At 73.6% G+C, this 113,377-nt stretch carries 98 protein-coding genes and 1 pseudogene; 54 read left to right on the plus strand and 45 right to left on the minus strand.

All coding sequences use genetic code 11. The features are described 5' to 3' along the window. Positions 1-52: 52 nt before the first annotated feature. Together ACL02U_RS06955 and ACL02U_RS06960 are read right to left on the minus strand one after the other, a co-directional pair. Positions 53-856, minus strand: a complete 804-nt coding sequence (locus tag ACL02U_RS06955) for a VOC family protein (protein ID WP_412789885.1) — start codon at positions 854-856, stop codon at positions 53-55. 277 nt (positions 857-1,133) lie between these two features. After that, positions 1,134-1,928 carry an RNA polymerase sigma factor SigF gene (locus ACL02U_RS06960; RefSeq protein WP_412789770.1) on the minus strand — a complete coding sequence of 265 codons (795 nt, stop codon included), beginning with the start codon at positions 1,926-1,928 and terminating at the stop codon, positions 1,134-1,136. 468 nt (positions 1,929-2,396) lie between these two features. Between ACL02U_RS06960 and ACL02U_RS06965 the strand changes: the two genes are divergently transcribed. Next, the gene (locus tag ACL02U_RS06965; protein WP_412789771.1) at positions 2,397-2,918 is read left to right on the plus strand and encodes a hypothetical protein; all 522 of its coding nucleotides are present in this window, start codon (positions 2,397-2,399) and stop codon (positions 2,916-2,918) included. A gap of 12 nt (positions 2,919-2,930) precedes the next feature. On the opposite strand, the gene hemC is transcribed toward ACL02U_RS06965, so the two are convergent. After that, positions 2,931-3,866, minus strand: coding sequence for a hydroxymethylbilane synthase (gene hemC, locus ACL02U_RS06970; protein ID WP_412789772.1), 936 nt, complete (start codon positions 3,864-3,866; stop codon positions 2,931-2,933). A gap of 233 nt (positions 3,867-4,099) precedes the next feature. Then, positions 4,100-5,056: an ATP-dependent DNA ligase gene (locus ACL02U_RS06975; protein ID WP_412789886.1), complete on the minus strand. Its 957-nt coding sequence runs from the start codon at positions 5,054-5,056 to the stop codon at positions 4,100-4,102. Between the two features lie 306 nt (positions 5,057-5,362). On the opposite strand from ACL02U_RS06975, the gene ACL02U_RS06980 reads away from it, so the two are divergent. The 3 genes from ACL02U_RS06980 to ACL02U_RS06990 all read left to right on the plus strand — a co-directional run bounded on the left by ACL02U_RS06980 (position 5,363) and on the right by ACL02U_RS06990 (position 7,424). After that, a complete protein-coding gene (locus ACL02U_RS06980; RefSeq protein WP_412789773.1) occupies positions 5,363-5,743 on the plus strand; it encodes a hypothetical protein in 381 nt (126 codons plus the stop codon). Then, entirely contained in the window at positions 5,740-6,207 is a 468-nt protein-coding gene (locus ACL02U_RS06985) for a peroxiredoxin (RefSeq protein WP_412789774.1), read from the plus strand. Before ACL02U_RS06980 ends, ACL02U_RS06985 begins: the two co-directional genes overlap by 4 nt. Positions 6,208-6,449: 242 nt before the next feature. Beyond that, positions 6,450-7,424, plus strand: a complete 975-nt coding sequence (locus ACL02U_RS06990; RefSeq protein ID WP_412789775.1) for a TauD/TfdA dioxygenase family protein — start codon at positions 6,450-6,452, stop codon at positions 7,422-7,424. A 70-nt stretch (positions 7,425-7,494) separates the two neighbouring features. Here ACL02U_RS06990 and ACL02U_RS06995 read toward each other — a convergent pair whose 3' ends face one another. Together ACL02U_RS06995 and ACL02U_RS07000 are read right to left on the minus strand one after the other, a co-directional pair. After that, positions 7,495-8,433 (minus strand): TauD/TfdA dioxygenase family protein, encoded by a 939-nt coding sequence (locus ACL02U_RS06995; protein ID WP_412789776.1) that lies wholly within the window; start codon positions 8,431-8,433, stop codon positions 7,495-7,497. Between the two features lie 756 nt (positions 8,434-9,189). Beyond that, entirely contained in the window at positions 9,190-9,810 is a 621-nt protein-coding gene (locus ACL02U_RS07000; RefSeq protein ID WP_412789777.1) for an L-threonylcarbamoyladenylate synthase, read from the minus strand. A gap of 237 nt (positions 9,811-10,047) precedes the next feature. On the opposite strand from ACL02U_RS07000, the gene ACL02U_RS07005 reads away from it, so the two are divergent. Next, entirely contained in the window at positions 10,048-11,547 is a 1,500-nt protein-coding gene (locus ACL02U_RS07005; protein ID WP_412789778.1) for a helix-turn-helix domain-containing protein, read from the plus strand. 126 nt (positions 11,548-11,673) lie between these two features. Here the strand turns inward: ACL02U_RS07005 and ACL02U_RS07010 are convergent, their stop codons facing one another. Genes ACL02U_RS07010 through ACL02U_RS07035 form a run of 6 tightly spaced genes read right to left on the minus strand, consistent with a single transcriptional unit; the run spans position 11,674 to position 16,905 of the window. Then, on the minus strand, positions 11,674-12,900 hold the full coding sequence (locus ACL02U_RS07010) for a cytochrome P450 family protein (protein WP_412789779.1): 1,227 nt from the start codon (positions 12,898-12,900) through the stop codon (positions 11,674-11,676). Beyond that, entirely contained in the window at positions 12,897-14,135 is a 1,239-nt protein-coding gene (locus tag ACL02U_RS07015) for a cytochrome P450 (protein WP_412789780.1), read from the minus strand. The genes ACL02U_RS07010 and ACL02U_RS07015 overlap by 4 nt, the downstream gene beginning before the upstream one ends. After that, on the minus strand, positions 14,132-14,749 hold the full coding sequence (locus ACL02U_RS07020) for a GTP-binding protein (RefSeq protein WP_412789781.1): 618 nt from the start codon (positions 14,747-14,749) through the stop codon (positions 14,132-14,134). Before ACL02U_RS07020 ends, ACL02U_RS07015 begins: the two co-directional genes overlap by 4 nt. Beyond that, on the minus strand, positions 14,724-15,083 hold the full coding sequence (locus tag ACL02U_RS07025) for a DUF742 domain-containing protein (RefSeq protein ID WP_412789782.1): 360 nt from the start codon (positions 15,081-15,083) through the stop codon (positions 14,724-14,726). Before ACL02U_RS07025 ends, ACL02U_RS07020 begins: the two co-directional genes overlap by 26 nt. Beyond that, complete coding sequence (locus ACL02U_RS07030) at positions 15,080-15,499, minus strand: roadblock/LC7 domain-containing protein (RefSeq protein ID WP_412789783.1); 420 nt, start codon at positions 15,497-15,499, stop codon at positions 15,080-15,082. The genes ACL02U_RS07025 and ACL02U_RS07030 overlap by 4 nt, the downstream gene beginning before the upstream one ends. Beyond that, entirely contained in the window at positions 15,496-16,905 is a 1,410-nt protein-coding gene (locus ACL02U_RS07035; RefSeq protein ID WP_412789784.1) for an ATP-binding protein, read from the minus strand. Before ACL02U_RS07035 ends, ACL02U_RS07030 begins: the two co-directional genes overlap by 4 nt. Positions 16,906-17,345: 440 nt before the next feature. Here ACL02U_RS07035 and ACL02U_RS07040 point away from each other — a divergent pair. Next, positions 17,346-17,552, plus strand: a pseudogene (locus tag ACL02U_RS07040) (GNAT family N-acetyltransferase); the annotation flags it as partial. Between the two features lie 4 nt (positions 17,553-17,556). Here ACL02U_RS07040 and ACL02U_RS07045 read toward each other — a convergent pair. Next, positions 17,557-18,117 (minus strand): hemerythrin domain-containing protein, encoded by a 561-nt coding sequence (locus ACL02U_RS07045; protein ID WP_412789785.1) that lies wholly within the window; start codon positions 18,115-18,117, stop codon positions 17,557-17,559. A gap of 364 nt (positions 18,118-18,481) precedes the next feature. Here ACL02U_RS07045 and ACL02U_RS07050 point away from each other — a divergent pair, with 364 nt between their 5' ends. Together ACL02U_RS07050 and ACL02U_RS07055 are read left to right on the plus strand one after the other, a co-directional pair. Next, positions 18,482-19,807, plus strand: coding sequence for a lipase family protein (locus tag ACL02U_RS07050; protein ID WP_412789786.1), 1,326 nt, complete (start codon positions 18,482-18,484; stop codon positions 19,805-19,807). 155 nt (positions 19,808-19,962) lie between these two features. Then, positions 19,963-21,441, plus strand: coding sequence for an MFS transporter (locus ACL02U_RS07055; RefSeq protein WP_412789787.1), 1,479 nt, complete (start codon positions 19,963-19,965; stop codon positions 21,439-21,441). Positions 21,442-21,688: 247 nt separating this feature from the next. Here the strand turns inward: ACL02U_RS07055 and ACL02U_RS07060 are convergent, their stop codons facing one another. Then, positions 21,689-23,620 carry a DUF2264 domain-containing protein gene (locus ACL02U_RS07060; protein ID WP_412789788.1) on the minus strand — a complete coding sequence of 644 codons (1,932 nt, stop codon included), beginning with the start codon at positions 23,618-23,620 and terminating at the stop codon, positions 21,689-21,691. Beyond that, complete coding sequence (locus ACL02U_RS07065) at positions 23,617-24,654, minus strand: hydroxyacid dehydrogenase (protein WP_412789789.1); 1,038 nt, start codon at positions 24,652-24,654, stop codon at positions 23,617-23,619. Before ACL02U_RS07065 ends, ACL02U_RS07060 begins: the two co-directional genes overlap by 4 nt. Before the next feature lie 363 nt (positions 24,655-25,017). Here ACL02U_RS07065 and ACL02U_RS07070 point away from each other — a divergent pair, with 363 nt between their 5' ends. Beyond that, positions 25,018-25,848, plus strand: coding sequence for a chitosanase (locus ACL02U_RS07070; protein ID WP_412789790.1), 831 nt, complete (start codon positions 25,018-25,020; stop codon positions 25,846-25,848). Between the two features lie 301 nt (positions 25,849-26,149). Beyond that, positions 26,150-26,938, plus strand: coding sequence for an SAM-dependent methyltransferase (locus tag ACL02U_RS07075; protein WP_412789791.1), 789 nt, complete (start codon positions 26,150-26,152; stop codon positions 26,936-26,938). Between the two features lie 122 nt (positions 26,939-27,060). On the opposite strand, the gene ACL02U_RS07080 is transcribed toward ACL02U_RS07075, so the two are convergent. Then, positions 27,061-27,507: a MarR family winged helix-turn-helix transcriptional regulator gene (locus tag ACL02U_RS07080; RefSeq protein ID WP_412789792.1), complete on the minus strand. Its 447-nt coding sequence runs from the start codon at positions 27,505-27,507 to the stop codon at positions 27,061-27,063. A gap of 144 nt (positions 27,508-27,651) precedes the next feature. On the opposite strand from ACL02U_RS07080, the gene ACL02U_RS07085 reads away from it, so the two are divergent. The 6 genes from ACL02U_RS07085 (at position 27,652) to ACL02U_RS07110 (ending at position 36,289) form a co-directional block, all read left to right on the plus strand. After that, the gene (locus ACL02U_RS07085; protein WP_412789887.1) at positions 27,652-29,094 is read left to right on the plus strand and encodes a DHA2 family efflux MFS transporter permease subunit; all 1,443 of its coding nucleotides are present in this window, start codon (positions 27,652-27,654) and stop codon (positions 29,092-29,094) included. Positions 29,095-29,149: 55 nt separating this feature from the next. Further along, on the plus strand, positions 29,150-32,524 hold the full coding sequence (locus tag ACL02U_RS07090) for a pyruvate carboxylase (RefSeq protein ID WP_412789888.1): 3,375 nt from the start codon (positions 29,150-29,152) through the stop codon (positions 32,522-32,524). A gap of 226 nt (positions 32,525-32,750) precedes the next feature. After that, on the plus strand, positions 32,751-33,101 hold the full coding sequence (locus ACL02U_RS07095; protein ID WP_412789793.1) for a hypothetical protein: 351 nt from the start codon (positions 32,751-32,753) through the stop codon (positions 33,099-33,101). Beyond that, positions 33,098-33,706 carry a toxin gene (locus tag ACL02U_RS07100; protein ID WP_412789794.1) on the plus strand — a complete coding sequence of 203 codons (609 nt, stop codon included), beginning with the start codon at positions 33,098-33,100 and terminating at the stop codon, positions 33,704-33,706. Before ACL02U_RS07095 ends, ACL02U_RS07100 begins: the two co-directional genes overlap by 4 nt. Then, complete coding sequence (locus ACL02U_RS07105) at positions 33,703-34,893, plus strand: MAB_1171c family putative transporter (RefSeq protein WP_412789795.1); 1,191 nt, start codon at positions 33,703-33,705, stop codon at positions 34,891-34,893. Before ACL02U_RS07100 ends, ACL02U_RS07105 begins: the two co-directional genes overlap by 4 nt. Next, positions 34,886-36,289: an NAD(P)/FAD-dependent oxidoreductase gene (locus ACL02U_RS07110; RefSeq protein ID WP_412789796.1), complete on the plus strand. Its 1,404-nt coding sequence runs from the start codon at positions 34,886-34,888 to the stop codon at positions 36,287-36,289. Before ACL02U_RS07105 ends, ACL02U_RS07110 begins: the two co-directional genes overlap by 8 nt. Before the next feature lie 231 nt (positions 36,290-36,520). Here ACL02U_RS07110 and ACL02U_RS07115 read toward each other — a convergent pair whose 3' ends face one another. After that, entirely contained in the window at positions 36,521-37,108 is a 588-nt protein-coding gene (locus ACL02U_RS07115; protein WP_412789797.1) for a helix-turn-helix domain-containing protein, read from the minus strand. 85 nt (positions 37,109-37,193) lie between these two features. Here ACL02U_RS07115 and ACL02U_RS07120 point away from each other — a divergent pair, with 85 nt between their 5' ends. Next, positions 37,194-38,108, plus strand: coding sequence for an SDR family oxidoreductase (locus tag ACL02U_RS07120; protein WP_412789889.1), 915 nt, complete (start codon positions 37,194-37,196; stop codon positions 38,106-38,108). A 201-nt stretch (positions 38,109-38,309) separates the two neighbouring features. On the opposite strand, the gene ACL02U_RS07125 is transcribed toward ACL02U_RS07120, so the two are convergent. After that, a complete protein-coding gene (locus ACL02U_RS07125; RefSeq protein WP_412789798.1) occupies positions 38,310-40,352 on the minus strand; it encodes a hypothetical protein in 2,043 nt (680 codons plus the stop codon). A 210-nt stretch (positions 40,353-40,562) separates the two neighbouring features. Beyond that, complete coding sequence (locus tag ACL02U_RS07130; protein WP_412789799.1) at positions 40,563-41,024, minus strand: SsgA family sporulation/cell division regulator; 462 nt, start codon at positions 41,022-41,024, stop codon at positions 40,563-40,565. Positions 41,025-41,260: 236 nt separating this feature from the next. Between ACL02U_RS07130 and ACL02U_RS07135 the strand changes: the two genes are divergently transcribed. After that, positions 41,261-41,887: a sigma-70 family RNA polymerase sigma factor gene (locus tag ACL02U_RS07135; protein ID WP_412789800.1), complete on the plus strand. Its 627-nt coding sequence runs from the start codon at positions 41,261-41,263 to the stop codon at positions 41,885-41,887. Between the two features lie 73 nt (positions 41,888-41,960). Here the strand turns inward: ACL02U_RS07135 and ACL02U_RS07140 are convergent, their stop codons facing one another. Further along, complete coding sequence (locus ACL02U_RS07140; RefSeq protein ID WP_412789801.1) at positions 41,961-43,064, minus strand: MerR family transcriptional regulator; 1,104 nt, start codon at positions 43,062-43,064, stop codon at positions 41,961-41,963. A gap of 378 nt (positions 43,065-43,442) precedes the next feature. Between ACL02U_RS07140 and ACL02U_RS07145 the strand changes: the two genes are divergently transcribed. The 3 genes from ACL02U_RS07145 (at position 43,443) to ACL02U_RS07155 (ending at position 45,617) form a co-directional block, all read left to right on the plus strand. Further along, positions 43,443-44,039, plus strand: a complete 597-nt coding sequence (locus tag ACL02U_RS07145; protein ID WP_412789802.1) for a DUF4383 domain-containing protein — start codon at positions 43,443-43,445, stop codon at positions 44,037-44,039. Positions 44,040-44,140: 101 nt separating this feature from the next. Further along, complete coding sequence (locus tag ACL02U_RS07150) at positions 44,141-44,812, plus strand: SDR family NAD(P)-dependent oxidoreductase (RefSeq protein ID WP_412789803.1); 672 nt, start codon at positions 44,141-44,143, stop codon at positions 44,810-44,812. Further along, on the plus strand, positions 44,805-45,617 hold the full coding sequence (locus ACL02U_RS07155; RefSeq protein WP_412789804.1) for a YqjF family protein: 813 nt from the start codon (positions 44,805-44,807) through the stop codon (positions 45,615-45,617). Before ACL02U_RS07150 ends, ACL02U_RS07155 begins: the two co-directional genes overlap by 8 nt. 78 nt (positions 45,618-45,695) lie before the next feature. Here ACL02U_RS07155 and ACL02U_RS07160 read toward each other — a convergent pair whose 3' ends face one another. From ACL02U_RS07160 to ACL02U_RS07175, 4 genes are all read right to left on the minus strand, one after another. Then, positions 45,696-46,394: a hypothetical protein gene (locus ACL02U_RS07160; RefSeq protein ID WP_412789805.1), complete on the minus strand. Its 699-nt coding sequence runs from the start codon at positions 46,392-46,394 to the stop codon at positions 45,696-45,698. Between the two features lie 138 nt (positions 46,395-46,532). Further along, entirely contained in the window at positions 46,533-46,748 is a 216-nt protein-coding gene (locus ACL02U_RS07165; RefSeq protein ID WP_412789806.1) for a hypothetical protein, read from the minus strand. A gap of 361 nt (positions 46,749-47,109) precedes the next feature. Further along, positions 47,110-48,108, minus strand: coding sequence for a type I glyceraldehyde-3-phosphate dehydrogenase (gene gap / locus ACL02U_RS07170; RefSeq protein WP_412789807.1), 999 nt, complete (start codon positions 48,106-48,108; stop codon positions 47,110-47,112). Between the two features lie 268 nt (positions 48,109-48,376). Further along, entirely contained in the window at positions 48,377-49,327 is a 951-nt protein-coding gene (locus tag ACL02U_RS07175) for a GlxA family transcriptional regulator (RefSeq protein WP_412789808.1), read from the minus strand. Positions 49,328-49,502: 175 nt separating this feature from the next. On the opposite strand from ACL02U_RS07175, the gene ACL02U_RS07180 reads away from it, so the two are divergent. Next, complete coding sequence (locus tag ACL02U_RS07180) at positions 49,503-49,853, plus strand: alkaline phosphatase family protein (RefSeq protein ID WP_412789809.1); 351 nt, start codon at positions 49,503-49,505, stop codon at positions 49,851-49,853. Between the two features lie 122 nt (positions 49,854-49,975). Further along, on the plus strand, positions 49,976-50,635 hold the full coding sequence (locus ACL02U_RS07185; RefSeq protein WP_412789810.1) for a lysophospholipid acyltransferase family protein: 660 nt from the start codon (positions 49,976-49,978) through the stop codon (positions 50,633-50,635). Between the two features lie 69 nt (positions 50,636-50,704). Here ACL02U_RS07185 and ACL02U_RS07190 read toward each other — a convergent pair whose 3' ends face one another. Further along, positions 50,705-51,412: a TetR/AcrR family transcriptional regulator gene (locus ACL02U_RS07190; RefSeq protein WP_412789811.1), complete on the minus strand. Its 708-nt coding sequence runs from the start codon at positions 51,410-51,412 to the stop codon at positions 50,705-50,707. 138 nt (positions 51,413-51,550) lie between these two features. Between ACL02U_RS07190 and ACL02U_RS07195 the strand changes: the two genes are divergently transcribed. Both ACL02U_RS07195 and ACL02U_RS07200 read left to right on the plus strand, forming a co-directional pair. After that, positions 51,551-52,774 (plus strand): saccharopine dehydrogenase family protein, encoded by a 1,224-nt coding sequence (locus ACL02U_RS07195; protein WP_412789812.1) that lies wholly within the window; start codon positions 51,551-51,553, stop codon positions 52,772-52,774. A 265-nt stretch (positions 52,775-53,039) separates the two neighbouring features. Next, on the plus strand, positions 53,040-53,774 hold the full coding sequence (locus ACL02U_RS07200; protein WP_412789813.1) for an alpha/beta fold hydrolase: 735 nt from the start codon (positions 53,040-53,042) through the stop codon (positions 53,772-53,774). A gap of 102 nt (positions 53,775-53,876) precedes the next feature. On the opposite strand, the gene ACL02U_RS07205 is transcribed toward ACL02U_RS07200, so the two are convergent. The 5 genes from ACL02U_RS07205 to ACL02U_RS07225 all read right to left on the minus strand — a co-directional run bounded on the left by ACL02U_RS07205 (position 53,877) and on the right by ACL02U_RS07225 (position 60,124). Continuing rightward, positions 53,877-54,929, minus strand: coding sequence for a LacI family DNA-binding transcriptional regulator (locus ACL02U_RS07205; protein WP_412789814.1), 1,053 nt, complete (start codon positions 54,927-54,929; stop codon positions 53,877-53,879). Between the two features lie 226 nt (positions 54,930-55,155). After that, on the minus strand, positions 55,156-56,559 hold the full coding sequence (locus ACL02U_RS07210) for a GH1 family beta-glucosidase (protein ID WP_412789815.1): 1,404 nt from the start codon (positions 56,557-56,559) through the stop codon (positions 55,156-55,158). A gap of 299 nt (positions 56,560-56,858) precedes the next feature. Continuing rightward, positions 56,859-57,764 (minus strand): carbohydrate ABC transporter permease, encoded by a 906-nt coding sequence (locus ACL02U_RS07215; RefSeq protein ID WP_412789816.1) that lies wholly within the window; start codon positions 57,762-57,764, stop codon positions 56,859-56,861. Then, on the minus strand, positions 57,761-58,705 hold the full coding sequence (locus ACL02U_RS07220; protein WP_412789817.1) for a carbohydrate ABC transporter permease: 945 nt from the start codon (positions 58,703-58,705) through the stop codon (positions 57,761-57,763). The genes ACL02U_RS07215 and ACL02U_RS07220 overlap by 4 nt, the downstream gene beginning before the upstream one ends. Before the next feature lie 114 nt (positions 58,706-58,819). After that, a complete protein-coding gene (locus ACL02U_RS07225; protein ID WP_412789818.1) occupies positions 58,820-60,124 on the minus strand; it encodes an extracellular solute-binding protein in 1,305 nt (434 codons plus the stop codon). Between the two features lie 1,062 nt (positions 60,125-61,186). On the opposite strand from ACL02U_RS07225, the gene ACL02U_RS07230 reads away from it, so the two are divergent. Further along, positions 61,187-64,630 carry a glycosyl hydrolase gene (locus ACL02U_RS07230; RefSeq protein ID WP_412789819.1) on the plus strand — a complete coding sequence of 1,148 codons (3,444 nt, stop codon included), beginning with the start codon at positions 61,187-61,189 and terminating at the stop codon, positions 64,628-64,630. 115 nt (positions 64,631-64,745) lie between these two features. Here the strand turns inward: ACL02U_RS07230 and ACL02U_RS07235 are convergent, their stop codons facing one another. Continuing rightward, entirely contained in the window at positions 64,746-65,000 is a 255-nt protein-coding gene (locus ACL02U_RS07235) for a YrhK family protein (protein ID WP_412789820.1), read from the minus strand. 240 nt (positions 65,001-65,240) lie between these two features. Here ACL02U_RS07235 and ACL02U_RS07240 point away from each other — a divergent pair, with 240 nt between their 5' ends. Continuing rightward, the gene (locus tag ACL02U_RS07240; RefSeq protein WP_412789821.1) at positions 65,241-65,474 is read left to right on the plus strand and encodes a hypothetical protein; all 234 of its coding nucleotides are present in this window, start codon (positions 65,241-65,243) and stop codon (positions 65,472-65,474) included. A gap of 155 nt (positions 65,475-65,629) precedes the next feature. Here ACL02U_RS07240 and ACL02U_RS07245 read toward each other — a convergent pair whose 3' ends face one another. Further along, positions 65,630-65,929 (minus strand): SHOCT domain-containing protein, encoded by a 300-nt coding sequence (locus ACL02U_RS07245; RefSeq protein ID WP_412789822.1) that lies wholly within the window; start codon positions 65,927-65,929, stop codon positions 65,630-65,632. 52 nt (positions 65,930-65,981) lie between these two features. Beyond that, the gene (locus ACL02U_RS07250) at positions 65,982-66,425 is read right to left on the minus strand and encodes a DUF6325 family protein (protein WP_412789823.1); all 444 of its coding nucleotides are present in this window, start codon (positions 66,423-66,425) and stop codon (positions 65,982-65,984) included. 278 nt (positions 66,426-66,703) lie between these two features. Here ACL02U_RS07250 and ACL02U_RS07255 point away from each other — a divergent pair, with 278 nt between their 5' ends. After that, positions 66,704-66,835, plus strand: a complete 132-nt coding sequence (locus ACL02U_RS07255) for a hypothetical protein (protein ID WP_412789824.1) — start codon at positions 66,704-66,706, stop codon at positions 66,833-66,835. 197 nt (positions 66,836-67,032) lie between these two features. Here the strand turns inward: ACL02U_RS07255 and ACL02U_RS07260 are convergent, their stop codons facing one another. Together ACL02U_RS07260 and ACL02U_RS07265 are read right to left on the minus strand one after the other, a co-directional pair. Then, on the minus strand, positions 67,033-68,976 hold the full coding sequence (locus ACL02U_RS07260) for a protein kinase domain-containing protein (RefSeq protein ID WP_412789825.1): 1,944 nt from the start codon (positions 68,974-68,976) through the stop codon (positions 67,033-67,035). A 248-nt stretch (positions 68,977-69,224) separates the two neighbouring features. Next, a complete protein-coding gene (locus ACL02U_RS07265) occupies positions 69,225-70,166 on the minus strand; it encodes a ScbA/BarX family gamma-butyrolactone biosynthesis protein (protein WP_412789826.1) in 942 nt (313 codons plus the stop codon). Positions 70,167-70,362: 196 nt separating this feature from the next. Between ACL02U_RS07265 and ACL02U_RS07270 the strand changes: the two genes are divergently transcribed. The 18 genes from ACL02U_RS07270 (at position 70,363) to ACL02U_RS07355 (ending at position 92,483) form a co-directional block, all read left to right on the plus strand. Beyond that, positions 70,363-71,013, plus strand: coding sequence for a ScbR family autoregulator-binding transcription factor (locus ACL02U_RS07270; RefSeq protein ID WP_412789827.1), 651 nt, complete (start codon positions 70,363-70,365; stop codon positions 71,011-71,013). Positions 71,014-71,522: 509 nt separating this feature from the next. Continuing rightward, positions 71,523-72,866 carry a sugar phosphate nucleotidyltransferase gene (locus ACL02U_RS07275; RefSeq protein WP_412789828.1) on the plus strand — a complete coding sequence of 448 codons (1,344 nt, stop codon included), beginning with the start codon at positions 71,523-71,525 and terminating at the stop codon, positions 72,864-72,866. A 70-nt stretch (positions 72,867-72,936) separates the two neighbouring features. Then, entirely contained in the window at positions 72,937-73,650 is a 714-nt protein-coding gene (locus tag ACL02U_RS07280; RefSeq protein ID WP_412789829.1) for an SDR family oxidoreductase, read from the plus strand. 172 nt (positions 73,651-73,822) lie between these two features. Then, positions 73,823-76,003, plus strand: a complete 2,181-nt coding sequence (locus ACL02U_RS07285) for an AGE family epimerase/isomerase (RefSeq protein ID WP_412789830.1) — start codon at positions 73,823-73,825, stop codon at positions 76,001-76,003. 168 nt (positions 76,004-76,171) lie between these two features. After that, a complete protein-coding gene (locus ACL02U_RS07290; protein ID WP_412789831.1) occupies positions 76,172-77,611 on the plus strand; it encodes an ankyrin repeat domain-containing protein in 1,440 nt (479 codons plus the stop codon). 115 nt (positions 77,612-77,726) lie between these two features. Beyond that, positions 77,727-78,035, plus strand: a complete 309-nt coding sequence (locus ACL02U_RS07295) for a muconolactone Delta-isomerase family protein (RefSeq protein WP_412789832.1) — start codon at positions 77,727-77,729, stop codon at positions 78,033-78,035. A 24-nt stretch (positions 78,036-78,059) separates the two neighbouring features. Beyond that, positions 78,060-78,893 carry a type 1 glutamine amidotransferase domain-containing protein gene (locus tag ACL02U_RS07300; RefSeq protein ID WP_412789833.1) on the plus strand — a complete coding sequence of 278 codons (834 nt, stop codon included), beginning with the start codon at positions 78,060-78,062 and terminating at the stop codon, positions 78,891-78,893. Between the two features lie 219 nt (positions 78,894-79,112). After that, positions 79,113-80,783, plus strand: a complete 1,671-nt coding sequence (locus ACL02U_RS07305) for a thiamine pyrophosphate-binding protein (protein ID WP_412789834.1) — start codon at positions 79,113-79,115, stop codon at positions 80,781-80,783. Between the two features lie 24 nt (positions 80,784-80,807). Then, complete coding sequence (locus tag ACL02U_RS07310; protein WP_412789835.1) at positions 80,808-81,404, plus strand: DJ-1/PfpI family protein; 597 nt, start codon at positions 80,808-80,810, stop codon at positions 81,402-81,404. A 23-nt stretch (positions 81,405-81,427) separates the two neighbouring features. Beyond that, complete coding sequence (locus ACL02U_RS07315) at positions 81,428-82,120, plus strand: EthD domain-containing protein (RefSeq protein WP_412789836.1); 693 nt, start codon at positions 81,428-81,430, stop codon at positions 82,118-82,120. 2 nt (positions 82,121-82,122) lie between these two features. Beyond that, on the plus strand, positions 82,123-82,824 hold the full coding sequence (locus tag ACL02U_RS07320; RefSeq protein WP_412789837.1) for an SDR family NAD(P)-dependent oxidoreductase: 702 nt from the start codon (positions 82,123-82,125) through the stop codon (positions 82,822-82,824). Positions 82,825-82,846: 22 nt separating this feature from the next. After that, positions 82,847-83,752, plus strand: a complete 906-nt coding sequence (locus ACL02U_RS07325; RefSeq protein WP_412789838.1) for a TMEM175 family protein — start codon at positions 82,847-82,849, stop codon at positions 83,750-83,752. A gap of 12 nt (positions 83,753-83,764) precedes the next feature. After that, positions 83,765-85,810 (plus strand): alpha-1,4-glucan--maltose-1-phosphate maltosyltransferase, encoded by a 2,046-nt coding sequence (locus ACL02U_RS07330; protein WP_412789839.1) that lies wholly within the window; start codon positions 83,765-83,767, stop codon positions 85,808-85,810. Beyond that, positions 85,807-87,264 carry a maltokinase N-terminal cap-like domain-containing protein gene (locus tag ACL02U_RS07335; protein WP_412789840.1) on the plus strand — a complete coding sequence of 486 codons (1,458 nt, stop codon included), beginning with the start codon at positions 85,807-85,809 and terminating at the stop codon, positions 87,262-87,264. The genes ACL02U_RS07330 and ACL02U_RS07335 overlap by 4 nt, the downstream gene beginning before the upstream one ends. Before the next feature lie 31 nt (positions 87,265-87,295). Then, on the plus strand, positions 87,296-89,401 hold the full coding sequence (gene glgB / locus ACL02U_RS07340; protein ID WP_412789841.1) for a 1,4-alpha-glucan branching protein GlgB: 2,106 nt from the start codon (positions 87,296-87,298) through the stop codon (positions 89,399-89,401). Continuing rightward, positions 89,394-90,755, plus strand: a complete 1,362-nt coding sequence (gene manB / locus ACL02U_RS07345; RefSeq protein ID WP_412789842.1) for a phosphomannomutase/phosphoglucomutase — start codon at positions 89,394-89,396, stop codon at positions 90,753-90,755. The genes glgB and manB overlap by 8 nt, the downstream gene beginning before the upstream one ends. Positions 90,756-90,894: 139 nt before the next feature. Further along, a complete protein-coding gene (locus ACL02U_RS07350; protein ID WP_412789843.1) occupies positions 90,895-91,857 on the plus strand; it encodes an NADP-dependent oxidoreductase in 963 nt (320 codons plus the stop codon). Positions 91,858-91,862: 5 nt separating this feature from the next. Then, positions 91,863-92,483: a tautomerase family protein gene (locus tag ACL02U_RS07355; protein ID WP_412789844.1), complete on the plus strand. Its 621-nt coding sequence runs from the start codon at positions 91,863-91,865 to the stop codon at positions 92,481-92,483. Positions 92,484-92,682: 199 nt separating this feature from the next. Here ACL02U_RS07355 and ACL02U_RS07360 read toward each other — a convergent pair whose 3' ends face one another. The 4 genes from ACL02U_RS07360 to ACL02U_RS07375 form a co-directional block, all read right to left on the minus strand. Continuing rightward, the gene (locus tag ACL02U_RS07360; RefSeq protein ID WP_412789845.1) at positions 92,683-93,957 is read right to left on the minus strand and encodes a cation:proton antiporter; all 1,275 of its coding nucleotides are present in this window, start codon (positions 93,955-93,957) and stop codon (positions 92,683-92,685) included. A 4-nt stretch (positions 93,958-93,961) separates the two neighbouring features. Beyond that, positions 93,962-94,447, minus strand: coding sequence for a cation:proton antiporter regulatory subunit (locus ACL02U_RS07365; protein ID WP_412789846.1), 486 nt, complete (start codon positions 94,445-94,447; stop codon positions 93,962-93,964). A gap of 30 nt (positions 94,448-94,477) precedes the next feature. Continuing rightward, positions 94,478-96,613 carry a glycogen debranching protein GlgX gene (gene glgX / locus ACL02U_RS07370; RefSeq protein ID WP_412789847.1) on the minus strand — a complete coding sequence of 712 codons (2,136 nt, stop codon included), beginning with the start codon at positions 96,611-96,613 and terminating at the stop codon, positions 94,478-94,480. 320 nt (positions 96,614-96,933) lie between these two features. Then, a complete protein-coding gene (locus tag ACL02U_RS07375) occupies positions 96,934-97,623 on the minus strand; it encodes an SDR family oxidoreductase (RefSeq protein ID WP_412789848.1) in 690 nt (229 codons plus the stop codon). A 279-nt stretch (positions 97,624-97,902) separates the two neighbouring features. Between ACL02U_RS07375 and ACL02U_RS07380 the strand changes: the two genes are divergently transcribed. From ACL02U_RS07380 to ACL02U_RS07390, 3 genes are all read left to right on the plus strand, one after another. Next, positions 97,903-99,348 (plus strand): MFS transporter, encoded by a 1,446-nt coding sequence (locus ACL02U_RS07380; protein ID WP_412789849.1) that lies wholly within the window; start codon positions 97,903-97,905, stop codon positions 99,346-99,348. An 89-nt stretch (positions 99,349-99,437) separates the two neighbouring features. After that, entirely contained in the window at positions 99,438-100,148 is a 711-nt protein-coding gene (locus ACL02U_RS07385; protein ID WP_412789850.1) for an NADPH-dependent F420 reductase, read from the plus strand. Beyond that, positions 100,145-100,642, plus strand: a complete 498-nt coding sequence (locus tag ACL02U_RS07390) for a nuclear transport factor 2 family protein (RefSeq protein WP_412789851.1) — start codon at positions 100,145-100,147, stop codon at positions 100,640-100,642. Before ACL02U_RS07385 ends, ACL02U_RS07390 begins: the two co-directional genes overlap by 4 nt. Before the next feature lie 396 nt (positions 100,643-101,038). Here ACL02U_RS07390 and ACL02U_RS07395 read toward each other — a convergent pair whose 3' ends face one another. Continuing rightward, positions 101,039-102,385 (minus strand): helix-turn-helix domain-containing protein, encoded by a 1,347-nt coding sequence (locus ACL02U_RS07395; RefSeq protein WP_412789852.1) that lies wholly within the window; start codon positions 102,383-102,385, stop codon positions 101,039-101,041. Between the two features lie 423 nt (positions 102,386-102,808). Here ACL02U_RS07395 and ACL02U_RS07400 point away from each other — a divergent pair, with 423 nt between their 5' ends. The 3 genes from ACL02U_RS07400 (at position 102,809) to ACL02U_RS07410 (ending at position 105,683) form a co-directional block, all read left to right on the plus strand. Further along, on the plus strand, positions 102,809-102,994 hold the full coding sequence (locus ACL02U_RS07400; protein WP_412789853.1) for a hypothetical protein: 186 nt from the start codon (positions 102,809-102,811) through the stop codon (positions 102,992-102,994). 25 nt (positions 102,995-103,019) lie between these two features. Next, on the plus strand, positions 103,020-104,210 hold the full coding sequence (gene glgA / locus ACL02U_RS07405) for a glycogen synthase (protein ID WP_412789854.1): 1,191 nt from the start codon (positions 103,020-103,022) through the stop codon (positions 104,208-104,210). Positions 104,211-104,522: 312 nt separating this feature from the next. Next, positions 104,523-105,683 (plus strand): SMP-30/gluconolactonase/LRE family protein, encoded by a 1,161-nt coding sequence (locus ACL02U_RS07410; protein WP_412789855.1) that lies wholly within the window; start codon positions 104,523-104,525, stop codon positions 105,681-105,683. A gap of 172 nt (positions 105,684-105,855) precedes the next feature. On the opposite strand, the gene ACL02U_RS07415 is transcribed toward ACL02U_RS07410, so the two are convergent. After that, entirely contained in the window at positions 105,856-107,100 is a 1,245-nt protein-coding gene (locus ACL02U_RS07415) for an adenylyl-sulfate kinase (protein ID WP_412789856.1), read from the minus strand. Positions 107,101-107,706: 606 nt separating this feature from the next. Beyond that, entirely contained in the window at positions 107,707-108,396 is a 690-nt protein-coding gene (locus tag ACL02U_RS07420) for an adenosylcobinamide amidohydrolase (RefSeq protein WP_412789857.1), read from the minus strand. A gap of 371 nt (positions 108,397-108,767) precedes the next feature. On the opposite strand from ACL02U_RS07420, the gene ACL02U_RS07425 reads away from it, so the two are divergent. Next, positions 108,768-109,373: a GOLPH3/VPS74 family protein gene (locus ACL02U_RS07425; protein ID WP_412789858.1), complete on the plus strand. Its 606-nt coding sequence runs from the start codon at positions 108,768-108,770 to the stop codon at positions 109,371-109,373. Between the two features lie 133 nt (positions 109,374-109,506). Here ACL02U_RS07425 and ACL02U_RS07430 read toward each other — a convergent pair whose 3' ends face one another. Then, positions 109,507-109,893: an ArsR/SmtB family transcription factor gene (locus ACL02U_RS07430; protein ID WP_412789859.1), complete on the minus strand. Its 387-nt coding sequence runs from the start codon at positions 109,891-109,893 to the stop codon at positions 109,507-109,509. A 192-nt stretch (positions 109,894-110,085) separates the two neighbouring features. Continuing rightward, the gene (locus tag ACL02U_RS07435) at positions 110,086-110,460 is read right to left on the minus strand and encodes a hypothetical protein (RefSeq protein WP_412789860.1); all 375 of its coding nucleotides are present in this window, start codon (positions 110,458-110,460) and stop codon (positions 110,086-110,088) included. A 506-nt stretch (positions 110,461-110,966) separates the two neighbouring features. On the opposite strand from ACL02U_RS07435, the gene ACL02U_RS07440 reads away from it, so the two are divergent. Then, a complete protein-coding gene (locus ACL02U_RS07440; RefSeq protein ID WP_412789861.1) occupies positions 110,967-112,016 on the plus strand; it encodes a hypothetical protein in 1,050 nt (349 codons plus the stop codon). 369 nt (positions 112,017-112,385) lie between these two features. Here ACL02U_RS07440 and ACL02U_RS07445 read toward each other — a convergent pair whose 3' ends face one another. Next, positions 112,386-113,189: a DeoR/GlpR family DNA-binding transcription regulator gene (locus ACL02U_RS07445; RefSeq protein WP_412789862.1), complete on the minus strand. Its 804-nt coding sequence runs from the start codon at positions 113,187-113,189 to the stop codon at positions 112,386-112,388. Positions 113,190-113,377: the final 188 nt, after the last annotated feature.

The raw sequence follows: 113,377 nt of genomic DNA on the forward strand, positions 1-113,377 counted from the left end.
TCCCGGTGTTCCCCGGCACCCGCCGTGACCTTGCCGGCGGGCGGCTGCGGAATCAGCGCGGCGGCCGCGAGGTGACCGTGAACTGGGCGCCGTCGGCGTCCCGCAGCACCGCCTCGCCGGCGGTCTTGCCGAGGACGCTGCCGCCGTGCCGCTCCGCGGCCCGGGCACAGGCCGCGACGTCCTGGACGGTGAAGTGCACCTGCCAGTGCGGGCGGATCGTGGGATCGGGGGCGGACTCCAGTGCGCCCGACTCGATCCTCGCCACGACGTCGCCGCCGCTGCGCAGCACGACCTCGTCGCCCTCGTAGTGCACCTCGCAGCAGCCCGGGGTATCCGTGGCCCAGTCGAGGATCTCCCCGTAGAAGATGGCGGCGTCGAAGGCGTCCCGGGTGTGCAGCCGGATGAAGGCGGGAGAGGCGCGTCTCCAGCTCTCCCAGTCGCCGACCAGCTCACCCTCCCAGACACCGAAGGTCGCCCCGTCGCGGTCGGCCAGCAGCGCCGCTCTTCCGGGCGGCAGCGAGATCGGGCCCACCGCCGAGGTGCCACCCCGTTCCCGGGCCCGCGCCGCCGCCACGTCGGCGCTGCGCACCGCGAAGTACGGCGTCCAGGCCACCGCCATCTGCCACATCGCGGCGACCGCGGCGACCCCGGCGACCGGCACGTCGTCCACCAGGGCGATCCGGAAGTGGTCGCCGAGCCTGGCCTTGCGCCACCGCCAGCCGAGGACGGCTCCGTAGAAGTCTTGGGTGGCCGCGAGGTCGCGGCTGGTGAGGCTCACCCAGCAGGGCGCGCCGAAGACGTTGTGGGTGGAGAGGGTTCCCGGCGCGGGAGGAGAGTGCGTCGTGTCGTGGTTCATGGCGCTCATGTCCTGGTCTCGTCGGCCGGTTGCCTACCGGTCCCCACCAGTGTCCGACCGGAACCGGCGGGTCCGCCTGTCGAGGACCCCCACCGGCGTGTGGCGGGAGGGGCGACGGGCCCGGAGGCGCGGCACGGGTACCGCGTGATCCGGGCTGCGAAACGGGTCGGTTTCCGGCAGCGGACCGCCCGGCGGGAGGAGGCCCCCGACCTGCGTGCGGTCCGCCCCGCCGCCGGGCTCCCCCGGGCGGAGCCGCGCGGCGGCCGGGCGGGCCCGCTCAGTCGGCGTCCGCAAGGATCTCCGCGCGCAGGTGGGCGAAGCAGCTGTTCAGCAGCCGGGAGACGTGCATCTGCGAGATGCCCAGCCGCCGGGCGATGGAGCTCTGCGTCATGCCCTGGAAGAAGCGCAGGTAGAGAATGGTGCGCTCGCGTTCCGGGAGGGCCTCGATGCAGGGGCGGACGGCGATCCGGTCGACGACCGCCTCGAAGCCCGGGTCCGGCCCGCCCAGTCCGTCGGCGAGCGCGTAGCCGTCCGTGCCGGGCAGCTCCGCGTCCAGGGACAGCGCGGTGAAGCACTGCAGTGCCTCCATCCCGGTCCGCACCTCGTCCTCGCTCAGCCCGGCGCGGTCGGCGATCTCGGCCACGGTCGGCTGCCGGCCCTGAGTGGTCTGGGAGAGCTCCCGCGCGGTGCGGCGGACCCGGTTGCGCAGTTCCTGCACCCGGCGCGGCACGTGCAGGGTCCACATGTGGTCGCGGAAGTGGCGCTTGACCTCGCCGGTGATGGTGGGTACCGCGTACGCCTCGAAGGCGCGGCCGCGGTCGGGATCGTAGTGGTCGACGGCCTTGACCAGGCCGAGCGCGGCCACCTGGTACAGATCCTCCAGGTTCTCGCCGCGCCCCCGGAAACGGACGGCGATCCGCTCGGCCATCGGCAGCCACAGCCGCACCAGCTCGTCGCGGAGCGCACGCCGCTGCGGCCCCTCCGGCAGTCGCGTCAGGCGGGCGAAGACGTCGTCGGTGTCGGGTGCGTCGTGGTGCGGGTGGCGGGTCGTCCTGGTGGCGGCGGTACGCATGGGGCGCGCCTCCTCAGCACTGCTGCTGGGCGGACACCGCGGGGTCGCGAACGGCATGCACGGGAACGTGGCCGACGCACACCGAGGTCCCACGGACGTGCCTGCGGTCCGAAGCACGTACAAGCGGATTCCCGGGTTCCGGTCTGCTGAAACCGGCTCGCGTACCGGGTGACGCTCTGCTTGCGCGGCGGTGCGCTGGGTGCGGTGCGGGAGGGTCGGCGAGCCGACACCGCGGTGCTGTCCCGCCGTTCGCCCCGTCGCCCGCGCGCGCCCGGCGGTCACGCCCCGGACGTGATGTGCGGCACCCCCGGTTCCGGCGGTCGCGGCCTGCCGGGCCCGATTCCCGCTGCGCAGGGCTTGATCGGCGATCAAGGGGGGCGAAGTGCCTGCACACGGGGCGTTCCGTGCATTTGACAGTGCACTGAGCGCCTGGATAGGAAGCAGGACCGAGAGGTCGAGAGGTGGACTGTGGACGAGCCGAACGTGGTCGGTGACTGGCAGGAGTACGACGAACATGCCGGTCTGCGCGTCCGCGTCCACGGGCTGCTCCGGGCGGAGCCGCCCCGCGGACGGGACGACGCCGCCGAGGGACTGGCGTACTTCGCGCTGCGGGTCACCGTCGAGAACCGGGGCGCGCGGCGCCTCTGCGTCCACCTGGAGGACGGCCAGATCGACGTACGGGTCGGGCCGGACGGGGAGAGCGCCTTCATCGACTGGCGCAGCTCCCGGTTCGTCGAGGGCTTCGACGTCTATCCGCTACGCAGGGCGACGGCCGTGCTCTACGCGGCCGGGCCCGAGGCCGCGCTCGGCCAGGTGGACGTACAGGTGCAGGTGCGGGTCGACGAGGACTGGGCCGACCGCCGGCTGTGGACCGGCTGCCTCGGCCTCCCCGAGGAGCCGTCCGGGGCGCAGCCCGGTCCCGTCCGCGAATGCCTGGCCCGCCAGGTGAGCGCCTTCCTCCAGGGCCGGCCCGAGGAAGGCACCGCCTGAGCCGGGGCCGGATCAGTGCGGGATGCCGTCGATGATCTCCCGGGCGCCCTGCCGCAGCAGTGCCACCGCGACCGAGGTGCCCAGCGTGGCGGGGTCCAGCCGCCCGGCCCACTCATGGGCGTTCAGGCGGGTCTTGCCGTCCGCGGTGAACACGCACCCCCGCAGCGACAGCTCTCCGCTGCGGTCGGCGTGCGCGTAGCCGGCGATCGGGCTGTTGCAGTGTCCCTGGAGCACGTGCAGGAACATCCGCTCCGCGGTGGCCTCGCGGAAGGTGCCCGGGTCGCCCAGCGGGCTGACCGCGTCGATGAGGGCGGTGTCGTTCTCGCGGCACTGGAGTGCGAGGATGCCAGCGCCGATCGGCGGCATCATCGTCTCGGGTGACAGCACCTCGCTGATCACGTCCCGGCGCCCGATCCGCTCCAGACCGGACACCGCCAGCAGCAGCGCGTCGGCCTCGCCGGCGGCCAGCTTCTCCAGCCGCCGGTTGGCGTTGCCGCGGAACGGAACGCACCGCAGGCGGGGGTGGGTGGAGGCCAGTTGCGCCACCCGGCGCACCGAGGAGGTGCCGACCCGGGTGCCGGCGGGCAACTCGTCCAGGGTGAGTCCGCCCGGGTGCACCAGTGCGTCGCGGATGTCGTCGCGTGCGAGGAACGCGGCGAAGACGGTGCCGGCCGGCAGCGGCCGGTCCGCGGGGACGTCCTTGACGCAGTGCACCGCCAGGTCGGCCTCCCCGGTCAGCAGGGCCGCGTCGACCTCCTTGGTGAAGGCGCCCTTGCCCTCCACCAGCGACAGGTCGCCCAGCCACTTGTCGCCGGTGGTCCGCACCGGCACCACCTCGGTGCGCACACCGGGGTGCACGGCGGCCAACTGGTTGCGCACACGCTCCACTTGGGCCAGCGCCATCGGCGAGTCACGGGAGACGATACGGATCAACTCGGGCACGGGCATGCGGAACACCCTAGCCCTTCGAAGCCTCCCGGACGGCCCGATTGGCCCGGACGGCCCGGGTTCGGTGCCGGAGTGCCGAGGCCCCGCCGACCCGGAGCGCCGCGGACCCGCCGACCCGGAGCGCCGCGGACCCGCCGACCCGGAGCGCCGAGGCCCTGCCGACCCGGGAACGCGTGCGGCCGGGACGGGGTGGTGGCGGTGCGTCCCGGCCGTACGCCTGCCGACGGGGCGCGTCAGCCGTGGTGGTCCGGCAGGTCGGCGGCGGACTCCTCGGGCGTCAGGTCCGGTCGCAGCCGCAGCCACGACGGCTGCCGCAGCAGGCCGGCCCGGGTACGGGTGCTGTACCGCACCTCGCCGACCAGCCGGGGCAGCACCCAGTGCGCGCCGGGGGCCCGCGGCGGCGGATCGAACGGGCACGCGGCGCTCTCCAAACCGTCCAGCAGCACGCCCAACCGCGCCCGCTCCGCCTCGCTCCAGCCGGTGCCGACACTGCCCACGTAGCGCAGGCCGGCACCGGCCCGCTGACCCATCAGGACGGAACCGGGCAGCCCCGTCAGCCGGCCCCGGCCGGGCAGCCAGCCACCGACGATCACGTCCGCACCCTGCAGATGGCGGATCTTGATCCACGAGCGTGAGCGCACCCCCGGTTCGTACCGCGAGTCCAGCCGCTTGCACACCAGGCCCTCCAGGCCGTGCTCCCGGGTGGCGCGCAGCGCCTCGGCGCCGTGGCCGACGAGCGCGGCGGGTGTCGACCAGAACGGCCCGTCCAGCCCCAGTTCGAGCAGGCGCGCGCGCCGCTCTGCGTAGGGGACGGCGAGCAGCGGTCGTCCGCCGAGGTGCATCACGTCGAACAGCACCAGGTGGACCGGCGTCGCGGCGGCCCGGCCCGCGGCCCGGCGCGGCGCATGCGCCAGCCCCATCCGGGACTGCAGCAGCTGGAAGTCGGCGCGGCCCTGCGGGTCGAGCGCCAGCACCTCCCCGTCCAGCACCGCGGGAACGGGGCCGAGCGCACCGCCGAGCGGCAGCAGTTCCGGGTAGGCGCCGGTGATGGCGTCCCCGGAGCGGGCCCGGAGCACCAGTCCGCCGTCCCCTTCGAGGTAGGCCACCACCCGCTGGCCGTCCTGCTTGGTCTCGTAGGCCCACCGGTCGTCCTGCTCGGCGGACGGAAGGGCACCCGGGGTCGCGAGCATGGGCGGGATCAGCGGCAGGGTCACACCGAAGCTCTCGCCGCAACACCCGCCCCGCGACGCGCACCGCCGGCCGGATTCCCCTGAACGGGCCCACCGGCCGGGCGAGGGCCGGGCCGTCGAGGCCGCACGTCGGCCGCGTTCCGCGGCCGGGGCCGACCGCCTCCGACCGGGAATCGCGCACCTGTTCGACCGGTTTCGTGGCGGCCGTGCGGTTCCCGCAGGGCGGAGAGGGGGTCGGGCATACGGGCCCCACCCGCGGCTACTGTGCAGTAATATCGCGATCTGGTCGTCGTCGGAGGAGGATCCGTGCCCCGGTCCGAACGTTCACCCCTGCTGCTCGCCGGTCTGCTGGCGGGTGCGGGCATCGCCCACTTCGCCGTCCCCCGCCCGTTCGACGGGATCGTGCCCCGGGCTCTGCCGGGCGCGCCCCGCACCTGGACCTACGTGAGCGGCGCCGCGGAACTCGCGCTGGCGGCGGGCGTGGCCCTGCCGCGCACCCGGCGGACCGCCGCCCGGGCCGCGGCCGCGTTCTTCGTCGGCGTCTTCCCCGCCAACGTGAAGATGGCCGCGGACTGGCGGGACCGCCCCGCGCCGCTTCGGGCCGCCGCCGCCGGGCGGCTCCCGCTGCAGGTGCCGCTGGTGCTGTGGGCCCGCAGCGTCGCCCGCACCGCAGAGGGACGTTCGTGAGCACCCCGCCGAGGACCGGTGACCGGGTCGACGACTTCGAGCTTCCGGACGAGAGCGGAGCACCGCGCAGACTGTCGGCGCTCCTCGCCGACGGGCCGGTCGTACTCTTCTTCTACCCCGCCGCCCTCACGCCCGGCTGCACCGCGGAGGCCTGCCACTTCCGCGACCTGGCCGCCGAGTTCGCCTCCGTCGGCGCCCGCGCGGTCGGCATCAGCGGCGATCCCGTGGAACGCCAGCAGGAGTTCGCCGGACGCCACGGGCTCGGCATGACGCTCCTCTCGGACGCGGACGGCACCGTGCGGGACCGGTTCGGCGTGCGGCGCGGCTTCACTCTCGCGCCCACCAAGCGGGTCACCTTCGTCCTCGCCCAGGACGGCACCGTCCTGGAGGTCGTCCGCAGCGAGCTGCGGATGAACACGCACGCCGACCGGGCCCTGGCGGCGCTGCGCGCCCATCGGGGCTGAGCGCACCTTGCGCGCCCGCCGGGGCTGAGCACGCTGCCGGGCCCCGGCGCGCACCGACACCCGTGTCCCGCACGCGGGCACCGGAGCCTGGACATCCACCGGGCCGAAAGGCCGCCAAAGCCGCGGCAGTCGCGGAGGCCGCCGATGCCGTGCGGCGCGAAACGCGCTGTCGCCCGATCCCGCAGCGGGTGGCACGCTCGGAGCCGGAACGGGACGGATGTCGCCGATCAGCGGAGCGGGCAATGACCACGCAGGACGACATGACGGACGGGACGACCGGGGCCCCGGGGATGGCGGTGCGCCCGATGGCCGGGCACATCGGGGCCGAGATCAGCGGTGTCGACCTGGCCGCGGAACTGCAGGAGGCGGAGGTGGCGGCGATCCGTGCCGCGGTACTCCGCTGGAAGGTGGTGTTCTTCCGGGGCCAGTGCCTCGACCACGCCGGGCAGGTGGCCTTCGCACAGCGCTTCGGAACGGTCGTCGTGCCGCCGGGACGCGGCAGCGCCTCCCCGCCGCACGTCCCGGAGGTGGAGACGACCGCGGACCGGCTGGAGCTGGGCGGCCGGTTCGGAATGGAGCACGACGAATGGCTGCGTCGCCGCCGGCACACCCTGCTGCGCGGCTGGCACTGCGACCACGGCGCCCGCGTCGACCCGCCCGCCGCGACGATCCTGCGCGCGGAGTCCGTCCCGGCCTACGGCGGCGACACCACCTGGTCCAGCCTGACCGCCGCCTACGCCGGTCTCTCCGCGCCGGTCCGGGAGTTCGTGTCCGGGCTGCGCGCCGAGCACCGGCTCGGCGTCGGCTACCAGCCGCGCCCGGGAGACGACGCCTACCTGCGCCGGCTGCTGGAGCGTCAGGTCGCCACCGTGCATCCGCTGGTGCGCGTCCACCCGGAGACGGGGGAGCGGGTCCTCTTCGTCAACGGCTACTACGTCGAGCAGATCGAGGGACTCTCCCGCCCCGAGAGCCGGGCCGTACTGGACATGCTCCTCGAACAGGCCGTCCGTCCCGAGTACACCGTCCGCTTCCGCTGGGAGCCCGGCAGCGTCGCCTTCTGGGACAACCGCGCCACCATCCACCTCGCCCCCGGCGACCACGCCCACCTCGACACACCCCGTGTCATGCACCGGGTCATGCTCGCCGGGGACGTCCCGGTGGGCGTGGACGGTCGGCCGTCCCGGGCCCTCGCCGGCAGCGAGCCCGGAATCTGGTGAGCGGCCTGCCCGCCGCGCGGACCGGACGGCCGGGCAGGCGGGGTCCCCGGCCGTCCGGTCCGCACGCGACTCAGAACGGGCGGTCGCCCGCGACGGCGACCCGTTCGGCCACCCGGCGGTGCGGTGCGTAGTCGTTGACCGCGTAGTGCTGGACCGCGCGGTTGTCCCAGAACGCGATGTCCCCGGGCTGCCAGTGGAAGCGCACCTGGTACTCCGGCACGTGCGCCTGCTGGAACAGGTACCGCAGCAGCGTGTCGCTCTCCTGACGCGCCATCCCGGTGATCCGGGTGGTGAACGAGGTGTTGACGAACAGCAGCCGCCTGCCGGTGTCCGGGTGCGTGCGTACCACCGGATGCTCCACGGGCGGGAAGAGGTCCTGCAGCGGGGCCAGCCGCTCGGGCGGGTAGAAGCGGGCGAAGCCGGGGATGAAGTCGTGCACGGCGGTGGCCCCGTCGATCCGGTCCTTCACCGACTGCGGGAGGTTGTCGTACGCGGCGGCCATGTCCGCCCACATGGTGTCCCCGCCGATCGGCGGCACCTGGCGCAGCTGCAGTACGGCACCCAGGGCGGGTCGTTCACGGAAGGTCACGTCGGCGTGCCAGACGTTCTCGAAGCTCGGTGCGGCGTCGCCGCCCTTGTCGAAGCGGACCACGTCGTCGCCGGCTCCGCGCTCCAGCAGCGGGTTGGTCTCCAGCTCGCCCCACTGACGGGCGAAGGCGCACTGCTGCGCGGAGGTCAGGTGCTGGGCGCGGAAGAAGAGCACCTTCCACTCCAGCAGCGCCCGGTCCACCTCCTCGCGCAGTGCGGGGGCCAGCGGCCGCGACAGGTCGAGGCCGCGCACCTCGGCGCCGATCGTGCGCCCCAGCGGGACCAGTTCGAAGCGCTCGTAGGGGCGTTCCTGCCATCCCTCGGGCAACCTGCGCAGGACGCGGGCGCCTTCGTACATCCCGCCCTCCGGTATCCGCGCCTCGCGCAGCTCGGCGGACGGTTCGGTGTCCGTGACACTCATGGGGGTCGTCTCCCTCGTACGTCGTGATCGGCGGCCGACTCGGCCGCCGGCGTGTGGTGAGGTGCCCGCGCGTATCGGGCGGGTGGGTGTCGGCCTGCCCCCGGAGCCGTGGGTGCCGCCCCGCCCGGAGCCACCGGCCGGGCGGTGCCGATGCCGCGGTCCGGACGTCGGCATGCCGCGCCGGGCAGCCACCGGCGCGGCGACCACGGGACCAGCCGAGGTACCTCCCGGCCGCCCGCCCACGGTGGTGGCGGCCGCGGACGCCGTCGCCGGACGGCCGCCGGACGAGGCCGGTCGGCCGCAGGGGCAGTACCCGCCCGAAGCCCCGCCGGGTGGCGGGCCGTCAGGGGGCGGGCGGGGGATCACCGGGCGGACCGGTCAACGGCGGGTTGATCCGCCGGGACGCGGGCGCCGATCGGCCGTGGAGGACGGGAGTCGGCCCGTCCGCATCGCGGAACGCGGGGCACGGGGGGTGGGGCCGGCTGCGGCTAGAGGCCGGAGCGCTCACACCCGGTTCGGTCGGGGACGCGCAGCGCGCCGCCCGTCTCGCACTCGTGCTCCGTCATGCGGCCCATTGTGGAATCCACCGCCGGACGTGTCAACGCAGCCCCGAGCGCAGCCGCCGGACGAGCCGCGGTGGGGCGGCCGGTTCCGCCCGCGGAGGCCCCGGGCAGGCGGGCGACGGCGACCGGGCGTCGCAACCCGTCCAGGCCGCCCGGCCCCGCCCGCGGAGCACGCGGACGCCCGGCGCGGCTCTCACTCGAACCGTGCCGTGTCCCCGGCGCCGCGGCGCACGATCTCCGCACTGCCGCCCGAGAAGTCGACGACCGTCGTCGGCTCGGTGCCGCAGTCCCCGGAGTCGACTACCGCGTCCAGCACGTGGTCGAGCCGGTCCTTGATCTCCCAGCCCTGGGTCATCGGCTCCTCCTCACCGGGCAGCAGCAGCGTGCTCGACAGCAGCGGCTCGCCCAACTCCTCGATCAGGGCACGGGTCACCACATGGTCGGGGATGCGCACGCCGACCGTCTTCTTCTTCGGGTGCTGGAGCATCCGCGGGACCTCCTTGGTCGCCGGCAGGATGAACGTGTAACTCCCGGGCGTGGCCGCCTTGATCGCGCGGAACACGTCGTTGTCCATCCGGGCGAACCGGCCGAGCTGCGCGAAGTCCTCGCACACCAGGGTGAAGTGGTGCCGGTCGTCCAGCCGGCGGATGGTGCGGATCCGCTCCACTCCGTCGCGGCTGCCGAGCCCGCACCCCAGGGCGTAGCAGGAGTCCGTCGGATAGGCGACGAGCGCGCCTTCGCGGATGCTCCGGGCGACCTGGGAGATGGTGCGCGGCTGAGGGTTGTCGGGGTGCACGTCGTAGTACTTCGCCATTCGACGAGCTTATGCCGCAGGGACGTGGTCGGCCGCGCGGCGCGGGCGCGTGGCCGCCGCGAGGAGCGCCGCGGCCCCCGCCCAAGCCGTCCACGACGCCGGGCCCGCCGAGGCCGGCCGGTGCGCGGTTGTGGCGGACACCGCACCCCGCCGACCTGCGCCGCAAGCCGCTCGGGGACGTGCGGTAACGTCCGCCGGACAGCCGACGGACACGCGAACGACGAGGAGCAGGCCGACATGGCGGGCCCAGCGGACGGACCACACCCCGGCGAACCGGAATGGGCCCGCGAACTGCTCGGCCTTCTCCGGCCGGCCGGACGCGACCTCGGACGGGCCGTCGCCTGGCTGGCCGCGTCGGTCGACGCCGAGGTGTCCCTGCGGGACGACGGCGGTCTCGTACTCGCCGGGGATCCGACCCCCTTGGAGGACGCCCTCGTCGCCGACCTCGTCTCGGGCCGGGTCGCCTCCGCAGCCTGGCACGACGGCGAACGTCACGCACGTCTGGTCCGGATCGAACTGCCCTGCTCGGCCGGGGTGCTCGCGGTGACGCGCACGGCGCCCTTCGACCGGCGCGCCTCCGAAATCGTCGGGCACACCGCAACGGTGCTCGAACTGCTCCTGGCGGCACGCGAGTCGACCGCCACGGGGATCCGGCTGCGCCGGGCCGCCGCCGATCTGCGGCTGGCAGTCCTGCAACTGCTGATGGTGGAGGACACCGTCGCCGCCCGCCGGGTCGCCGCGGGGCTGTGGCCCGGGCTGCTCGACACCGACTCCGCCCGCGTGTACGTCGTCGAGTCGCCCCCCGAGGACCGCGACCGGGCCGCCGAGGAGTGCCGGGAAGCGCTGCGCGAGCAGGCCCTCGTCGTACGCTGCCCCGCCATCGACGCGCACGTCATCGTGGTCGCCCCGGCCGCGGACACCGGCAGCGCGCTGCGCGACCTGGTGGGCCGCCGTCCGGGCGCCTACCTCGGCGGCAGCACCCGGCAGGGCCTCGCGCGCACCGCCACCGCCTACGGGCAGGCGGCGAGCGCCCTCGCGGTCGCCCGCTTCCGCCCCGACCGGACGGCGGTGTACGCCGAACGGACCCGCCCCGAAAGGTTGATGGACCCGGCGGCGCTCGCCGCATGGGCGACCCGGCTGCTCGGCCCGCTGGACGTGCTCCCGCACCACACGGCCGCCGAACTGCTCGCCACGACCCGGCTGGGCCTGGAGTTCACCGCCGTCAACGCGGCCAAGGTGCTCGGAGTGAGCCGCAACACCGTGCGCGCCCGCATGGCCCGGACGGAGTCCCTGCTGCACGCGGACTTCACGGACCTCGGCTGCCGGGCCATGGTGCACCTGGCCCTGAACACCCAGGTCGCACTGCGAGCCGGTGCGAAGACCACCGCCGCGGCCGGGTCCCGCCCCGGCGACCTCCTCGCCGGCTCGGCCCTGCGCACCTGGGCCGACGACCTGCTGCGGCGCCTGGACGCCGATGCCCGCGACCTGCGCCGCACCCTGCGCGTCTGGATCGGCGCGGGCGGCAACGCCGAGCGGGCCGCACACCTGCTCGGTGTGCACGCCCAGACGGTCCGCGAGCACGTCCGCGCCGCCGAACCCCTCCTGGAGCGGCAGCTCCTGAGCGGCGGCCGCGATCTGTACGAGGTGGTGCTGGCCCACCTCGCGGGCGGACTGCTCGAGCTGCCGGCCGTCGGCGCGGAGGAAGAGGACGTTCCGGACCGCCTTGTGCACGGGTGAGCCGCGCAGCCGACCGGGTGGGCACCGCCGCGGTTCACAACCGGCCCACCGAGCCCGTACGTTCACGGGGTGGCCGCGGGCGCCACGACCGGTGCGGGGGACCGGTCGTGGCCCCGCGGTCACCGCTCAGCCCCGCAGCAGGACCGGGATCTCCTGCCAGCCGAACGCGATGAACGACGGCACCTGGCGGAGTTCCTCCTCGGTCGGACGCATGTCCGGGAACCGCTCGAAGAGTGCCGGCAGCGCGGTCAGCGCCTCCATCCGGGCCAGCGGCGCCCCGATGCACCGGTGCACGCCGATGCCGAACGCCAGATGGTCGTCGGCCCCGCGCGCCGCGTCGAACACGTCCGCGTCCGGACCGTAGTGCTCCGGGTCCAGTCCCGCCGCCGCGTACGTCGTGATGATCGCGTCCCCGGCGGGGACCGTCACCCCGCCGACGGTCAGGTCCTCGACGGCGAACCGCAGCGGCAGCGAGGCGATCGAGGGGTGCACCCGCAGGGTCTCGTCGACGACCGCGTCCCAGCCGGTCGTCCCCGCCCGCACGTCCGCGAGCTGCTCGGGCCGGCGCAGCAGGGCCACGACCGCGTTGCCGATCAGGTTGACGGTCGTCTCGAAGCCGGCACCGATGACCAGCAGCAGCGTGTACAGCAGCTCCTCGTCACTGAGCCGGTCGCCGTCCTCGTCGCGCACCCGGATCAGCTCGGTCGTCATGTCGTCGCCGGGGTGCTCGCGCTTGTGCGCGATCAGTCCGCCCAGCACGCTGCCGATCTGCTGCTGCACGAACGCGGCGTGCTCGGGGGTCGGGTCGGAGGTGTCCATGATGGCGGCGATCAGCCGGGCGGTGTCCTGGCGCATCTCCTCGGGCACGCCGAACAGTTCGCAGATGATCCGCATCGGCAGCTCGTGGGCGAACGCCGCCTTGAGATCGACCGGCCGCCCGTCGGCGCCGGCCGTCTCGACGGCGTCGAGCAGCTCGGCCGTGATCGCCTCCACCCGCTTGCGCAGCGCCTCCGTACGGCGGTGGGTGAAGCTCGGCGCGACCAGCTTGCGCAGGCGTGCGTGGTCGGTGCCGTAGGTGGAGAGCATGTTGACCACACCGACCCAGCCGAGGATCCACCCCCAGGACGGGTGGTTGCCGACCTCCGGCCACAGCCGCCAGTGCCGGCGCGGGTCCTTGCTCACCCGCGGATCGAGGATCAGCTCCTTGAGCGTGTCGTAGCGGGTGGGCGCCCAGGCGGGGATGCCACCGGGCAACTCGACGGGGACGAGCGCGCCCAGCGTGCGCAGGCGGGCGGTCTCGGCGGGGATGTCGGCGCCGAACGGATCGATGGCGATACGGTCGGTGACGGTCACGACGGATCTCCTGACGGGTCGAGGGTGCGGGGGCTGAACCGGACGGGCAGCGCGGTCAGGGAGCGGTGGAAGGGGCCCGGCCGCCAGGACAGGCGTTCACGGGGCAGCACGGGCTGCAGGTCGGGCAGCCACTGGGTGAGCCGCTCGACGGCCTCCGTGGCGATGAGCAGCGTGTGCTGCTTCACGGGACAGGTGTGCGGGCCGGCGCCCCAGGACAGGTGCCAGGCGTCGGCGGGGTGACGGGCGCCGCCGTGGTCCCGCTCGGCGGCGCGGGTCAGCGCGCCGAAGGACACCACCACCGGGACGGCGTCCCGCAGCCACACGCCGTGGAAGGCGACGGGCCGGCGGGCGTAGTAGACGCCGTAGTTCGTCAGCGGCGTCTCGTGGTGCAGCACCTCCACCACCGCGTCCAGCACGGGCCGGGCACCGCTGGTGAGAGTGGAGTAGTAGGCGGGGTTGCCGAGGATACGGGAGAGGGCGTTCGACACAAGGTTGGTGGTGGGCTCGTACCCGGCGCCCAGGGTGAGGAAGACCTGCCAGGTGACCTCGTCGGCGGTCAGCCCGGCCGGATGGTCCAGCAGCCAGCTCGGCAGGTCGTCGCCGCGCTGCTCGGTCTTGGCCGCGACCAGCTCCAGCACGTACTGTCCGTACTCCGCCTCGCCCTGTGCGGCCTGGGCACCGCCCTCCATCATCTTGCCCAGGCCCGCGTTGAGGCGGTCGCCGTAGCTGTCCGGCAGCCCGAACAGGTTGTTGAACACCAGCGCCATCAGCGGGCGGGCGAACTCGCCCACCAGGTCTGCCTGGCCGGCCGGGCCGATCCGCCCCGCCAGCCGCCGCACCGCGCGGTGCACCCGCGCCCGCAGGTCGTGCGGTTCGACGCGGTCGAACACGTCGATCAGCGCGGTCCGGTAGCGCAGGTGGTCGGTTCCGTCGGCGAACAGCGCGTTGGGCCGCCACCGCATCATGCCGAGCACGGGGGAGTCGTCGGCGACGGTCGCCTCCCACGGCCGCGGGTCGTGGGAGAAGGTGGCGTCGTCGCGCAGCACCTCCAGCGCTGCCTGCCGGTCGGTGACCAGGTAGGCGGGAACTCCGGGCGCCAACTCGGCCCAGCCGACGGCGCCCTGGGCGCGCAGCGCGTCGTAGTAGCTGTCCGGGTCGCGGGCGAAGCCTTCCTCCCACAGGCGCACCGGCGCGGAACGGGAGAAGGCCTCCTGGGCAGGGGGGTATGTGGTCACCGGGGCTCCGTGGACGGACGGTCGGTCTGGTGGGCGATCAGGTGGTCGACCAGGGCGAGCAGCGCGTCGAGGGAGGAGTTCGCCTCGCGGGCGTCGCAGGTCACCATCGGGGTGCCGGCCTCCAGGTCGAGGGCGGCCCGCAACTGGTCCTCGGTGTGGTGGCGGGGTGCGTCCGGGAAGGCGTTGAAGGCCACCGCGTACGGCAGGCCGCTCTCCTCCACCAGCCCGAGCACGTCGAACGAGGCGTCGACCCGGCGGCTGTCGACCAGGACGAGCGCCCCGAGCGCGCCGTAGGCGATGTCGTCCCACAGGGACCGGAACCGCTCCTGGCCGGGCGTGCCGAACAGGTACAGCACGACCCCGCCGGGCAGGCTGATCCGCCCGAAGTCGATCGCCACCGTGGTCGTGGTCTTCTCCCGCACCCCGTCGAGGTCGTCCACCTGCGCGGACGCCTCGGTGAGGTGCTCCTCGGTGTGCAGCGGCCGGATCTCGGACACCGAGTCGATCAGAGTCGTCTTGCCCACTCCGAACGGACCGGTGACCAGGATCTTCACCAGGTCGCGTGCGGTGTCGGGCAGATGTATGTCGCTAGTGCTTGAGGGCGCGGAGGCCATCGGCCACTCTCTTCAGCAGGTCGGGGTCGAACCGGTCGGCGGGCGGGATCGGCGCGCGCGCCGCCACCAGGTCCTGGTCGATGAGGTCGGCGGCCAGCACCCGCACCGCGGAGACCGGCAGCCGCAGCAGCGCGGCACTCTCCACCAGCGTGAGCGCGCCCTCGCCCAGCACCTCCAGCAGGGCTTGCTGGGCGGCGGACAGCACCGCGGGCGCCGGCTGCCCGGCGGCGGCCAGCACCGAAAGACGCTCCAGCCGCGGTCGGCTGGGCCGGGCCACACCACCGGTCGCCAGATAGGCGGGAACCAGCGGACGGCCGCCGGGGCGGCCGGTCATACCGGCGCGCCGTCGGCTCCCCGCGGCGCAGCCACCATCGTCTTCTCGGCGAGCCGCGCCACCTGCGAGTGCACCCGGTGCGCCAGCAGGTCCAGACGCACTTCCGGGTCGCCGTACGCGGCCACACAGGTCCCGTGCTCGGTGGGCACGATCAGCACGTACCCGAGGTCCGACTCGATCACGACCTGCCGGACCTCGGCCCGGTCGGCGTCGGCGAAGGCGGCCGCCGCCGTGCGGCACGCCCCCTGCACGGTGCTGGTGATCGCGGCGACCCGCTCCGCCGACGGCTGCGACAGCGCGTCGGTGTACCCGGTGACGAGGCCGTCCCGGGTCAGCAGCACGGCGGCGACCACGTGGGGCACCTCCAGGATCGGCTCCAGCACCCACGCGGTGTCGCCCGTCTCGCGGCTGGTCATCGAGCCGTTCCCCCTTCGTGGCCGCTGCCATCGGTGTCGTGAGTCGTTGCGGTGTGCGCCGTGCGCCCGGTGTCGTCGGAGTCCGCGCGAGCCGCCGCGGTACCGGTCTGCAGTGCGCCGAGCGCGGCTGCGGCGTCCTCCGGGCGGCGCGGTGGGACCGGCCTTGCCGCGGGCGCCTCATCGGTGGTGGACCGCACCCGGCGGCGGCGCTGCGGCAGGCCTCCGGAGTCGCGGGTGCCGTGGTGGCCGGACCCGGAAGCCTGCTCGCCGCCCGGTTCGGCCCCGTAGCCGTGAGCCGGGTCGGGCGGCGCAGCCGGGACCTCCGGTGCCGTCTCCCGTGTGGAGCGGGCCGCGCTCGCGGCGGGGGGACGCTCGGCCGGGTCGATGGTGCTGAGCAGGTGTTCGGCCACCAGGAGCACCGCGCGGACGCCCCCGTACGGAGAGGGCGAGGCGACGTCCACGTCCAGGTCGAACTGGCGGGTCAGCCGCCCGATCGCGGCCAGCCCCATGCGGGGCGGGTCACCGAGGTCGGTCAGCAGGATGGGGTCCCGGCCGGCCACCAGCCGCTGCGCGCGGTCCCGTTCGTCCCGCGTCATGCCCACGCCCGCGTCGTCGACGGTCACGCACACGCCGTGGTGGACGTGTTCCAGGCTGACCACGACGTCGGTGTCGGGGGCGGAGTGCCGCAGCGCGTTGTCCAGGAGTTCGGCGGTGATGACGGCGACCGGCTCGACCGCGTGCGAGACCAGGGCGGTACCGGGCCTCAGGTGGTTGTGGACGGCCACCCGGTGGTAGCCCGCGAGCCGGGCCTGCCCGCCGGTGACCGCGTCCACCAGGTGGGACTCCTCGCGGGCGAGCCCGACCCAGGCGCCGCACACCACCGCGGCCACCTGGGCACGCCGCAGCGACTGCTCGTTCTCGTGGTCCAGTTGGAACAGCGTCTGCGCCAACTCGGGGTCGTCGTATCGTTGTTGCAGGCCCCGCAAGGCGTCCTGGAGCCGGTAGAGGGCAGCCTGGATCTCCCGGGTGGCACCGCGCATCCCGGCCTGGGCCGCGGCGTCGAGGCGCACGTGCTGTGCGGCCAACTCGGTGCGCAGCGCCTGCAGGGCGTTCTCCAGGGCGCCGCCGAGCGGCGCCTGCGCGGTCTCGGGATACAGCGGGCCCGGCACCGTCACGTGCGGGTGGGCGGCGTTCCGGGCGGCGGCGGGCAGCCGTCGGGCTGCCAGGTGCTCGACCTCGGCGGTGTACGCGCGGAGCACGTCGTCCAGTCGGGCGTGCGAGGTCACGGTCTCCGCGCGCTGCCGGGCCAGTTGGCGCCTGGAGTGCAGCAGCCCCCCGCCGAGGGCGAGCGCGGACAGCGTGCCGGCGGCGAGCGCGCCGGCCACCAGGTCCGGTAGTTCGATCATGAAAGGGTTCCAGGGGGAGGCGGGCAGGGGAGAGTTGGGACACGCTCGTGCGAGCTGCCCGGAGCACAGTACACACCGTCATCGACTGATCCCGCACGGTCGGGCGAGACTTCCCTCCGAAACCTTTCGCCCTCTGCTCGCTTCTGCGCCAACTGTCGGAAATGCCATGTACTCGGCGCCGGTTGACGCGACGGCGTTTCCCGGCTTGCACGGTGGTCGGCCGTGGGGCAGGATCACCGCACCGCCGCCGGTCACGTCCGCGCGGAGCAGCGGCAGCGGGCGAGCCCTGCCGCACGACTCTGCCGTGCTGCACCCGTGCGCGCCGGAAGGTGTGGCCGTCGGGCGGACCGCGGCCGCAGAAGTCCTCGACCCGCGGGTGCGCACCCGCGGTGCACGCCGAGACTCCGGGTGGTTCGCAGGCGAGTCGCCGCCGGCCGAGCGGGCACGGCAGGCGGCTGATGCACACCTTCCTCACCGCGCTGCACGGCCGGGGTGTCCCGGCCGTGCATCTCGGCATGGTCACGGCCAACACCGCGGCGCGCGCGTGCTACGACCGGCTCGGCTTCCACCGGACCCCGGACCCCGGACCGCTGACCTACCTCGGCCGCAGTACTGCGCTGGACGCGGCGGTCCGCGCTCGCCCCTGAACGGTCATTCCCCTTCGCCGCCGACCAGCGCCTCGCGCATCCGGTCGACCATCCCGGCGCCCGGGGCGAGCAGCCGGCCGGCCGAAGCCGCGTCCGGGGCGTCGGGGTGTGGACGGATGGGTGCGGTCTCCCTCGCGCGGCGCACCCTCCCGCCCAGCCGGTTCAGGCTGTCCTCGTCGCAGGAGGCGCGGAGTGCGGGGAAGAGGTCCGCCTCCTCGTCCTCCATGTGCGAGCGCACCTCGATCACCAGCATGCCCAGCAGCCGGTCGAAATCCGCGTCGTCGGCGTCGCGGAACTCCAGGTCCTTCATGATCTCCTCGGCTCTGGAGTGGTCGTCGATCTCCTTGTCGGCGCGGGCCTCACCGTGCGCCAGGTGCCTGCGCACGGCCGGATAGAGGTAGGCCTCCTCGGCCACCGCGTGCCGCACCAGCTCCGTGATGGCCCGGTCCGCGAACAGCTTGCGCCGCCTGTCCCCGGACGGCAGCACCTCGACCCGGCCGAAGAGCTCCTCCACCGTCCGGTGGTCCGTCACCAACTCGTCGATGACGTTGCTGCCGTGGTCCATGTCCCTCACCTCCGGGCGCGGCGCGGGGCGGTTCCCCCGGGGAAGGGGTCCCGCCTCCCGGGTGCCCGGGGTCCGGTGGGCCTAACGCGCCGCCGGGGGGCCGGGCGGGGTCGCGGAGCGGGTCCGAGGCGGATGGGTGCGTCGTCGGTTCCCCTGGACGCCGCGTCATATTACTGAACCGTAACCACCCGGGTGCTACCGCGGGTAACTTCCAAAGGTCTACGGTCCCGGCAACTGATTGAGCAGCGGACGAGCGCCTGCCGGCGGGACGACCCGGCCGGCCCCGAGCCGCCGCACCTCGCTGCCCGGACGACCGCGGCGTCCGGACGGCGAGACCCCGCCGGCCTTTCCCAGGAGGTCCCCCATGCCCGCACCCAGACGACTGGCGGCCGCGGCCGCCATGGCCGCAACCTGCCTCGGTGCCCAGGCGCTGTCGGCCGCGCCCGCCACGGCGGCCGACCAGGTCGTGTCCCGCGGCGTCACCATCCCCGCGTTCTACACCCCGCCCACCGCGCTTCCCGCAGCCGACGGCGCGCTGATCCGCACCGAACCCCTGCCGCTGGGCCTCACCCTGCCCGGCGTCGGCGGGCCGTTCCCAGGCCGCGCGACGCGCCTGATGTACAGGTCCACGGACTCCAACGGCGGGCCCGTCGCGGTCACCGGCGCCTACATCGAACCGACGGCCGCCTGGAAGGGCGGCGGCGCACGCCCCCTGGTGGCGGTGGCCCCGGGCACCATGGGCCAGGGCGACCAGTGCGCGGCCTCCATGGGGCTGGAGCACCCGCTGCTGCTCAACGGCCGCACGGTCTCCGTCGGCTACGAGGACCTGTCGGTCTACCGCCTGCTGGCCTCCGGCGTCGCCGTCGTCGTCACCGACTACGTCGGACTCGGAGCCACCGACCGGCTCCACACCTACGTCAACCGCGTCGACGCGGGCCACGCCGTGCTGGACGCGGTCCGGGCCGCCCGCGCGCTCGACGGGACCTCGCTGACCGCCGCCTCCCGCATCGGCCTGTTCGGCTACAGCGAGGGCGGCGGAGCAACCGCCGCCGCGGCCGAACTCCAGCCCGACTACGCCCCCGACGTCTCCCTCGCCGGTACCTACGCCGGCGCGCCCCCCGCCGACCTGACCCAGGTCACCGAAGCCATCGACGGCAGCGAACTGGCCGGCGCGCTGGGCTGGTCGCTCAACGGCTTCCTCCAGTCCGAGCCGTCCCTCCGCCCGATCGCGGACGCCCATCTCAACGCCGCGGGCCACGCCGCGCTGAAGGACCTGGCCACCATGTGCACCGGCGACGCCCTCCTCGCCTTCGGATACACCCGCAGCACCCGGTGGACCACGGACGGCGAGTCGCTCGGCGACATCATCGCCGGCACCCCCGAGCTGAAGGCCTTCCTGGACCGCCAGCGGATCGGCAACCGGAAACCGGCGGGACCCGTGCGCGTCGCCACCGGAGTCAGCGACAACCTGGTTCCGCACGGTCAGGCCCGCCGCCTCGCCGTCGACTGGTGCCGCAAGGGCGCCGACGTCACCTACAAGCCCGTCCTGCTGCCCGACGTCGGAAGCGCCCTGCTCAACCACGCCGGCCCGCTCCTCGCCGACCAGGGGGACGCCGTCGCCTGGCTGACCGACCGGCTGTCCGGCAGGCCGGCGGCCTCCAACTGCTGGAGCATGCCCCTCCAGCCCTGACCGGCGGTCCGCACGAGGTCCGCCGTCCGTGGGAAACGGACCCCGGTGCGGTTTGACCCGCCGCCCGCGGGTGACGCAGGGGAAGGGTGCGGAACCTGCCCGCGGCTCGCCGCGGGCACGCTCCGCGACTGCTGCTGCGGCGGAGAGGAGCGCTCGTGGAGTCCGATGCGGCGGAGCTCTCCGGGCGGAACCGGTGGCGAGCACTGTGGGTCACCCTGGTCACCGGCTTCATGAGCCTGCTCGACGTCACGATCGTGGCCGTGGCCCTGCCCTCGCTCCAACACGACCTGCACGCCTCCGCCTCCTCCGTGCAGTGGGTGGTCTCCGGCTACGCGCTGGCGTTCGCCCTCGTACTGGTGCCGGCCGGCCGCCTCGGCGACGCGGTCGGCCGGCGCCGCATCTTCCTGTCGGCCCTCGCCGGGTTCGTGCTGTGCAGCGCCGCGGCGGGCGCCGCGCCCACCGTCACCCTGCTCGTCGTCGCCCGCCTGGCGCAGGGCGTCGCGTCCGGCTTTCTGGCCCCGCAGAACTCCGCACTGATCCAGCAGATGTTCCGCGGGGCCGAACGCGGCCGGGCGTTCGGGCTGTTCGGCGCCACGGTGGGGGTGTCCAGCGCGGTGGGACCCGTCACCGGCGGCCTGATCCTCACCCTGGCGCAAGGTGCGGGCGGCTGGCGGTGGATCTTCTACGTGAACGTCCCCATCGGCGCCGTCGCACTGCTGCTCGGCATGCGCTACCTGCCGCGGGTGGCTCCCGGACGCGGCCAGCGGTTCGACCCGCCGGGGCTCGCCCTGCTCGGCACGGGCGTCCTGTGCCTCATGCTGCCGCTGGTGTTCGCCGAGTCCGGCGGGCCGAGCCGGCTGTGGTGGCTGTTCCCCGCCGGAGCGGTCCTGCTGACCGGGTTCGTCCGCTGGGAGCGGCGCCTGGCGGCGCGCGGCGGCCAGCCGCTGCTGGACCCCCGGCTGGCCACCGCGACCCGCGGCTATCTGCCCGGTGCCGTGCTCGCCACCCTGTACTTCGTGGGGTTCAGCGGGGTGTGGCTGGTCTTTGCCCTGTTCTTCCAGAACGGCCTCGGCTACTCGCCCCTGCGTTCCGGTCTGGAGGTGACCCCGTTCGCGATCGGTTCGGCGGCCGCCGCCGTGGTGGCCGGCCGCTTCGTCGAGCGGCTGGGACGGCTGCTGACGGTGTGCGGGCTCGCGGCCGCGATGGCCGGGCTGGGCGCGACCGCCCTCGTGCTGGCCCTGGTGCCCGCCGGAGCGCTGGCCTGGTCGGCGGCGGTGGCGCTGTTCGTCGCCGGCCTGGGCAGCGGATGTGTGATCTCCCCGAACGTCACGATGACGCTCCGGGAGGTCCCGGTGCGGATGGCGGGAGCCGCGGGCGGGGCACTGCAGACCGGGCAGCGGCTGGGCAGCGCGATGGGTACCGCGCTGCTGCCGGGCCTCTTCTACCTGGTACTGGGCGCGACCGGGAACGACCACCGGGCGGCGGCTTCGTTCGCGGTCGCCGCCGGACTCACCGCCATGCTGGCGTCGTTCGCGGTGGCCGCGGCGGACTGGCGCCGTGACCGGCGGGAGCGGCGGGCGCGGGACGGTCCGCCGGAGCGGGCGCACGGCCACCCCCGCGTCCGGCGGCGGTGAACGCCGGGCGGCGGTGGGCCCGCTGCCGCCCTCCGCCGCCCCTCGTCCACGGCCCCGAAGCCGGCGTCAGCCCGCGCCGCCCGTACCGCCGCCCGTACCGCCGCCTTCGCCGCCCGCCTTCGCCGCCCTCGCGGGCCGCGGCCTGCCGGCGCGTACCCGATCCGGTGCCTGCCGGTCCGGTGCCTGTCGGTGCGGTGCCGGCCGGTGCGGTGTCTGCCGGTCCGGAGCCGGCCACGGCCAGGTGCGCTCACAGGTCCTGGGCGGCGCAGGGCGGGGCCGGTGCGCACTCCGGCCGATGACCGACCGCCACCGGGTCGAACGAGACCCGGGTGCGTGCCCCGCTGCCGGCCCAGACCACCTCCAACGCGTCCGCGTCCGCTCGTACCTCGGCCACGGCCTCCCGCAGCGGGCCGTCCCCCGGCTCGGCGCTCAGCACGGCAAGGCATCCGTGCACGGAGGTGCCGCCCGCCCGCCCGGTGAGCCGGGGGACCTCCACCCACGGCGCGTACGCCGTGCCCTGCGGCGCGCGGACGGAACCGGCGGGCGCGTCCCAGCCGTGCAGCCCGTGCAGCGCGGACAGCACCGGCTCGCGCGGGCCCGTCGCCCAGCCGGTGTGCGTCAACCTCGCTCCCGCCGGCGCCCCGACCACCCGGTGCACGCGCAGCTCGTACCGTCCGACCGCGACCGTCACGCTCTCCACCCGCAGCCCGGGCACCATCGGGGGGCCGTCCGCGAAGACGGGCCGGTGCCAGGAGGCCGCCCAGCCCCAGCCCTCTCCCTGCCCGGCGCCCAGCGGCCGGATCCGGCGGCGCACGCCGGAACGGCCGTCGACCACGACCGCCAGCTGGTTGTCCGCCACGTTGCCCCGGGCGGTCGGCCCGGTGCGGGTGGAGTACGCCTGGCGGCCGTAGTGCGGATCGTCCTCGGCGGCCGCCTCCCCCTCGTGCGGGCGGACGCCGTCGCTGCCGTGGTTGTGCAGCCGTACGATCCCGTCGGCGCGGGTCGCCTGCAGCAGCAGACCCGGCGCCGGCAGGGCCAGCACCCGGTCGGCCTCCTCGACCGGCGCCGCCTGCTCGCGGTCCGCCCACAGCGGATGGCCGTCCGGCGCCAGCAGCGCCACGAACGCCTTCGACGCCCAGTAGGGCGACGCCGGGCCCGAGTAGGGCTGCAGTGTGGCGGCGTGCGGTCCGTGCCAGCCCGGCGAGAGCAGGCCGTCGCCGGTGACCGCGCCGCGCTCCAGGAAGTACCGCACGCAGCCACTGGCCAGCCTGCGGGAGGCTCCGGGGGACAGCGGGGTGTGGCCGGTCACGGCGCCCAGGGACACGGCCGCCGAGGCGGCGAACCGGTAGGTCAGCGACCTGCCGAAGTGCATCGGTGCCCCGTCCGCGCCGAACGCCGCCGCGAAGCCCGCCAGATGCGCGCGCAGCCGGCCCCCGTAGCGGGAGGCCCGGTCGGTGTCGCCGGCCAGGTGGGCGTCGAGTACCGGATAGAGGTGCAGGGCCCAGCCGTTGTAGTGGTCGAAGGCGCGCCCGTCGCCGTCGGCGTACCAGCCCTCGCCCCGGTACCAGGTCTCCAGCAGCGCCTCGGCGCGTTCCCGGGCAGCCGCCGTCTCCGCGTCGCCGCGTCCCACCGATTCCAGGAACCCGGCCACGGTGTGCGGGAAGAGGTACCAGTTGTTCGGCGCCGGGGTGTGCCGCAGCGCTCCGCGCAGCCACGCCTCCGTCCGGTCCTGCACCGCATCGTCGAGGTGCCGCCACAGCCAGGGTGCGGTCAGCCGCAGCCCGAGGGCGACCGACGCCGACTCCACCATCGGCTGACCGTGCGTGTCGTGGCCGAGCACCGGCGGCCACGACTCGGTGTCCTCCCGGCCGGGTGTCCGGGTGCCCGCCGCCAGTCCGCGCGCGTACCGCTCCAGCCAGCCGTGCGGATCCGCGCCGCCGGCGCCCGCGACCCGGAACGCGGCGGCGAGGAACGTGCGCGCAAAACCCTCCAGCCCGTCCGAGCGCACCCCCGACGCCGACGGCCGCCCCGGCAGGTCGAGCAGCGCGCCGCCGGGCGTGCACCAGTGCCATGCGGCGGTGAGGAGCCCGTCGGCCACGGCCTCCCAGTGCGGGCGGGTGAATCCGGTCGACGGGCTGAGGTCGCGGTCCTCGGGCGGGAGGACGAAGGGCATGCTCATGCGACGAAGGCCAGCCTCTCGCGTCGGACGGGATGGAGGAATCCGGCCCCGGACGCCCAGCGGGCGGTCTCGGCGACGGCGAGATCGGCCAGCCGGCGCCACTCGTTGCCCTCGCTGCCGGCCAGGTGCGGGGTCAGCAGCGCGTTCTCGCACCGCCACAGCGGATGGCCGGGCGGCAGCGCCTCGGGGTCGGTGACGTCCAGCACGGCACGGATCCGGCCGGCCAGCACCGCTTCGGTGAGCGCGTCCTGGTCGACGACCGGGCCGCGGGCGGTGTTGATCAGTACGGCGCCGGGGCGCAGGGAGTCGATCAGCCCCCGGCCGACCAGGCCGCGGGTCGCCGGCAGCAGGGGAGTGTGCACGCTGACGGTGTCGCAGCGGGCGAACAGCTCCGCCAGCCCCACCGGCTCCGCGCCCAGCCGCGAGGCTTCGGCGGTGTCGACGTACGGGTCGTGGAGCAGGATCTCGAAGTCGTGCGCGTGCAGCAGCTCGATCACCCGGCGGCCGACGAGCGACGCCGACAGGATGCCCACGGTGCGCCGGTGGTTGCCGACGGACCGGTCGGTGTGCAGTGCGTCGGGACGGGAGCGCGCGGACCGGTAGGCGCGGGCACGCTCCAGCACCTGCTTGCCGCTGAGCAGGATCATCGCGAGCGTGTACTCGGCGACCGGCAGGGCGTTGGCCGCGGCGGCCGACGACACCTCGATGCGGCGCTCCCAGCAGGCCTCGGTGACGTGGCCGCGTACGCTGCCCGCCGTGTGCACGACGGCACGCAGCCGCGGCGCGGCGGCCAGGACCTCCCGGTCCAGGGGCGGGCAGCCCCAGCCGGTGATCAGCACCTCGACCTCGGCGAGCACCGCACGTGCCCGAGCCGTACCGAGGTCGTCCAGGACCGGCGGGCCGGTGAGTTCGCAGATCTCGCCGAGCGCCGCCAGCGACTCGGCGTCGAGGACGGCCGCGGCGGCGTCGCGGGACATGGCCGCCGCCGCGCGGGGGCGTGCCCGGGGCTCCGGTGCCGATGGGGGAGAGGGCATGGGGCGCACTCCTGACTGCGCGTCCCGCGGCGTCCGCGGGACGGCACACGGCTGTTCGGGACACGGAGATCCTCGACGTCCGCACACCGAACGGTCAAGATCGGCCCCGTCGCCCCGTCGCCCCGTCGCCCCGTCGCCCCGTCGCCCCGTCGCCCCGTCGCCCCGTCGCCCCGTCGCCCCGTCGCCCGCGGACGGCACCCGGTTCGCCGGAACCGCCGGGAGGTGGGGCGCGCTTCGGTGCGCCCCCCTGTGCGCCGGGTGGGCGGCGGCGCGGTGCGTGGCGACTCGGGGCAGCAATTGGTACCAAACCTCCTACCGATGCGGGCGCGGACCAGCTCTCCGCCTCACCCCTGGAGTCATGTGATGCACGACAGCCGCGGGGCGGCGCCGCCCGCCCGCACTTCCCGCCGCGCCGTCCTGACCCTGGTGGCGGCTCTCGCCTGCACCCCTCTGCTCCGCGCGGTGTCCGCCCCGGCCGCGCCGGTCAACGGGCTCGACGAACCGGGCAAGAAGGAGATCGCGATGCGGCTGGTGTCGAGTGCGGAGAACTCCACACTCGACTGGCGGGCGCAGTACCCCTACATCGAGGACATCGGAGACGGCCGCGGCTACACGGCGGGCATCGTCGGCTTCTGCTCCGGCACCGGCGACATGCTCGACCTGGTGGAGCGCTACACCGTCCGCAGGCCCGGCAACGCCCTGGCCCGGTACCTGCCCGCACTGCACCGGGTGGTCGGCACCGGCTCGCACCAGGGCCTCGACCCGTCCTTTCCCGAGGACTGGCGCCGCACTGCCCGGGAACCGCTGTTCCGGCGCGCGCAGGACGAGGAGCGCGACCGCCTGTACTTCGATCCGGCCGTCCGGCAGGGCCGTGCGGACGGGCTGGGCGCGCTCGGCCAGTTCGCCTACTTCGACGCCCTCGTCATACACGGCGAAGGAGGGGAGCGGACCGGCTTCCGCGCGATCCGCCGCCGGGCGCTGCGCACGGCCGTGCCGCCCGCCTCCGGCGGGGACGAGGTCGCGTACCTGGACACGTTCCTGGACGCCCGGGTGTGGGCGATGAAGCAGGAGAAGGCGCACGGCGACACCAGCAGGGTGGACACCGCCCAGCGGGTCTTCCTGCGCCGGGGCAACCTCGACCTGGACCCGCCGCTGGAGTGGAAGGTGTACGGCGACGGCTACCGCATCGGCTGATCCGGCCGCCATGCCGCAGGGGACGCCCGGCAGGTCCGCGTGCCCCGGCCGGCCGGGGCACGCGGACCCCGGCCGACGGGCCCGCGAGCCGCTCCGGCGCCGACCCCCGTGCCGCTCCGCCGGCCGGCGTCGGCGCGGCTCCCTCCGGCCTCCCGGCGGGCTCCTCTCCGGGAGCCCGACAGACTCCGACATCGACAGCCAACTTCTTTCCGGAGGCGTTCACTTGGTGTGCGAGACTGCATCGTCCGGGAGCATTCCCGATCAATCGGCTGTTCTGAAGACCTGCGCGACGGAGCCCACCATGACGACCGGCAACCCCGGCCCCCGACAGATCGACACCAGCAAGGCGCACCCGGCGCGCATCTACGACTGGATGCTCGGCGGCAAGGACAACTACCCGGTCGACGAGGAAGTGGCCAGGAAGCTGCCTCCGGGCGGGCGCGAGGCGGCCACCCAGAACCGGGCGTTCATGCACCGGGCGGCCGCCTGGCTGGCCGGGCAGGGCGTCGACCAGTTCCTCGACATCGGCACGGGCATCCCCACCGAGCCGAATCTGCACCAGATCGTGCAGGGCGTCCTGCCGTCCGCGAAGGTCGTCTACACCGACAACGACCCGATCGTGCTCCGTCACGCCGAGGCGCTGCTGATCAGCACTCCCGAGGGCGTCACCGACTACGTCGAGGCCGACGTGCGCCGTCCGCGGGAGATCCTCCGCCATGCGCGCGAGGTGCTCGACTTCGAACGCCCCGTCGCCCTGTCGCTGATCGCGCTGATGCACTTCATCCCCGACAGCGAGCACCCCGAGGACATCGTCCGCGAACTGGTCGCCGCCCTGCCCGCGGGCAGCTACCTGGTGCTGTCGCACGCCGCTCTGGACCTGGTCCCGGAGGTGGCGGAGAAGGTCATGGGCGAGTACAACAAGGCCGGGATGAGCCTGCGCTTCCGCACCCGTGAGGAGGTCGCCCGCTTCTTCGCCGGCCTGGACCTCGTCGAGCCGGGGCTGGTGACGACCACCGAGTGGTTCAGGACGCCGCCGGCTCCGCCCGCCGAGGACAGCGGGATGTACGCCGGGGTGGCCCGGATCGGCTGACGGCCGGCTGAGCGCCGCCCCGCACCGGGAGTCAGTTCACCTCTCCTCCGGCGCCCGAGGGCGCCGCCCGGTCGCCGCCGCTCCGGGCGGCTTGCGGCACCCGGCGGTGCCGGAGGAGCCGTTCACTGCCGCCCGGGTCGCTCCGTCGCCTCCCGGATCCGGGCGAGCAGGCTCCTCAGCTGTTCGCGGTCCTCGCCGCCGAGTCCGGCGGTGGCCTGCTCCAGTGCCCGGCGGTCGACCTCCTCGGCCTCCGTGTGGCAGCGCTGTCCCGCCTCGGTCAGGCGCAGCAGGTAGGCCCGCCGGTCCCGCGGGTGGCGCACCCGTTCGACCAGACCGTCGCGCTCCAGTGCGTCGACGATGCTGGTGGTGGTGCGCGCCGCCACCCCCGTCAGCTCGCTCAGATCCCGCATCCGGAGCGGGTGCTCGGACCGGGCGAGCACCCGCAGCGCCCGCAGCCGGGCCACCGAGGCGCCCTGTGCCCGCAGCCGGGCCTCCACGAACTGGCGCAGCCGGTGCGTCGTCTCGTACAGCTCGTCGACCAGGACGTCGCTGCTGCCCTGCACTGCCATGGACGGGTCCCCGTTCCGTTCGTGAAAACCCCATACTAGGAGACCGCACATAGTGAGTATGCTCAGTATGTGCTGCTGCTCCGGCTACCCCGCCTCCCGTCCGTCCCCTCGTCCCGTCCCGGCCAACGCCTCGTCGTACCGGTCATGTGCGTGTCCGTCACCTTCATCGCGATCGTCGACGGAGCGATCACCACGGTCGCCCTGCCCGCCATCGCCCGTCAGTTCGACCTGACCACCGCCGCCCTCGACGGCGTGGTCGTCGTCTACCCGGTCTGCCTGGCCATGGCCATCCCCGCCTCGGCCTGGCTGGTCGAGCGCTTCGGCGCCAAACGCGTCCTGCTCCTCGCCCTCACCGGCTTCCTCGGCTTCTCCCTGCTGTGCGGTGCGGCCGCCGGCCTCGGCGAACTCCTCGCCTTCCGCGCCCTCCAGGGGCTGTCCGCCGGAGTGCTCTTCCCCGCCTCGGCCGCCCTGCTGTTCAGCACTTTCACCACCGCCGACCAGGTGCGGATCTCCCGCTACATGATCGTCCCGCAGCAGATGGCGCCGGCCGCGGCGCCCGTTCTCGGCGGACTGCTGGTGGACCACCTCTCCTGGCGCTGGGTGTTCTACGTCAACCTGCCGGTGGGACTGCCCGCCCTGCTGTTCGGCACCCTCTTCCTGACACCCCGGCAGAGCGCCCGGCCCGGCCGCTTCGATCTGCCCGGCCTGCTGCTGAGCGCGGCGGCCCTGGGCGCACTGATGGCCGGCGTCTGCGAGGGCCCCAACCGCGGCTGGTCCTCAGCCGGCGTCGTCACCGCCCTCCTCCTCGGGGCACTGCTGCTGGCCGCCGCCGTCACCTTCGAACTGCGCACCGCCGAACCCCTCCTCAGGCTGCGCCTCTTCGCCGACCGGCTGTTCCGCGACACCAACCTGATCAACCTGGTGGGCCTGGTGCCCATCCTCGGCGCCATGTACCTGGGCCCGCTCTTCCTCCAGCAGGCCCAGGGACGCACCGCGCTGGAATCCGGTACCAGCACCTTCCCCGAAGCCTTCGGCGTCCTGCTGACCGTCCAGCTCGCCGGCACCCTGTACGCCAGGATCGGCCCGCGCGTCATCGTCGGCTGCGGCCTGGCCGGAGTCAGCGCGGTCCTGCTGCTGCTCGCCACCTGCGACGCGCACACCGGGCTGTGGACCTTCCGGGGGTACATGTTCCTGCTCGGCCTCTCCATGGGCGGCGTCTTCATGCCGACGACGGTGGCCTCGCTGGCCACCCTCGACCGGCGCGACCTGGCCCAGGCCTCCACGCTCAACACCGTCGTACGCCAGACCGGCGGCGCCCTCGCCCCCGCGGCGGTCACCACCGTCCTGGTGCTGGGCACCCCGGCCGCCGCGGCGTCCGCCCCACCCGTCGCCGCCTACCGGCTGGCCTACCTCGTGCTCGCCGCGCTCGCGGCCGCGACCGCCGTCTTCGCCTTCACCCTTCCCGACGGCCCGGCCCGCGCCGCCGCGCGCGGCGCCGCCGCGCCGCCCCGCGCCGCCGCTCCCGCCGGCGCAGCGCCGGAAACCGGCCCGGCGAAGGGGCGGAGTGGCCCGGCTCACATGGCGTGACCGCGGCAGCGCCCCCACCATGGTGTGCGTCACCGGCAGGCTGAAGGGGTCGTACATGTTCCGCAAGGTGCTGGTCGCCAACCGCGGTGAGATCGCGATTCGCGCGTTCCGAGCCGGCTACGAGCTGGGCGCGCGAACCGTCGCCGTCTTCCCGCACGAGGACCGCAACTCCCTGCACCGGCTCAAGGCCGACGAGGCCTACGAGATCGGCAGGCCCGGCCACCCCGTGCGGGCCTACCTCTCCGTCGAGGAGATCATCCGTGCGGCACGCAAAGCCGGCGCCGACGCCGTCTACCCGGGCTACGGCTTCCTGTCGGAGAACCCGGAGCTGGCCCGAGCCTGCGAGGACGCGGGCATCACGTTCGTCGGACCCGACGCCGACATCCTGGAACTGACCGGCAACAAGGCACGGGCCGTGGCCGCCGCCCGGGAGGCCGGCGTCCCGGTGCTCGGGTCCTCGCCGCCCTCCACGGACGTCGACGAACTCGTCGACGCCGCCCACGGCATCGGTTTCCCCGTCTTCGTCAAGGCGGTCGCCGGCGGCGGAGGGCGCGGCATGCGCCGGGTCGAGGACCCGGCCCAGCTCCGCGAGTCCATCGAAGCGGCGTCCCGGGAGGCGGCCTCCGCCTTCGGCGATCCGACCGTCTTCCTGGAGAAGGCCGTCGTCGAACCCCGCCACATCGAGGTCCAGATCCTCGCCGACGGTCACGGCGACGTCATCCACCTGTTCGAGCGGGACTGCTCCGTGCAGCGCCGGCACCAGAAGGTCATCGAACTCGCCCCCGCCCCGAACCTCGACCCGGAGCTTCGCGAGCGGATCTGCGCCGACGCCGTCCGCTTCGCCCGCCGGATCGGCTACCGCAACGCCGGCACCGTGGAGTTCCTGCTCGACCGCGACGGCAACCACGTCTTCATCGAGATGAACCCGCGCATCCAGGTCGAGCACACGGTGACCGAGGAGGTCACCGACGTCGACCTGGTGCAGTCGCAACTGCGCATCGCCGCCGGCGAGACGCTCGCCGACCTCGGCCTGGCCCAGGACACCGTCCGCCTGCGCGGCGCCGCACTCCAGTGCCGCATCACCACCGAGGACCCCACCAACGGGTTCCGCCCGGACACCGGACGCATCAGCGCCTACCGCTCGCCCGGCGGCTCCGGCATCCGCCTCGACGGCGGCACCACCCACGCCGGCACCGAGATCAGCGCCCACTTCGACTCGATGCTGGTGAAACTCACCTGCCGGGGACGCGACTTCACCACCGCCGTCAACCGGGCGCGGCGCGCCGTCGCCGAGTTCCGCATCCGCGGCGTCGCCACCAACATCCCCTTCCTCCAGGCCGTCCTGGACGACCCCGACTTCCAGGCCGGCCGGGTCACCACGGCGTTCATCGAGCAGCGCCCGCGCCTGCTCACGGCCCGGCACTCCGCCGACCGCGGCACCAAGCTGCTCACCTACCTCGCCGACGTCACCGTGAACAAGCCGCACGGCGAGCGGCCCGACCTGATCGACCCGCTGACCAAGCTGCCCCCGCTGCCCGTCGGCGACCCGCCCCCCGGCTCACGCCAGCAGCTCGCCGAACTCGGCCCGGACGGCTTCGCCCGCCGACTGCGCGAGGCACCGACCCTGGGCGTCACCGACACCACCTTCCGCGACGCCCACCAGTCCCTGCTCGCCACCCGGGTGCGCACCAAGGACATGCTCGCCGTCGCCCCGGTCGTCGCCCGCACCCTGCCGCAGCTGCTGTCCCTGGAGTGCTGGGGCGGCGCCACCTACGACGTCGCGCTGCGCTTCCTCGCGGAGGACCCGTGGGAGCGGCTGGCCGCACTGCGCGAGGCGGTCCCCAACATCTGCCTGCAGATGCTGCTGCGCGGCCGCAACACGGTGGGCTACACCCCGTACCCGACCGAGGTCACCGACGCCTTCGTGCAGGAGGCGGCCGCCACCGGTATCGACATCTTCCGCATCTTCGACGCCCTCAACGACGTCGACCAGATGCGTCCGGCCATCGAGGCGGTCCGGGACACCGGGACCTCCGTCGCCGAGGTCGCGCTCTGCTACACGGCAGACCTGTCCGACCCGAACGAGCGCCTCTACACCCTCGACTACTACCTGCGCCTTGCCGAGCGGATCGTCGAGGCCGGCGCGCACGTCCTGGCGGTCAAGGACATGGCCGGGCTGCTGCGCGCCCCCGCGGCGGCCACCCTCGTCTCGGCGCTGCGCCGCGAGTTCGACCTCCCCGTCCACCTGCACACCCACGACACCGCCGGCGGGCAGCTCGCCACCTACCTGGCCGCCGTCCAGGCCGGAGCGGACGCCGTGGACGGCGCGGTCGCCTCCATGGCGGGCACCACCTCGCAGCCGTCCCTGTCGGCGATCGTCGCCGCGACCGACCACTCCGACCGCCCCACCGGCCTCGACCTCCAGGCCGTCGGCGACCTGGAACCGTACTGGGAAAGCGTCCGCAAGGTCTACGCCCCCTTCGAGGCCGGACTCGCCTCACCCACCGGCCGCGTCTACCACCACGAGATCCCCGGCGGGCAGCTGTCCAACCTGCGCACCCAGGCGATCGCGCTGGGCCTCGGCGACCGCTTCGAGGACATCGAGGCGATGTACGCCGCCGCGGACCGCATCCTCGGCCGTCTGGTCAAGGTCACACCCTCCTCCAAGGTGGTCGGAGACCTGGCCCTGCACCTGGTCGGCGCCGACGTGTCCCCGGACGACTTCGAGGCGGAACCCGGCCGCTACGACATCCCCGACTCCGTCGTCGGCTTCCTGCACGGCGAACTCGGCACCCCGCCCGGCGGCTGGCCCGAGCCGTTCCGCAGCCGGGCGCTCGACGGCCGCGCGGCCGCGAAGCCGGCCGCGGAGCTGACCGCCGACGACCGCGAGGGACTGGCGAAGGACCGCCGGCCGACCCTGAACCGCCTGCTGTTCCCCGCGCCCACCCGCGAGTTCGAGGGCCACCGCCAGTCGTACGGCGACACCAGCATCCTGGACAGCAAGGACTTCTTCTACGGACTGCGGCCCGCCAAGGAGTACGCCGTCGACCTCGAACCCGGTGTCCGCCTGCTGATCGAACTGCAGGCGATCGGCGAGGCCGACGAACGCGGCATGCGCACCGTGATGTCCACCCTCAACGGCCAGTTGCGGCCCATCCAGGTCCGCGACCGCGCCGCCGCCACCGACGTCCCCGCCACCGAGAAGGCCGACCGCGCCAACCCCGGCCATGTCGCCGCCCCGTTCGCCGGAGTGGTCACCCTCGCGGTCGCCGAGGGCGACCAGGTGGAGGCCGGTGCGACGGTGGCCACCATCGAGGCGATGAAGATGGAGGCCGCCATCACGGCGACCAGGGCCGGCACTGTCACCCGGCTCGCCATCAACCGCATCCAGCAGGTGGAGGGCGGCGACCTGCTCGCCGAACTGACCTGAACCACCCCCCGGGGGACGACCGGCCCGCCGGGCAGGCGCACCGCGCCCGCCCGGCGGGCCCGTTCGCCCGGAAAACGATCGTCTCCGCACCCGAAACGATCGCGTTGAGCGGGTCCGGGGCGGGGCGTAAAGTGCCGTGCACATCAAAGCCGTTGGGTTACCGAGCTTCTGGAGCGACACGGTGGAGTTATGCCCGCCGCTGCCTGGGACACTGCAGCGATTGCGCATGCTGATCCACGAACACCGTTTGGCAGAGGGCGAGTTGCTGGATCCGCGGGTGCTCGCCGCGCGGACGGCACTGCCGGAGCGTACGATCCGGGCGCTGCCGGCCGGTCGGCGGACGGGCGGGGCCGTCCTCACCGCGCGCGCGGACGAGGCGCTCGACCAGACGCTCCTGCCCGTCGTGCGCAGACCGGAGAACCCCGGCAGCGACCCCGTGCGGGCGCCGATGGACCGGTACGGGGTACGGGCCACCGGTCCGGGCGTGCACGCCTCGCTGACCCGCGAGCAACTGGAGCGGCTGATCGAGGGCGTCGTGCGTTCCGTGGTGCCTGCGGAAGGGAGCACCCGACGGTGAGCACCAGGGCCATGAAGTCCGTGCTCGCCGAACTCGGACGCGAGGCCGCCCGGTCCGTGCGCAGGCCGGCCGAACCACGCGTGCTCATGGAGGAGTTCTGCCGGGCCATGAGCGTGCGCGCCGGGCGCCCGGTGCAACTCGTCTTCCGGTCCTTCCCACCCGACATCCCGGTCTCCGGCATGCGCCTGGACTGCGGAGACCGCTCCCTGCTCGTGGTGGAGGAGCGCACCGTGCCCGAGGCGCAACTCGTCATCCTCGGCCACGAGCTCTGGCACGAGGAGCAGGGCGACTGCGGACACCACGTGGCGGGCCTGCCGGCCGCGGCACGGACCCGGAGCGCCGAGGAGGACCCCGACGCGATCCGCCGCGCCGGGGAGCACATCCTCGCCACCCGCGAAGTGAACCGCGACGCCGTCCTCGCGGTCGCGGCCCGCGCGGGATCGTCCGCCGACGCCGAGGTCGACGCCGAGACCTTCGGCCTGCTCTTCGCCCGTGAGGTGCGCACCTGGATGAAGGGCCGCTACGCGCGGGGACCGTTCAGCCCCGCCACCGTGGAGGGACGCATCAACCTGTCGCTGAGCAACCGCGGCGGGCGCCTCCTGTGACGGACCCCTCCTTCCACGTCTCCTACACCGTGCCGACGGTGCTGCTCGCACTGGCCCTCGCGCTGAAGTTCCCGACCTTCCTGCGAGCCTGGCGCGACCCCGACGTCCGCGCCACCACCCTGCTGCTGACCTGGGCCACCGCCGTCCTCGTGGTCGTCACCCCGGCCAACATCGAGCGGTTGAACACGCTGACGGGCATACCCAACATCGCGGCTCCGTCGGCGTATTCCTTCCTGACCGCTTTCTGCGCCACCGGACTCACCATGATCATGCGTTGGCGCGAGGAGCCGTCCGAGCTGCGCCGGCGCCGGATACGCCGCATCTACCAGATCTACGCCGGCGTCGTCGCCGCCCTCTGGCTGACGTTCCTGCGCGCCGACGTCCCCACACCGCGCGTCTACGACCTGGACACCTACTACGCCAGAACCCCCTGGATGAGCGAGCACATCCTGCTCTACATCGCCGCGCACATGGTGTCGTCCCTGGTGGCGGCGTCCATGCTGTGGAGGTGGTTCCCCGAGGTGGGGGACCGCTGGCTCAAGGCCGGCGTCGTCCTCCTCCAACTCGGCTTCGCCTCGGGCCTGGTGTTCGACACCGCGAAGGCGGCCGCGATCGGCGCCCGCTGGTCCGGAAACGACTGGGACGTGCTGAGTACCGAGGCGGCGCCCCCGTTCGCCCTGCTGGAGGCCGCGCTCGTCGCGACCGGTTTCATCGTCCCCCAAGCAGGACCGTTCCTGCAGAAGTGGCTGCGCGACCGGCGCGACTACCGCAGGCTGGGCCCGCTCTGGCGCGCGGTACGCGTCCTCGCGCCGGCCGCCGCGACGGCCCGGTTCGGTCTGTGGGCGCCGCTCGACCTGCGCCTGATGCAGCGACAGCAGCGCATCCACGACGCCCTGCGCATGCTCGGCCCGTACCTCGACGACGAGCTCCACCAGCGCGCCCTGCGGGCGGCACGCACCGCCCACGGCGACCACCTCGCACCGGGCCTGGCCGGAGCCGTCGCCGTGCGTGCCGCCATCGACGCCTACCGGACGGGCAGCCCGGTTCCGGAGCGTACCCGTGCCACGCAGCTCGGCACGGCGGTGAACGACCACATCCCGGCCATCTCCCACGCCCTGCACCATCCTCGGACCGTCGAGTGCGTCCACCGGCGGGCCACCCGTACAGAAAGCCTGAACCATGCCTGAGACAGCCACCGCCGGCCGCCCGACGGCCCTCGTCATAGGCGCCGGTGCCAGCGGCCTCCTCGCCGCCGCCGCGCTCACCGAGTTCGCCGACGTCACCGTGGTCGAACGGGACCGGCTGCCGGACGGCCCCGGGCCGCGCCGCGGCGTCCCCCAGGCCCGCCACGCCCACCTGGTGTGGAGCGGCGGAGTGCGGGCCTTCGACGCACTGCTGCCCGGAGTGGTCGACGAGATCGTCTCCCGCGGCGCGCGCCTGGTCCACATCATGGGCGACATGGTCTCCCGGGCGCCCAGCGAGGTCTGGTTCCGCCGCTTCACCGCCACCCGCCACCGCAACCTGGTGTGCTCCCGGGACCTGCTCGACCACGTGCTGCGCGACCGGGTCCTGGCGGACCAGCGCATCACGCTCCGAGAGGAGGTCACCGTCCTCGACCTCACGGGTGACGCCTCCCGCGTCACCGGGGTGCGGCTGCGCACCGCCGACGGCGAGGTCGCCGCCCTGAGTGCCGATCTGGTCGTCGACGCCTCCGGACGCGGTTCGCGGGCGCCCCGCTGGCTCGCCGAACTGGGCCTGCCCGTCGTCACCGAACGCGAGGTCAACGCCGGCGTCGCCTACGCCACCCGGATCTTCCGGGCCCCCGCCGCCACCCGCGGCATCGGCTTCCCCCTGGTCAACGTGCAGGCGAACCCCGCCAAGGCGCCCGGGCGCGGCGGTATCGTCCTCCCCGTCGAGGGCGACCGCTGGATCGTCACCCTGTCGGGTACCCGCGGCGGTGAGCCCAGCGGCGACCCCGAAGCGTTCACCGAGTTCGCCCTCGGACTGGACGACCCGGTCATCGGCGAACTCATCCAGGGCGCCGTCCCGCTCGGGGACGTCGCCACCACCCGGGCCACCGGCAACCGGCGCCGCTACTACGAGCGGGTCGCACGCTGGCCCGAAGGCTTCGCGGTCCTCGGCGACGCCGTCGCCGGATACAACCCCGTCTACGGCCACGGCCTCACCGTCTCCGCCCAGTGCGCCCTGGCCGCCCGGGACGCCCTGCGCCGTACCGGCCCGACGGCCACGGGCGCCGCACGCCGTGTCCAGCGCGCGGTCGCACGGCCGGTCGGCGCCGCCTGGGACCTGGCCGTCGGCCAGGACGCGTTCTACCCCGGCGCCTGCGACACCCCTCCCACGGTCGTGGAACGCCTGCTCTCCCGCTACGTCGACCGCGCGGTGGCGACGGGCGCCCGCAACCCCCGTGCCCTGGGAGCCCTGCTGGACGTGATGAGCCTGGAGAAGCCGGCCGCCCGGCTGTTCTCACCCGACATGCTCGTTCCCATGCTGTTCGGACCGAGGCGGGCGTACCTGCAGGGCCCGCCCCTCACCGAGACCGAACGCAAGGCGGCCACCTCCTGACCGTCCCTGCAGGGGACCGCCCGGTCACGCTGCTGCGGGGGAGCGGTCGACGGGCTCGCCGCCTGGTCGCCCTCCCCGGCCCGCTCGGCCCGGGCACCCTCGGACAGGACCCGGACGCCCTCGCCGGAGCGAGCGTCCCCCGGACAGAGCCGAAAGATCCCGTTCAGGACCCTGAGTCAGTCAGGCGTTGGGTCAGACCCCGCCGGAGAACGCTCACGTACATCCTCGCTGTCAGGCGCGGGCCGCACCCGCCCGGCCGTGCGCGGTCACGGCCCTCAACTCCTCCAGCCCGTCCCGCAGCACCTGCGCCATGTCGCACGCCTCGGCGGACGCCACCCAGATCTCGAATCCGACCCTGAACACGGCGACACCCGCCTCCGCCGCCAGGCTGGCGGCGGGTTCGGCGGTGCCGCGGCGGCGCAGTGCGTCCGCGAGTGCAGCCGACATCGAGGCGAGTTTGATCAGCTCCCGTTCCCGGAGTTCCGGGTTCGCCGCGACGACGGCCTGCCGGCGGCGGGCGTGCTCGTGGCGGTCCGCGAACGCCCCGGCCAGCGCATCGAGCCCCGCCGCCACGGCGTCGATCGGCGCCGCGGACGCCGGGGCCTCGGCGACCGCGGCCACCAGCAGCGCCTGCAGGGAGTGCGATCCGTCGAACAACACCTCGCGCTTGTCCGCGAAGTGCCGGAAATAGGTCCGTTCGGTCAGGCCCGCCCGTTTGGCGATCTCCGCCACCGTCGTCTGCTCGTACCCGCGCTCGCTGTAGAGCTCCAGTGCCGCCCGTGCCAGGCGCCCGCGCGCGTTCGGCTCCCATCTGCCCATGGCGCAGATCCTACGTGATGGCAGTGCCTGTCATCACCTGCTAGCGTTGATGACAGGAACTGACATCAATGTTTGGGGCTCTCCCATGCGCATCTTCGTGACCGGTGCTTCCGGCTGGCTCGGATCCGCCGTCGTACCCGACCTCATCGACTCGGGACACCGGGTGGTCGGACTCGCCCGATCCGAGACCTCCGCGGCCGCTCTCGCCGACGCCGGGGCCGAGGTCGTCCGGGGCACCGTCGACGACCTCGACGTCCTCGGGACCACCGCCGCTTCCTCGGACGGGGTGATCCACCTCGCGTTCAAGCACGACATCGCCTTCAGCGGTGACTTCCGCGGCGCCGCAGAGGCCGACCGCCGCGCCGTCGACACCTTCGGCGAGGCCCTGGCCGGTACCGACCGCCCCTTCGTCCTGGCCTCCGGGGTCATGGGACTCCTGCTCGGACGGACGGCGACCGAGCAGGACCTGCCCGCCATCGACGACTCGCCGATGTCCGTCCGTGCCGCCACCTCCGTGGCAGCCCTCGACCTGGCCGACCGCGGGGTGTGCTCCTCGGTGGTGCGGCTGTCGCCGACCTGCCACGGCGACGGCGACCACGGATTCATGGCGGCCCTGGTCGCCGTGGCGCGCGCCACGGGCGTCTCCGGCTACCTGGGTGACGGCGCCAACCGCTGGCCGGCCGTGCACCGCCTCGACGCGGCCCGCCTGTTCCGGCTGGCGGTCGAGCGGGCGCCCGCAGGCTCGGTGCTGCACGGTGTCGCGGAGGAGGGGGTGCCGATCCGCGAGATCGCCGAGGCGATCGGCCGCGGGCTGAACGTCCCGGTCACGGCGGTGGCCCCGGAGGCCGCAGCCGAGCACTTCACCTGGCTCAGCGGCTTGCTCGGCCTGGACAGCCCGGTGTCGTCCACCCTGACCCGCGAACTGCTGGGCTGGGAGCCGACGGGTCCGACCCTGGTGGAGGACCTCGACAAGGGGCACTACTTCCACCGCCCCGACTGACGGAGCGCGACGCCGTCGTGCGCCGGGTGCGCGCAGCGGCCGGTCGGTCCCGCGGCCGGTCGGCACTGCGGCCGACCGGGACCGTACCCCTGCCGCGCGCAAGGGCGAACAGCGGCAGGGGGCGCGGCGGCCAGGCTCCGGCCGGCTGATGCGGCGCGCCGTCCCGGCCGCCTCGTCGGCAGCGGTGGGGCGGCCGACGCCTCACCCGCCCGATCCGGCCCGTTCGCCGTCCGCCAGCCAACCGGTGACCCGGACCGCACCGGGGCGGTCCGCCCGGACGGCCAGGAACCGGCCCTCGGCGGTCGCCCGCACGGGAGCGGACACCTCGATGCGAGCCACCCTGCGGCTGCCCGCCGCGAGCAGGTAAGGGTCTCCCGACGGACCGCGCCACACCGTGTGAGCCATCACGTTCTGCCCGAAACGGCTGCACTGCGCCGTGTCCCGCCGCCGCCCGGTGAGCCGCGCGGGAACGCGACCCGGCGGCACGAACAGGTACTCCACACTGCCCGTTCCGCGCCAGGTGTCCGCGCGGGCGCAGACCCAGGTGGCGGATCCGGCCCCCTCGGGCAGCGCCTGCTCGGCGAACACCCAGTGGTTCACGCTCCGCACCCCCTGTCCGCGCAGCACGTTCAACCGGCAGGCGGACTCCGCCCAGGCGAGCAGACCGCGCTGCCCCGTCGCCTCCCTCGGTGATCGCGGGCGCACCCCGGGGCGGGGCGCGGGCATGTACGTCAGATGTGCCGGTACGAGTTCGCCGAGATCGGCGAGCAGGAATGCGTGGTTCTCCGCGACCCGTGGGGAGGAGCGCAACTGGACGACCGGCAGCGTCCGGCAGGAGCCGCCGGCCGGGGGCACGGCGATCGGTGCGGTGACGCCGTCGTCGGCGCGGTCGAGCCGGCGGGGGAGGCGGTCCGGCGCGAGCAGGTCGCGGATGCCCGCCTCCGCGATCCACGGGGCCAGCAGCAACCGCTCGGCTCCGGCGGAGCGGGACACCACGACCGCTGCCGCGGTGGTGATGTCCGCGCCCTCGGTCCGGGCGACGGCCACCTCGGGCGTGCCGCCGTGCAGGGGCTCGCTGTAGCGCACGGTCTGCACACCGTCCTGCAGCACGACCACCGCGCGGCCGTCGACGTCGTCCGCGAAGAGCAGGCGGGATGCCGACCCCGTCCCGTGGTGTGCGGCACCCGGTGCCACCGATCGGTGTCCCCGCCACGACGGATCGGTCCAGGCCCGTACCGCTCGGGCCAGCAGCGCCCGGTCCCCGGTGCGCCGCCCGCGCGCGGGCCAGACGGCGAAGTCGAGCTGGGCGGTGTGCGTCCACGCGTCGGCGGGCGAGCGCAGCAGTTGCTGCCGCGCGGCACCGGCGGTCCGGGACGCCGGGCGGGCATCCTGCGTGCCGGACCCCGCACCGTGCGGCAGTGCCGCGCCGGCCGCGCCGGCGAGGCCGGCCAGGACCAGCACCAGGGCCGCGGCCGCCGTGCGCACCCGGTGGCGGCGGCGCAGCAGATCGGTGGGCCGGGCGTGCAGCAGGCAGGGGTCGGGCCCGCCGAGCGCCGGGGAACCCGCGCGTGCCGGCGCCGCCTTCGGGGCGTCCCGGGCCCGCCCGTTCCCGGCGATCAGCGCGCGCGCCGCGGTCAGCGCCCCCGCGACGTCCCGAACCCCGATCGCCCGGAGTACCTCACCGGCCTCGACCGCAGGCAGGTCCTCCAGGGACAACAGGGCGAAGGCCGCCCGGACCGGCCAGGTGCTGCGGCCCAGCTCGCGGTCCAGCACCAGCTCGTCCGCACCTCCGACCTGCGGGAACACGCGCAGCCCCCACACCGACGGAAGCCGGCCGCGGCGCAGGGCGCGCCACCGGGGGAACAGGGCGGGCAGCCCCGACCGGTGGCCGCAGGCCAGGGCCGCGCGCCGCAGCACCCTGAGCCGCAGTACGCCGTACGCCCCGCCGTCCTCGGGGCCGGAGTCGTGGCGGGGCCACGGTACGCGGAGGTCGCGGCGGGGCAGCGCGCCCTGCACGATGCCGTGTGCGGTCAGGACGCGCCGGTGCTGGCCGAGGGAGACGGGCAGTGTCAGGTGGACGAGTCGCACCAGCCGGACGTAGTGCTCCAGCAGCGCGGACTCCGCGTGCTCCAGGTCGAGCATGCCCGAGCCGGGGGCGGTGGACGGCGGCCGGCGCATCTGCATGATCGTTTCGCTCTTCCGGGTGGGTGGGGGGACGACGGCGGTGATCGCTCCGTAGGTCAAACGAGTGATCTTCGCGCGCGTCACCCTCGCGCGGCGGGACGCGGTCGCCGGTCGGCCGCCCTCGGCCGACTGCGGCGCCCCGCACCCGGCCGCCCCACCCAGGCCGCCCCGCACCCGGCCGTCCCGCACCCGGCCGCCCCGCACCCCGGCCGCCCCGGCCCCGCACCGGGCGTGGCGGACGAGGGCGGCCCGGAGAGCGGAGGCCCGGGGTCACCGCTGCCGCAGCAGCTCCTCCAGCGACTCGTCGAGGCGCAGGTGCGCGCCCTCCTCGCCGACGGGCACCAGGGCGAAGGTCTCCTCCAGCCAGCTCTTCAGCTCGGCGGCGGGAACGTACAGCACCGCAGCCGCCCCTCCGCCGCGCAGCACGATGCGGACCATCGTGGTGGAGTGGCACCTGCACGGCGGCCACACCTGTACGGCGTGCTCGCCGGCCCGGGTCCGCAACCCGGTGTACAGCAGGTCGCGGGAGAAGGCCCAGGGCCGCACCTCGTCGGGGGCGTCGAGGAAACCCATGCGGATCGCGAGCGGATCGGCGGTGTCGTAGGCGAAACGGGCCCTGAGCGGCAGCGCCTCCGCGCCGCTGACGAAGAGGACCACCGTCAGGGTCAGGTGGGTCCGCGGAGCCCGGTGGCCGGTCTGCGCTGAGCGGGGTGTGTCGGTCGAGTCGTGCACGGTGCCTCCCGGGTCAGGTGGGACTGTGGTGTCCGCCGGGCCGGGGAGCAGCCGGGCCGGGCCACGCCCTCCCTTCCCGGGGACCCGGCGAGGCGGATGCAGAAAACGATGCAAGGACGATGCGAGTTGTAGCACTGCATCGTTTCGCGTGACGGTGGTGGAGGCGGTGGCGCCCGATGCGTCCGCCGGCCCCGCGTATGGCGCGGGACCGTTCGCCCGACCCGGGAATGGCAGCCATGACCGCACCGCACACAACCCGCCCCGACACCGCCGGCCCGACCGTCCCGAAGCCGGCGCGGATCGATCCGCGCGCCGCCGAGGAACTCGCCGCCCGTTTCGCCCGGGGTGACGAAACCGCGCTGGCGGACGTCCACCGGGCCTGGAAACCCCTGGTCTACGCGCTGGCCCGGCGCTCGCTCGGGGACGCCGGCGAGGCGGAGGACGTCGCACAGAACGTGTTCCTGGCCGCTTGGCGCGGCCGCGCGGGCTTCGACCCGGCGCGCGGGGCGCTGTCCGCGTGGCTCGTCGGTATCACCCGCCGCAAGGTGGCGGACGCGCTGTCCGCCCGCACCAGGCGCGGTGAGCTGGTGGCCGCCGCCGGAGCCGTCCTCGTGCTCGGCGCCCGGCAGCAGACCTCGGAGCAGCAGGGCGTCCTCGACCGGGTCGTGATCCGGCAGGCGATGGCGACGCTTCCCGAGGCGCAGCGCCGCGTCCTCAGCCTCACCTTCTACGACGACCTGACACAGACGCAGATCTCCCGTGTGACCGGATGGCCGCTCGGCACCGTCAAGAGCCACGCCCGCCGGGGACTGCACCGGCTCGGCCGCTGCCTGGAGGAGAAGCAGGTCGCCCGTTCCGCGTGAGGCCTCACGCGGGAGCGCTTCGGCACCACGACGCGGTGGGGCCGTTCCTCGCGCCCGCCGGCGCGGTGCGCGTTCACCCTCCCGTGTCCACCGCCTCCCCCGCGGTGTGGCGGGCGTCGCCGGCTCCCGACGCCATCGCGACCGCCTCCCGCAGCCCGCGCGGCCGCAGCAGGCGCGGTGCCGTGCGAAGCCCCCAGCCGGGGCCGCCCAGCAGCACCCGGCAGTGCGTGCGCGCCCCGCGCACACCCCACTGCGTCTCGGACAGGTGGCGTGCCAGGGCGACGTCCGCGGTGGATCTGGACTGCGACCACAGCACGACCGCCTCCGGCCCGATGCGCCCCACCGCGGCGATCAGGGCCTCGGCGGGCACGCAGGCGCCCAGCATCGACACCGGCAGGCCGCGGGTGGAGAGCTCGGCCGCGAGGGCTTCCAGGGGCAGGCTGTGCTGCTCGCCGGGGAGGCAGGCGATCAGAACCGGCGGGGTTTCCAGCGCCCCCCGGCGCAGCGAGGACTCGACGTAGACATGACGCAGCGCGGCCGAGATGTGCCAGGACAGCAGGTGCTCGACCTCCACGTACCGGTCCTCGGTCGACTCCCACTTGCGTCCGACCGCCCGCAGGGTCGGAGCCAGCACGGTCTCCCAGGCGTCGATCAACCCGTACGCGGCGATCGCCGCCGTCACCTGCTCCTGTACGGCGGCGCCGTCCATCCGGACGGCCGCGCGGGCGAGCCCGCGCCCCTCCCTGCGCACGTCCCCCAGGGGCAGGCCGCTGCCCGAGTGCGAACGGCGCCCGGTCGGAGCGGGCGGCGCGGTCGGCGCGGTCGGCGCCGGCCGCGCCGAGCGGTGGGCCGCCGCCCGCTCGGGTCCCGCCGGGCCGGACTCGACGGGCGGCCCGCCGCCGATCGGGCCGCCGATCACGCCGCCGGGGATCTGCTGCTTGGCGGCGCGGGCGGCCTCGGCCGGGGGGACGCCCGCCGCGGTGAGCCGGCACATCTCCCGCACCATCGCGACGTCCGCCGGAGTCCAGCGCCGGTGGCGGCCCCGGACCCGGGCGGCCGGGCCCAGCCCGTAGCGCCGGTCCCAGGACCGCAGCGTCGTGGGGGAGACGCCGAGCCTGCGGGCGAGGACACCGGTGGTCACGCCCACCTCGTGCCCACCCGCGGCGGTCACGTCCATCTCGGCGGCTCCGGCCGAGGGCGCTTCGGCGCCCGAGGGGTCACGGGTGCGCGCGGCGCAGCCGTGGCGGGGGTGGCAGGTGGTCGGTTCATGACACCGAAACATCCTCTCCGTGCGAGTGCGGCCCCGGCCCGGTGCCCGCGGCGCCGCGCGCTCTCTCGCAACCGTCTTCCCCGCTCGGCCGGACTGCGGATGCAGGCGGCGCCCGGTCCGAACGGGCGCGAGGTGTCCGGAACCGGAAGGGAGGGGGTCACGCGAAGACGGAAGTCGCGCGAAAACGATGCAACCTTTCTCCGCCTGTGCGGAGAAAAGGGAGCAAACCGGGTGAGGCTCCGGTCCGATCGAGGATCGCCGCCCCACCATCGAGAGGAGAGAGCCATGAAGCTGCGCGACGAGCTTCCCGTCGACCACCGACTGGCCGCGGTCTACCGCTACGGTGCCGGACTGTGCGGGCTGATCCTGCTGGTGTTCGGCTGCCTGGGATTCGCGGACGAGCTCAGCCCCTTCGACACCGACGGCACCCGGATCGCCGGGATGTCCACCAACGGCCTGCTGAGTCTGATCTCGGTCGTCTTCGGGCTCCTGCTCCTCGTCGGCGCCGCCATCGGCGGCAACTTCGCCTCGACCCTGAACCTGACCGTCGGAGCCCTGTTCCTGATCAGCGGTTACGGGCACCTGTTCATCCTCGACCGGTCGGCCAACATCTTCGACTTCGGCATGACCAACGTCATCTTCACCTTCGTCATGGCGCTCCTGCTGCTCACCTTCGGCATGTACGGGCGGGTGTCGAGCAAGCTGCCGCACGACAACCCGTACTGGCGTCGCCGCCACCCCCGCGAGGCGGCCCGCGAGTCGCTGGCCGCCCGCGACCGCGACAGGCGGCGCGAGCTGGCCGCCGCGCCCAGTGCGGCCGGGCCCGGTGCGGCCGGGCCCGGTGCGGCCGCGCCCCGGCCGCTGACCGGGCGGCCCGAGTGACACCGGCGGCCGCCGCCCGCCCGCCGGGCGCCGCTCGACCCGGTGCCTGCGTATCCCCCCGGCGGCTCCCCGCATCGCATCCCACGGACAGGAGGTCCGGAATGGACATCGACGGCGCACGCATCCTGGTGCCGGGCGCCACCGGTGCGATCGGCGGCGCGCTCGCCGAGAGGTTGCACGGGCTCGGAGCCCGCGTCGCCGTCGCGGGCCGCGACCCGGCCGCCCTGGAGCGCGCCGCCAAGGCGTGCGGCGACGCTCCGGCGTTCCGCTTCGACGCCTACGACCTGGATTGCTGCGCCGACACCGTTCCGCGTGCCGCTTCCGCCCTGCGAGGCCTCGACGCCGTCGTCGTGTGTGTCGGCGTCCCCGCCTTCGGTCCGGCCTCGGACACGAGCGACACCGTCGCCGAACATCTCTTCGCGGTCAACTCCCTCGCCCCGATGGCCTTCCTGCGTGCCGGACTGCGCGCCGTCGCGCCGTCCGGCGCCGTCGCGGGGGTCACCGGGGTCGTCGTCGACGCCGCTCCGGTGGGCATGGCGGACTACGCGGCGGCGAAGACGGCCCTGGCGGCCTGGCTGGCCGCGGTCCGCCGGGAGCGGCGGCGGACCGGACCGGCCGTACTGGACATCCGACTGCCGCACACGGAGTCCGGCTTCGCCGCACGCGCCGTCGCCGGAACCCCGCCGAGGTTTCCGCGGGGGAACACGGTCGAAGAGGCCGTCGACCGCATCGTCGACGACCTGGCGCGGTCCGGGACGGACCGTCGTGGCTGAGGACGCGGGCCCGGGACGCGGGCCCGGGCGCGCCTCCGGGCGGACGACCGGTGCCGCGGAGGACGTCACACCGGTCCCGCCGCCCCGCCCGGTGCGCCGGGCGGTGACCCGGCAGTACTGGCGCGACCTGGTCTTCCTGCACTGGCAGGCGGACCCGTTCGAGGTGGCTCGCCTGCTGCCGGCGGGCACCGCGCCCGACCTCCACCACGGGCGGGCGTACGTGGGCCTCGTCTTCTTCCGCATGCAGCACCTCAGCCTCGGTCCCACCCCGGCCCTGCCCTATCTGGGCGAGTTCAACGAGGTCAACGTCCGCCTGTACAGCAGGGACCGCCAGGGGCGCCGCGCGGTGGTGTTCCGCTCGCTGGACTGCGACCGGCTGCTGCCCGTACTCGCCGCCCGCGCCGGCCTCGGGCTGCCCTACCGCTGGTCCGCCATCTCCCGGCGGTGGTTCGACCACCGGCTCATCTACCGGGTCCGCGGGCGGCGGGGTGCCCGGCCGGCGGCCCGGGTCTGGATCGACGTCGACGACACGCCCGCGACCCCGAGCCCGCTCGAGCAGTTCCTCACCAACCGCTGGGGCCTGCACGCCCGTGTACGCGGCACCACCTACCACATGCCGCAGCGCCACCCCGCGTGGACGTTCCGACGCTGCGCGCTGCTCGGCCTCGACGAGTCCCTTGTCGCCGCCGCCGGGCTCACCCCGGTCCGCGGAGCACCCGCCAGCGTCCTGTACGCGCCCGGAGTCCCCGTCCGGTTCGGCCCTCCGCAGCCCCTGAACGCCGGCGCGGCCGCCCTGGCACGGTAGCCGCTCCGGACGCCGCGGCCGTGCTCCCGCCCGACCGGGCCGGGAGGAGCGGTCCGGATGCCGAGGACCCCGCCGGTGTCACATCACGGCCAGCATGTAGGCCATTCCCACGGCCATCACGGCCAGGCTGACCCGGACGCCGAGTGCGTGATGCGCCGACGCGCGGCCCGCCGGCCGAACGGCCGCCCCCGGCCCGCCCGACTGCACCGGCCCGCCCGACTGCACCGGCCTGCCCGACGGCATCGGTCTGCCCGCCCCGGCAGCGGCGCCCGCCGCGCTGCCCGCAGGCATCCCACCAGCGGGCACGGGGATCACCGCGGCCTCGGCGGCCGGCGCCGCGGCGGGCGCCCGCGTCCCCACTCCGGACAGCCAGACGACCGACTCGCCGACCAGCCAGACCACGAACGCCGCGCTGATCGCGGGCGGCCGCGAGCCGGCCGGCAGCAGCATGAACGCCATGGCCGCCATGTCCACCGCCGAAGCCGCCCAGGCCGCGGTGAACGCTCCGCCGCCGCGCCGTCCGGCCACCGCGACGGCGAAGGCCGCCGCGGCCAGAGCCCCGAACAGCACCGCGCCCGCCCGGTACGGACCCTCGTGGCCGCCGCGCGGGAACAGGTACATCAGCAGCATTCCCAGCGCCATGCCGGTGTGTCCGGCATGCCACCAGCGGTGCTGTCCGGCCATGGTCCGCGCATGCCGCAGATGCAGCACCACCACGCCCCCGTACGCCACCGCCCAGACGATCCGCAGCCAGTCCGGCAGCCACGGCATGGTCATCGTTCCGTGCATGTGTGCGTCACCCGGTCGCACGTCCCCACCCCCTCTTCTTGACGCCGCTGCCCGGCACCCGCCTCCCCGCAGGCAGCGGGAGGCCCGTTGGCTCCGATCCGCGGTCCGTCCTCGGGCGAACGGGCGTCAGGGCAGCGCGACGCCGTCGAGCCTGCCGGCCTTCGCGTCGACGACGAGCGAGGAGAACTGGTCGGCGCTCATCTGCACGCGCTGCCCGAAGTCGTCGGTCAGTACGATCCTGCGCTCCGCCGGGGCGTCGGCGTCGACGTACAGCCGGGGGCAACCGCAGTCGCAGTTCCCGCAGAACGTCGCGACGGGCTCCAGGCCGCTGGGGTCGGTCATGTCTCCTCCACCTCCCGGGAGGGCGGTCGGGCGCCGTCCCGTCCGGCCGCCGTGGGCACTGCGGGGGAGATACCCGGCGCCGCTCGCGGAAACGCCCGGTACAGCCGGGCACGGGGAGCACGCCGGCGGCCCAACGTGGCGTCGTGCGCCCCCATTGCCCCGGCGGCCGGGTGGCCTGCCACTCCGGGACCGCCTTGTCGACCAGCGGGAGGACGAGGGCGTCACCGACCGGGCTCGCCGGCCTCCCCCGCCCGGCGACACCTTCCCCCGGCCGACGGCGGGCCCGCGGGCGGACCGCCGGCCCGGCCGGGGCCGCACCCCGCCTTCCGGGCCGGGCCGAGGGCCGCACCGGGCCCCTGACTCAGGCCCGGGCGAGCAGTTCCAGGGTGTCGACGACGCGGTGGGAGAAGCCCCATTCGTTGTCGTACCAGGCCACCACCTTCACGTGCCTGCCGTCGACCCGGGTGAGGGCCGCGTCGAAGACGGAGGACGCCGGCCGGCCGGTGATGTCGGTCGACACCAGGGGCTCGTCGGCGTACTCGAGGATCCCCTTCAACCGTCCGTCGGCCGCGGCACGGTAGGCCGCGAGCACCTCGTCCCGGGTGACCTCGCGCGAGACCGTCGTGTTCAGCTCGACCAGCGAGCCCACCGGCACCGGCACCCGGATCGAGTCGCCCGACAGCCGGCCGTCGAGCCGGGGGAGCACCAGGCCGATGGCCTTGGCGGCCCCGGTGGTCGTGGGGACGATGTTCACCCCCGCCGCGCGGGCGCGGCGCAGGTCGCGGTGCGGACCGTCCTGCAGGTTCTGCTCCTGCGTGTAGGCGTGCACCGTGGTCATGAACCCGTGCTCGATGCCGGCCAGATCGTCCAGCACGGAGGCCAGCGGGGCCAGAGCGTTCGTCGTGCAGGAGGCGTTGGAGACGACGACGTGTCCGGCCGGGTCGTAGGCCTCCGTGTTCACCCCGTAGGCCAGGGTGACGTCGGCGCCGGCGGAGGGGGCGCTCACCAGCACCCGCCGGGCGCCGGCGCGGAGATGGGCGCGAGCGGCGTCGGCCGAGGTGAAACGCCCGGTCGACTCCAGGACGACGTCCACGCCCAGCTCGGCCCACGGCAGGTCGGCGGGGTCCCGCTCGGCCAGCACCGCGATCCGGCGCCCGTCCACCACCAGGTCGGTGCCGTCCGCCTCCACGGGGTAGCCGACGCGGCCCGCGGAGCTGTCGTACTTGAAGAGGTGGGCCAGCGTCGCGGGCGCGGTGAGGTCGTTGACGGCGACCACCTCCAGGTCGCTGCCGCGTTCGAGGAGGGCGCGCAGTGTGTTGCGGCCGATGCGGCCGAATCCGTTGACGGCGATGCGGGTCATCGGTGGTCTCCTTCGTGGATAGCCCGGCCTTCGGGCCGGGGCGGGGGTACCTCCCGCCTGCGGGGGAGAAGCGAAGCCCCCGCGGAGCAGGGCGGGGAGCCGGTTCGCCGCCAGAGCGGACCGGCGTTCACGGAGGTTCCCCCTTCCGTTCCTTGCGTCCGCCGTCCATGGTCCGGGCGTGCCCCCGGCGAGGGCAGTGGCTGGAATGCCATGCTGCGCAAGGATGACGCCAGTTGTTTCGCCACGGTCCGCAAGGATCGCGCCAAGGTCAGTCGGCGAAGGTGTGGCGGTACTCCGCGGGCGAGGTGCCCAGGATGCGGTGGAAGTGGCCGCGCAGGTTCGCCCCGGTGCCGAGTCCGACGCGGTCGGCGATCTGCTCCACGCCCAGGTCGCTGCGCTCCAGCAGTTCACGGGCCAGGTCCACGCGGGCGCGCAGCACCCACTGCATCGGCGTGTAGCCGGTGTCCTCGGCGAAGCGCCGGGAGAACGTCCGCTCGGAGACCCGGGCGTGCCGGGCGAGCGTCCTCAGCGTCAACCGCTCCCCGAGGTGCTCCAGCGCCCACTCCCGCGTGCCGGCGAACAGGTCGCCGAGCGGTTCGGGCACGCTGCGGGGAACGTACTGGGCCTGCCCGCCGCTGCGGTACGGCGCCGCCACCAGCCGCCGCGCCACGTGGTGGGAGAGTCCGACCCCGTGGTCGCGGCGCACCAGGTGCAGGCACAGGTCGATGCCGGAGGCCGCACCCGCCGAGGTGAGCACATCGCCCTCGTCCACGAACAGCACGTTGCCGTCCACCCGGACGCGCGGATGCCGTTCGGCGAGTCTGGTGGTGTAGTGCCAGTGGGTCGTCGCCCGCTTGCCGTCCAGCAGCCCGGTCGCCGCCAGGGTGAAGGCCCCGGTGGAGATGGCCGCGAGCCGCGTGCCCCGCTCGTGGGCGGCCGTCAGCGCGTCGACGACCGTGGCCGGCGGGCGGGTGCCGGCCGGGTCCCGGTATCCGGGGACGAAGACCGTGTCGGCGTGCTGCAGGGCTTCGAGCCCGTCGGCCACGTGGTACGACAGCCCGTCCCCGCCCGACACCAACCCGGGGGCGGCGCCGCACATCCGCACCTCGTAGGGCATGCTCGGCCGGTTGGAGAACACCTGCGCGGGAATGCCCACGTCGAGGGGCTTGGCCCCTTCCAGCACGAGCACGGCGACACGATGATTCCTGCGACCCGACACGTCCACCCCTGCCACTCGTCCGGCGCCGGCGCCGACCGCGTGCCACCGTGTGCCGTTCCGTCCACGTCTCCCCGGCCCACCCGCAGCCGAAGCGCGGCGCGACCGCCTGCCCCGGCACGTGCCGGCACGCTGCGCCGGGGCGGCGACGTCGGACCGGTGGTTGTCGGTGTGCGGCATGACCGACCAGCTGGGAGGGGGCGAACAGACCCGCACCGCACGGCACAGCATAGAAGCCCGCCTCAGGGCACAGACGGCACACGGCCACCGCTCGTTGCCCGAACCGGGGCCTCTGCGGCCCGGGCAGGTCCCGTCCCCCCTCCCGGCGGGCATGATCGCGGGCGAGCGGTTCACCGTCTGCGACGCCTACCACTGCTCGGTGCACGGCTCCACTAACCCCAACCGCAACTACCTGTGGACCGGCACCACCGGCTTCGAGCCGGGCACCACCAGCCGCGCCGTGACCAACGCCGCCTACGGCGCGGCCCACCCCGGCTACACCTGGACCACCTACCCCTCCACCCGCTGATCCGCCCCGGGTATCCGCAGCCACCGAAACTGAGTACGAGCGCTCAGGCCAGGTCGCGTCCGGCCGTACACCATGGAGGCCGCCAGGACGGAGATCGTCACCGCCCGCGACCGGGAGACCTCATGCTCAGCCGCCTCGCCCACGCTCTGCTGCCGACCCTGGGCCGACTCACCGTCACCACCGACACCGGTACCGCCCCCGCCGCCGGCAGCATCATCGTCGCCAACCACACCTCGCTCGCCGACCCGGCCGTCGTCCTCGCCGCCCTGCACCGCCTCGGCACCGAGCCGGTCGTCATGGCGGCCGCAGGTCTGTGGCGTATCCCGCTGCTCGGCCGCGCGCTCGCCCGCGAGGGACACATCCCCGTCCACCGCGGTGACGCACGCGCTGCCCGTTGCCTCGACCTGGCCGCGGCCGCCGTGGACGCCGGACGGCAGGTCCTGCTCTACGGAGAAGGCCGCCTCCCGCGTCGGGACGACGCCGCCGACTCCGCGCCCGAGGCCTTCCGCAGCGGTCTGGCCCGGCTGGCGGAGCGCACCGGAGCACCCGTCGTGCCCGTCGGGCAGGCGGGGGCCCGCCGTATCACCTCCGGCAGCACCGCGAAGCAGCTCGCGGGGCTCGCGACCGCGCCGCTGCGCCGACCCGCACTGCACGTCCACATCGGTGGGCCGGTGCTGCTCAGCGGTGACCGCGCCACCCGCACCGCGACTGCCCACGGCGCGGTCACGGCCGCCTGGCGGACGGCGGTCTCCCATCTCGGCGGACCGGCCGCCGCGGCGTGACGCCGAGCCCCGCCGGGGCGCGCCGGGTCGCAGGCGCGGCGGCGGGCCCGCTGCGGTCGGCGGACCGGCTCACCGGCCGGACCGGCTCAGCCGTGCCGCGGTGTGCTCCAGCAGCATCTCCAGGACCGCCGGATAGGCGCTGCGGGGCATCTGCCGGCTGAGCAGGTGCGCCGTCGCCGCGATGTGCGGATGCGAGGAGGCCGGCAGCCGCGCGTACGTGGACTGCCACATGTTCTCGTCCCCCGTACGGGCGGTGTCCGACAGCGCCAGCGAGCCGGCGTCCAGTGCGGCGAATGCCAGGCTCTGATCGATGAAGGCGTGGTAGACGGCGACCGCCTCCGTATCGGGCAGCCCCGCGGCGCGCAGGATGCCGAGGATCGTCTCGTCCACCGCGATCTCCCGGGGCCGGCCCGTGACCCGGCTGGCGGTGAGTACCGCGGCCTGCGGATGGGCGAGATAGGACGCGTGGACGGCCAGGCCCAGGGCCCGCAGGTCCTCCCGCCAGTCGCCGGTGGCCTTCCAGCTCTCCAGCGCCCGCCCCATCAGCTCGTCCCCGATGGCCCGGACCAGGTCGTCCATCCCGGCGAAGTAGCGGTAGAGCGTGCTGGGGTCGGCGCCCAGCGCCGCACCCAGCCGGCGGGCCGTGAGCCCGGTGCTGCCGTGCTCGCGCAGGACGCGCAGCGCCGTTCCCACGATGATCTCCTCGGACAGCACGGTGCCGCCTCGCGTGGGCCGCCGCCTGCGGCGCGCCGTCTCCGGTACCACTTGTTTCGCCACGCCCCGGCCTCCTCACCGATCCTCACCGACCCGGCCCCCACCGGGCACCTTATGCCAACAGGGTTGACCTTGTCTCGTCCGGTCCAGTTCCATCGGTGCCGCCGGGGGCGAGTGCCTCCCGCAGGAAAGGTGTGTGACATGCGAGTACTTCTCGTGGGTGCGGGTGGCGTCGGGACCGCCGTCACCCGGATCGCAGCTCGCCGGGAGTTCCTCACCCACATGGTGGTGGCCGACTACGACCTCGCGCGCGCCCAGGCCGCGGTCGCCGCACTGGGCGAGAACGCCGACCGGTTCAGCGCGGTGCGGCTGGACGCCTCGGACCGGGACTCCGTACGGCGGGTTCTCACCGAGCTGCGTTGCGACGTGCTGCTCAACGCGACCGACCCCAGGTTCGTGATGCCGCTGTTCGGGGCGGCCCTGGACGCCGGCGCCGACTACATGGACATGGCCATGTCGCTGTCGGCGCCGCACGCCCTCAGCCCTTACGAGCAGTGCGGCGTGAAGCTCGGCGACGAGCAGTTCGCGCTCGAGCAGCGCTGGGAGCAGGCCGGCCGGCTGGCGTTGGTGGGCATGGGCGTCGAACCGGGACTGTCCGACGTCTTCGCCCGCTACGCCGCCGACGAACTCTTCGACGACATCGAGGAGATCGGCGTGCGAGACGGTGCCGACCTGACCGTCGCCGGGTACGACTTCGCGCCGTCCTTCAGCATCTGGACCACCATCGAGGAGTGCCTCAACCCGCCCGTGGTCTTCGAGAAGGACCGCGGCTGGTTCACCACGGCACCGTTCAGCGAGCCCGAGGTGTTCGACTTCCCCGAGGGCATCGGCCCGGTGGAGTGCGTCAACGTCGAGCACGAGGAGGTACTGCTGATCCCCCGATGGGTGGATGCGCGGCGCGTCACCTTCAAGTACGGCCTCGGCGAGGACTTCATCGCAAAGCTGAAGACCCTTCACGAACTGGGCCTGGACCGCACCGACGCGGTCACCGTGCCCGGCGCGGACGGTCCGGTGCGCGTCTCGCCGCGCGATGTCGTCGCAGCCTGCCTGCCCGACCCGTCCACGCTCGGCGACCGGATGACCGGCAGGACGTGCGCCGGCACCTGGGTGAAGGGCACCAGGGCGGGCGCGCCTCGTGAGGTGTACCTGTACCACGTCGTCGACAACGAGTGGTCGATGCGCGAGTACGGCTCGCAGGCCGTCGTCTGGCAGACCGCCGTCAACCCCGTGGTCGCCCTGGAGCTGCTGGCCCGCGGCGCATGGTCGGGCCGGGGCGTCCTCGGACCCGAGGCCTTCCCGCCGCGCCCCTTCCTCGACCTGCTGACCGAGTACGGCTCCCCCTGGGGCCTGCGAGAGGAGCGCTGAACCGGTTCCCGCCGGACGGCGGACACCTCCGGCACCGCCCTCTCCCGGACGCCCCGGCAGGGGCGCAGGACCGGTGCCGCGGGTGCCGCGTCGCGCCCCGGAGCCACCGGGGCCGGACGCACCGGGCGCCCGCGGTGGGGCGCTGCCGCCCCGCCCCACCGCGGGCGCCCGCTCACCCGTCGGGTCCCCCGGACACTGGAATCTCCCCCGAGGGGAGAACCTACGCTCCCTGCCCGAGGCGCAGTCGAGCGAAGGAGCCGTCTCCATGACGACGTTTGTACTGGTACCCGGCCTGTGGATGGGGGCGTGGGCCTGGGACGCCGTGGCCCTGGGGCTGACCTCCCGGGGACACCGGGCGATCGCGGTCACGCTGCCCGGTCTCGAACACCGGACCGACGCGGACCCCGCGGACATCGGGGCGGCCGAGCACGCGGACGCCCTGCGCGAACTGCTGGAGGCGCAGCGGACGCCGGTGGTGCTGGTGGCGCACAGCTACGCCGCCTTCCCCGTGGTCGCGGCTGCGGACCGGCTGCCGGACAGGGTCGAGCGGATCGTGTTCGTGGACACCGGCGCCCCCGAGTCCGGTGAGTCCGCCGTGACCCTGATGCCGCACCTGCTGGACGGCGCCGACGGTGCCGTCCTGCCCGTGGCGAGCCGTATCGACGAGGTCCACCGCGTGCCGGAGGCCGAGCGGCAGCGCCACCGCCGGCTGGCCAGGCCGCATCCGCTACGCACGCTCACCGAGCCGATCACGCTCACCGGCGCATGGCGGGACATCCCCACCACCGGCGTCCTCTGCCTGGCCGGCGGCCTCACCCTGGCGGCCGTCCGCGCCATGTACGCCACCGGTGATCCGCGCTTCGCCGACCTCGCCGAGCCCGCGGTCACCTTCTTCGAGTTGGACACCGGCCACTTCCCGATGCTCTCCGAGCCCACCGCGCTGGCCGACGTCCTGGTACGAGCCGCCGCGGGGGAAGGACGCCGGCTGCTGGACGACTGAGGCAGCGCCGCCGCCCGGACGACCTGCGGCGCCTCGGCTCCCACCGCTGGAAACCCCGCACCCGCGCGTCCGGCCCGGCCGCGCCGCAGTGGGGGAGTCGGCTCACGCCGACGTACGGCGGACCAGCCGGGTCGGGATGATCAGCGAGGACAGCGGGCGGCCGCCGGCACCGTCCGGCTGCGTCCGCTGGTCCAGGCTGCGCAGCAGCAGCCGCACCATCAACCGGCCCATCTCCTCTATGTCCTGGCGGATCGTGGTCAACGGCGGGTCGCTCAGCTCGGCGACCTCGGCCATGTCGTCGAAGCCGACCACGGCCACGTCCTCCGGCACCCGGCGTCCGCGGGCGCGAAGGACGCGCAGCGCGCCCGCGGCCATCAGGTCGGACGCGACGAAGACCGCGTCCGGTTCGGTCCCGCGGTCCAGGAGCTCGGACATCGCCCGTGCGCCGCCCGCCTCCGAGAAGTCACCCTGGACGACGAGCTCGGGGTGGGCGTCCATGAGCATGTCGTGGTAGCCGTCCAGCCGGTCGACGGACGCGGTCTGGTCCATCGGACCGGTGATGGTGGCGATGCGGGAGCGCCCCAGCGACAGCAGATGGCGCACGGCCTCCCGGGCGCCGCCGCGGTTGTCCGAGTCGACGTACAGGATGCTGCGGTCCGCCTCCGCTCCGGGCCAGCCGGGGCGGCCGCCGAAGACGGTCGGGATCCCCACCTGGCGGACGATGGCCGGCAGCGGGTCGTCGTTGTGCAGGGAGAACAGCACGGCGCCGTCCACGTGACCGCCGGCCAGGTAGCGGCCCACCCGGTCGTAGTCGGCCGCCCCCTCCGTCAGCAGCAGCACCAGCTGCTGGTCGTGGCCGGCCAGCTCGCGGCTGATGCCGAGCAGTTGCCGGGCGAAGAAGGGATTGGTGAAGACCGTCGTCTCCGGCTCGGCGGCGATGACGGCGACCGCCCCGGTGCGGCGCGTGACCAGCGCGCGGGCCGCCTGGTTCGGGACGTACCCCAGCTCCTCGACGGCGCGGCGCACCTTCTCCACCAGTGGCTCGCGCACACCGCTGCCCCCGTTGACGACCCGGGAGACCGTCGCCCGGGACACGCCGGCGCGTGCCGCGACGGCCTCCAGGGTGGGACGGCGCGCGGAGATCTGGTCGGACAACGAAACGCTCCTCTCGGGTACGGGAACAGCGTATCTCCCCGGTGAACGGGCCCGGGCGGCTGGTCAGAGAGCGCTCTCCGTCGGATGTCTCCCGCCGCACCCGGGCCTTCCCCGCACGCCGTGCCGCCCGGACCCGTGGCGCCGTGCCGCCCGGACCCGTGGCGCTGTGCCGCAGGCCCGCACGCCACCGGTCCGGGCCGGCGTCGCATGCCGCCGGCGACGGGCGTCAGCCCCGCGGGAGCCCGCCGCGGGCCACGACGTTCGCGTACCACAGGGCGCTGTCCTTCGGCGTGCGCCGCTGGCTGGCGTAGTCCACGTGCACCATGCCGAACCGCTTGCTGTAGCCGTAGGCCCACTCGAAGTTGTCCAGCAGCGACCACAGGAAGTACCCGCGCACGTCCACCCCGGCCGCGAGCGCCCGGTGCACCGCCCCGAGGTGCGCGGTGAGGTAGGTGATCCGTTCGGGGTCGTGGACCTCTCCGGCGGGGTCGGCGTAGTCGTCGTACGCGGCGCCGTTCTCGGTCACGAGCAGCGCGGTGCCGGGCAGTTCGTCCCGGAGCCTGACCAGCAGCTCGTACAGGCCGTCGGCGTCCACGGGCCAGTCCATCGCGGTGCGCGGCCCGGGGGCGGGTGCGAAACGGGCGTGGTCCTGGGCGGCGGGCCACGGGGAGGGCAACGGGTGGGAGCCGGCGCCGACGACGGTCGGGGTGTAGTAGTTGATGCCGAGGCTGTCCACGGGGCGGGACACGGTCGTCAGGTCGCCGTCCCGGACGAAGGACCAGTCCGTGAGCTGAGCGGTGTCCGCCCGGAGGTCCTCGGGATAGCGCCCGTGGAACACCGGGTCCAGGAAGACGCGGTTGGCCAGCGCGTCGATCCGCCGCGCCGCCTCGGCGTCGGCGGGGCTGTCGCTGAGCGGGCGGATCGCGGCGAGGTTCAGCGTGAGCGAGATCTCCGACGCCGGGCCGGTCAGCTCGCGCAGCGCGCCGACCGCGAGGCCGTGGGCCAGGTTGAGGTGGTGTGCCGCGCGCAGCGCCGACGCCGGTTCGGTGCGTCCCGGCGCGTGGACGCCCTCGGCGTATCCCAGGAAGGCCGCGCACCAGGGCTCGTTCAGCGTCGTCCAGGTCGGGACGCGGTCGCCGAGGGCCCCGGCGACGAGCTCGGCGTAGTCGGCGAAGCGGTACGCGGTGTCGCGCTCGGGCCAGCCGCCGGCGTCCTCCAGCTCCTGCGGAAGGTCCCAGTGGTAGAGGGTGAGCATGGGGCGGATGCCCTGGGCGAGGAGCTCGTCGACCAGCGCCCGGTAGAAGTCCAGGCCCTTGGCGGAAGCGGGGCCGCGGCCGGCGGGCTGCACCCGGGGCCAGGAGACGGAGAAGCGGTAGTCCTTCAGGCCGAGGGAGGCCATGAGCGCGACGTCCTCGCGCATGCGGTGGTAGTGGTCGGCGGCGACGTCCCCGGTGTCGCCGTTGCGCACGGCTCCCGGCCGCCTGCTGAAGGTGTCCCAGATGGAAGGTGTCCGGCCGTCCTCGTCGGCGGCGCCTTCGATCTGGTACGCGGCGGTGGCGGCACCCCAGCGGAACGCCGGTGGGAAGGTGAGGCCCGAGGCGGTCGCGGGGCGGGGGGCGGTGGTGGTCATCGGAACTCCGTCGTGATCGCTGCGGGAGGTGGTGGCCAGGGCCGCTTCCGTGCCCCGTGCCCCTGGGGGACTGCGGTCGGCCGGTCGCGTCCCGGATGCCGGGTGGGCGGATGGTGCTGCCCCGGAGCCGGGCCCGCACGGCGGCGGTACGGCAGGGCGGGACGGGCCGATCGACCGCCGGGCCCCGGACGGGTGACCGGCGGCCGGCCCTGCCCGGCCCGTCGCGGTGCGCGCGGTGCCGGGCTCGTGCTCGATCGGGGTCGTGGTGGTGCTCGATCGAGGCGGGCGGGTGGCCGCGCCTACCCCTTCACGGCGCCCTGCATGATGCCGCCGACGATCTGCCGGCCCAGCAGGCCGAAGACGACGAGCACGGGCAGCGTGCCGAGCAGCGTGCCGGCCATGATGACGGACTGGTCGTGGACGTAGCCGCCGCCCAGCTGCCGCAGCGCCACCTGCACGGTCGGCTCCTGCGAGGTGAGGGCGATGATCGGCCAGAAGAAGTCGTTCCACGAGGCCATGAAGGTGAGGATCGCCAGCACCGCCATTCCGGGGCGGGCCACGGGGATGACGATGCTCCAGAAGATCCGCGCGGTCGACGCGCCGTCGACCCGGCCCGCCTCGATCAGCTCGTCGGGCAGCGCCTGCACCAGGTACTGGCGCATGAAGAAGACGCCGAAGGCGGAGACGAGCCCGGGCAGGATGACGGCCTGGAGCTGGTTCACCCAGTGCAGTTTGGCCACCAGCATGAACAGCGGGATCACGCCGAGCTGCGGCGGGATCATCATGGTGCCGATCGTCAGGGCCAGCAGCGCGTTGCGCCCCCTGAAGCGGAGCTTGGCGAAGGCGAAGCCGGCCAGGGTGGAGCACAGCACCGTACCCACCGTCACCGAGCCGGAGACGATCAGCGAGTTGAGCAGGGCCTTGCCGATGTCGGCCTGTTCGAGTACCTGGCGGAAGTTGTGCATCAGGTTTCCGCCGGGCAGCATCGCCGGGGGACTGGCCGCCAGCTCGGAGTTGGAGCGCGTGGCCGCCACGATCGTCCAGTAGAAGGGGAACGCGGACACCAGGGCCGCCGCGATCAGGACGGCGTACGCGACGCGGCCCCCGTGCTGCTGGCCTCCGGCCCGCGCCCCGCGGGGGCGCCGGGTCGGACGCGGGGGCGCGTCGGTCTCGCCGGTCGGCTGCGGCGCGGCAAGTGTGGTCATCGCTCGGTCTCCTTACCGCTGCGGCGGCGCGCGAGGAGGGTGTTGCCCAGCACCAGCAGGACGATCAGCAGGAACATCACCCACGCGGTGGCGGCGGCGCGGCCGAGGTGGAAGAAGCCCCAGCCCTGTTCGTACATGTACAGCCCGAGGGTCTGGTACTGGTGCGAGATGCCGCCGGAGACGCTGCCCTCGAACAGCAGGGGCTCGCCGAACAGCTGGGTGGCGCCGATGGTGGACACCACGATCGTGAACAGCACCGTGGGCCGCAGCCCGGGCAGGGTGACGTGCAGGAACTGCCGCCAGCGGGAGGCACCGTCCAGTTCGGCCGCCTCGTACAGGTCGCTCGGGATGGACTGCATGCCGGCCAGGTAGATCAGTGCGTTGTAGCCGGTCCAGCGCCAGGTGACGATGGTGGACACGGCGATCTGCGAGGCGACGGTGCCGGACTGCCAGTCGACCGGGTCTACGCCCACCAGCCCGAGCAGGTAGTTGATCAGCCCGAAGTCGCGGCCGAAGAGCTGGGCGAACACCAGGGTCGCCGCGGCCACCGACGTGGCGTACGGCAGCAGCATGGTGACGCGGAAGAAGGTGCGGCCGCGCAGCTTGTAGTGGAGCAGGTGGGCCAGGCCGAGTGCCATCAGCAGCTGGGGGACCGTGGAGGCGACACCGATGGTGAAGGTGTTGCGCAGCGCGGTCCAGAAGTACTCGTCGCCGAAGAGCGCGGTGTAGTTGTCCAGCCCCCGCCAATCCATCCGCCCCGGCGTCTGCAGCTCCACGCGGTAGAGCGAGACGTAGGCGGTGTAGAGCAGCGGGAACAGCCCGAAGGCGCCGAACAGCGCGAAGAACGGGGCGATGTACGCGTACGGCGAGAGCCGGGTCAGCAGGCGCCGCGGGGCCGGTGGCCGCTCGGTCCGCGGTGGGGCGGTGGCGGTCAGGGTCATGGTGGAGACCTTCGATTCGATCGGTGAGGTCCGGGGGACGTCGGGGAGGGCGCGAAGGACCGGCGGGGCGGGGGAGGAGGTCCTTCGCGCCCTCGGCTGCCGGGTGACGCCGGGTCAGCCGACCGCGTTCCGGATGCCCTTCTCGGCGTGGCTCCAGGCGGTGGCGGAATCGGTGCCCTTGCGCTCGACCTCGCCGAGTGCGTTGGTGATCTGCGTGTTCACGTCGTTGTCGTGCACGCCGAGCACCTGCACCGGCGAGGTCTCGGCGGCCTTGCCGAAGATCTCACCGATCGGGGCGTTGCTGAAGTAGGGGTCCTTGACGTCCTGGACCGCCTTGATGGCACCCAGGTTGGAGGGGAAGCTGCCCTGCTTCTTGAACAGCTTCGCCTGCTGCGGGGCGGCGGTCAGCCACTTGATGAGGTTGTACGCCTCCTTGGCGTGCGGCGACGCCTTCGGGATGGCGAGGTAGGAGCCGCCCCAGTTGCCGGCGACGCCGCCGGGCAGCGGTGCCACGTCCCAGGTGCCCGAACCGCCGTCGCCGGCCTGGCCCTTGATGTAGCCGAGCATCCAGGCGGGGCAGCCGATGGTGGCGAAGGAGCCGCTGCTGAAGGCCTGGTTCCAGGCCGGCGTCCACTGGGCGAGCTTGGCGCTCAGGCCCTCCTGCGCGGCCTTGACGGAGGTGTCCCAGGCGTCCTTGACGGCCTGGTTGTCCTTGTAGACGAGCTTTCCGGAGGCGTCGTAGTAGCGCTCCTTCTGCTGCCCCATCATCAGGCCGTAGAGGCTGCCGACGCTGTCCATCCAGTGGCTCTTGGAGTCGGCCTTGGCCTGGTACTGCTTGCCCAGTTCCAGGTAGCCGTCCCAGGTCGCCCACTTCTGGGCGAGCTGGTCGCGGTCGGTGGGCAGTCCGGCCTTCTTGAAGAGGTCGGTGCGGTAGCAGATCGCCTCCGGGCCGACGTCGGTGCCCAGCCCCAGGGTCCGGCCGTCGGTCGTCGTGGCCGCCGCCCACTTGGCCGCCGAGTAGTCGTTCTTGAGGCCCGAGGCGCCGAAGGAGTTGAGGTCCTGGAACTTGTCGGCCTGCTGCTGGGTCACCGAGGCGATGCGGCCCACCTCGATGCCCTGCACGTCGGCGAGGCCGCCGCCACCGGCGAGGCGGGTCTGCAGGGCCTTCCAGTAGTCGGCCTCGTTCTCGGTGCTCGACTCCTTGATGGTGACGTTCGGGTGGAGCTTCTCGTACTCCGCGTAGAGGCCGGCCTCCTTGAAGCCGAAGGTGCCGAACAGGTCGACCGTGAGGGTGACCTTGCCGTTGCCGTCCGAGGAGGACTCGGACGACCCGGACCCGCAGGCGGCGAGGAGTGCGCCGGCGAGTGCGACAGCCCCGAGTCTGAGGGTGGTCTGTCTGGCGGCTCGGGAGATGGGCATGGAAGCCTCCCATGGCTTCGGGGCGGAGTGCGGGACGCGCTTGCGCATGCTGACCGCGGTCTTTGAGAGCGCTCTCAGCAGTGCTCAGAGTGTGTGCAGCGGCAGCGGTCCCGTCAAGACTCGAACGCGTAACGGATGCTGCGAGTCGGTGCGTCCCTCTTCGGGTGTGGGATCCGCGGGCGCCGACGCGTCCATCGCTCCGCGGTTCCGTGACGGCATGTCGGGGTCGACGAAACCCCTGCTCGGAAGGGATTTCGGTGGATGGCGGCGGGTCGTGGGACCTCGGGGCCGAGCGGGTGCGGCGGTGCTGCGCGCCGGGCGGTGGCCGCGGTTACGCGGATGTGGGACTTGAACGGCATCGGGGCGTCGGAGGGGGCCCGGCGGTGCGCGAGCGGTCAGGGGCCCGCCCCGGTTGTCGGGGGGATCGGCAGGCGTTCGGGGGTGGAGGTGCCGGTGTGCGGCGTGCTCGCCGGGTCGGGGGCGCGGAGCGGAGCGGCGTTCGCCGGCGGAGACCTCCTCATCCCCGACATTTCGGAGGCGGGTGGACCCCCGAGAGGGGTGTGTCGGCCGGTGGTGACGTATCGGATCACAGCAGTGAGAGAGCGCTCTCGCGAGCGTCCCCTCACGTGCTCGACCCGTCGTGACACGGCCTCCCATGGCCTCGGGTTCCGGATGGACGCGTAGGAAGTCCCAGTTCGGGACGGTCGCTCGAGAAGCGCGTGTTGCACGCATGTTGACACTGCGTGAAGGCAGTCCCTAGCCTCCCCGTGCTGAGAACGCTCTCACGGCTGTCCGGAGGGCGTGCTTTCCAGCCCCGCGCGACTGACCGGCGCCCGGGGCCCACCCACCCCCGCAGATGCACCGCACGAGCAGGAACCGCTCCCCGGACCGTGCACGACCCCCGTGACACCCCACTCACAGGAGATCCCCATGCTCTCAGCGAGTCGTCCACCCTCGGGAACAGGGAGACGCAGCGCGCCCCAGGGCGCCGGTGCCGCCGCACCCCGCACACGCCTCCGAGCAGCGCACCGCCCCCCGCGCACGGTCGTGCTGGGGGTCGTCGTGGCACTGCTCGGAGCGGCGCTGGCCCTGCTCACCCCGCACACCGCCCGAGCCGAGGCGGTCGGCGAGGGCAGTTACACCACCCAGCCGCCGGGCCCCCTCCCGTCCGGCTGCGCAGACCTGTCGACCGATCCCCGCCACTGGGTGACCTCCCACGCGCCCTCGGGAGCCGTACCCACCAACGACTGGTGGTCCTCGATCCTCTGGAAGCGCACCGACTGCGCCTACGGGGAACCGCTGTACGCCCAGCCGCTCGGCTACCGCGCCCAGTCGGGCGGCCTCGGAGTCTCCTACAGCACCACGCCGACCGTCTCCGGCGGCGCCACCGGCGTGGGCGAGTACCACTACGACTACGCGGAGGACTTCGTCGTCGGCGTCACGGACCTGGCGGCCCCCGAAGTGAAGGTCGACGACTGGAGCGACTGGACCGTCAGTCCGCTCCTCACCGACGGCGCACACTCCCTGCGCGCGACCATAGGCTCCGGCCTGCCCTTCGCCTACTTCCGCGCCACCGGTGGCGACGCTCGCATACGAGCCGCCTCCGGCGCGGACGTGACCGTGTGGTCCAACGCCGGCGCGACGATCGGCTACCGGGTCAACGGACACGACTACGTCGCCTTCGCGCCCAGCGGTTCCACCTGGACCGTCGACGGCACGACCCTCACCTCCGCACTGGCGGGCAAGGACTACTTCTCCGTCGCGGTGCTGCCCACCACGCCCTCGACCTCCGCGTCCGACCGGTCGGCCCTCGCCGCCGCGTACGCGAGGTACGCCCACGACCACGTCACCGGCACCGCCGTCTCCTACCGCTACGACGAGGGCGACAGCACGGTCACCACGACCTACCGGTTCACCACCACCGCCATGGAGGGCTCGGAGACCGGGACGGTCGCGGCGCTGCTCCCGCACCAGTGGCGCCATCTGGCCTCCGGCAGCCCACTGCCGCAAAATTATGTCTCCTCCCGCGGCGCCCTGAAGGTGCTCACGGGCGTCGGCTCGTTCTCCACGACGATGGTCTTCCACGGCGTACTGCCCGAGATCCCCGCGGTCGCAGACAGCTCCGGGGCCGACGCCACGACGCTGCAGGACTACCTCGCGGCCGAGGAGGCCGACCCCACCAGGCAGCAGGGCGACGACACCTACTGGACCGGTAAGGGACTCGGCCGCGCCGCGCGCCTGGCGGAGATCGCCGACCAGACCGGGAACACCGCGGTCCGCGACGCCGCCCTGGCCGCCATCAGGACCAAGCTCACCGACTGGTTCACCGCCTCACCCGGCGAGACGGGGCACCTGTTCTACTACGACGGCAACTGGGGCACCCTGATCGGCTACCCCGCCTCCTACGGTTCCGACCAGGAACTCAACGACCACCACTTCCACTACGGCTACTACATCGCCGCCGCGGCGACCCTCGCCAAGTTCGACCCCTCCTGGGCCGCCGACGCCCGGTACGGCGGCATGGTCGACCTGCTCATCCGCGACGCCGACAACTACGACCGCAGCGACCGGCGGTTCCCGTACCTGCGCGACTTCGACGTCTACAGCGGTCACGACTGGGCCTCGGGCCACGGCTCGTTCGCCGCGGGCAACAACCAGGAGTCCTCGTCGGAGGGCATGAACTTCGACAACGCCCTGATCCAGTGGGGTGTCGCCACCGGCAACAGGGCCGTCCGCGACGCCGGCATCTACATGTACACCACACAGGCCGCCGCGATCCGGGACTACTGGTTCGACACCCGGGACGAGATCTACCCGGACGACTTCCCGCACCGGCAGGTCGGCATGGTCTGGGGCAACGGCGGCGCCTACTCGACCTGGTTCTCCAGCGCCCCCGAGCAGATCCAGGGCATCAACCTGCTGCCGGTGACCGGCGGGTACCTGTACCTCGGCGACGACCCGGCCTACGTGCGGGCCGACTACCAGGAGATGCTGCGGCAGAGCGGCAGGACGAGCCCCTCCCTCTGGAAGGACATCTGGTACGAGTACCTGGCCCTCGGCGACGGCGACGCCGCCCTCGCCGACTTCCGGGCCGACCCCTCCTTCACCTCCGAGGAGGGCGAGAGCAAGGCGCACACCTTCCACTGGATCCGCAACCTCGCCGCGCTGGGCACCGTCGACACATCGGTCACGGCCGACAGCCCGCTGACGGCAGTCTTCGTGAAGGACGGCCGGCGCACCCACGTCGCCGCCAACATCACGGCGACCGACGCGACCGTGCACTTCTCCGACGGCACCGCGATCCAGGTCCCCGCCGGGAAGACCGTGGCCTCCGGGGCCCTGAACTGGAGCGGCGGCACCGCCACCGGCGGCACCCCGCCCTCACCCACCCCCACGGACTCCGCCACGCCCACCCCCACGGACTCCGCCACGCCCACCGGTTCCCCGAGCCCGACCGACTCGGCCACGGCCCCCGGTTCGCCGTCACCGACCGGGTCGCACACCGCCGGTTCCGGTTCGTCGTCGTCGACGCTGTATCTGCTGGGGGACGGGACGTTGTCGGGGGTGGCGGGTGTTTCGGGGAGTGTGGTGGTGCCGTCGGGGGACGGTGGCAATCATGACGGGGCGCCGTATCGTCCGGTGACGTTGACCGCGGCGGGGTTGAACATGGCGTATGGCGGGGGTTCGGCGTCGTTCGATCTCGCGGTTGATGCGGGTGGTGTCGTGGGGGATGCGGTGCAGGTGCAGTTGTCCTACGACTGCACGGGTGACGGGTCCTGGGACCGGGTGGAGGTGTACCGGTACTTCGCCACTGATCCGGTGGCGGGCTGGGAGCACTACACGGATGCTTCGGGTCTGTTGTCCGCGACGGGTGCGGCGTGCGACCTGGTGGACGGAACCGTGCAGGCCAAGGTGTGGAACGCGCTCGGCAGCAGTCCCGGCGCCCTCGGCACCGGCGACCTCTCCGCACTCCACCTGCCCTACAGCTCCGACGGTGCCACCGCCACCGCGACGGCCACGGCCGGTTCCGGTTCGTCGTCGTCGACGCTGTATCTGCTGGGGGACGGGACGTTGTCGGGGGTGGCGGGTGTTTCGGGGAGTGTGGTGGTGCCGTCGGGGGACGGTGGCAATCATGACGGGGCGCCGTATCGTCCGGTGACGTTGACCGCGGCGGGGCTGAGCATGGCGTATGGCGGGGGTTCGGCGTCGTTCGACCTGGCGGTTGATGCGGGTGGTGTCGTGGGGGATGCGGTGCAGGTGCAGTTGTCCTACGACTGCACGGGTGACGGGTCCTGGGACCGGGTGGAGGTGTACCGGTACTTCGCCACTGATCCGGTGGCGGGCTGGGAGCACTACACGGATGCTTCGGGTCTGTTGTCCGCGACGGGTGCGGCGTGCGACCTGGTGGACGGAACCGTGCAGGCCAAGGTGTGGAACGCGCTCGGCAGCAGTCCCGGCGCCCTCGGCACCGGCGACCTCTCCGCACTCCACCTGCCCTACACCTGACAGCAGCGGTGGAGGGCCTGCAGCCCAAGGGTCCGGGCTCTCCACCCGAGCACCTCACCCAGCCTCCCGGGCCGCCTCGCTGTACACGGCACGGCCTCGGGTGCCCCGGGCCGGCTCAGGACACCATGTCCCGCCGCGGGGCGACGGCTCGCTGTCGCGACTTTCGCTCATGCCGGACGAAGGCCTCGCCGATGGTGCCCACGAGCATGCCGAAAGAACCGATCACGAACAGCCACAACGCGACCCGCTCCAGGCTCGGGAAGAGGAAGAACACGCTGCCGACCAGGAAGGTCGTGTTGCCGACACCGCCGATGACCAGGTGGATGAACGGGAAGTCCTGGATCAGATACCGCTCGAGTCGGGCAGGCAAGCCGCCTCCTTTCTCCGGGGACACGTTCGGACCTCCGCAGGGCGGAGACCGATCGCGTACCACCGGAGGACGCTCCCAAACAGGTGAGGCGCCCCGGTCGGCCGCGAACCCACCCGCACGTGTCACGGCTGCGGCCGGCCTGCCGACCTTTCAGCCGGCCGGAACGAGTACCCGGACGCGGATCCCGTCGACAACGTCGGCTTCCTGGTCGACGGTGAGGTCTTCCACCCGGGGGACGCGTTGACCGTGGTCGATGCGCCGACGCTGCTGCTTCCCGGCCAGGCACCATGGCTGACGGTGCCCGACATGATCGGCTATCTGCGCCGGATGGCGCCACGCCGTGCCTACGCGGTCCACGACGGTCTGCTGAACGACTGGGGCCTGAAGGTCCTGGACGACGTCCTCGCCATGGAGGCCAAGCGCGCGGCCACCGACATCCGGCGGCTGCGCCCCGGTGAGAGCGTCGAGGTGTGAGCGGCATCCCCTGCACGTGCCTCAGCACTGCCGCCGGTGCGCCCCCATCGTCCCCCTGACCATCCGTCCGAAGCCGGCGGACCGTCCGCCGCCCACCCGGTGCTGCCGGGCGGCCGACGGACGGTCCGGTCCGGCCGGGTGGTGAGCGCGTGACGTCAGGACTCCAGGATCCTGCGCTTCTGCTCCTCGAACTCGGCGTCGGTGAGCACGCCCTGCGCCTTGAGCTCGCCGAGCTGCTTGAGCTGGTCGATCTTGTCGGTCATATCGGGGGCGGGCGGGGGCGCCGCCGGCTCGGCGTAGGACGTCGAGCGCGGTGCGGATGCCTCGTTCGGGTACTGCTGCTGGGCCTGCGCGGCCCAGCGTCCCTGCTGTCGTCGGGACACGCGGTTCGACACCGCGGTCGCCGTCCCGGCGACGACGGCGGTACGCGCGACCCCGCGGATGAGACCTGGCATGACAGTTCCCTTCCTGTCCTCGGGCTGTTCCGGAGCCGTCACCGGCTCCACTTCACTGGGCGGCCTCGGCCTCGTCGAGTGCGGAGACCAGGGCCGGGACCGGGATCCGCCCGGAAGCGACCATCCTGGCGCCGCCACGGCGAAGAGCGGCCGCGAACGGTGCGGCCCAGCGGTTCTCGTAGACGAGGACGCCGGCCGAACTCCCCGGCTCCAGAGCCGAGGCCGCCTCTTCCAGGTCGTCCTGGCCGAGCAGCCCGGACGATGCGCCGTCGAAGACGGACAGGTCGAGTTCGCCGTCCCCGGTGAGGTCGGCGAGCTCCAGACCGACGATCGATCCGTCCTCGTCCTTCCTGACGAACATCAGGTCCAGGATCCTGATGAGGCCCCGGTCCACGAGGTCCACCAGCAGGGGAAGCCCTTCACCCGTCATCCTGTTGCCCGGGAACTCGATGACCAGGTAGTCGATCGGGCCCACTTCTTCGAGTTCGTCACTCACGGTGTCACCTCTGTCGCTCACTGCTTGTTCGCCGGCCGTCGTGCCACACCCCCCGGCATCGATTGCATCACCGGGCCCTCAGCGCCGCATCCCGGTGCGCGCCCGCTCGCCCCCGCAGCGCCGATCGGCTGCTCACCTCACCCGAATGGCCGCCCCGCGAGGCCCCTCCGAGGGGTCCGTGCTGGCATGGATGACACCTCCGTGTCGACACTGGGAGGGGGTACAGAATGCGAGAGATGTGGTGCGGTGCAGGCCCGTCCGGAGAAGCGGCGTGGCATGTGCTGGAGACGGACAGGACCTCGACGCTGTGCGGCGTGCAGAAGCACGAGGAGCCCGGCGGACGGGAGTCGACCGACAAACACTGCTTTCCGTGCATGCAGGCGCTTCAGGCCGTCATGGCGGCCGGCTGAGTGACCACCGGGTCGCCCTCCGCCGGCTGCCCGGGCCGGATGCGGATCACCCGGCTCCGAAAAGGGGCCGGGTGATCCGCATGTGACGGGTGTTCCGCAGGTGACGACCGGCCGGCACCATGCCCCACTCGGCGTGCCGGCCGGTCGTCCTTGCCCATGGCGCGACCGGTGCCGGCTCCCGCCCGGTCCGCCGCCCCTCAGGACCGCTCCGTGGAGAACGTCGTGCAGTTGGGGCCGTAGATCCGTCCGTCCAGGTGGTTCGGGAGCGAGGGATCCCGGGCCGCCTGGAGGTCGACGGCGACGTAGCCCGGTGGCTGCTCGATCCAGTGGGTGGCCCGCAGGGTCAGCAGGCCGTTGACGAACGTCCCCGACATGGCGAACGACCCCCGCGGGACCTGCGGGTTCGATGGTGCGGGATAGAACGCGAACACCGCGTCCGCGGTGCCGTCGTCGTGCTGCTCGATGGTGAGCACCAGACCGGTGATCCCCTGGTTGCAGACGTAGCTGCCGTTCCAGCGGCCCGAGAGGCTCACCCCGTCCCCGGACTCCGGCGACGGGTCGGCGGACGGGGTGTCCGAGGTCGGCCCGGTCTCGGCGCGGGTCTCGTACGGCGTGGGCGACGGGCTCGCGGGCTCGGTGTACGACGACTCCCGCGACGGGGTGCCGGGGGGCGAGGCGGGCGGTGAGCCCCCGGCGTCGGAGGCCGGGACCGCCCCGGTGCGGGACCCCCGTCCGGACACGCCACCGAACACGTCGTCCACCCGCCAGGCCACCAGGCCGACGGCGAGGACCGCGGCGAGAACGGCGGCGACGACGACCCCGCGCCGCCGTCCGGGGGAGCCCCCGGCGCCGCCGCCGGGCCTGCCGGGTACCGGGGTGGGCAACGTCCCCGGCGGCGGGGTGCTGTACGGCGGCGTCCCCGGCGGTGCCCCGTAAGGCGGTGGCGTGCTGCCGTACGGCGACGCCCCCGGAGGTCCGCCGTACGGCGGCGTGCTCGCGCCCGTGCCGTGCCCGGCGGGCGCCGGCGGCCCGAAACCGCCCCCGGTCGGCGTCGGCGGCCCGAAACCCGGCCCGGCCGGCGAGGCGCCGGACTCCGCGCCGGCCCGGCCCGCGTCCGGAGCGGTCACCGTGGGCGGATACGAGGGCGGCGGGGTGGCCGGAAGCGGTCCGGTCGCGGTGGGCGGCCGGCCCGGCGCCGGCCGCGGGCCGCGCGGCCCGCCCGGGTCCGAGGCCCCCGCCGCCGCCCCGTCCCGCACCTCCCGCACCGTGGACGCCACCGCGGGCGGAAGCCAGTCCGCGCTCGTGAAGAGCAGCGTCGTACGGGCCGCGCTCGCCGCGTCCGTCAGTTCCGCGAGCAGCTCCCCGACGCCCGGACGTTCCTCCGGCTGCTTCGCCAGGCATCGCCCCACCAGCGCCCGCACGGGTGACGGCACCACGTCCAGGTCGGGTTCGCCGTGCACGATCCGGTACATCAGGCCCTGGGCCGAACCGGTGCCGAACGGTCCCGCGCCGGAAGCCGCGAACGCGAGGACGGCGCCCAGCGCGAAGACGTCGCCGGCCGGTCCGACGGGCTCTCCGGTGAGCTGTTCGGGTGACATGAAGCCGGGCGTCCCGATCACCACCCCGGTACGGGTGAGCGCACTCGCCTCGGTCGCCGTGGAGATGCCGAAGTCGATGACCCGGGGCCCGTCCGCGGCCAGCAGCACGTTGGACGGCTTGAGGTCGCGGTGCACCAGCCCCGCCGCGTGGATCGCCTCCAGGGCCTCGGCGAGTCCGGCGGCGAGAGTCGTCACCCGGTCGGCGCCCCACGCCCCGAACCGTGCGACGGCGGCGTCCAGGGAGATCCCGGGTACGTACGCGGTGGCCAGCCAGGGCGGGTCAGCCTGCGTGTCCGCGTCCACCACGCCCGCGGTGAACACCCCGTTCACCCGGCGGGCGGCGGCCACTTCGCGGGCGAACCGCAGCCGGAAGGCGGTGTCCTCGGCGAGTTCGGGCCGCACCACCTTCACGGCGACCGCGCGACCGCCCTTGGAGCGGGCCAGGTACACCCGCCCCATGCCGCCGGCTCCCAGCCGCCCCACCACCCGATAGGGCCCCACCCGGTCCGGGTCCCCCGCCACTAGCGCCCCCACAGCTTCCATCGGCCCCCCAAGGTCATCCCGTGCAGGGCTGACATCATGACGCCAGCAGACGCTTGAAGTACCCGTTTACGGCGAACTTGTGACGACATGCGCGCAGTGCGGGCGAGTCGTCCCGAACCAGCGGGGTGCGGGCGAGGCGTCCGCACCCCGCCCGCCCGCCGCGAGCGTGGCCGTCCGCCGTGCGGGCATCCGCTCCGGACCCGTCGGCGTGGCGCTCGCGCCGGGGACGGCCGGATGCCCGCGTCGGGTCACAGCCGACCGAGTTCGGCGAGCGTGGCGGAGGCGGTGAACGCCAGGTCGTCGCCCTGTCGCGCGTCGACCCGGATGGTGGGCTGGGGTGCGACGCCCGGTTCGCGCCGGGTCTCGATCAGGCACTGGGTGTCGAACTCGACGTACCGGTTGAAGGCGACCTCCATCGACGTCACCATCACCGGGCCCGACGGTTCGTGCGCGGCGTGCGCGGCCTGCCTGGCCGCCTCCAGCAGGAGCATCCCCGGCACATGGTCGACCGGGTGGTCGAACAGGGTCGGATGGCCGGTGTCGACCCGCAGCCGCCAGGCGCTGCTCCCCGGCACCTCCGACAGCACGACGTCCGAGCGGCGGCTGCGTCCGGTCCTGGCACAGGGCAGCGGTTCGGTGGGGGCGGGCGCGCTGGCGAACACCGAGGGGACGTCGCCCCGCCCCCGGCGCAGCCGCCGGTAGAGCTGCGGCGCGTGACAGCCGAACCGGGTGCTGGCCGAGGTGAGGAACTCGCCGTCGCGGAAGGCCACGATGTCCATGGACATCGCCGCGGGCAGGCCCCGCTGGTGTCTTATGTCGTGGCATCTGACGTGCAGTTCCAGCTCCGTCGGCGTCCGCTCCGCCCGCATCGCCCGCGGGTCGAGAGCGAACAGGAAGTGGGACCAGCTCAGTTGGTATCCGAACGGCACCCCGTAGGCCGCGTGGCTCAGCAGCGGCAGCATCTGGCGGATGGTCTCGCACAGCAGCAGCGGGTCGTGCATCCCGTGCTCGGTGTCGTAGAAGGTGTGGCAGCGAGGCCACTGGGCGGTGACGGTAAACGTGTCGGGGGCGTTCTCCCGCCATCCGGTGAGGAAGACCTCCGACACCGCGGCGCGGTGCACGTACTCTTTGGCGACCGTCGTGGTCAGCGTGATCTCTTCTGTGGTACGTCGTTCCCTGGACGCAAGCATGCCGCTCCCCTTGTGGTGGCGTGCGTGATGGTCCGGCCCGTCACGGGCCGCTCAACCGGTTGTGTCCGGGCAGACATGGCACTCCACACTGTTGTCTCCCCCAAACCCCGGTGCAGTGCTGCTCCTGGTCTGAGCCGAGGAGCCACAGGTAAAGTAAAGGGTGTTCGTTTTGTTTGTCGAGTAGCTAGGGGCGGCAGTGTCGGAGCCGAAGCAGGAACGGGCGTTGCGGACCCGCAAGGCCATCCTCGTGGCCGCGGCGGAGGTGATCGACGAGAGCGGCTACAGCGGTGCGAGCATCAGTAAGATCATGAATCGCGCGGGTGTCACCCAGGGCGGCATGTATTTCCACTTCAAGTCCAAGGAGGCGCTGGCGCAGGCGGTGATGACCAGCCAGCAGCAGGCGGTGAGCCTGCCCGACGGCCCCGACGGGCTGCAGCGGCTGGTGGACATGTCCTTCCAGATCGCCGCCGAGCTGCGCACCAACGTGCTGTTCCGCGCCGGCGTGCGGCTCGCCGTCGAGCAGGGCGAGTTCGGGCCGAACGACGACACCGCCTACCGCGAGTGGGCGGAGCGCTTCCACGGCCAGCTCGTCGCCGCCGAGGGGCGCGGCGAACTGCTGCCCGACCTGGACCTCTGGGAGTTCGCCAACGTCCTCGTCAGCGCCTACACGGGGACCCAGTTGTACTCCAACGCCTCCAGCGGACGCGCCGACCTGCCGGAGCGCCTGGTCTCGATGTGGCGCTACCTGCTGCCCGCCGTCGCCACTCCCCAGGCCAGGGCCGAGCTCACCTTCGGCTCGCAGTCCACCGCCCCCTCGGTCGGTCGGGCGGCCGGAGGCCGCTGCTGATCATCCGTCCCGCTGCCGCCCGGCGGTCTCCGCATGGACCGTGCGTCCGTGCGTCCGTGCGTCCGTGCGTCCGTGCGTCCGTGCGTCCGTGCGCCGTGCGTCCGTGCGCCGTGCGTCGGCCTCCGCCGGGGCGGGGCCGGGCCCCGCGCACGCGACGACGAGGGCCGCGGCGGCGCCCCGCGCCCTCGTGCCGGCGCGGGCGGATCGCCGCGGTGCGTCGAACGGCGCTCAGGTCGATCGGTTGGTCATGCCGGCCCGGTTGGAGTCATTCAGTTGACTGACTGACGATGACTCGTCCGGCGACTCGGTGACCCCCTCGCGGAGGGTGGAGGTTCGCCGAAAGGGCAGGTCGCCACCCACTTGGCGAGGTGCGTTCGAGGGTCGATGTGCCCCGTCGCCCCTTCTGGAGCCACACGGCCTTGGCCATAGATATGACTCAGTGCTTGACATTCCATGACTGGATTCAGTTATATCTGTGGAGTCGTCACGGGCTCTTTGGGGGTAGTGCGGTGAGTGGAAGCGAGCAGGAACCGGTAGCGATCATCCTGGCCGGCGGCCGAGGGGAACGCGCGAAGCCGATCACTCTGGAATCGGCCGACTACATTCGCAGCAAGGCGCTGATCCCCTTCGCCGGACGCCCACTCATCGAATGGGTGGTGCAGGCCTGCCGAGCCCAGGGAATCCGGCGCTTCCACGTGGTGGCCCAGGGGCAGGAGAACCGCAGCCAGATCAAGTCGCTCCTGGAACACGGCGAGCGGTACGGCGTCGAGGTGCGCTACTCACGTCCCGCTCTGGACCGCTACAACGTAGGTTCCGGCGCCGCCACCCTGCACAACCTGGAGCAGTGGGACCTGACCGGTCCCGCCCTGGTGCTGCCCGTCGACTCCGTCTTCGAGTTCTCCCTCGAGAACCTGCTCGCCGCGCAGCGGCGCACCGGCGCGGTCGTGACGGTCGCCTCGGTCGAACGCGGCTGCGCCGACGTCGCCGGCAAGTACGGGGCGATGCTCGCCACCGGCGGACTGGTGAGGGGCTTCGTGGAGAAGCCCGACGCGGAGCAGATCGCCGCATCCTTCCCGCCCGGCGTCGTCGACGGCAGCATTCCCATCCCCACCAACGCCGGCATGTACCTCGTCGACTGCCGCAGACTGCGCGAGGTGACCCGCCGGACCGAGCTGAAGCGGCTCGCCCAGCAGCGCCTCGACTGGGGTGGGGACCTGCTGCCGTGGCTGGTGCGGCACGGCCTGCCGGTTGCCGCCCAGCCCATCGCCGCACTGGGCGACCTGGGCAACGTACAGGACTACCTGGAAACCCTGCGCGACGTGCTGTCCGGTGGGTATCCGCAGATGAACCGGCTGATGCCGCCGCCGCGAAGCCTCAGCCCCCGCCACTGGATCCACGAAAGCACCCTCGCCACCCGGGACGACCTCACCGGCACCACGCTCGCCGAGAAGATGGACCGCGGGCGGGTCGTCGTCGGTGAGGGCGTGCGGATCGGACGCCACGTCACCATCGGCCCCGACGTGCGGCTGGAGTACGCCGACATCGGCGACGGCGCCGACCTGCGCGAGGGCGTCCAGGTCACCGGCAGCTACTGCGGCGACGCCGCGATCGTCGGCGCCCATGCCCGCATCGCCGACTCCTACGTCGGGCCGATGACCGAGATCCGTTCCCGGCGGGCCGCACCGGTCCTCCTGGAGCGCTATTCCGCCGTCGGCGACGGCGCACAGCTCTCGCCCGGCAGCGCCCTGTCGGGAGTCCAGGTCTACCCCAGGCTGGAGATCCCCCGGCTGCCGGAGATCCCCCGGGGCACCCGCTTCACGTCCCCCGACGACGTCCTGCGCTGGGCGGCCTGAGGGGCCGCCGCTTCCCGCAACGCGCCCTCCCGCTCAGCGTGCACGCTTCCCCCGAGCTGAGGAGTCACCGATGGACCACCCCGTTGCCGTGATCGGAGGCACCGGCCGCACCGGCCGGCTCATCGTGCGGGACCTGCTCTCGCACGGCGAGCAGGTCCGGGTCCTGAGCCGAAGATCCCCCGGCCCGCGATCCCTGCCGCCGGGCGCCGAGCACCACCCCACCGACGTCCGCCTCGCCGAGTCCCTCCGCCGTCCCCTGCACGGCTGCTCAGCCCTCGTGTACTGCGTCGAACCGGGTACCGACAACGAGGGACGCGACCGACCCGAGACGACCATGAGCCAGGGCGTGCGCCACGTCCTCGCCGCCGCCACCGCGGCGGGGGAGCGGCCGCACGTCGTCCTGGTGAGCCAGATCCACGCCACCCACTCCGCACACCCGCTCAACGCCTACGGCAGGCTGATGGACTGGCGGTACGCGGGGGAGGAGGCGGTACGCACCTCAGGGCTGCCCTACACCGTGGTCCGCCCCGGCTGGCTCACCGACGAGCCCGCCGGCTCCCAGGGCGTCATCCTGAGCCAGGGCGACACCCAGACCGGGGTCGTCGCCCGCGGCGACCTCGCCCAGGCCTGCCTGCAGGCCCTGTACTGCCCCGCAGCACGCGGACTGACCTTCGAGCTCTTCAACCGCTCCGGCGGCCCGCTGCAGCCCGCCGAGACCCGCACCCCCGCCTGGGACCACGCCTTCGCGGCCCTCGACTACGACCCGGCCCTGACGGCCGCCTGACCGACACACCGCACAGCACACCCCGCATCCCCCCGCACACCCCCCGCCCCCGCACATCCGCAGACCGGCCCGCACCCACCGGCACGCCTCCCGCCCGCGCGCATCCACCCGGCACGACATCCGCCCGCCGCAGCGCTGCCGCAGTGCTGCCCGACCACGGAGACCCGATCCGATGACCGCAGACCCCGACACCCGTCGCACGTACTCCGACAGCATCGCCGGATACGTCACCGTCTACGAGCCCACCCGCTCCCGGTTCGGCCTGCGCACCTCGGACGACCGCGAGGTCACCATCCGCCTCGGCTCACTGGTCAGTTCGCAGATCGTGCGCAATCTGGGCGAGCCACGCCGGGACACCACCGCAACCACCCGCGACATGCTCGCCGAAGGCCGCTACGTCCAGGTCTACGGTCTCTTCCACCAGCAGGAGGACGGCCAGTGGGTGGAGGCCCACACCATCACCTTCCCCGAGGAGTCCCGCGGCGCCTACGTCTTCGAGCAGCCCGGCTGGTGGGTGCGCCAGGCCGCCGAGATCGCCGACTTCTACCTGCGGGCCCACTTCCCCGACGGGGTGTACGACTGGCGCAACTTCCGTACCCACGTCACCCTCTCCGGCACCCACCTGCCGGACACCGGGCAGGACGTCCGCCAGGAGACCGACACCATCTCCCGACTGGTGTACGGCCTGGCCACCGCCTACATGCTGACCGGCATCGAACGCTTCCTGGAGGCCGCCCGCTCCGGCTCCGCCTACCTGCGCGAGCACATGCGGGTACTCGACGACCGGCAGGGCGTGGCCTACTGGTACCACGGCATCGACATCACCCCCACCGGCCAGCGCAAGGTCTACGCCTCGGAGTTCGGCGACGACTTCGACGCCATCCCGATGTACGAGCAGATCTACGCGCTCGCCGGCCCCACCCAGACCTACCGGATCACCGGCGACCCCGAGATCCTCGCCGACATCGACCGCACGGTCACCCTGTTCCAGCGCTTCTTCCGGGACGAACGGCAGGGCGGCTTCTTCTCCCACCTCGACCCCATCACCATGGACCCGCGGGCCGACTCCCTGGCGCGCAACCGGTCGCGCAAGAACTGGAACTCGGTCGGCGACCACGCACCCGCCTACCTGATCAACGCCTATCTCGCCACCGGCCGACCGGACTTCGCCGAGCTGCTGGAGGAGACCGCCGACACCATCACGCGGCACTTCCCCGACGAGCCCCGCAGCCCCTTCGTCCAGGAGCGCTTCCACGAGGACTGGAGCGCCGACCGCACCTGGGGCTGGCAGCAGAACCGCGCCGTCGTCGGCCACAACCTCAAGATCGCCTGGAACCTCACCCGGATCCGCGCCCTCGCCGACAAGCCCGAGTACTCCGCCCTTGCCGAGCGGATCGCCCAGACCATGCCCGCAGTCGGCAGCGACCAGCAGCGCGGCGGCTGGTACGACGTGGTCGAACGCACCCCGGACGCCTCCGGCGCCCACCGCCTGGTCTGGCACGACCGCAAGGCCTGGTGGCAGCAGGAGCAGTCGATCCTCGCCTACCTGATCCTGGCCGGTGTCACCGGCGACCCCGAGCACCGCAGGCACGCCCGCGAGGCCGCGTCCTTCTACAACGCCAACTTCCTCGACTACGACGACGGCGGCGTCTACTTCAACGTCCTCGCCAACGGAATCCCGTACCTGCTGGGCACCGAACGCCTCAAGGGCAGCCACTCGATGTCCGGCTACCACTCCCTCGAGCTGTGCTACCTGGCCGCCACCTACACCGGGCTGCTCCTCACCTCCGAACCCCTCACCCTGCACTTCCTCCCGGTGCCCGACGCACTGCCCGGACGCGTCCTGCGGGTCGCCCCCGACCTGCTGCCCGCCGGCACCATGGTGCTCGACCGGGTCTGGGTCGACGACGTGCCCCACCACGACTTCGACGCCAAGCGGCTCACCGTGACACTGCCGCCCGGAGCCCGGCCGGTCCGGGTCCGGGCGGAGATCGCCCCGGCCGAGATGCGGCTGCGCATCCGCAGCGAGTCCGACGGCGAGACCGCCCGCATCCGGTTCACCGGCACCATCGACCACCACGAGCTGGAGAAGTTCCGCCGGGGGGTCGCCGAGGTGCTGACCGGGATGCCCGGCCGGGTCGAGTTCGACCTCGGCGAGGTCACCGAGATGTGCCGGCCCGCCATCAACGAACTGCTCTTCCAGCGCGCCAAACTCGGCCTGGAGGCCGCCTTCGTGATCGTCGGGGACGCCCGTCCCGACATCGCCGCCGACCTGCTGGCCACCGACGCGTTCGTGATCCCGCCCGCCGAAGCCGGTACCGAAGCCGGTACCGAAGCCGGTACCGAAGCCTGACCCGCAGGCGCCCGCCCCGCCCCCGCCGGGGAACCGCCCACCCCACGCGGGCCGCGCACCCGACACCGCGCTCCCGCCCGCAGCGAGCATCTCCGACACCGCGCCCCGCCACCGAGCATCCGGCCGCCGAGCACCCGGCCACCGAATCCCGAGAAGGAGCCCGCGCTCATGGACAGCAGCCGCACCCATCAGATCGTGGCCGACTGGTTCGACGCCCTCAGCCGCGGCGACATGGACGCCGTCTTCGCCACCCTCGCCGACGACGTCCTGTTCGAACTGCCCCAGGACGAATGGAACCAGGCCATCCCCTATCTCGGCCGCCACGAGGGGTGCGAGGCGGTCGCCCGCGCCTTCGCGATCCGCGGCGAGACCACCGAGGTCATCGACTACGGAGTCCGCGACCTGCGCGCCGAGGGCGACACCGCCTACGCCGTCGTCTACACCCTCGGCGCCCACACCCGCACCGGGCAGCGCTTCGAGATCGAGGACGCCCACCGCCTGACCGTCGACAACGACGGCCGGATCAAGCACTGGAAGGTCTACTTCGACCCCAACGGCGAGATCGCCGCCTTCCACGCCGACCGGCAGCAGCGCCTCGACGAGGCCGTGCGCACCGGCGACGCGGAGCTCGCGTCGGCCGCGGTCGCCGCGGGCGCCGACGTCGACCGGCGCGCCCCCGGCAGCGGCCTCACCCCGCTGCACCTCGCCTCCGGCGCCGGACACACCGATGTGGTCCGCCTGCTGCTGGACGCCGGCGCCGACCCCTACACCGTCGATCCGCGCGGCGGCGCCACCGCCCTGCACAAGGCCGTCCAGGCCGGCAGCCTCCCGGTGGCCCGCGCCCTGGTCGAGGCCGGTGCCTTCGTCGACGCCGTCACCCCCACCACCGGCCACACCCCCCTGATGGACGCCCTCTGGTACAAGTTCCCCGACCTGGTGGAGTACCTGCTCGCCCACGGCGCCGGCCTGGAGATGCGCACGCACTACGGGTTCAGCCTCCAGGAGCACTTCGACTACGAGCTCAACGTCAACACCCGCGGCAAGGACCTGCTGCTGCGCTCCGAGCGGCTGCTCCGGGATCGCCGCGCCCGCGACGCCGCCGCGGCCGCCGGCCAGCGGCTGATGGCCGCCGTGACCGAGGGCGACGAGGTCGCCGTCAAGGAACTCCTCGCCGAGGGCGCCGACGTCGACGAGACCTTCCCGCACATCGGGGGGTTCAACGACGGCCACACCCCGCTGCACGTGGCCTGCCGCGACGGGCACACCGACCTGGTCGGCCCGCTGCTGCAGGCCGGCGCCGACGTCAACGCCGTCGAACCCTGCTTCGGCGCCGTCCCGCTGCACAAGGCCGTCTACAACGGCCACGCCGCCATCACCGCGCTACTGGTCGCGCACCCCGGAGTCGACCTCGACTTCCAGGGCGCCACCAACGGCTACACCCCGCTGCACGACGCCCTGTGGCACGGCTACGAGGACTGCGCGCGCCTGCTCCTGGACGCCGGCGCCCGCACCGACGTCCGCGGCCACGACGCCAGGATCCCCCTGGACATCGCCGAGGACGTCTTCGGCGCCGGCCACCCCCTCTGCGACCGACTGCGCGCCGCCTGACCCCCCGCGGCTCGCCGGTCCTGCGGGCCCCGCCCCGTGGCCTCCGGACCGGCCCCGACCGCCGCCCCGACCGTCCGCACCACGCCCGGCACCACCACCCGACAAGGAGACACCGATGCTCTTCTACGTCCAGATGAAGTGGAACCACGAGGGCCGCATCTCGCTCGACGAACTCTGGGAGATCGAGCAGGAGGAGGCCGAGCACGCCGCCGAGACCGTCGACTCCGGGTTCTGCGTCGGCATCTGGAAGGTCGCCGCCCAGAAGCGCGTCATCGCCATCATCGACTCCCCGGACGCCGAGGAACTCGACCGCACCGCGCTGGGCCGGCTCCCGATGCGCGAGTACCTGGAGTTCGAGGAGGTCTGGCCGCTGCGCGACTACCTCGGCTTCGCCGACGACGTCAAGAAGCGCTACCAGGTCTGAAGCCCCGGGAAGGGAACATCCGCCATGAGCAAGCGCATCCTCATCGTCCTGTCCGAGTACGGCTACTGGGGCGAGGAACTCGTCGGCCCCCTGGAGACCTTCGAGAAGGCCGGCTACCAGGTCACCTTCGCCACCCCGACCGGCAAACGCGCCCAGGCGCTGCCGCCGAGCATGGACCCGCACTACATCGACCCGCCGCTCGGCCGGTCCGTCACCAGCCCCGAGACGGCCGTCAAGGTCCGCGCCCTGGACAGCTCCAGCCGCCTCGACAGCCCCCTGGACCTCTCCGCCTGGCTGCCCGAACGCCCCTACCGCAGCGACAGCAACTTCCTGCGCACCTTCGAGGCCTACAACTCCCGCCTGGAGAGGGTGGCCGAGGAGGTCGCCGACCAGTACGACGCACTGCTCATCGTCGGCGGCAGCGGCCCCATCGTCGACCTCGCCAACAACCAGCGCGTCCACGACCTGATACTCGCCTTCCACCGCCTGGACCTTCCGATCGCCGCCGAGTGCTACGGCGTCGCCGCCCTCGCCTTCGCCCGCGACCAGGACGCCCGCACCAGCATCATCCGCGGCAAGCGCGTCACCGGGCACTGCATCGAGTACGACTACAAGGACGGCACGGGATTCCTCGGCACCGACTTCGTCATCGGCCCGCCCCCGTACCCGCTGGAGTACATCCTGCGCGACGCCACCGGCCCCGACGGCGCCTACATCGGCAACTTCGGCAAGGAGACGTCGGTCATCGTCGACTACCCCTTCATCACCGGCCGGTCCACCCCGGACTCCTACCTCACCGGCCAGAAGGTCGTCGAGGTGCTGGAGCAGGGACTGCGCCGGTGGGGCTTCGCCGCCTGACGCCGCGCACCCCGTCAGCGGCCGGGCGGGGCCCCGGTTCCCCGTCCCGCGACTGCCCGCCCGGCCACCCCCGGTCACCCCGCCCGGCCACCCCCGGTCACTCCGCCCGGCCACCACCGGACACCCCGCCAGGTCCCCCATCTGCCACCCCGTCCGGCCACCACCCCGCGACCGGCCCGCCCCCGGCGGTCGGCACACCCGACGAAAGGCGGCCCCAACATGCACAGCAGACCTGCCAGGATCGCGCTGCTCGAGCAGCTCCGGGCGGACGGCGTCCGCCACATGTTCGGCAACCCGGGGACGGTGGAGCAGGGGTTCCTCGACGAACTGCGCCGGTTCCCCGACATCGAGTACGTCCTCACGCTGCAGGAAGCGGTCGCGGTCGGCATCGCCGACGGCCACGCCCGAGCCACCCGCAACCCCGCCGTGGTCCAGCTGCACAGCGGCGTCGGCCTGGGCAACGGCATCGGCATGCTCTACCAGGCGATGCGCGGCCACGCCCCGCTGGTCGTCCTGGTCGGCGAGGCGGGCGTGAAGTACGAGAGCATGGACGCCCAGATGGCCGCCGACCTGGTCGGCATGGCCCGGCCGGTCACCAAGTGGGCGACCCGGGTGGTGGACCCCGGCTCCACCCTGCGCACCCTGCGCCGCGCCTACAAGGTGGCCGCCACCCCGCCGTACGGGCCGGTCCTGGTCGTGCTGCCCGCCGACGTGATGGACCGGCCCACCGCCGAACCGGTCGCGGCCACCTCCGTCCCGGTCACCACGGTCGCCCCCGACGCCGCGACCGTCACCCGGGCCGCGGAACTCCTCGCCGGCGCCCGCCGCCCGCTGATCGTGGCAGGCGACGGCGTGCACTTCTCCGGTGCCCAGGAGGAACTCGGCGCGCTGGCCGAGGAGTGGGGGGCCGAAGTCCGGGGCGCCGACTGGGCCGAGGTCAACCTGCCCGTCGACCACCCCTGCTACGGCGGTCAGCTCGGCCACATGTTCGGCGAGAGCAGCGCACAGGTCACCCGGGAGGCCGACGGCGTCCTCGTGGTCGGCACCTATCTGCTGCCCGAGGTGTACCCGGCACTCGACGAGATCTTCCAGCCCGGCACCCCGGTCGTCCACGTGGACCTCGACAGCGGCGCCATCGCCAAGAACTTCCCCGTGGACCTGGGCATCGCCGCCGACCCCCGGTCCACCCTGCCGCTGATCACCCGCGCCCTGCGCGACCGCCGGCCGCCCGCCGCGCGGCAGGCCGCCGCCGACCGGGTCCGCGCCCTCGCCTCCCGGTCCCGCGCACGGCTGGAGGCGGAACGCGCCCTCGACGAGGCCCGGGCCGCCGACACGCCGATGCCCGCGTCGGTGTTCGCCGCCGAACTCGCCCTCAGGCTGCCCGAGGACGCCCTGCTCTTCGACGAGGCCCTCACCTCGTCGCCGGACATCTTCCGCCACCTGCGCGCCAACCGGCCCGGCCGGTGGTTCCAGACCCGCGGCGGCTCCCTCGGCGTCGGCATCCCGGGCGCCGTCGGAGCCAAACTCGCCCACCCCGACAAGGAGGTCGTCGGCTTCACCGGCGACGGCGGCAGCATGTACACCGTCCAGGCGCTGTGGACCGCGGCCCGCCACCGCATCGGCGCCAAGTTCGTCGTCTGCAACAACGGCGGATACGAACTGCTCAAGGACAACATCGCGCAGTACTGGCGCCAGGAGGACATCCCCGAGCACGACTTCCCGGGCCTGTTCGACCTGACGCCCGAGATCGGCTTCGTCGAGCTCTCCCGCTCCCTGGGCGTGCCGGCGCTGCGCGTGGAGAAGGCCGAGCAGGTGCCGGCCGCCGTCGAGGTGATGCTCAGCCAGCCCGGACCGTACCTCGTCGACCTGGTCACCGCCCGTCCGCGCTGACCCGCGACCCGAAAGGAGAGTCCCGTGCGACTGCTCGGCCACAAGATCGCCGTCCTGATGGAGAGCGACTACTACGAGCCCGAGATCCTCTACTACCAGCAGCGCTTCCCCGAGGAGGGAGCCGAGGTCCACTTCCTGACCCGCCTGTGGGGCGCCGGCGCCCAGACCTTCAGCGGCCACGAGCACCAGTTCCCCTTCGAGGTCACCCGCAGCTTCGAGGACCTCGACGACGCCGCACTCGGCGAGTACTCCGCCGTCATCGTGCCCTCCGGGATGGTCGCCGACCGGCTGCGGTACACCGAGGACGCCGCCGTCCTGCCGCCGGCCACCGCCTTCCTCGGCCGCGCCTTCGACGACCCGGGCATCCTCAAGGGGATCATCTGCCACGGGATGTGGCTGGCCGCACCGATCCCCGACGCGGTCCGCGGCCGCCGCGCGGTCGTCCACAACAACCTCCTGGGCGACCTGCGGAACATGGGCGGCATCTACGTCGACCAGGACGTCGTCATCGACGCCGATCTGGTGACCGCCCGCACCGGCGCCCACTGCCACCTGTTCGCCCGGACCCTCATCGACCTGATCGCCGAACGCGCCCCGCGCACCGCGCCGCAGGCCGCCTGACCACGACCACGGGAGCCACCGCCATGATCCATCAGCTGATCTTCGCCCACCCCAGGCCCGGCATGACCGAGGAGGAGTTCCACCGCTACTGGCTGGAGGTCCACGGCCCGAACTACGCCATGAAGATCCCGCAGATCGTCAAGTACTGCATCGACACCCGCATCCCGCTGGGCCCCGAGCCCGCCGACCCGCTGTGGAGCGGCATCGCCGAGATCTGGCTCCGCAACGACGAGGAGCAGCTCGCCTCGCTGCAGTCGCCGGAGTTCCTCCAGGGCGCCCGGCTCGACGAGCCCAACTGGGCCGCGTTCTGGCGCACCGTCGTGCTGGACACCGAGGCGCACACCGTGCTGCCCGGCCCCGGGGCCGCCCGCCCGCACCCCGTCAAGCTGGTGCTGCTGGTCAAGCGGGCCGCCGGCACCGCGGTCGCGGACTTCCGCGAGCGCGCCCTGGGCGAGCACGCCAAGGTCGCGCTGGGCGTTCCCGGCCTGGAGCGCTTCCAGCAGTGCCATGTCCGCGACGGCGGCTACGCCATCGGCGAGCCGGTCCTGGACGCCGCCTGGCAGCTCTGGTTCGAGGACGAGAACGCCCTCGAACGGGCCGTGACGAGCCCGCAGTTCGCGGCCTTCGAGGAAGACCTGAAGTCGTTCACCGAGCCCCGCTGGATCCACCGCATGGCGGTGCGCGAGCACTGGCTGATCGGCTCGGAGGACGCCTGAGCATGGCCACCGCGCCGCAGCGCACCGCGCTGATCACTGGAGCCAACCGGGGGATCGGGCTCGCCGTGTGCCGGCAGCTCGCCGCGCAGGGGGTCGACGTCGTACTGACGGCGCGCGACCTCCCGCGCGGCCGGCAGGCCGCCGCCACCCTCGCCGACGCCGGACTGAGCGTGCGCGTGGAGCGGCTCGACGTCACCGAAGCCGACAGCGTCACCGCGTGCGCCGCCCGCCTCGCCGACGACGGCGTCGGTGTGGACATCCTGGTCAACAACGCCGGGACCTACCCCACGGCGCCGTTCTTCTCCGTACCGGAGGAGACGATGCGGCAGACCCTCGACGTCCACCTGATGGGAGCCTTCCGCACCTGCCAGGCCTTCGTCCCCGGCATGGTCGAACGCGGCTGGGGACGCGTCGTCAACGTGTCCTCCACCGGCGGCGCGATGACCCGTTCGACGCCCGGCCCGGCCGCCTACGGCATCGCCAAGGCCGCGCTGAACGCCCTGACCCTGGTGGTCGACGCCGCCGTCCCGCCGTCGGTGCAGGTCAACGCCGTGTGCCCGGGCTGGGTGCGCACCCGTATGGGCGGCGCCCAGGCCCCCCTGAGCGCCGAAGCCGGCGCCGACACCGTCACCTGGCTGGCCCTGTCGTCCGAGCCGGGCGCCGGCGGCGGCTTCTACCGAGAACGCCGCCTCATCCCCTGGTGAAGCGATCCCTAGGAGACCGACCATGAAACACGACACGCCGACACAGGCCCAGCACGGACCGCCCGAACCCGCCGACCTCACCGAGATCAGCACCTTCCGCCTGGAGATCTTCAGCGACGCGGTGTTCGCCATCGCGATCACCCTGCTGATCCTGGAGATCAAGGTGCCCTCGGCGGAGGACGGCACCATGCTGCACGGGCTGCTGGCGCTCTGGCCGTCCTACGGCGCCTACCTCTTCAGCTTCCTCATCATCGGCGTCGTCTGGATGAACCACCACACGATGATGCACTGCATCCGCAGGGTCGACCGGGTGCTCCTGGTGCTCAACCTGCTGCTGCTGATGTGCGTGGCCTTCATCCCGTTCTCCACCGCGGTCCTCGCCGAGGGCCTCGCCACCGGCCACGGGGACCGCACCGCGGCCGTCTTCTACGGACTGGTGCTGACCGTCGGCGGACTGCCCTTCAACGCGATCTGGTGGTACGCCTCCCGCGACCACCGCCACCTGTCGCACCTGATCACGGAGGCCGAAGCCGACGTGATCCGCCGCCACTTCTCGATGGGCCCCTTCCTCTACCTGGGAGCCACCCTGGTGGGCCTGCTCAGCGCGGTGGCCAGCCTCACCTGCTTCGCCCTGCTCATCCTCTTCTACATGATCGAGGTGCTCGGATCGCGCAAGTCCGGCCCCGGACCGGCGCACCCCGACCGCGACGGCCGGCAATCGGACCCGCCCGCCCACGGCGCCGTCCAACTGCCCGTCGGACCACCCGAACTGACCGCCGGCCCCATCCCCTCGGACCCGCAGGCGCCCCCGCACGCCAGACCCCTCCCGGTCGTGCACGCCCACGCCATGCCGGCGGCCCCCGCCCGCGTCGCCCCGCCCTGCCCGTCCTGCGGGCGCTCGGACTACTCCTCCGCCAGCCCGCAGTGACAAGGACCGACGATGTCAGCCATCGCCCCCGCTCCCCGGTCACCACTGGCCGCGCCCACCGCGGCGCCGCCCCCGCCCCGCTTCCCCCGCCCGGTCAGCGGACGCATCGCCATCGAGGACGTCGGCCCCTGCGTGGCCGCCGGCCGGCTGCCCGCCAAGGCGGTGCCCGGCGAGGAGTTCACCGTCGCCGCGACGGTGTTCCGTGAGGGCCACGACGTGCTCGGCGCCTGCGTGGTGCTGCGGGACCCCGCCGGAGGACCGGAACGGCGGTTCCCGATGCGGGAGACCGTCCCCGGCACCGACCGCTGGGAAGCCGCCGTGACGGCGCCCGCCCCCGGCCGCTGGACCTTCACCGTCGAGGCGTGGGACGACCCGCTGGCCGGCTGGCTGCGGCAGGCCGCCGTGAAGATCCCGGCCGGCGTCGACACGGAACTCGTCCTGCGGGAGGGCGCCGACCTGCTCGACCGGACGGCCGCCGCCCTCCCGGACGACGTCGGCCGCGACCTGCTGCGCCGCCGCGCCGCCGCACTGCGCGACCCCGGCACGGAACCCGGCCGGCGCCTGGATGCGGCCCGCGACGACGAGGTGACCCGGCTCGCCGCCGCCCATCCGCTGCGCGACCTGCTCACCGCCACCGAGCCGCTGCCGCTCCGGGTCGACCGCGAACGGGCCCTGTTCGGCTCCTGGTACGAGTTCTTCCCCCGCTCCGAGGGCGCCCGGCTGCGGCCGGGCCGCCCCCCGGAGAGCGGCACCTTCGCGACCGCCGCCGAACGGCTCCCCGCCATCGCCGCGATGGGCTTCGACGTGGTCTACCTGCCCCCCGTCCACCCGATCGGACGCACCTTCCGCAAGGGACCGGACAACCGGCCCGCCGCAGGACCGCACGATGTCGGCTCCCCCTGGGCGATCGGCTCCGCCGACGGCGGCCACGAGGCCGTCCACCCCGACCTGGGCACCGTCGCCGACTTCGAGGCGTTCATCGACCGGGCCCGCGGGCTCGGCCTCGAAGTCGCCCTCGACTTCGCCCTCCAGTGCTCACCCGACCACCCCTGGGTCACCAGCCGCCCACGCTGGTTCCGGCACCGCCCGGACGGCACCATCGCCTGCGCCGAGAACCCGCCGAAGAAGTACGAGGACATCCACCCCGTCCACTTCGACGACGACTTCGACGGCATCGTCGAGGAGACCGTGCGGCTGCTCCGGCTGTGGGCCGCCCGCGGAGTGCGGATCTTCCGCGTCGACAACCCCCACACCAAACCCGTCGCCTTCTGGGAGGCGGTGCTCGGCCGGATCGCCGCCACCGACCCGGACGTGCTCTTCCTGGCCGAGGCGTTCACCCGCCCCCCGATGATGCGGGCCCTGGCGAAGGTCGGCTTCCACCAGTCGTACACCTACTTCACCTGGCGCACCGGCAAGCACGAACTCGTCGACTACCTCACCGAACTCAGCCGCGACACCGCGCACTTCCTGCGGCCCAACCTGTTCGTCAACACGCCCGACATCCTGCCCCACCACCTGCGCACCGGCGGCCGGCCGGCCTTCGAACTGCGCGCCGTCCTCGCCGCCACCCTGTCGCCGTCCTGGGGCGTCTACGCCGGATACGAACTGTGCGAGAACGACGCCCTCGGCGAGGGCCGGGAGGAGTACGCGGCCTCGGAGAAGTACCAGCTCCGCCCCCGGGACTGGACGGCGGCCGAGGCCCGCGGCGAGTCCCTCGCCCCGCTCATCACCCGCCTCAACGCGGTACGCCGCGCCCACCCCGCCCTCCGGCACCTGCGCACCCTGCACTTCCATCCCACCGACGACGACGCCGTCCTCGCCTACTCCAAACGCACCGCCGGCGACTCCGTCGTGGTCGTGGTCAATCTCGACCCGCACCGCACCCGGGAGACCACCGTGCACCTGGACATGGACGCCCTCGGGCTCGACCCCGAGGAAACGTTCCTCGCCCACGACGAGCTGACCGGCGAGACCTACCCGTGGCAGCGCCACAACTACGTGCGGCTGGAACCCGGCAACCGCCCCGCCCACATCCTCGCGGTGAGGAGGACGCCGTGACCGTCCCCCTGCGCGAACAACCCCGCACCGTCCTCACCGGCCCCGTCGGCGGAGACCTGCCGCACCAGCTCACCGCTGCCGCGCTGCCCTGGCTCACCGCCCGCCGCTGGTTCGCCCACGACCGCGGGCCCGTGCACCGCGCGCTGCCCCGCCTGACCACCGTCCTGACAGCCGGCGACCCGGCCCTGGTGCACCTCCTCGTCGACGTCCGGCACGCGCCCGCCGGCCCCGACCACCGCTACCAGCTGCTCCTCGGCGTCCGCGACAGGCTGCCGGACCATCTCGCCGCAGCCGCCGTCGGACGCGTCCACCAGGGCCCCTGGAAGGGCCGCCACCTGTACGAGGCGGTGGCCGACACCGCACTGACCCGCCATCTCCTGCTCAGCCCGCTGTTCAGCCCGGAACCGGGAACGGACCCGCGGCACGCACCCCGCACCTCCCGGGTGATGGCCGTCGAGCAGAGCAACACCAACGTCGTCTACGGCGACCGGCTGCTGCTGAAGCTCCTGCGCAGCCCGCTGCCCGGCCCCCACCCGGAAGCCGACACGCTCGCCGCGCTCACCGCGGCCGGCTGCGCCCACACCCCCGCCCTGGCCGGGCGCCTCCAGGCCCGGGTGCCGGGGGAGGAGCCCTCCGTCCTGGGCATCCTCCAGGACTATCTCGACGCCGACGCCGACGGCTGGCAGCTCGCCACCCGCCAGGCCGCCGCCTGCATCGACGGCACCTGCCGCGGCGTGCCGCCGTTCGGCGGGTTCACCGCTCAGGCGCGCCGGCTCGGCGCCGCCGTCGCCGGACTGCACCGCGCCCTCGCCACCGCCTTCCCGCCCACCCGGCTGACCGCCGCGGCCGCCACCGAGCGGGCCGAGGAGATGACCGCGGAACTGACCGCCGCCGCGGAGCACGTCCCGCAGCTCGACCGCTTCACCGGCCGGCTCGCCGCCCTGCACGCCGACTTCGCCCGCCAGGCGGCACGCACCCGCGGCCTGGCGGCCCAACGCGGCCACGGAGACCTGCACCTCGGACAGACCCTGCACACCGAGGACGGCTGGAAGGTCATCGACTTCGAGGGCGAACCCGACCGCCCCCTCGGCGACCGCCTGCGCCCCCACCCCGTGACTCGCGACCTCGCCGGCATGCTGCGCTCCTTCGACTACGCCGCCCAGCACGCCCTGGCCGGCCTCCTCGGCGAGCCGTCCGGCCCCGCCGACGCCCCCGGCCGGCTGCGCCGCACCCGCCGAGCCCGGGCCTGGGCGATCCGCAACCGCCGTGCCTTCTGCGCCGGCTACGCCGACGCCGGCGGCCCCGACCCCCGCTGCCAGCCTCTCCAACTCCGTGTCTACGAGGCGGAGAAGGCCGTCTACGAAGCCGTCTACGAGGCCCGCCACCGGCCCGGGTGGCTGCCCATCCCGCTGGCCGCCCTCCACCGGCTGGCCACTCCCGGACGCGTCCACTGACCGCAGTCACGCTCCGCCTCACAGAAACCGGATGGATCCCGTGCCTTCCCCCGCCGCAGGAAGCCTCGACCCCGCCACCCCTGTGCAGCCCGCCGCCCCTGTGCAGCCCGCCGCCCCTGTGCAGCCCGCCGCCCCAGTGCCGTCCCTGCTCGGCGAGCTGGACCTGTATCTCCTCGCCGAGGGACGGCACGAGAACCTGTGGCGGGTCCTGGGCGCCCACCCCCGCACCGTGCACACCGCCGACGGTCCGGTCGCCGGCACCTCGTTCGCCACCTGGGCGCCGCGCGCCGCCGCCGTCCACGTCGTCGGCGACTTCAACGCCTGGGACGGCGGGCGCCATCCCATGTGCCGAGTCGGCTCCGGCGTCTGGGAGCTGTTCGTGGCCGGTGCCGCGGAAGGAGACCGCTACAAGTTCCGCGTGACCGCCTCCGACGGCCGCCTCGTCGACAAGGCCGACCCGCTCGCCGGGCACGCGGAGGCCCCGCCCGCCACCGCCTCGGTGGTGTACCGCTCCCGCCACCGCTGGAACGACGGCGACTGGATGCGCAACCGTGCCGCACAGCCCGTCCACCGGTCCCCGATGAGCGTGTACGAGGTGCACCTGCCGTCCTGGCGCCCCGGCTCCGACTACCGCCGCCTGGCCGAGGAACTGCCGCCCTACGTCAGCCGGCTCGGCTTCACCCACGTCGAACTGCTGCCGGTCGCCGCCCACCCCTTCGGCGGCTCCTGGGGCTACCAGGTCACCGGCTACTACGCCCCCACTCCCACGCTGGGCAGCCCCGACGACTTCCGGTACCTGGTGGACGCACTGCACCGTGCCGGAATCGGCGTCATACTCGACTGGGTCCCCGCCCACTTCCCCAAGGACGACTGGGCCCTCGCCCGTTACGACGGCGCCCCGCTCTACGAACCCGCCGACCCCCGCCGGGCCGAACACCCGGACTGGGGGACCCTGGAGTTCGACCTCGCCCGCCCCGAGGTGCGCAACTTCCTCGTCGCCAACGCCCTCTACTGGTGCGAGGAGTTCCACGTGGACGGGCTGCGGGTGGACGCCGTCGCCTCGATGCTCTACCTCGACTACTCGCGCGGGCCGGGACAGTGGACCCCCAACAGCCGCGGCGGGCACGAGAACCTCGACGCCGTGGCCTTCCTCCAGGAGCTCAACGCCACCCTGGGCCGCCGCTGCCCCGGCGTGGTCACCATCGCCGAGGAGTCCACCGCCTGGAACGGGGTCACCAGGCCCACCCATGCCGTCGGCGACAACGGCATGGGCGGACTCGGCTTCCACCTCAAATGGAACATGGGCTGGATGCACGACACCCTGGGCTACCTGGCCCGCGATCCGGTGCACCGGCGCCACCACCACGACGAGCTGACCTTCTCGCTGGTGTACGCCTACACCGAGCACTTCGTGCTGCCGCTCTCGCACGACGAGGTGGTGCACGGCAAGGGCGCGCTGGTGGCGAAGATGCCCGGCGACTGGTGGCGGCAACGCGCCAACCTCCGGGCCTACCTGGGATACATGTGGGCCCACCCGGGAAAGAAGCTGCTCTTCATGGGCCAGGAATTCGCCCAGGGAGCGGAGTGGGACCACACCGCCGGACCGGACTGGTCGCTGCTCGACGACCGGCGCCCCGGTGGCGCCGACCACCTCGCCGTCCGCCGCCTGGTCGCCGAACTCAACCGGCTCTACACCGCCCGTCCCGCCCTGTGGCAGCTGGACGGCGACCCGACCGGGTTCGCGTGGATCGACGCCCACGCCGGCGACGACAACGTGCTGTCCTTCGCCCGCTTCGACGCGCACGGGCAACCGCTGGTCTGCGTCAGCAACTTCTCGCCCGTGGTCCGCCACGACTACCCCGTCGCCCTGCCCCTGGCCGGCCGCTGGCGCGTCCTGCTGGACACCGACGCCGCGGAGTACGGCGGCAGCGGAGCAGGGGCCCCCGGCCCGGTCGACGCGCACCCCGGGGGCGGAGCACACCACCCGGCAGCCGCCAGGCTGCGGCTCCCGCCGCTGGCGACCCTCTGGCTTCTCCCGGACCGCGGCACGCGCGCCCGGGACACCCCGCACCACCACGACCGCACCCACGACCAGGAGCGCATCCGAGACGACCGAGAGGACGGCATCCGTGCCTGACACCGGCCCCCGAATCTTCACGGCCCACGACATCCGCGGCACGGTCCCCGGCGACTGGGACGGCGCCGACGCCTACCGGATCGGCGCCCACTTCGCCGACCTCACCGGCGCACCCGTGATCGCCCTCGCCCGTGACAACCGCGAGCCCTCGACGGCGCTGGCGCAGGCCTTCGCCCGCGGGGTCCGCGACCGCGGTGCGGAGGTCGTCGACGCCGGTCTGGGCCCGGCCGACTACCTGGCCTTCGTCTCCGGCACCCTCGACGTCCCCGCGGCGATGGTCACGGCGGGCCACCGCCCGCCCGGGTACGGCGGCATCCGCCTGTTCCGGGCGTCGGCGGTCCCGGTCACCGAGGGCACCGGCCTGGAGACGTTGCGGGAGCGCGTCGCGGCGGGCGGCCGAATCGGCCCCGTCGCCCTCCCGGGCGCCGCCCGCGAGGTCGACCTGCTCCTGGAGTACGCCGCCTGGCTGCGCTCCCTGGTCCCCGGCCTGGACGAACTGCGCCCGCTGACGGTCGTGGTGGACGCGGGCAACGGCACGGCCGGCCTGACCGCCCCGCTCGTCCTGGACCACCCGGCCGTGGACGTGGTGCCGCTCCGCTTCGAACTCGACGGCCGTTTCCCGCACCGCCATCCGGATCCCCTCGCGCCGCACGCGACCGACGCCCTGCGCGAACGGGTCGTCGCCGAGGGCGCCGACCTCGGTCTGGCCCTCGGCGCCGACGGCGGGTGCTGCGTCGCGGTGGACGAACGGGGCGCGGCCGTCCCGCCGCCGGCGCTCTACACGCTGCTGGCGGTCCGGGCCCTGGACGCCGACCCCGGGGCCGCGGTGGTCCACGACCTGCTGGTCTCTCCGACCGCGGTGGCGGCCGTCGAGGAGGCGGGGGGCCGGACCGTGCGGTCCCGGGTCGGCCATCCCGAGGTCCGGGAGCTGATGGCCGAGCACAAGGCGGTGTTCGGCGGCGACCACCGGGGCCACCACTGCTTCCGCGACCTCTGGGGTGCCGGCTCCGGCATGCTCGCGGCCCTGCACGTCCTCGCCGCAGTCGGCACCGAACGCACACCGCTGTCCGCACTGGTGCGCCTCGCGGACTTCCCGGCCGCGTCCGGCGAGACGGAGGTGGCGGGCGTCGATCCGGAGGCCGCCCTGCGCGCCGTGGAGGACGTGCACCGCACCCCCGGAACCGCCGTCGACCACCTCGACGGCCTGACGGTGACCCGCCCCGACGGCGCCTGGTTCAACCTCCGGTCCTCCCGCGGCGAACCGGTACTGCGCCTCAACGCGGAGGCTGCCACCCCCGACGCGGTCCGCGCCCTCACCCGCACCGTCCTGCAGTGCGTCGAGTCGGCCCGCTGACCCGCCCGCCCCTCGACTCTCCGCACCCACGCCTCCTCCCGAGCGCCCGCAGCGCCCGTGCACCGCGGGCCGTCCACGCACCCCGCAGCGCCCGAGCACCCCGCACCGCCCACGCACCACCCAACCCAAGGAGCGAGCAATGTCCTCTCTCATGCGCGCCGTCCGCCAGCACGCGTTCGGTGGACCCGAGGTCCTCCAGGTCGGCGAGATCGAGCGTCCCGAACCGCTGTGGACCGAGGTCCTGGTCCGGGTGCACGCGGCCGGGGTGAACCCGGTCGACTGCAAGACCCGGGCCGGCGGCGGCATCTCGCCCACCCAGGGCGACCTGCCGTTCACCATCGGCTGGGACGTCTCCGGAGTCGTCGAGGCCGTCGGCTCCGGCGTCACCCGGTTCGCCCCCGGCGACGAGGTGTTCGGCATGGTCGACTTCCCCCGGGCGGGCGCGGCCTACGCCGAGTACGTGACCGCCGACTCCCGCCAGCTCGCGCCCAAGCCCGCCAACGTCACCCACGTGCAGGCCGCCGCCGTCCCGCTGGTCGGACTCACCGCCTGGCAGAGCCTGGTGAGCGTCGGCGACGTCGGCCCCGGCAAGCGGGTCCTGGTCCACGGCGCGGCCGGCGGTCTCGGCCACATCGCCGTACAGATCGCCCGGGCCCGCGGAGCCCACGTGGCCGGAACCGCCCGCGCGGACCAGGCCGCGTTGCTGGAGGACTGCGGTCTCGACCAGCTGGTCGACTACACCACCACACGGTTCGAGGACGTCGTCCACGACATCGACATCGTCGTCGACACCGTCGCCGGCGACAACGGGCTGCGTTCCCTGCGCACCATGCGCCCGGGCGGGGTGCTGGTCTCCCTCCCGGTGCCGCCGGACGACGCCACGGTGGAGGAGGCCCGGCGCCGGGGGCTGCGGGCCGTGTCGCTGACGGTGGAGGCCGACCGGGCGGATCTGGAAGCACTCACCGCACTCGTGGCGGCGGGGGCCCTGCGCCCGCACGTCGGCGACGTGCTGCCGCTGGAACGCGCGGACAAGGCCCACGAGCTGATCGAGTCGGGGCAGTCGCGGGGCAAGGTCGTGCTGTCCGTCGTGGACGGGGAGTGAGCGCCGTGCCCATCATCCGGGTCAGCCTGCTGGAGGGTTGGAGCCAGGCGCAGAAGGCGCGTATCGCGCATGACATGACTCAAGCCCTGGTCGGTGTGCTCGGAGAGGTGTCGCGGCCCTTCGTCTACGCGATCGTGGAGGAGATGCAGGCCGGAGCGGTTGCCTTCGCGGGCAACCTGATCACCGCCGAGATGAACGAGGAGGCGCTGGCCCTGTCCCGGAGCCAGCTCGCCACCAAGGTCACCCCCGAGCGTGTCGACGCGGCCTACGCCGCCCTGCGGTCGGGCGACGCGGAGGAGGTCTCCCGGTACTGGGCCGACGACGTGCTGTGGTCGGTCCCTCCGGGCGGCCCGCTCGCCGGGACCAGGTCCGGCCTGGGCGAGTTCACCGCCTACCTGCGCAAGCGCGCCGACCCGGCGGGCGGCACGTTCCACTCCGAGGGCCGACCCGCGCTGGTCACCGGCGACACCACGCTCCAGCTGCGGCACGACAGCTGGGTGCGCGACGACGCCGTTCACGCCGTGGACCGCGTCCACCTGCTGCACTGGCGGGAGGGCAGGGTCGTCGCGGGCCGGGAGGCCGAGTTCGCCCCGACCCCCGGCGGGGAGGGCGCGCAGGCCGACTGACCGGCGGCAGGAGCGCAGGCGCAGGGGAGCGGGGTCCGCGGACGCGGGCCCCGCTCCCGCGTGCCCGTGCCGCGCGCCGCCCGGGCACCCCGCCGCCCGGAGGCGTCCGGCCGGCAGGACCCGAGGCCACAGGGCAGGCGGCACTCCGGGTCCGGGGTGCCCTCCGGGGGTGGGCCGTGTGCACGTGCGGCTGAGCGCCTCAGGCGGCGGTGTCGCTCGCCGCGCGGGTGCCCCCTCCGGCCGGGATGTCCGCCACCGCGGCAGACGGGCGGGGGAGCGCGGGATCGTCCGGGAGGACCGGGGCCGGGGCCCGTCCGGCGCGAAGGGACCGCAGGTACAGGCCGACGGGTTCGGCGAAGCGGGCGGTGAGCGGCCCGGCGACGACCAGCAGCAGGACGTACGCCGTGGCCAGCGGCCCGACTCCGGACTCCACCCCGGCGGTGACCGCCAGCCCGGCTATGACGATGGAGAACTCGCCCCGCGCCACCAGGGCGCCGCCGGCCCGCCAGCCGCCGCGCTCGCCGATCCCGGTGCGGCGGGCGGCCCAGTAGCCGGTGGCGACCTTGGTCAGGGTGGTGAGCAGGGCCAGTCCCAGCGCGGGAAGCAGCACCGGGGGGATGGTTCCCGGGTCCGTGCTCAGGCCGAAGAAGACGAAGAACACGGCCGCGAACAGGTCGCGCAGCGGCATCAGCAGGTGGTGGGTGTGCTCGGCGACCTCCCCGGACAGGGCGATGCCGACGAGGAAGGCCCCCACCGCGGCGGACACCTGCAACTCCTGGGCGATCCCCGCGACCAGCAGTGTCAGTCCGAGCACCACCAGCAGCAGCTTCTCCGGATCGTCGCTGGAGATGAACCGGGAGATCACCCGGCCGTAGCGCACCGCCACCAGCAGAACCGTTCCGGCAGCCCCGAGTGCGACAGCCAGGGTCAGGCCCCCCGCCGCCCACCCGGATCCCGCGAGCACCGCGGTGAGGATCGGCAGGTACACCGCCATCGACAGGTCCTCCAGCACCAGGATGCTCAGCACCACCGGTGTCTCACGGTTGCCGAGACGCCGCAGGTCCCCCAGTACCTTGGCGATGACCCCGGAGGACGACACCCAGGTGACCCCGGCGAGCACCACCGCGGCCACCGGGCCCCACCCCAGCAGCAGTGCGGCACCGGCGCCCGGCAGCGCGTTGAGGAGGAAGTCGAGGACGCCGGCCGAGAAGTGCACCCGCAGATGGCTGGCGAGATCGCCCGCGGTGTACTCCAGGCCGAGCATCAGGAGCAGCAGCACCACGCCGATCTCGGCGCCCACCTCGATGAAGTCCTTGCTGCCGCCGAGCGGGACGATCCCGCCGTCGCCGAAGAGCAGGCCGGCCAGCAGGTACAGCGGGATGGGCGAGAAGTGCAGGCGTGCCGCGAACCGGCCCAGCAGGCCCAGCGCGAGGACGACGGCACCGAACTCGATCAGAACGACGGCCGAGTCCACGCGCTCACGCCCGGTCCAGGATCCGGTGGGCGCCGTCCACGCCCTCACGGGTCCCGATGACGATGAGCGTGTCCCCGCCGCGGAGCCGGAAGCCGGGACCGGGCGACGGGATCGCGTGCGCGCGGCGCAGCACCGCCACGATCGAGGCCCCGGTGTCGGTCCGCATCCTGGTCTCGCCCAGGGTGCGGCCGTTCCAGTGCGAGGACCCGCCCAGCGTGACCCGCTCGGCCAGCAGCCCGAATTCGCTGGTGTGCAGCAGACTGGGGCTGCCGTGCCGGGGCAGCAGCGGGTCGGTGAGCGCCTGCGCCTCGGCCGCGCTGAGCGTGATCGACAGCCCGCAGGCGTCGGGGTCGTCGTCGTGGTGGACGTTCAGGACGCGGGTGCCGTCGCGGTGCGCGACCACCGACAGCGTGTCCCGGGCGCGCGTGGTCAGTTCGTACCGGGTGCCGATGCCGGGCAGCGGGATGGTCCGCAGGGTGGTGGCCGGCATGGGTCCTCCTTTCGTCGGGACGGACGGTGCTCAGCGGTGCGCACCGCCGGTGGGTACGGAGGTCAGCACCACCACGCTGCGTCCGTGCGCGTGGTAGGCGGTGCCCGCCGCGGGCGCTCCGTCGAACAGGACGTCCTCGCCCTCGCCGCGCGAGGTGTCGACGGTGCGGACCCAGCGCCGGCCGTCGAGGACCGGCAGTTCGAAGTCCAGGCCGAGATGGAACATGTTGAGGACGACGTGCAGGTCGGGCTCGCCGTCGAACCCGGCGAGCGTGTACGACAGCACCCGGGCCTCGTAGTCCTCCCAGCCCGGCTGTTCCAGCCGGGTGCCGTGCCAGGTCACCTCGGGCAGCCCGCGCTCGTTGCGGCGGCCGGCGAAGAACGCGGCGTCGTGCAGGGCACGGTGGCGCCTGCGCAGTTCGATCATGTTCTGGAAGAAGAGCCGTACCTCGCTCTCCTTCTCCGCCTGGTCCCAGTCCAGCCAGGAGAGCTCGTTGGCCTGGCAGTAGGCGTTGTTGTTGCCGGACTGCGAGTTGCGGAACTCGTCGCCCGCCAGGATCATCGGCACGCCGCGGCTGAGCAGCAGTATCGCTGCGTGGTTCTTGATCTGCCGCACCCGCAGCCGCTCGATGTCGTAGGCGTCCGAGGGGCCCTCCACTCCGCAGTTCCAGCTGTAGTTCTCGTGTGCGCCGTCGGAGTTGGCCTCGCCGTTGGCGTGGTTGTGCTTGTGGTCGTAGGAGACCAGGTCGTTCAGCGTGAATCCGTCGTGGCAGGTGACGAAGTTGATGCTGTTGACCGGGAGCTGGTCGTCCTTGTCGAACAGGTCGCGGGAGCCGCCGATCCGGCTCGCCACGGCGCCCACCAGACCGCCGTCGCCGCGCACGAAGCGCCGGACGTCGTCGCGGAAGGGGCCGTTCCACTGCGACCACCGGGTGCCGGGGAAGTGCCCGACCTGGTAGAGGCCGCCGCCGTCCCAGGGCTCCGCGATGATCTTCGTCTCGGAGAGCACGCTGGACAGCTCGATACCCCACAGCACCGGCGGGACGTCCATCTCGTACCCCTCGGCGCCGCGGGACAGCTCGGAGGCGAGGTCGAAGCGGAAGCCGTCGACATGGTGTTCCGTCACCCAGTACTCCAGGCACTCGATGATGAACTTCGCGACCGCCGGATGGTTGGCGTTGATCGCGTTGCCGCACCCGGTGAAGTCCATGTAGTAGCGGCGGTCCTGCGGCCACAGGTGGTAGTACACCTCGTTGGCCTGGCCCCGGAAGCTGATGGTCGGTCCGTGCTCGTTGCCCTCGGAGGTGTGGTTGAAGACCACGTCGAGGATCACCTCGATGCCGGCCCGGTGCAGCGCCTTGACCATGTCGCGGAACTCGTCGATGTGCGTGGCCAGATGAGGGGTGGCGCAGTAGCCGGAGTGCGGTGCGAAGAAGCCGAACGGGTCGTAGCCCCAGTAGTTGGGCAGTGGTGCGCCGTCCGGTCCGTTGCGCAGGACCTGCCGGTCGTCGAAGTCGAAGACGGGCAGCAGTTCCACCGCGGTGATGCCCAGCTGCTGCAGGTAGGGGATGCGGTCGACCAGGCCGGAGAAGGTGCCGGGGTGGGTGCAGCCGGAGGTGGGGGAGGCGGTCAGACCGCCCACGTGGACCTCGTAGATGACGGTCTCCGCCAACGGCCGGCGCAGCGGCTCGTCACCCTCCCAGTCGTAGGATTCCAGGTCCACGACCATGCTGCGCATGGAGTAGGCGCAGTTGTCCTCGGGCCCGATCGCATGGACCCGGTCCCAGCGGGTGTTGGTGTTGGCGCGGGCGTACGGGTCGAGCAGTACCTTGCGGTGGTTGAACCGCGTACCGCTGTGCCGGGTGTGCTGGGGGCCGTCCATGCGGTAGGCGTAGACCTGGCCGGGCCGCAGGCCCGAGACATGGCAGTGCCAGAAGTGGAAGCTGCGGTTCTGCTCGCGGTCGAGGGTGATCATCCGGCTCGGTTCGCGGTCGTCGCAGTGGTCGAAGAGCAGCAGGTCGACCCGGGTGGCCTGCTCCGAGTACACGGAGAAGTTGACTCCGTCGGCGTCCGGGGTGGCGCCCAGTGGCTGGGGCCTGCCACGGGTGACGGCGTCGACGACGGTGGGCGGGCAGTCCGGCACGTCTTCGGTGCGTCGCTGAGTCATCGGGAACCCAATCCTGAGGCGGTGGCGGGACGGTCGGGTGGACGTCGGGCCGGGGTGGCCTGCGGCGGGTGGGCCGGCGGCGGGTGGTCTCCGGCGGGACTCCCGGCGGGGTCACGGGGTGCCCACCGGGACGTTTCGCGGGTACGGCCCGCCGGGCTGCGGGAGGTCGACGAGGAGGCCGGGACGGCCCGACGGGGCTGTCCCGGCCTCCGCTCGCCCGGCCGCACGGGATGCGGCCGGGGGGCGGGTGCCCGCGGGGGAGGTGAGCTGACCCGCCCGGTCTGCGGCAGGCGCGCGGGGACCGCGCGCGCCGGTTCGGATCAGCGCGCCGCGACGGGCCCCTGGCGCAGGGAGGAGAACAGGGCGTCCCAGTCGGGGTTGCCCTGCCCGGGCTCGTTGAAGATCTCGAAGGTCAGGCCGGCGGCGGACGGCAGGTAGAGCGACTGGACCACCGCCTCCGCCACGTCGGAGCGGGAGACGCTGCCCTCGCCGCGGTCGCCCTGCTCGACGTGGACCCGGTCGCCGGCCGAGCGGCCTCCGGTGAGCCAGCCCGGGCGGACCACGGTGTACGGCAGGCCCGACTCGCGTACCGCGTCCTCGCCCGCCAGCCGCCAGTCGAGCATGCGACCCCAGTTGTTGATCGGGTGGTCGTGCCGGGTCACGTAGATCTGGCTGACCAGGGCGAAGTGCGGGCGGGCGCCGTCGGCCCGGGCCGCGTCCAGCGCGTTGATGACGCCCTGGTACATCGTCGACTTCGGGCTGTCCGCACCCTGGTTGGCGGTGCCCGGCTCCACGCTGAAGACCACGGCCGAGCAAGCGGCCAGCGGCTCCTTGAGGGTGGCGGCGTCGCGGACGTCGCCGACGTGGAAGGAGGTGCCGTCGGGAAGGGAACGGGCCCGCCGCCCGCTGCGTCCCACGACCCGCACCCGCTCACCGCCCGCGAGCAGTTTCTGCACGATCAGACTGCCGACGCGGCCGGCGCCGCCGATCACTGTGATGGGTCGGTCCATGGTTGCTCCCGGTGTGCGAAGGGGTGGGTCGGCCATGCGCCGCCGGCCCGGCCGGGCACCGTCGCGCGCCAACGCACCGACGACTTGTCAAGCGTAGAGTAATTCAAGATGACGCGTCAATTGACGTGCGTATGCCGCGTGTTCTGTGAGCTGAAGCCTGCGGCGGATGGCTGAAACCTGACTCGCCAGAGCATCAGATTACTGTCAACTTGACAGTGTGTCACTCCTCTAGTTGTCTCTCTCCCCACACCGTCGCCCGGCTACTAGGAGCCCGACCCGATGACCGCACTCGACTCCCGGCGGAAGCAGCTGACGCTGTTCGTGCTGTGCGCCGCCGTCTTCCTCGATTCCCTGGACATCTCGCTGCTCGGCGTCTCGCTGCCCAGCATCAAGAGCGCCCTCGATCTGACGGACGGTGCCCTGCAGTGGCTCGTGTCCGGCTACACCGTCGGCTACGGCGGCTTCCTCCTCCTCGGCGGCCGGGTCGCCGACCAGTGGGGCCGCCGCCGCACCTTCCTCCTGGCCACCGTGGTGTTCGTCGTCGCCAGCGTGCTGGGCGGAGTGTTCACCGACGGCACCCTGATCATCGCCACCCGTGTCCTCAAGGGCATCGCGGCGGGTTTCACCGCCCCCGCCGCGATGTCGATCATCACCACCACGTTCCGCGAGGGCAGCGAACGCAACCGCGCCCTCGGTGTGTTCGCCATGACCGGTGCCAGCGGATACAGCTTCGGCCTGGTGATGTCCGGCGTGCTCACCGAGATCAACTGGCGCCTGGTCTTCTTCGGCCCCGCGGTCATCGGCGTCCTGGTGCTGCTGGCCGGCAGCACCTACGTCCCCGCCGACCCCGCCCGCGAGGACCGCGCCGAACGCCGCTTCGACGTCGGCGGCGCCCTCGCCGCCACGGTCGGCGTGATGCTGCTCGTCTACGGGCTGGTGCAGGCCCCCGGCTGGGGCTGGTCCTCCCCGTCCGCCCTCGGCACGCTCGGCGCGGCAGCCGCCCTGCTCGTCCTCTTCGTCGTCGTCGAGATGCGCCACAGCGACCCGCTCGTGCCGCTCTCCCTCTTCCGCTCGCCGGTCCTGGCCAGCGCCAACCTGATCAGTGTCGTCTGGGCCGGCTCCACCATCGGCTGGCAGTTCATCGCCACCCTCTACCTGCAGGAGACCCGCGGCTACAGCGCCCTGGAGACCGCGTTCGCGTTCCTCCCGCTCGGCATCGTGATCGTCGCCGTCGCCAAGTTCGCCTCCGGCCCGCTGGTCGAACGCTGGGGCATCCGCACCGTCGCCACGGTGGGCATGCTGGTCCAGGCGGCCGGCGTCCTGATGTACCTCGCGGTGGGTCTGGACACCAGCTACGCCGGCCTGCTGCTGCCCGGCATCATCATCCACGGCATCGGCAACGGCCTGATCTATCCCACCGTGAACATCGCCGGTGTGGGCGGCGTCGCCGACGAGCGGCAGGGCGTCGCCTCGGCGCTGATCACCGCCTCCTACCAGATCGGCGCGGGTGTCGGCGTCGCGGTACTGGCCGCGGTACTGACCGCCACCTCCGACGGCTCCGGAGTGGCCCACTACCGGTGGGGCTTCCTGGTCGCCGGACTGATGTCCGTGATCGGGCTCCTCATCGCCTCCTTCGGTCTCGGCCGCAGCGAGCGCCGCCCGGCCGCCGCCGCGGAGCAGCCCGGGGCCGCGGCGACCCCGGACGCCGCGCTCTCCGAACGCTGACCCCGTGGCACCCCGGGCCGGCCCCGCACCGCCGGGGCCGGCCCCGGCGCCACCACCCGCCCCCTCACCGCAGCAGGAAGGTGACCGACATGCGCTACGCAGTCATCGGCACCGGGATCGTCGGCCGCACCCTCGCCGGACGGCTGGACGAACTCGGCCACCAGGTGGTGGTCGGAACCCGCGATCCCGCCGCCACCCTCGCCCGCACCGAACCCGACGTGTACGGCAACCCCCCGTTCGCCGAGTGGGCGGCCACCCGGCCCGGTGTCGGACTCGCCGCCTTCGCCGACGCCGCCGCGGCGGCCGACGCCGTCGTCAACGCCTCCGCCGGAGCGAGCAGCCTGGCGGCACTCGACGCCGCCGGGGCGGACCACCTGGCCGGGAAGCTCCTGATCGACGTGGCCAACCCACTGGACTTCTCGGCCGGGATGCCGCCCGTACTCGACCCGGTCAACACCGACAGCCTCGGCGAGCAGATCCAGCGGGCCTTCCCCCGGGCCCGCGTCGTCAAGGCACTCAACACCATGAACTGCTCGGTGATGGCCGACCCGACGCTGGTACCCGGTCCGCACACCGTGTTCCTCTGCGGCGACGACGAGATCGCCAAGAAGGAGACCGCCGCCCTTCTGGCGTCCTTCGGCTGGCCCCCGGAGGCGATGATGGACCTGGGAGACATCAGCAACGCCCGCGGCACGGAGCAACTGCTGCCGCTGTGGATCCGCGTCTGGGGCCGCCTCGGCCACTGGCGGTTCAACTTCCATGTCCAGCAGGCCGGTTCCGATCCGGTGGCGGGCACATGAACCGCCGGCGGAACGGGGCACCGCGGAAGGTCGCCGTCTGCGCGGCGTTCGCGGTGCTCGCCGCCCTGGCCACCGGATGCTCCGCGGACATCGGAACCTCCGGCGCCGAGCCGCCGGCCCGCACCGGTACCGCTCCCGCCCTGCCCTCGCCGTCCGGCTCCGTCTCCGCCGAGGCCCTCGGGGTCGCCCGCGGCTTCACGGCCGCGGCCAACGCGGGCGACCTGGAGGGCATCGCCGCGTACTACGCCGCGGACGCCCGCTTCGACCGGGCCGGCACCCTGTTCCGCGGGCGCAGAGCGATCATCGAGGACTTCATGGCGACCGACGTGGTCGGCGACGCCGGCCACTACCGCGAACTGTCGGTGCGGGCGGCGGGCGAACGGACCGTGGTGGAGTACCTGTTCACCTCCGGCTCCGGCGCGCGCGAGCACTTCACCTACTCCTACCGCATCGAGGGCGGCCTGATCCGCGACGTGGTGGGCCGGTACGTCTGACGGCCTGCCCGGGCCCCACGGCCGGTCCCTCGGGCCTGCCCTGGCCGCACGGGCGGTCCAGCTCCCACGGCCGCGCCGGCACCGACCCGCTGGCTCCGGACGGTGCGGGCGCGCCGTCGGCCCCGGGCTCCTCGAGGCCCGACGCCGACGGCGCGCCGCGTCCCGCACACGGCACTGCGGGCGGGTTCCACGGCGGCCACCACTCCGGTCGCCGAGGCAGGCCACGTCCGCCCGTCGGGCAGCGGTGCCCCGGGCGGCTGACCGATGCGGGCGGCCGCAGGGCGTGGGGCGATGCCGGTGCGGAGGGCCGGGCCGGCGCAGAGGGCCGGCGACCACCGGAGGCGGCCCGCCTTGCGGATCGCCTGGCCTCCGGTGGGACGATCCGCAGGGCGGGCCTCAGCGCGCGGAACCGCTGAACGAGTCGCTGGGTGCGGGCAGTCGGCGGAGTCCCACCATGGACAGCGCCTCCCGGTAGGCCCGGCCCGACTCGGCCGGACGCTCGCACCGCTCCCACAGGTCGCCGACGTGACGCCACAGCGCGGCGGCCCGCCGGCTGTCGGCCAGATGGCCCAACTGCCGCTCCGCGGTGGTGAGGACGTCGCGGGCGCCGGCGGTGTCGTCGGAGGCCAGCAGCGCTCTGGCCATGACCACGCGGGCGAGGACCGCCTCCGGCCGGGGCTCGGAACCGATCAGCCCGAGGGCGCGCTGCGCCCGCGCGAACGCCGCGTCCGACTCGCCCAGGTGCAGCTCGGCGAAGGCCAGATCGATCTCGCAGTCGGCCTGCTCGCTGGTGCTGCCGACCTCCAGTAGTGCGGTCTGCGCCTCCAGGATGAGTTCCTTGCTGCGCGCGGCGTCCGGCTTCGGCCCGTACAGCATGAGCCAACCGTAGGTGTGCTTGAGCATGGCCAGGTGCCGGACGCCGTCGTCCTCCGCCATGAGGACCAGGGCGCGTTCGACCAGCGCGAGCGCCTCGTCGGTCTGGCCGCGGGACTCGGCGACCATCCCCGCGTTCCAGTAGATGGCACCCCGCCCGGCCCGCGAGCCGACCAGCTCGGCGACGCCGATCAGACGTGACGCCAGCAGGTTGGCGCGGGTGAGGTCGCCGCGGTCCATGTAGCAGGCGATGAGGGTGGAGCCGAGCTGGAGGTGGTCGTCCGTCACGTCGAGGCCGAGGGTGTTGAGCCGGCCGAGGGCCGCCTCGCCCAGCTCCACGGCCAGCGTCAGGTCGCCGACGAGCCGGTAGCAGCGGCACAGCGCCACCGCGAGCTGCGCCCACTCGGCCGAGCCCGGCACGGTCTCGGCGTCCTCGTACAGTTCGTGCAGGAGCGGGATGGCCGCTTCGAGGCGCCCCAGCTTCTCCAGTGCCTGCGCCTGGCCCCGGCGGGCGCGGCGCACGGTGGCCGCGTCGAGCTGGTCGGCGTGGGCGAGTGCCTCGCTGTAGGCCTGGAGGGCGTCGCCGTTGTCGCCGTTGCGGCTGGCCATGTCCCCGAAGGCGACCTTCAGCTGGAGTTCCGACGCGCGCGACTCGTTGCGGCCGCTGACCAGGTACTCGACGGTGCAGTCCAGCTTCTTGGCGAGGCTCCGCAGCACGGCTTCGGAGGGGACGCGCTTGCCCGTCTCGATCAGGGAGACGTAACTGCTGGAGATCTCGTCGGAGGCCAGGTCCTGCTGGTGAAGCCCCTTGCTCCGTCGCAGCTCACGCAGCCTCTTCCCGATGGTGTCCGCTTCGCGGTCGCGCTTCATATCTCTCCTGGCGTCACGCCTGACTGAACTTTTGAGGTTCTTGACTACTAATTACTCGCTGAGCTTACGGAAGGCAAGTGCGGCTTCAACGGCTGGTCAGCCTCATGGCCGGAAGGCTGCGGTGGAGCGCCGACCGGACGGCGCACCCCTCTGCCGCCCCCGACCCTCCGGGAGCGGGGAGCAGCCGGTCGCGGACAGCCGGTCTCGTCGACCCGGCAACCCGTATCACCGGCGCGGACGCGGAGCGGCGAACTCCGCTCATCGGCCTGATCTGCTCGGGCGGTCCCTCTGCGGGACCGTACCGGAAGCAGGAGCGCGGGCCGCCCCGAGGGACAGGGGCGGAGTGCCGATCCGACAGCTATTGACTGACAGAGTCATGTACAGTTGACTGCTGGAGTCATTTGAATTCTTGAGGAGGACACCATGCGTCCGTCGCTGAGAAAGTCCCTGGCCGCCCTGCTGTTCGCCGTCAGTGTCGTGGCGGTCCCCGCCGCTCTGTCCGGCACCGCCGCCGCCGACGACGGTCAGAGCACGTCCGTCCCCGCCTCCGGCCCGGCGCCGGAGGAGAGCCCGTCGCCGACGGCCACCACGTCCGCCGTCTGCTGCTGACCGCCCGCGGACGGGGGACCGACAGGTGCGCATCGATCTTCTGACGCGGGAGTACCCGCCCGACGTGTACGGCGGGGCAGGCGTCCACGCTCGCGAACTGACCGCCGCGCTGCGCCGCCGCACGGAGGTGCGGGTGCGCTGCTTCGGGCGTCCCGCGCCCGAGCCGCACACCACCGGCTACCCGGTGCCCGAGGCCCTGACGCGGGCCAACCCCGCCCTGCGGGCCCTGGGCACCAGCCTTCCCATGGCCGAGGACGTGCGGGGCGCGGACATCGTGCACAGCCACACCTGGTACGCGAACGCCGCGGGCCGGCTGGCCTCGCTGCTGCACGGCGTCCCCCACGTGATGACCCTGCACAGCCTGGAACCGCTGCGACCCTGGAAAGCGGAGCAACTGGGCTCCGGCTACCGGCTGTCCAGCATGATGGAGCAGTCCGCCGTCGCCGCGGCCGACGCGCTCGTGGCGGTGTCCGCCGCGATGCGCGAGGACCTTCTCCGGGTGTACCCCGAGGTCTCCCCGGAGCGTGTGCACGTCATCCACAACGGCATCGACCCCGAGGTGTGCCGGCCGGACCCGCGGGGCGACGCGCTCGACCGCTTCGGCATCGACCCGACCCGCCCCTACGTCCTGTTCGTCGGCCGGGTGACCCGGCAGAAGGGACTCCAGCACCTCCTGCGGGCCGGGTTCCATCTCGACCCCAAGGTCCAGCTGGTGCTCTGCTGCGGACAGCCCGACACCCCCGACATCGCCGCCGAGGTCGACGGACTGGCCGCCGAACTGAGCGCCGCCCACCCGGGGCTGATCCGCGTCGACGCCATGGTCGACCCGGTCACGCTGCGCCAACTGCTCACTCATGCAGCGGTGTTCGTCTGTCCCTCGGTCTACGAGCCGATGGGCATCGTCAACCTGGAGGCGATGGCCTGCGGCACCGCCGTGGTCGCTTCCGACACCGGCGGTATCCCCGAGGTGGTCCGCCACGGTGAGACGGGCCTGCTGGTGCCCTTCGAACCCGATCCGGCGTCCCCCGCGGGGGAGCCCGCCGACCCGGGCCGCTTCGCCGCCGACCTGGCCCGTGCCGTGGAGCGACTCCTCGACGACGAGTCCCTGCGCATGCGGCTGGGCCGGGCGGGCCGCGCAAGGGCGGAGTCGGAGTTCTCCTGGGACCGCGTGGCCGCCGAGACACTCGCGGTGTACCGCTCGCTCACCGGCGCCTGACCCCGCCCCGGTCGCCCCGCTCTCCGGGCCGGGCACCCTCTGCCGGCGCCCCGGATCCCGGATCCCGGATCCCGGATCCGGCCACCGGCCGCCCGTCGCCGCCCCGGCGCAGCCCGATCCGGTTGCGCCGGGACGGCACGGCGGCCGCCGCCCCGCCACCACCCCCCGGTCGCCCTACCGGTGACCGTCGCGGCCTCCCGCACCGCACGCGGTCCATGCCGGAACCGCAAACCACCCGACCCCCGAACCCCCGAACCCCCGAGGCCTTCCGGGGGATCGCCACCCAGTCCCGACCACCCGCAGGGAGTCCCCATGAGGAAGTCGAGCCGCCCGTGCACCGGCGCGCCGCCCCGTCACGACACGTCGGCGCGCACCACCGGCATACCCGGCGGCGGCCACGGCCGCCGCGGCAGCACCGGCATCGGCACTGACGCGGGCACCGACATCGACACCGGCCACCGCTCCCCGTTCGGCCCCCGCTCCCCGTTCGGCCACCGCAGACGCCGCGCCCGCCCGTTGGCGGCGCTCGCGCTGGCGTTCGCCGGACTGCTGACCGTCGCCCCCGCAGCCACGGCACAGCCCTCCACCGCCGGCGGCTACGCCCTCTCGACCGCAGTCGTCCTGCCCGGCGAGGCGGTGTATCCGGAGAGCATCACCCGCGATCCCGACTCCGGCGACCTGTACGTCAGTTCCTTCGGTTCCGGAACCGTCTACCGGGCCGCCCCGGGCCAGAGCACCGCCACCGTCTTCCTCCCCGCCGGCACCGACGGCCGGACCGCGGCACTGGGCGTCGTCCTGGACCACGCGGGCCGCCTGTGGGTCGCCGACTCCGGGGGAGCGACCGTCTACGACACCGTGACCGGCGGTCGGCTGGCCCGGTTCACGACTCCCGACCCGGCCCAGTCCCTCGTCAACGGCCTGACCACCGCCCCCGACGGTTCGGTGTACCTGACGGACTCCCTGACCGGCTCCGTCTACCGGGTGACTCCCGCACAGTTCGCCCAGGCCGTCGCCGACGGCGGGACCGCCGGACTCGCCGCCCGCTGGGACCTCTCCGCGATCCTGCCCCGGCAGCCCGCCGGCACCGCACGCCTCAACGGGGTGGTGGCCGCCCCGAACGGTGCGTTCCTGCTGGTCGTCGACCAGCCGACAGGCACCCTGTACCGCCTCGACCCGGCCACGGGTGCCGTGCGCACGGTGAGCCTGTGCGGTCCGGCTCCCGTGTACGGCGACGGAATGCACCTCGAGGGCGGAACCCTGTGGATCGCCCAGATGAACAGCGACACGATCTCCCGCCTCGGAGTCTCCGCGACCGGGAGGGCGGCGGTCGTCGAGGCGCAGGCGGTCGACGCCGACCTGCGGCGGCCCACCGCGCTGGTGCGCGGCGACGGCGCGTTGTACGTGACACGGTCGCAGTTCGGCCTGACGGCCCCCGATCCCGTCTTCACGGTGGCCGCCGTCACCGGCTTCTGACCGTCCGCCACGCCGTCCGAACCGGCCCGTGACCGGTCCTCCGGTACCGGACCGGTTCGGGCGCGATCCGGTCCGCACCGTCTGCGGCCCGACGCCACCCGCCGTTCGACGTCGCACGCACCACCCCGGACGGCAGACTCCTTGCAGGAGCCCGTGGTCCGGGGCCGTCGCGTCAGTACAGTCCGTGCACCTTCAGCAGCAAGAGCACGTGAGCCACCGACTCCTCGACGCTCTGCGCGCGCGCCGGGAGATGGAGATCGGCATCCGCGTGCGCCTCGTACCGGGTCTCCGGCCGGTCGGCCCCGTCGGCCCGTTCGCTCTCCTCCATGCTGCCCGTCGGTGCACCGTCCCGGCCGGCCGGGGGCGAGCCGCCGGCAGGCGGCCCTCCGACGTGCACCTCCAGGAAGTGGCTGCCCTGGAGGGCGTGCCGTTCCCGCAGCGCCACCCTGCTGTCGTGCCGGGGCACCGACAACGCGACCACCGCCTTGACACCGTTGCGCGCCAGAACGGCGGCGAGCAGGCCGACCCGCCGGATTCCCGACTCCAGGTTCTCCGCTGCGAGGCCGGTTCCCGGGGCGAGCCCGTCCCGCAGCGCCGAGCCGTCGACGACCTCCACCGGATGTCCCGCCTCGGTCAACTGCCCGGCCAGTGCACGCGCCACCGCGGCGCCGTCGGACTCGCTGGCGCCGGTCAGCCACACGGTGGCACCGCGACCCACCGCCGACGGCGGAGCGGCCTCTCCGGGCGGGCCGTCCCGGACGGGGGGCGGCGACGGCAGCACGTGCCCGCCGTCCGCGCAGGGGCAGGGCTTCCGCGTCCGCTTCCACTCCCTGCCGGAGATCCCGATCAACGCCAGACGCCAGAGGCCCAGCAGGCGTTCGTCGGCCTGCCCGGGATGGACGTGCGGTGCCCGCAGCCGGCCCCGCACATGGGCCTCCGCCCCGATGACGAAGTGGGTGGCGAGCGTGACCACCACCGCCGGGTCGGTGCCCGGACGGACCTCACCCGGCGCGGTCTGCCGCAGCAGCCGCTCCAGGACGGGGATCCACACCGCGTGCCAGACGGCATCGCCGTCGGGTAACTCGCGGGACAGCCGCGCCGCGGCCCGCACGACGGTCTCGCGTTCCAGCAGGCGCGCCAGCTCCAGGGTGACGGCGATGACCGAGTCGAGGGCAGCCTCGGGCCGCGCGACCACCTTGCGCAGCGCTTCGCGGGTCAGGACGCCGCCTTCGGACAGCACCGCCGCGCACAGTTCGCCCTTGGTGGGGAAGTGGAAGGTCAACGCGCCCACGGAGATCTCCGCGACCTTGCTGATCCGGGACAGCGAGGTCCCTTCGTATCCGGCGAGGTCGAACTCGCGGGCCGCCGCACCGATCACCGCCTGACGCGTGTGGGTAGCACGTTTCTGTCTCGCCATACTTCTGTCCTTCACGAAGCCGTGTCCCACGACCGGGCGCGCCACCGACCCGCGGGCGCCGCCGTGCTCGGGCGTCGGAGATTGACGGGGGGCGTGCCGACCCTGCGGGCCGCGCTGCCGCCGGGTGACGTACGCGCCCTGTGCCGTCCGCCCGCGTCGCACCGTGCGCGCGGACGGCACGGGCCGTCCCCTGGCAGCCCGCCGGACGGAGGGCCGACCATGTGAAGAGCCTAGAGCGAACCGACCAGAAAAAAACAGGGTGTTCGTAATTTTTACGGGGCAAGTGCCTGCTGAGAAGTCGCGGGCACGCCGCGACGCGCCGTGGGCGCACGCGCCCCGGCGCGCCGCAGCCGTCTCCGTCGTCGCACCGCGAGCCGGCGCACGCGGCCCCGGTCCCGCGTGTACCGCCCACCCGTCCCTCGAAGCCGCTGCGTTCCGCGTCGTGTTCACGACCCACGGCTCAGGGCACTCCGGCTCAGGGCACTCCGGCTCAGGCGGGGCGCACCTCCATGCTGCTCCGGGCCGGCCGTGACGCAGGCTCCCTCCACGGCGCGGGCGCGGCACGCTCCTGAGGCCCGGGAGGATGACTCGCGGCCCCGGGCTCTTCTACCGTGCGGGGGCGGCGTTCTGAACGGCGCGGTGCACTGCCCGCGCCAGGCGGGCGCCCCACAGCGAGCGGGGGCCGGCGAAGGCGTGGACCTCCCCGCCCGCCGGGCCGGGCGTCCGCGCCGCCACGCACACGGCGTCCGTGGGGGTGCCGGAACAGTCGTGCCCGGCGTCCACAAGTGCCTGGACCTTGGCCTCGGTCGCCGTGCCGACCGCGTTGACCAGCGCAGAGTCGGTCAGTGCCACGGGCAGCGCGACGATGATGTTGATGGTGCCGGGCGCGGCGGGCACGCGGGTGCCCTCGGCCGCCGTGGCCGCCCATCCGCGTACCGCTATCCCGGCGGTGGCCACCGCCTCGACCCCGCCGTCCGCCGCATGCCGGTAGGCGCGCACGTCCGCCGCCGTCATCAACCCCACTCCCGGCCCGTCCAGTCCACCGTCCCGGGCCAGTTCGGCCAGGTGGCGGTCGGGGTCGAGACGCCGGTACCCGTGACCGACCTGCGCGTTGAGGACCCACCGGCGCTCCCCGAGACCGCCGCCGAGCACGGCACTGCTGATCATCCGCCACCCCGGTCCCGCCCTCCACAGCAGAGCATGCAGCGGGTCGCCGTCCTCCGTCCGGGACAGCAAGCGGACCGGCAGGAGCCCGGGTCCGGCGGCGGTACGAGGCGACGGGGCGACAGCGGTCACCGTGGGAACGCTCCTTGCAGGGGGCGGCGCGACCAGCCGATCGTACGATCTCCGCGCCGCACACGTGGCCGGGTCGGCACGCCGACGGCGTCGTCCGCAGGAGCGCAGCCGGCACGACGGGCCCGTGAACCCGGAAGCACACCGCGGTGCCGCTGCAGGCAGCAACCCGATCCGCGTGGTTGAGGCCGGCAAGCGAAGCGGACCGCGCGGGGCGAGGAGGCCGCGTCCTCCCGTATCCTCGTCGTGCCCCCGGCCCGACGCGCACCACGTGCCCCGGGTACCGCACCGGGCTCCCCGAGGGCACGGGGAAGGCGACGGGGGAGGACCGCGGTGCACACGTCCTCATCCGGCCGACCGACGTGGAGGCGCACATGACCACCGCACGGGACCTCGCGATCGTCGCCCTGGACGTGTCGCGCCGTCGTCCGCTGGAACAGGGCGACCTGTCGCTCGCGCTGGCCGGCGCCGAGGTGCTCGATCTGATTGAGGCCCGGGTCCTCATCCTGGACGGCGACAGCCTCGTGCCCGGCCCGGAAACACCCACCGGCGACCGTCTGCTGGACGAAGCCGCCTCCCTGCTCGTCCGGCGCCGACCGTACGAATCCGTCGAGGACTGGCTGTGGCGCCGGGGGCGCGGACTGGCCTCCGCCTACACCGCGGATCTGGAGCGGCTGGGGCTGGCCGCCCGGCCGCGTGGTCGACGGATTCCGCTGCGGACGGGGCGGACCGTGCCGGTCGAATCGCCGGCCCGGCGCCGGGCCGAGGAGCGCCGGGCGTCGGGCGAGCCGGTCTTCGACGCCCTGGCCGCGGCGGCCGGGATCCAGGAGCGGCCGGACGAGGCCTTCGCGGACCTCGCCGACGAGACGGCCACCGCGGTACTGGCCGCCGTCGGCGAGGCGGTCATGGAACTCGAGGCCCAACGTCAGCGTCGGGCGATCGAGAACGCCGCGTTCGACAACATCTGGCGCGGCCAGTAGGGCTGCGACCGCTCGTCGTGCGCCCGGCGGCCAGGAGCCGCCCCGCCTCGGGGCGACCCGCTGCCCGCCGGGGCGTTGGAGCAGCCCCTCACGGACAGGCGGGGTGAACCGGTGTCCGTGAGGCCTGCCCGATTCATCGGGCGGTGTTCCCGACCGACCCTTCGGCCGAGGCCCCGACCGGCGACGCCGAGGCGTCGACCTGCTGCAGCTCCGCCAGGAGCTGGTTCCTGCCGACCAGAAGCTCGGTCAGGATGCGGCGAGCCGCGCGTAGAAGTTCGGCCACGTCACCGCCGGCGAGCGCGTAGGTCACCGTCGACCCCTCCCGTGTGGACACGACGATGCCGGCGCGACGCAGGATGGCCAGTTGCTGCGAGAGGTTCGAAGGCTCGATCTCCATGTCGGCGAGCAGGTCCCGTACCGGGACCGGGCCGTGCTGCAGCAGCTCCAGGACCCTGATGCGCGCCGGGTGACCGAGCATTCGGAAGAATTCCGCTTTGGCTTGATAGAGGGGGACTTGCACAGCGCCTTTTCCTGCCGGTCGCGGTCGGGCTCCCCCTGGGGAGGCGCCGTGGCGACGCCGCCCCAGGGGCTTCTCTGTGCTCATTCTCCTCGGACTGTGCCACCCACGTGCACGGGTTGGCACTCTCTCCAAGTTAAGACTTGAAGATTTCTTCAAGTCGTGAGCGCAAGTAGGCCAATGTGCTCAGGCCGGTTAGACCTCGAGGTGTTCCTCGATCCGTTTGAGCTGGTGGCGGGCCATGGCCAGGTTTGAGCGACTCTTGTCGATGACGAGGTAGAGGAACAGCCCGTTGCCGTTCCGGCCGGCCACCAGCCGGATGAGGTGGTACTGCCCCGCCAGGGTGATCAGGATGTCCTCGATCTGGCTCTTGAGGCCCAGGTGCTCCATGGTGCGCACCTTGGCCCGGATGACGTCCGTGTTCCCGGCTGCGGCGACCGTCAGGTCCAGGTCCTTGCTGCCGCCCAGGGTGCCGAGGGCCATACCGCTCGTGTAATCGACGACGGCCGCTCCCAGTGCCCCCTCGACCCCCGTCATCAACTCCTTCAGTGACACTTCCACGCTTGCCATCGACGCCTCCCCTAGGTTGCCTGGTGCGGCGGGCTCCGGTTGTTGCTTCACCCGTCCGAGACCGAAACCGTAGACAGCGGAGCCCCGTACGAGGGACGCCCTGCCGGTAAGTGACGCACATTCACCGGAAGACGGCACAAGAAGATCACCGGACGACCGAAGCTGCCCCGCCTGTGCTCGCACACCTCCGCCGTCGTGCCTTCACCGGTGGCCGGGGCGCGCTCCCCGCCCGTCCCTCGGGCCACCCCCTGATCCTCCTCCCGGGACCCGCCCAAGGGTGCCGCAGAGGCTGCCGGTTGAGGTGTCGGAGGGATCCAGGCCCGGAACGGGGCCGCCGCAGTGCGGCCCGGCGGTCCCGCGGGCCGGCAGTACGCGGCCAAAGGAGGAAAAGGACCTTCCGGATTTGTCGAAACACCGCGACGCCTCCACGGCGCCGTACGTCCTCTGCCCTAGTTTCCACAGCGGGGTCCGGGAGCCGGGCCCGCTGTGCTGTGGGAGGAGACCTGATGCGGTGTCGTTTTTCCGGACGGCGTCTGCTGCCGGCGGTGGCGGCGCTGAGCGCTCTGGCGCTCGCCGCCTGCGGTGTGGAGACCCGTTCCGGCGCGGGTGCTTCCGGTGTCGCCCCGACCACCGGGTCGGTGGTCCGGGCGCCGCGTGAGTTCAGCGGCATCGCCTGGCTCGCCACCGAGCGGACGCCCGCCGCGGGCGCGGGGTACGGCGGCGAGACCCAGGAGGTCTTTCTGATCTGCCACGACGCCAGGGACAACGACGCCGAGCGCGACCTGCCCCGTCTCTCGATCGTGCGGACCCCCGTCGACACCGACGGGATCATCGTGCGGAACCTCGACGTCGCGTTCCCCACCGTGCCGAACGACCTCGAGAGCATCGCCCGGCTACCGGGCCGCAACGAGGCCCTCCTGGTGGAGAGCAACGCCGACGGCGACGACCCGGACCCCACCATCTACCTCGCCCGGTGGGACGACCGGCTGCACGTCGAGATCGTCGGTTCGGCGCCCTGGCCCAGGACCCCCGAACCGCTCGTCAACGTCGAGGCGACGGCCGTCGCGACCATCCGCGGGAAGGACTACTTCGTCTATGCCGAGCGGGCCGAGGGCAGCGACACCACCGCCCTCCACATGACATCCCTGAAGGTCGGCAGGGACGGCACGCTCCACTTCGGCACGCGGTGGGCCTCGATCCCCTTCACCGCGCCGGAACCGCCCGGTGCGCGTCCCGCCTCGGGCCTCGACATCGACGACGAGGGCAACCTCTACGTCTCCTCCGCCTACGATCCCGGCGACCTCGGCCCCTTCGACAGCGCCGTGTACCGGGCGGCCACGGTCGTCCCGGGCGGAGCCCTCGGCGCAGAGCTGCGTCCGGTCGCCCCGCCGCAGCAACTCGCCCGCAGTTCCGGACTCAAGGTCGAGGGCGTCGGACTGGTCGACGGCCACTTCCCGATCTTCATCAGCGATGACGACGAGGACTACGGCGGCCTCCTCCGCCAGCTGCGGGTGACCGAACCGGGCGACCGGCCCCGCGCCGTGCACGGGGGCTGACCGACCCGGGCGGCCGGCTCCGTCTCCGTCTCCGTCCCTGTCCCTGTCCCTGTCCCTGTCCCTGTCCCTGTCCCCGTGCACGGGAACCGATCGGCCTCCACGTCCGGCCCGGCACCGACGGCCGAGACCGACCGGTGGTGGCCTCGGCCGCGGCGGGAAGGAAGGTCGCCAGATGGCTGCCCGGGCGGTCGGCGGAGTTGGGCACCGCCCGGTGGAAGGCCATGAGCCCGGCCGTGACCACCGCGACCGCTCCGGGTACCTGCTCTCGTCGCCGGGCGGGCCGGCACCGCGCGTCCCGCTTTCGCGCGTCCGCCCGCCGCCCACCACCCGGTTCGGCGTCGCGCCCTCCGGGCCGCTGCCGCCTCACGCTCAGACGCTGATGACCTCGATGCCCGCTTCGGTGAGGCGGTCCGCCATGTCCGGGGCGATGCCGGTGTCGGTGATGAGCACGTCGACCCGGTCGAGCCCGCAGATCCTGGCGAACGCGCGTCTGCCCATCTTGGAGGAGTCCGTCGCGAGGACCACCTTGCGCGCGCGTTCCGCGAAGAGCCTGCTGATGCTCGCCTCGTCCTCGTGGTGCGTCATGACGCCGAGCCGCGGGTCCACGCCGTCGACGCCGAGCACGGCGACGTCCAGCACCACCTGGTTGAGCACCCCGTCCGTCAACGGGCCTACCAGCTCGTACGTCTGGGGGCGCGCCACGCCGCCGGTCACCACGATCTTGAACTGCGGGCGAACCGCCAACTCGCTCGCGATGTTCAGCGCGTTCGTGACGACCGTGCACAGCGGGCCGGAGGAGAGGGGGATGTCCCTTCCCTCCGCGGCCCCACCCGCCCGGAGGGCCAGGGCCCTGGCCACTTCCGTGGTGGTGGTTCCGCCGTTGAGACCGACCACGTCCCCCGTACCCACGAGGTCCGCCACCGCTTTGGCGATCCGCTGCTTCTCGGGGACGTGCCGGGAGGACTTGTAGCGAAGCGGAAGCTCGTAGGACACTCCGTGCGCGATCGCCCCTCCGCGCGTGCGGACGAGCAGCTTCTGTTCGGCCAGTTCATCGAGGTCACGCCGAATGGTCGCCGGTGAAACCGCCACCGAGGCGGCCGCCTCCTCGACGTCCAGCCTGCCGTCGGCCGCGAGCAGTTCCAACAGCCTGCTCCAGCGCTCCTGCTTGGACATGCTCCGCGTCCTCTCCCAGCCTGCACTCCTGCGGTGGCACACGGCGGGGCGCGGGCCCGGCCCGCCCTTCGGCGGGCACTCCGCCGGGTGTGCGCGCAACTGATCGTAACGTCGCGCCGTCGCGCATGACTCGACATGAATGATGTGTCCATGTCGTGCTATTCCGGATGGCCGCCCAGGAGGCAGAG

Source organism: Streptomyces sp. MS06, assembly GCF_047200655.1.
Lineage (GTDB): Bacteria > Actinomycetota > Actinomycetes > Streptomycetales > Streptomycetaceae > Streptomyces.

What these genes read in the sequence shown, in the direction of transcription:
- ACL02U_RS07290 (WP_412789831.1), top strand. Translation starts at nt 76,172, where the DNA reads ATGGACAGCAGCCGCACCCATCAGATCGTGGCCGACTGGTTCGACGCC.
- ACL02U_RS07145 (WP_412789802.1), top strand. Translation starts at nt 43,443, where the DNA reads ATGAAGCTGCGCGACGAGCTTCCCGTCGACCACCGACTGGCCGCGGTC.
- ACL02U_RS06960 (WP_412789770.1), bottom strand. Translation starts at nt 1,928, where the DNA reads ATGCGTACCGCCGCCACCAGGACGACCCGCCACCCGCACCACGACGCA.
- ACL02U_RS07000 (WP_412789777.1), bottom strand. Translation starts at nt 9,810, where the DNA reads ATGGCGAAGTACTACGACGTGCACCCCGACAACCCTCAGCCGCGCACC.
- ACL02U_RS07315 (WP_412789836.1), top strand. Translation starts at nt 81,428, where the DNA reads ATGATCCATCAGCTGATCTTCGCCCACCCCAGGCCCGGCATGACCGAG.
- ACL02U_RS07035 (WP_412789784.1), bottom strand. Translation starts at nt 16,905, where the DNA reads ATGATCGAACTACCGGACCTGGTGGCCGGCGCGCTCGCCGCCGGCACG.
- ACL02U_RS07135 (WP_412789800.1), top strand. Translation starts at nt 41,261, where the DNA reads ATGACCGCACCGCACACAACCCGCCCCGACACCGCCGGCCCGACCGTC.
- ACL02U_RS07085 (WP_412789887.1), top strand. Translation starts at nt 27,652, where the DNA reads ATGTGCGTGTCCGTCACCTTCATCGCGATCGTCGACGGAGCGATCACC.
- ACL02U_RS07115 (WP_412789797.1), bottom strand. Translation starts at nt 37,108, where the DNA reads ATGGGCAGATGGGAGCCGAACGCGCGCGGGCGCCTGGCACGGGCGGCA.
- ACL02U_RS07005 (WP_412789778.1), top strand. Translation starts at nt 10,048, where the DNA reads ATGGCGGGCCCAGCGGACGGACCACACCCCGGCGAACCGGAATGGGCC.
- ACL02U_RS07110 (WP_412789796.1), top strand. Translation starts at nt 34,886, where the DNA reads ATGCCTGAGACAGCCACCGCCGGCCGCCCGACGGCCCTCGTCATAGGC.
- ACL02U_RS07030 (WP_412789783.1), bottom strand. Translation starts at nt 15,499, where the DNA reads ATGACCAGCCGCGAGACGGGCGACACCGCGTGGGTGCTGGAGCCGATC.
- ACL02U_RS07375 (WP_412789848.1), bottom strand. Translation starts at nt 97,623, where the DNA reads ATGGACCGACCCATCACAGTGATCGGCGGCGCCGGCCGCGTCGGCAGT.
- ACL02U_RS07180 (WP_412789809.1), top strand. Translation starts at nt 49,503, where the DNA reads ATGACCGACCAGCTGGGAGGGGGCGAACAGACCCGCACCGCACGGCAC.
- ACL02U_RS07140 (WP_412789801.1), bottom strand. Translation starts at nt 43,064, where the DNA reads ATGGACGTGACCGCCGCGGGTGGGCACGAGGTGGGCGTGACCACCGGT.
- ACL02U_RS07065 (WP_412789789.1), bottom strand. Translation starts at nt 24,654, where the DNA reads ATGCCCTCTCCCCCATCGGCACCGGAGCCCCGGGCACGCCCCCGCGCG.
- ACL02U_RS07080 (WP_412789792.1), bottom strand. Translation starts at nt 27,507, where the DNA reads ATGGCAGTGCAGGGCAGCAGCGACGTCCTGGTCGACGAGCTGTACGAG.
- ACL02U_RS07120 (WP_412789889.1), top strand. Translation starts at nt 37,194, where the DNA reads ATGCGCATCTTCGTGACCGGTGCTTCCGGCTGGCTCGGATCCGCCGTC.
- ACL02U_RS07160 (WP_412789805.1), bottom strand. Translation starts at nt 46,394, where the DNA reads ATGACCATGCCGTGGCTGCCGGACTGGCTGCGGATCGTCTGGGCGGTG.
- ACL02U_RS07260 (WP_412789825.1), bottom strand. Translation starts at nt 68,976, where the DNA reads ATGGAAGCTGTGGGGGCGCTAGTGGCGGGGGACCCGGACCGGGTGGGG.
- ACL02U_RS07280 (WP_412789829.1), top strand. Translation starts at nt 72,937, where the DNA reads ATGGACCACCCCGTTGCCGTGATCGGAGGCACCGGCCGCACCGGCCGG.
- ACL02U_RS07305 (WP_412789834.1), top strand. Translation starts at nt 79,113, where the DNA reads ATGCACAGCAGACCTGCCAGGATCGCGCTGCTCGAGCAGCTCCGGGCG.
- gap (WP_412789807.1), bottom strand. Translation starts at nt 48,108, where the DNA reads ATGACCCGCATCGCCGTCAACGGATTCGGCCGCATCGGCCGCAACACA.
- ACL02U_RS07050 (WP_412789786.1), top strand. Translation starts at nt 18,482, where the DNA reads ATGCCCGCACCCAGACGACTGGCGGCCGCGGCCGCCATGGCCGCAACC.
- ACL02U_RS07390 (WP_412789851.1), top strand. Translation starts at nt 100,145, where the DNA reads ATGAACCGCCGGCGGAACGGGGCACCGCGGAAGGTCGCCGTCTGCGCG.
- ACL02U_RS07415 (WP_412789856.1), bottom strand. Translation starts at nt 107,100, where the DNA reads ATGGCGAGACAGAAACGTGCTACCCACACGCGTCAGGCGGTGATCGGT.
- ACL02U_RS06955 (WP_412789885.1), bottom strand. Translation starts at nt 856, where the DNA reads ATGAACCACGACACGACGCACTCTCCTCCCGCGCCGGGAACCCTCTCC.
- ACL02U_RS07320 (WP_412789837.1), top strand. Translation starts at nt 82,123, where the DNA reads ATGGCCACCGCGCCGCAGCGCACCGCGCTGATCACTGGAGCCAACCGG.
- ACL02U_RS07445 (WP_412789862.1), bottom strand. Translation starts at nt 113,189, where the DNA reads ATGTCCAAGCAGGAGCGCTGGAGCAGGCTGTTGGAACTGCTCGCGGCC.
- ACL02U_RS07365 (WP_412789846.1), bottom strand. Translation starts at nt 94,447, where the DNA reads ATGCCGGCCACCACCCTGCGGACCATCCCGCTGCCCGGCATCGGCACC.
- ACL02U_RS07400 (WP_412789853.1), top strand. Translation starts at nt 102,809, where the DNA reads ATGCGTCCGTCGCTGAGAAAGTCCCTGGCCGCCCTGCTGTTCGCCGTC.
- ACL02U_RS07095 (WP_412789793.1), top strand. Translation starts at nt 32,751, where the DNA reads ATGCTGATCCACGAACACCGTTTGGCAGAGGGCGAGTTGCTGGATCCG.
- ACL02U_RS07285 (WP_412789830.1), top strand. Translation starts at nt 73,823, where the DNA reads ATGACCGCAGACCCCGACACCCGTCGCACGTACTCCGACAGCATCGCC.
- ACL02U_RS07150 (WP_412789803.1), top strand. Translation starts at nt 44,141, where the DNA reads ATGGACATCGACGGCGCACGCATCCTGGTGCCGGGCGCCACCGGTGCG.
- ACL02U_RS07200 (WP_412789813.1), top strand. Translation starts at nt 53,040, where the DNA reads ATGACGACGTTTGTACTGGTACCCGGCCTGTGGATGGGGGCGTGGGCC.
- glgX (WP_412789847.1), bottom strand. Translation starts at nt 96,613, where the DNA reads ATGACTCAGCGACGCACCGAAGACGTGCCGGACTGCCCGCCCACCGTC.
- ACL02U_RS07075 (WP_412789791.1), top strand. Translation starts at nt 26,150, where the DNA reads ATGACGACCGGCAACCCCGGCCCCCGACAGATCGACACCAGCAAGGCG.
- ACL02U_RS07025 (WP_412789782.1), bottom strand. Translation starts at nt 15,083, where the DNA reads ATGACCGGCCGCCCCGGCGGCCGTCCGCTGGTTCCCGCCTATCTGGCG.
- ACL02U_RS07195 (WP_412789812.1), top strand. Translation starts at nt 51,551, where the DNA reads ATGCGAGTACTTCTCGTGGGTGCGGGTGGCGTCGGGACCGCCGTCACC.
- ACL02U_RS07265 (WP_412789826.1), bottom strand. Translation starts at nt 70,166, where the DNA reads ATGCTTGCGTCCAGGGAACGACGTACCACAGAAGAGATCACGCTGACC.
- ACL02U_RS07350 (WP_412789843.1), top strand. Translation starts at nt 90,895, where the DNA reads ATGTCCTCTCTCATGCGCGCCGTCCGCCAGCACGCGTTCGGTGGACCC.
- ACL02U_RS07245 (WP_412789822.1), bottom strand. Translation starts at nt 65,929, where the DNA reads ATGCCAGGTCTCATCCGCGGGGTCGCGCGTACCGCCGTCGTCGCCGGG.
- ACL02U_RS07090 (WP_412789888.1), top strand. Translation starts at nt 29,150, where the DNA reads ATGTTCCGCAAGGTGCTGGTCGCCAACCGCGGTGAGATCGCGATTCGC.
- ACL02U_RS07060 (WP_412789788.1), bottom strand. Translation starts at nt 23,620, where the DNA reads ATGAGCATGCCCTTCGTCCTCCCGCCCGAGGACCGCGACCTCAGCCCG.
- ACL02U_RS07410 (WP_412789855.1), top strand. Translation starts at nt 104,523, where the DNA reads ATGAGGAAGTCGAGCCGCCCGTGCACCGGCGCGCCGCCCCGTCACGAC.
- ACL02U_RS07045 (WP_412789785.1), bottom strand. Translation starts at nt 18,117, where the DNA reads ATGGACCACGGCAGCAACGTCATCGACGAGTTGGTGACGGACCACCGG.
- ACL02U_RS07220 (WP_412789817.1), bottom strand. Translation starts at nt 58,705, where the DNA reads ATGACCCTGACCGCCACCGCCCCACCGCGGACCGAGCGGCCACCGGCC.
- ACL02U_RS07440 (WP_412789861.1), top strand. Translation starts at nt 110,967, where the DNA reads ATGCGGTGTCGTTTTTCCGGACGGCGTCTGCTGCCGGCGGTGGCGGCG.
- ACL02U_RS07215 (WP_412789816.1), bottom strand. Translation starts at nt 57,764, where the DNA reads ATGACCACACTTGCCGCGCCGCAGCCGACCGGCGAGACCGACGCGCCC.
- ACL02U_RS07070 (WP_412789790.1), top strand. Translation starts at nt 25,018, where the DNA reads ATGCACGACAGCCGCGGGGCGGCGCCGCCCGCCCGCACTTCCCGCCGC.
- ACL02U_RS07425 (WP_412789858.1), top strand. Translation starts at nt 108,768, where the DNA reads ATGACCACCGCACGGGACCTCGCGATCGTCGCCCTGGACGTGTCGCGC.
- ACL02U_RS07330 (WP_412789839.1), top strand. Translation starts at nt 83,765, where the DNA reads ATGTCAGCCATCGCCCCCGCTCCCCGGTCACCACTGGCCGCGCCCACC.
- ACL02U_RS07295 (WP_412789832.1), top strand. Translation starts at nt 77,727, where the DNA reads ATGCTCTTCTACGTCCAGATGAAGTGGAACCACGAGGGCCGCATCTCG.
- ACL02U_RS06975 (WP_412789886.1), bottom strand. Translation starts at nt 5,056, where the DNA reads ATGCTCGCGACCCCGGGTGCCCTTCCGTCCGCCGAGCAGGACGACCGG.
- ACL02U_RS06990 (WP_412789775.1), top strand. Translation starts at nt 6,450, where the DNA reads ATGACCACGCAGGACGACATGACGGACGGGACGACCGGGGCCCCGGGG.
- ACL02U_RS07300 (WP_412789833.1), top strand. Translation starts at nt 78,060, where the DNA reads ATGAGCAAGCGCATCCTCATCGTCCTGTCCGAGTACGGCTACTGGGGC.
- ACL02U_RS07395 (WP_412789852.1), bottom strand. Translation starts at nt 102,385, where the DNA reads ATGAAGCGCGACCGCGAAGCGGACACCATCGGGAAGAGGCTGCGTGAG.
- hemC (WP_412789772.1), bottom strand. Translation starts at nt 3,866, where the DNA reads ATGCCCGTGCCCGAGTTGATCCGTATCGTCTCCCGTGACTCGCCGATG.
- ACL02U_RS07380 (WP_412789849.1), top strand. Translation starts at nt 97,903, where the DNA reads ATGACCGCACTCGACTCCCGGCGGAAGCAGCTGACGCTGTTCGTGCTG.
- ACL02U_RS07020 (WP_412789781.1), bottom strand. Translation starts at nt 14,749, where the DNA reads ATGGCCTCCGCGCCCTCAAGCACTAGCGACATACATCTGCCCGACACC.
- ACL02U_RS07185 (WP_412789810.1), top strand. Translation starts at nt 49,976, where the DNA reads ATGCTCAGCCGCCTCGCCCACGCTCTGCTGCCGACCCTGGGCCGACTC.
- glgB (WP_412789841.1), top strand. Translation starts at nt 87,296, where the DNA reads ATGGATCCCGTGCCTTCCCCCGCCGCAGGAAGCCTCGACCCCGCCACC.
- ACL02U_RS07225 (WP_412789818.1), bottom strand. Translation starts at nt 60,124, where the DNA reads ATGCCCATCTCCCGAGCCGCCAGACAGACCACCCTCAGACTCGGGGCT.
- ACL02U_RS06995 (WP_412789776.1), bottom strand. Translation starts at nt 8,433, where the DNA reads ATGAGTGTCACGGACACCGAACCGTCCGCCGAGCTGCGCGAGGCGCGG.
- ACL02U_RS07385 (WP_412789850.1), top strand. Translation starts at nt 99,438, where the DNA reads ATGCGCTACGCAGTCATCGGCACCGGGATCGTCGGCCGCACCCTCGCC.
- ACL02U_RS07435 (WP_412789860.1), bottom strand. Translation starts at nt 110,460, where the DNA reads ATGGCAAGCGTGGAAGTGTCACTGAAGGAGTTGATGACGGGGGTCGAG.
- ACL02U_RS07325 (WP_412789838.1), top strand. Translation starts at nt 82,847, where the DNA reads ATGAAACACGACACGCCGACACAGGCCCAGCACGGACCGCCCGAACCC.
- ACL02U_RS07210 (WP_412789815.1), bottom strand. Translation starts at nt 56,559, where the DNA reads ATGACCACCACCGCCCCCCGCCCCGCGACCGCCTCGGGCCTCACCTTC.
- ACL02U_RS07165 (WP_412789806.1), bottom strand. Translation starts at nt 46,748, where the DNA reads ATGACCGACCCCAGCGGCCTGGAGCCCGTCGCGACGTTCTGCGGGAAC.